At 58.9% G+C, this 112,462-nt stretch carries 102 protein-coding genes, 1 pseudogene and 1 riboswitch (2 of these 104 running past the window's edge); of the genes and pseudogenes, 48 read left to right on the forward strand and 55 right to left on the reverse strand.

Annotation, left to right across the window (positions count from 1 at the left end; genetic code table 11):
* Positions 1 to 396 carry the start of an LLM class flavin-dependent oxidoreductase gene (locus ACOYXH_RS08995; protein WP_007910852.1) on the reverse strand. 648 nt of this gene lie to the left of the window's left edge, so the window shows 396 of its 1,044 coding nt (coding positions 1-396); its start codon is at positions 394 to 396; its stop codon lies off the left edge, out of view.
* 152 nt (positions 397 to 548) lie between these two features.
* Entirely contained in the window at positions 549 to 1,034 is a 486-nt protein-coding gene (locus tag ACOYXH_RS09000) for a flavin reductase family protein (protein ID WP_449122890.1), read from the reverse strand.
* Between the two features lie 324 nt (positions 1,035 to 1,358).
* Here ACOYXH_RS09000 and ACOYXH_RS09005 point away from each other — a divergent pair, with 324 nt between their 5' ends.
* Positions 1,359 to 2,765: a purine-cytosine permease family protein gene (locus ACOYXH_RS09005; protein ID WP_460410540.1), complete on the forward strand. Its 1,407-nt coding sequence runs from the start codon at positions 1,359 to 1,361 to the stop codon at positions 2,763 to 2,765.
* Positions 2,766 to 3,014: 249 nt separating this feature from the next.
* The gene (locus ACOYXH_RS09010; protein WP_095050069.1) at positions 3,015 to 4,115 is read left to right on the forward strand and encodes a polyamine ABC transporter substrate-binding protein; all 1,101 of its coding nucleotides are present in this window, start codon (positions 3,015 to 3,017) and stop codon (positions 4,113 to 4,115) included.
* 115 nt (positions 4,116 to 4,230) lie between these two features.
* Here the strand turns inward: ACOYXH_RS09010 and ACOYXH_RS09015 are convergent, their stop codons facing one another.
* Positions 4,231 to 5,205, reverse strand: a complete 975-nt coding sequence (locus ACOYXH_RS09015) for a TerC family protein (RefSeq protein ID WP_258709679.1) — start codon at positions 5,203 to 5,205, stop codon at positions 4,231 to 4,233.
* 164 nt (positions 5,206 to 5,369) lie between these two features.
* Here ACOYXH_RS09015 and ACOYXH_RS09020 point away from each other — a divergent pair, with 164 nt between their 5' ends.
* Positions 5,370 to 6,314: a Dyp-type peroxidase gene (locus ACOYXH_RS09020; RefSeq protein ID WP_460410541.1), complete on the forward strand. Its 945-nt coding sequence runs from the start codon at positions 5,370 to 5,372 to the stop codon at positions 6,312 to 6,314.
* Here the strand turns inward: ACOYXH_RS09020 and ACOYXH_RS09025 are convergent, their stop codons facing one another.
* Positions 6,315 to 7,103, reverse strand: coding sequence for an AraC family transcriptional regulator (locus ACOYXH_RS09025; RefSeq protein WP_460410542.1), 789 nt, complete (start codon positions 7,101 to 7,103; stop codon positions 6,315 to 6,317).
* An 84-nt stretch (positions 7,104 to 7,187) separates the two neighbouring features.
* On the opposite strand from ACOYXH_RS09025, the gene ACOYXH_RS09030 reads away from it, so the two are divergent.
* Together ACOYXH_RS09030 and ACOYXH_RS09035 are read left to right on the forward strand one after the other, a co-directional pair.
* Positions 7,188 to 8,186, forward strand: a complete 999-nt coding sequence (locus tag ACOYXH_RS09030) for a bile acid:sodium symporter family protein (RefSeq protein WP_460410543.1) — start codon at positions 7,188 to 7,190, stop codon at positions 8,184 to 8,186.
* A 398-nt stretch (positions 8,187 to 8,584) separates the two neighbouring features.
* Entirely contained in the window at positions 8,585 to 12,559 is a 3,975-nt protein-coding gene (locus ACOYXH_RS09035; RefSeq protein ID WP_095125685.1) for an nSTAND3 domain-containing NTPase, read from the forward strand.
* On the opposite strand, the gene ACOYXH_RS09040 is transcribed toward ACOYXH_RS09035, so the two are convergent.
* A complete protein-coding gene (locus ACOYXH_RS09040) occupies positions 12,549 to 13,154 on the reverse strand; it encodes a response regulator transcription factor (RefSeq protein WP_095125684.1) in 606 nt (201 codons plus the stop codon). The genes ACOYXH_RS09035 and ACOYXH_RS09040 overlap by 11 nt on opposite strands.
* Positions 13,155 to 13,269: 115 nt before the next feature.
* On the opposite strand from ACOYXH_RS09040, the gene ACOYXH_RS09045 reads away from it, so the two are divergent.
* Entirely contained in the window at positions 13,270 to 14,898 is a 1,629-nt protein-coding gene (locus ACOYXH_RS09045) for an ATP-binding response regulator (RefSeq protein WP_007949861.1), read from the forward strand.
* 115 nt (positions 14,899 to 15,013) lie between these two features.
* On the opposite strand, the gene yecR is transcribed toward ACOYXH_RS09045, so the two are convergent.
* The 3 genes from yecR to ACOYXH_RS09060 form a co-directional block, all read right to left on the reverse strand.
* Positions 15,014 to 15,322: a YecR family lipoprotein gene (gene yecR / locus ACOYXH_RS09050; RefSeq protein ID WP_095125683.1), complete on the reverse strand. Its 309-nt coding sequence runs from the start codon at positions 15,320 to 15,322 to the stop codon at positions 15,014 to 15,016.
* A 32-nt stretch (positions 15,323 to 15,354) separates the two neighbouring features.
* Positions 15,355 to 15,669: a hypothetical protein gene (locus tag ACOYXH_RS09055; RefSeq protein WP_095125682.1), complete on the reverse strand. Its 315-nt coding sequence runs from the start codon at positions 15,667 to 15,669 to the stop codon at positions 15,355 to 15,357.
* Positions 15,670 to 15,903: 234 nt separating this feature from the next.
* Positions 15,904 to 16,323 carry a hypothetical protein gene (locus tag ACOYXH_RS09060; RefSeq protein WP_258709683.1) on the reverse strand — a complete coding sequence of 140 codons (420 nt, stop codon included), beginning with the start codon at positions 16,321 to 16,323 and terminating at the stop codon, positions 15,904 to 15,906.
* On the opposite strand from ACOYXH_RS09060, the gene ACOYXH_RS09065 reads away from it, so the two are divergent.
* Entirely contained in the window at positions 16,322 to 16,648 is a 327-nt protein-coding gene (locus ACOYXH_RS09065) for a hypothetical protein (protein WP_258709684.1), read from the forward strand. The two genes, ACOYXH_RS09060 and ACOYXH_RS09065, sit on opposite strands and share 2 nt — an antisense overlap.
* Before the next feature lie 570 nt (positions 16,649 to 17,218).
* Here the strand turns inward: ACOYXH_RS09065 and ACOYXH_RS09070 are convergent.
* Together ACOYXH_RS09070 and ACOYXH_RS09075 are read right to left on the reverse strand one after the other, a co-directional pair.
* The gene (locus tag ACOYXH_RS09070) at positions 17,219 to 18,391 is read right to left on the reverse strand and encodes a cystathionine gamma-synthase (RefSeq protein WP_016987095.1); all 1,173 of its coding nucleotides are present in this window, start codon (positions 18,389 to 18,391) and stop codon (positions 17,219 to 17,221) included.
* Positions 18,388 to 19,764: a pyridoxal-phosphate dependent enzyme gene (locus ACOYXH_RS09075; protein ID WP_093437711.1), complete on the reverse strand. Its 1,377-nt coding sequence runs from the start codon at positions 19,762 to 19,764 to the stop codon at positions 18,388 to 18,390. Before ACOYXH_RS09075 ends, ACOYXH_RS09070 begins: the two co-directional genes overlap by 4 nt.
* A 424-nt stretch (positions 19,765 to 20,188) precedes the next feature.
* Between ACOYXH_RS09075 and metE the strand changes: the two genes are divergently transcribed.
* Positions 20,189 to 22,477, forward strand: coding sequence for a 5-methyltetrahydropteroyltriglutamate--homocysteine S-methyltransferase (metE, locus tag ACOYXH_RS09080; protein ID WP_460064201.1), 2,289 nt, complete (start codon positions 20,189 to 20,191; stop codon positions 22,475 to 22,477).
* A 207-nt stretch (positions 22,478 to 22,684) separates the two neighbouring features.
* Positions 22,685 to 23,191, forward strand: a complete 507-nt coding sequence (locus tag ACOYXH_RS09085; protein ID WP_177409278.1) for a GNAT family N-acetyltransferase — start codon at positions 22,685 to 22,687, stop codon at positions 23,189 to 23,191.
* Here ACOYXH_RS09085 and ACOYXH_RS09090 read toward each other — a convergent pair.
* The 4 genes from ACOYXH_RS09090 to ACOYXH_RS09105 form a co-directional block, all read right to left on the reverse strand.
* A complete protein-coding gene (locus ACOYXH_RS09090) occupies positions 23,175 to 23,939 on the reverse strand; it encodes an ABC transporter ATP-binding protein (RefSeq protein WP_460410544.1) in 765 nt (254 codons plus the stop codon). The two genes, ACOYXH_RS09085 and ACOYXH_RS09090, sit on opposite strands and share 17 nt — an antisense overlap.
* The gene (locus tag ACOYXH_RS09095) at positions 23,936 to 24,940 is read right to left on the reverse strand and encodes a FecCD family ABC transporter permease (RefSeq protein ID WP_175559651.1); all 1,005 of its coding nucleotides are present in this window, start codon (positions 24,938 to 24,940) and stop codon (positions 23,936 to 23,938) included. The genes ACOYXH_RS09090 and ACOYXH_RS09095 overlap by 4 nt, the downstream gene beginning before the upstream one ends.
* Positions 24,941 to 24,948: 8 nt before the next feature.
* Positions 24,949 to 25,962, reverse strand: coding sequence for an ABC transporter substrate-binding protein (locus ACOYXH_RS09100; protein ID WP_258709686.1), 1,014 nt, complete (start codon positions 25,960 to 25,962; stop codon positions 24,949 to 24,951).
* Between the two features lie 144 nt (positions 25,963 to 26,106).
* Positions 26,107 to 26,300: riboswitch (cobalamin riboswitch) on the reverse strand.
* 42 nt (positions 26,301 to 26,342) lie between these two features.
* Positions 26,343 to 27,278, reverse strand: a complete 936-nt coding sequence (locus tag ACOYXH_RS09105) for a Ppx/GppA family phosphatase (RefSeq protein WP_095050081.1) — start codon at positions 27,276 to 27,278, stop codon at positions 26,343 to 26,345.
* 8 nt (positions 27,279 to 27,286) lie between these two features.
* On the opposite strand from ACOYXH_RS09105, the gene ACOYXH_RS09110 reads away from it, so the two are divergent.
* Positions 27,287 to 27,556 (forward strand): hypothetical protein, encoded by a 270-nt coding sequence (locus tag ACOYXH_RS09110; RefSeq protein WP_141231877.1) that lies wholly within the window; start codon positions 27,287 to 27,289, stop codon positions 27,554 to 27,556.
* Between the two features lie 69 nt (positions 27,557 to 27,625).
* Here the strand turns inward: ACOYXH_RS09110 and phnX are convergent, their stop codons facing one another.
* The 7 genes from phnX to phnD all read right to left on the reverse strand — a co-directional run bounded on the left by phnX (position 27,626) and on the right by phnD (position 34,510).
* On the reverse strand, positions 27,626 to 28,453 hold the full coding sequence (phnX, locus tag ACOYXH_RS09115) for a phosphonoacetaldehyde hydrolase (RefSeq protein WP_095050083.1): 828 nt from the start codon (positions 28,451 to 28,453) through the stop codon (positions 27,626 to 27,628).
* A 74-nt stretch (positions 28,454 to 28,527) separates the two neighbouring features.
* Positions 28,528 to 29,397: a LysR substrate-binding domain-containing protein gene (locus tag ACOYXH_RS09120; protein ID WP_095050084.1), complete on the reverse strand. Its 870-nt coding sequence runs from the start codon at positions 29,395 to 29,397 to the stop codon at positions 28,528 to 28,530.
* A gap of 10 nt (positions 29,398 to 29,407) precedes the next feature.
* The gene (locus ACOYXH_RS09125; RefSeq protein WP_212622309.1) at positions 29,408 to 30,703 is read right to left on the reverse strand and encodes an MFS transporter; all 1,296 of its coding nucleotides are present in this window, start codon (positions 30,701 to 30,703) and stop codon (positions 29,408 to 29,410) included.
* 129 nt (positions 30,704 to 30,832) lie between these two features.
* Positions 30,833 to 31,924, reverse strand: a complete 1,092-nt coding sequence (gene psrA / locus ACOYXH_RS09130; RefSeq protein ID WP_460064205.1) for an iron-containing alcohol dehydrogenase PsrA — start codon at positions 31,922 to 31,924, stop codon at positions 30,833 to 30,835.
* A 110-nt stretch (positions 31,925 to 32,034) separates the two neighbouring features.
* Positions 32,035 to 32,853 (reverse strand): phosphonate ABC transporter, permease protein PhnE, encoded by an 819-nt coding sequence (phnE, locus tag ACOYXH_RS09135; protein ID WP_064392987.1) that lies wholly within the window; start codon positions 32,851 to 32,853, stop codon positions 32,035 to 32,037.
* Between the two features lie 2 nt (positions 32,854 to 32,855).
* Positions 32,856 to 33,647, reverse strand: a complete 792-nt coding sequence (gene phnC / locus ACOYXH_RS09140; protein WP_460064207.1) for a phosphonate ABC transporter ATP-binding protein — start codon at positions 33,645 to 33,647, stop codon at positions 32,856 to 32,858.
* On the reverse strand, positions 33,644 to 34,510 hold the full coding sequence (phnD, locus tag ACOYXH_RS09145; protein ID WP_095050089.1) for a phosphonate ABC transporter substrate-binding protein: 867 nt from the start codon (positions 34,508 to 34,510) through the stop codon (positions 33,644 to 33,646). The genes phnC and phnD overlap by 4 nt, the downstream gene beginning before the upstream one ends.
* A 109-nt stretch (positions 34,511 to 34,619) precedes the next feature.
* On the opposite strand from phnD, the gene ACOYXH_RS09150 reads away from it, so the two are divergent.
* From ACOYXH_RS09150 to map, 3 genes are all read left to right on the forward strand, one after another.
* Positions 34,620 to 35,477: a LysR substrate-binding domain-containing protein gene (locus tag ACOYXH_RS09150; RefSeq protein ID WP_095050090.1), complete on the forward strand. Its 858-nt coding sequence runs from the start codon at positions 34,620 to 34,622 to the stop codon at positions 35,475 to 35,477.
* A 64-nt stretch (positions 35,478 to 35,541) separates the two neighbouring features.
* On the forward strand, positions 35,542 to 35,769 hold the full coding sequence (locus tag ACOYXH_RS09155; protein ID WP_007918027.1) for a ParD-like family protein: 228 nt from the start codon (positions 35,542 to 35,544) through the stop codon (positions 35,767 to 35,769).
* Complete coding sequence (gene map / locus ACOYXH_RS09160; RefSeq protein WP_460410545.1) at positions 35,766 to 36,557, forward strand: type I methionyl aminopeptidase; 792 nt, start codon at positions 35,766 to 35,768, stop codon at positions 36,555 to 36,557. Before ACOYXH_RS09155 ends, map begins: the two co-directional genes overlap by 4 nt.
* A gap of 315 nt (positions 36,558 to 36,872) precedes the next feature.
* Here map and ACOYXH_RS09165 read toward each other — a convergent pair whose 3' ends face one another.
* From ACOYXH_RS09165 to ribBA, 5 genes are all read right to left on the reverse strand, one after another.
* Positions 36,873 to 38,027 carry an ABC transporter ATP-binding protein gene (locus tag ACOYXH_RS09165; RefSeq protein WP_099758787.1) on the reverse strand — a complete coding sequence of 385 codons (1,155 nt, stop codon included), beginning with the start codon at positions 38,025 to 38,027 and terminating at the stop codon, positions 36,873 to 36,875.
* A 17-nt stretch (positions 38,028 to 38,044) separates the two neighbouring features.
* Entirely contained in the window at positions 38,045 to 38,854 is an 810-nt protein-coding gene (locus ACOYXH_RS09170; protein WP_007918021.1) for an ABC transporter permease, read from the reverse strand.
* Between the two features lie 6 nt (positions 38,855 to 38,860).
* Complete coding sequence (locus tag ACOYXH_RS09175) at positions 38,861 to 39,808, reverse strand: ABC transporter permease (RefSeq protein WP_414926168.1); 948 nt, start codon at positions 39,806 to 39,808, stop codon at positions 38,861 to 38,863.
* Positions 39,805 to 40,830 (reverse strand): ABC transporter substrate-binding protein, encoded by a 1,026-nt coding sequence (locus ACOYXH_RS09180; RefSeq protein WP_095050093.1) that lies wholly within the window; start codon positions 40,828 to 40,830, stop codon positions 39,805 to 39,807. The genes ACOYXH_RS09175 and ACOYXH_RS09180 overlap by 4 nt, the downstream gene beginning before the upstream one ends.
* A gap of 446 nt (positions 40,831 to 41,276) precedes the next feature.
* The gene (gene ribBA / locus ACOYXH_RS09185; protein ID WP_095050094.1) at positions 41,277 to 42,386 is read right to left on the reverse strand and encodes a bifunctional 3,4-dihydroxy-2-butanone-4-phosphate synthase/GTP cyclohydrolase II; all 1,110 of its coding nucleotides are present in this window, start codon (positions 42,384 to 42,386) and stop codon (positions 41,277 to 41,279) included.
* 68 nt (positions 42,387 to 42,454) lie between these two features.
* Here ribBA and ACOYXH_RS09190 point away from each other — a divergent pair, with 68 nt between their 5' ends.
* Positions 42,455 to 42,751: a DUF1330 domain-containing protein gene (locus tag ACOYXH_RS09190; protein WP_095050095.1), complete on the forward strand. Its 297-nt coding sequence runs from the start codon at positions 42,455 to 42,457 to the stop codon at positions 42,749 to 42,751.
* A gap of 161 nt (positions 42,752 to 42,912) precedes the next feature.
* Here the strand turns inward: ACOYXH_RS09190 and ACOYXH_RS09195 are convergent, their stop codons facing one another.
* From ACOYXH_RS09195 to ACOYXH_RS09225, 7 genes are all read right to left on the reverse strand, one after another.
* Positions 42,913 to 43,476, reverse strand: a complete 564-nt coding sequence (locus tag ACOYXH_RS09195; protein ID WP_095050096.1) for an NUDIX hydrolase — start codon at positions 43,474 to 43,476, stop codon at positions 42,913 to 42,915.
* A gap of 1 nt (position 43,477) precedes the next feature.
* Positions 43,478 to 44,230 (reverse strand): GntR family transcriptional regulator, encoded by a 753-nt coding sequence (locus ACOYXH_RS09200; protein ID WP_116256671.1) that lies wholly within the window; start codon positions 44,228 to 44,230, stop codon positions 43,478 to 43,480.
* A gap of 58 nt (positions 44,231 to 44,288) precedes the next feature.
* Positions 44,289 to 44,678 (reverse strand): carboxymuconolactone decarboxylase family protein, encoded by a 390-nt coding sequence (locus ACOYXH_RS09205; RefSeq protein ID WP_095125671.1) that lies wholly within the window; start codon positions 44,676 to 44,678, stop codon positions 44,289 to 44,291.
* Between the two features lie 131 nt (positions 44,679 to 44,809).
* Positions 44,810 to 45,295, reverse strand: coding sequence for a flavin reductase family protein (locus ACOYXH_RS09210; protein WP_095125670.1), 486 nt, complete (start codon positions 45,293 to 45,295; stop codon positions 44,810 to 44,812).
* 12 nt (positions 45,296 to 45,307) lie between these two features.
* Positions 45,308 to 46,789, reverse strand: a complete 1,482-nt coding sequence (locus ACOYXH_RS09215; RefSeq protein ID WP_460410546.1) for an aldehyde dehydrogenase — start codon at positions 46,787 to 46,789, stop codon at positions 45,308 to 45,310.
* Positions 46,786 to 47,619 (reverse strand): alpha/beta fold hydrolase, encoded by an 834-nt coding sequence (locus ACOYXH_RS09220; RefSeq protein WP_095050100.1) that lies wholly within the window; start codon positions 47,617 to 47,619, stop codon positions 46,786 to 46,788. The genes ACOYXH_RS09215 and ACOYXH_RS09220 overlap by 4 nt, the downstream gene beginning before the upstream one ends.
* A gap of 31 nt (positions 47,620 to 47,650) precedes the next feature.
* On the reverse strand, positions 47,651 to 48,241 hold the full coding sequence (locus ACOYXH_RS09225) for an amino acid synthesis family protein (RefSeq protein ID WP_007917992.1): 591 nt from the start codon (positions 48,239 to 48,241) through the stop codon (positions 47,651 to 47,653).
* 439 nt (positions 48,242 to 48,680) lie between these two features.
* On the opposite strand from ACOYXH_RS09225, the gene ACOYXH_RS09230 reads away from it, so the two are divergent.
* Together ACOYXH_RS09230 and ACOYXH_RS09235 are read left to right on the forward strand one after the other, a co-directional pair.
* Positions 48,681 to 49,724 carry a WD40/YVTN/BNR-like repeat-containing protein gene (locus tag ACOYXH_RS09230; protein ID WP_460410547.1) on the forward strand — a complete coding sequence of 348 codons (1,044 nt, stop codon included), beginning with the start codon at positions 48,681 to 48,683 and terminating at the stop codon, positions 49,722 to 49,724.
* Positions 49,721 to 52,105 carry an efflux RND transporter permease subunit gene (locus ACOYXH_RS09235; RefSeq protein WP_095050102.1) on the forward strand — a complete coding sequence of 795 codons (2,385 nt, stop codon included), beginning with the start codon at positions 49,721 to 49,723 and terminating at the stop codon, positions 52,103 to 52,105. The genes ACOYXH_RS09230 and ACOYXH_RS09235 overlap by 4 nt, the downstream gene beginning before the upstream one ends.
* 364 nt (positions 52,106 to 52,469) lie before the next feature.
* Here the strand turns inward: ACOYXH_RS09235 and ACOYXH_RS09240 are convergent, their stop codons facing one another.
* Positions 52,470 to 53,189, reverse strand: a complete 720-nt coding sequence (locus ACOYXH_RS09240; protein WP_064392969.1) for a FadR/GntR family transcriptional regulator — start codon at positions 53,187 to 53,189, stop codon at positions 52,470 to 52,472.
* A 199-nt stretch (positions 53,190 to 53,388) separates the two neighbouring features.
* Positions 53,389 to 55,125: an IlvD/Edd family dehydratase gene (locus ACOYXH_RS09245; protein WP_108226767.1), complete on the reverse strand. Its 1,737-nt coding sequence runs from the start codon at positions 55,123 to 55,125 to the stop codon at positions 53,389 to 53,391.
* A 194-nt stretch (positions 55,126 to 55,319) separates the two neighbouring features.
* On the opposite strand from ACOYXH_RS09245, the gene ACOYXH_RS09250 reads away from it, so the two are divergent.
* The 8 genes from ACOYXH_RS09250 (at position 55,320) to ACOYXH_RS09285 (ending at position 62,205) form a co-directional block, all read left to right on the forward strand.
* Positions 55,320 to 56,642: an MFS transporter gene (locus ACOYXH_RS09250; RefSeq protein ID WP_077573249.1), complete on the forward strand. Its 1,323-nt coding sequence runs from the start codon at positions 55,320 to 55,322 to the stop codon at positions 56,640 to 56,642.
* 174 nt (positions 56,643 to 56,816) lie between these two features.
* Entirely contained in the window at positions 56,817 to 57,809 is a 993-nt protein-coding gene (gene araD1 / locus ACOYXH_RS09255) for an AraD1 family protein (protein ID WP_186624254.1), read from the forward strand.
* 9 nt (positions 57,810 to 57,818) lie between these two features.
* On the forward strand, positions 57,819 to 59,399 hold the full coding sequence (locus tag ACOYXH_RS09260; RefSeq protein WP_258709696.1) for an aldehyde dehydrogenase (NADP(+)): 1,581 nt from the start codon (positions 57,819 to 57,821) through the stop codon (positions 59,397 to 59,399).
* Positions 59,400 to 59,555: 156 nt separating this feature from the next.
* A complete protein-coding gene (locus ACOYXH_RS09265) occupies positions 59,556 to 59,867 on the forward strand; it encodes a DUF5629 family protein (RefSeq protein WP_134173684.1) in 312 nt (103 codons plus the stop codon).
* Complete coding sequence (locus ACOYXH_RS09270; RefSeq protein WP_460410548.1) at positions 59,854 to 61,029, forward strand: lactonase family protein; 1,176 nt, start codon at positions 59,854 to 59,856, stop codon at positions 61,027 to 61,029. Before ACOYXH_RS09265 ends, ACOYXH_RS09270 begins: the two co-directional genes overlap by 14 nt.
* 156 nt (positions 61,030 to 61,185) lie before the next feature.
* Positions 61,186 to 61,365, forward strand: coding sequence for a hypothetical protein (locus ACOYXH_RS09275; protein ID WP_007917967.1), 180 nt, complete (start codon positions 61,186 to 61,188; stop codon positions 61,363 to 61,365).
* A 373-nt stretch (positions 61,366 to 61,738) separates the two neighbouring features.
* Entirely contained in the window at positions 61,739 to 61,951 is a 213-nt protein-coding gene (locus tag ACOYXH_RS09280; RefSeq protein ID WP_093437841.1) for a hypothetical protein, read from the forward strand.
* Positions 61,948 to 62,205: a hypothetical protein gene (locus ACOYXH_RS09285; protein ID WP_102902177.1), complete on the forward strand. Its 258-nt coding sequence runs from the start codon at positions 61,948 to 61,950 to the stop codon at positions 62,203 to 62,205. The genes ACOYXH_RS09280 and ACOYXH_RS09285 overlap by 4 nt, the downstream gene beginning before the upstream one ends.
* A 135-nt stretch (positions 62,206 to 62,340) precedes the next feature.
* On the opposite strand, the gene ACOYXH_RS09290 is transcribed toward ACOYXH_RS09285, so the two are convergent.
* Genes ACOYXH_RS09290 through ACOYXH_RS09300 form a run of 3 tightly spaced genes read right to left on the reverse strand, consistent with a single transcriptional unit; the run spans position 62,341 to position 67,804 of the window.
* Positions 62,341 to 62,925 (reverse strand): glutathione S-transferase, encoded by a 585-nt coding sequence (locus tag ACOYXH_RS09290; RefSeq protein ID WP_460410550.1) that lies wholly within the window; start codon positions 62,923 to 62,925, stop codon positions 62,341 to 62,343.
* On the reverse strand, positions 62,922 to 66,563 hold the full coding sequence (locus ACOYXH_RS09295) for an AAA family ATPase (RefSeq protein ID WP_460410551.1): 3,642 nt from the start codon (positions 66,561 to 66,563) through the stop codon (positions 62,922 to 62,924). The genes ACOYXH_RS09290 and ACOYXH_RS09295 overlap by 4 nt, the downstream gene beginning before the upstream one ends.
* A complete protein-coding gene (locus ACOYXH_RS09300) occupies positions 66,560 to 67,804 on the reverse strand; it encodes an exonuclease SbcCD subunit D C-terminal domain-containing protein (protein WP_093437857.1) in 1,245 nt (414 codons plus the stop codon). Before ACOYXH_RS09300 ends, ACOYXH_RS09295 begins: the two co-directional genes overlap by 4 nt.
* A 406-nt stretch (positions 67,805 to 68,210) precedes the next feature.
* Here ACOYXH_RS09300 and ACOYXH_RS09305 point away from each other — a divergent pair.
* The 3 genes and pseudogenes from ACOYXH_RS09305 to ACOYXH_RS09315 form a co-directional block, all read left to right on the forward strand.
* Positions 68,211 to 69,797, forward strand: a pseudogene (locus ACOYXH_RS09305) (two-partner secretion domain-containing protein); the annotation flags it as partial.
* 219 nt (positions 69,798 to 70,016) lie between these two features.
* Complete coding sequence (locus tag ACOYXH_RS09310; RefSeq protein ID WP_460064227.1) at positions 70,017 to 70,469, forward strand: hypothetical protein; 453 nt, start codon at positions 70,017 to 70,019, stop codon at positions 70,467 to 70,469.
* Between the two features lie 174 nt (positions 70,470 to 70,643).
* Entirely contained in the window at positions 70,644 to 70,946 is a 303-nt protein-coding gene (locus ACOYXH_RS09315) for a hypothetical protein (protein WP_007916505.1), read from the forward strand.
* A 112-nt stretch (positions 70,947 to 71,058) separates the two neighbouring features.
* On the opposite strand, the gene ACOYXH_RS09320 is transcribed toward ACOYXH_RS09315, so the two are convergent.
* The 7 genes from ACOYXH_RS09320 to ACOYXH_RS09350 all read right to left on the reverse strand — a co-directional run bounded on the left by ACOYXH_RS09320 (position 71,059) and on the right by ACOYXH_RS09350 (position 78,593).
* Positions 71,059 to 72,696 (reverse strand): BatD family protein, encoded by a 1,638-nt coding sequence (locus ACOYXH_RS09320; RefSeq protein WP_460064229.1) that lies wholly within the window; start codon positions 72,694 to 72,696, stop codon positions 71,059 to 71,061.
* A complete protein-coding gene (locus ACOYXH_RS09325) occupies positions 72,693 to 74,432 on the reverse strand; it encodes a tetratricopeptide repeat protein (protein WP_460064231.1) in 1,740 nt (579 codons plus the stop codon). The genes ACOYXH_RS09320 and ACOYXH_RS09325 overlap by 4 nt, the downstream gene beginning before the upstream one ends.
* Entirely contained in the window at positions 74,429 to 75,508 is a 1,080-nt protein-coding gene (locus ACOYXH_RS09330) for a vWA domain-containing protein (RefSeq protein ID WP_095050115.1), read from the reverse strand. Before ACOYXH_RS09330 ends, ACOYXH_RS09325 begins: the two co-directional genes overlap by 4 nt.
* Positions 75,501 to 76,013, reverse strand: a complete 513-nt coding sequence (locus ACOYXH_RS09335; RefSeq protein WP_460064233.1) for a DUF4381 domain-containing protein — start codon at positions 76,011 to 76,013, stop codon at positions 75,501 to 75,503. Before ACOYXH_RS09335 ends, ACOYXH_RS09330 begins: the two co-directional genes overlap by 8 nt.
* A complete protein-coding gene (locus ACOYXH_RS09340) occupies positions 76,010 to 76,954 on the reverse strand; it encodes a DUF58 domain-containing protein (protein ID WP_150652195.1) in 945 nt (314 codons plus the stop codon). Before ACOYXH_RS09340 ends, ACOYXH_RS09335 begins: the two co-directional genes overlap by 4 nt.
* Positions 76,955 to 76,959: 5 nt before the next feature.
* Entirely contained in the window at positions 76,960 to 77,919 is a 960-nt protein-coding gene (locus ACOYXH_RS09345) for an AAA family ATPase (RefSeq protein WP_007913915.1), read from the reverse strand.
* A gap of 320 nt (positions 77,920 to 78,239) precedes the next feature.
* Positions 78,240 to 78,593: a hypothetical protein gene (locus tag ACOYXH_RS09350; RefSeq protein WP_371043960.1), complete on the reverse strand. Its 354-nt coding sequence runs from the start codon at positions 78,591 to 78,593 to the stop codon at positions 78,240 to 78,242.
* Positions 78,594 to 79,097: 504 nt separating this feature from the next.
* Between ACOYXH_RS09350 and ACOYXH_RS09355 the strand changes: the two genes are divergently transcribed.
* Complete coding sequence (locus tag ACOYXH_RS09355; RefSeq protein WP_460410553.1) at positions 79,098 to 83,993, forward strand: NAD-glutamate dehydrogenase; 4,896 nt, start codon at positions 79,098 to 79,100, stop codon at positions 83,991 to 83,993.
* Positions 83,994 to 84,157: 164 nt separating this feature from the next.
* On the opposite strand, the gene ACOYXH_RS09360 is transcribed toward ACOYXH_RS09355, so the two are convergent.
* The 4 genes from ACOYXH_RS09360 to pdxR all read right to left on the reverse strand — a co-directional run bounded on the left by ACOYXH_RS09360 (position 84,158) and on the right by pdxR (position 87,569).
* Complete coding sequence (locus tag ACOYXH_RS09360) at positions 84,158 to 84,871, reverse strand: ATPase (RefSeq protein WP_460410554.1); 714 nt, start codon at positions 84,869 to 84,871, stop codon at positions 84,158 to 84,160.
* A gap of 216 nt (positions 84,872 to 85,087) precedes the next feature.
* Positions 85,088 to 85,492: a cupin domain-containing protein gene (locus ACOYXH_RS09365; RefSeq protein ID WP_095050121.1), complete on the reverse strand. Its 405-nt coding sequence runs from the start codon at positions 85,490 to 85,492 to the stop codon at positions 85,088 to 85,090.
* A gap of 226 nt (positions 85,493 to 85,718) precedes the next feature.
* Entirely contained in the window at positions 85,719 to 86,012 is a 294-nt protein-coding gene (locus ACOYXH_RS09370) for a putative quinol monooxygenase (protein ID WP_008087993.1), read from the reverse strand.
* A 123-nt stretch (positions 86,013 to 86,135) separates the two neighbouring features.
* On the reverse strand, positions 86,136 to 87,569 hold the full coding sequence (gene pdxR, locus ACOYXH_RS09375; RefSeq protein ID WP_186624275.1) for a MocR-like pyridoxine biosynthesis transcription factor PdxR: 1,434 nt from the start codon (positions 87,567 to 87,569) through the stop codon (positions 86,136 to 86,138).
* 310 nt (positions 87,570 to 87,879) lie between these two features.
* Here pdxR and ACOYXH_RS09380 point away from each other — a divergent pair, with 310 nt between their 5' ends.
* Entirely contained in the window at positions 87,880 to 88,320 is a 441-nt protein-coding gene (locus ACOYXH_RS09380; protein ID WP_095050123.1) for a carboxymuconolactone decarboxylase family protein, read from the forward strand.
* 235 nt (positions 88,321 to 88,555) lie between these two features.
* Here the strand turns inward: ACOYXH_RS09380 and ACOYXH_RS09385 are convergent, their stop codons facing one another.
* Entirely contained in the window at positions 88,556 to 88,870 is a 315-nt protein-coding gene (locus ACOYXH_RS09385; RefSeq protein ID WP_077573225.1) for a hypothetical protein, read from the reverse strand.
* Positions 88,871 to 89,077: 207 nt separating this feature from the next.
* Between ACOYXH_RS09385 and ACOYXH_RS09390 the strand changes: the two genes are divergently transcribed.
* The 3 genes from ACOYXH_RS09390 to ACOYXH_RS09400 are packed head-to-tail and all read left to right on the forward strand — an operon-like array spanning position 89,078 to position 91,261.
* Complete coding sequence (locus ACOYXH_RS09390; protein ID WP_258709923.1) at positions 89,078 to 89,743, forward strand: secretin and TonB N-terminal domain-containing protein; 666 nt, start codon at positions 89,078 to 89,080, stop codon at positions 89,741 to 89,743.
* The gene (locus ACOYXH_RS09395; RefSeq protein ID WP_093437948.1) at positions 89,740 to 90,291 is read left to right on the forward strand and encodes an RNA polymerase sigma factor; all 552 of its coding nucleotides are present in this window, start codon (positions 89,740 to 89,742) and stop codon (positions 90,289 to 90,291) included. The genes ACOYXH_RS09390 and ACOYXH_RS09395 overlap by 4 nt, the downstream gene beginning before the upstream one ends.
* A 31-nt stretch (positions 90,292 to 90,322) precedes the next feature.
* Entirely contained in the window at positions 90,323 to 91,261 is a 939-nt protein-coding gene (locus ACOYXH_RS09400; RefSeq protein WP_460410557.1) for a FecR family protein, read from the forward strand.
* A 693-nt stretch (positions 91,262 to 91,954) separates the two neighbouring features.
* Here ACOYXH_RS09400 and ACOYXH_RS09405 read toward each other — a convergent pair.
* Both ACOYXH_RS09405 and gspH read right to left on the reverse strand, forming a co-directional pair.
* Entirely contained in the window at positions 91,955 to 92,563 is a 609-nt protein-coding gene (locus ACOYXH_RS09405) for a prepilin-type N-terminal cleavage/methylation domain-containing protein (protein ID WP_460410559.1), read from the reverse strand.
* Positions 92,560 to 93,006 carry a type II secretion system minor pseudopilin GspH gene (gene gspH, locus ACOYXH_RS09410; RefSeq protein WP_007913940.1) on the reverse strand — a complete coding sequence of 149 codons (447 nt, stop codon included), beginning with the start codon at positions 93,004 to 93,006 and terminating at the stop codon, positions 92,560 to 92,562. Before gspH ends, ACOYXH_RS09405 begins: the two co-directional genes overlap by 4 nt.
* 120 nt (positions 93,007 to 93,126) lie before the next feature.
* On the opposite strand from gspH, the gene ACOYXH_RS09415 reads away from it, so the two are divergent.
* The 6 genes from ACOYXH_RS09415 to ACOYXH_RS09440 all read left to right on the forward strand — a co-directional run bounded on the left by ACOYXH_RS09415 (position 93,127) and on the right by ACOYXH_RS09440 (position 98,729).
* Entirely contained in the window at positions 93,127 to 93,558 is a 432-nt protein-coding gene (locus ACOYXH_RS09415; RefSeq protein ID WP_460410561.1) for a type II secretion system protein N, read from the forward strand.
* Between the two features lie 92 nt (positions 93,559 to 93,650).
* Complete coding sequence (locus ACOYXH_RS09420; protein WP_460410563.1) at positions 93,651 to 94,277, forward strand: hypothetical protein; 627 nt, start codon at positions 93,651 to 93,653, stop codon at positions 94,275 to 94,277.
* Between the two features lie 148 nt (positions 94,278 to 94,425).
* On the forward strand, positions 94,426 to 95,007 hold the full coding sequence (locus ACOYXH_RS09425) for a hypothetical protein (protein WP_460410565.1): 582 nt from the start codon (positions 94,426 to 94,428) through the stop codon (positions 95,005 to 95,007).
* A gap of 91 nt (positions 95,008 to 95,098) precedes the next feature.
* The gene (locus ACOYXH_RS09430) at positions 95,099 to 96,589 is read left to right on the forward strand and encodes a hypothetical protein (protein ID WP_460410567.1); all 1,491 of its coding nucleotides are present in this window, start codon (positions 95,099 to 95,101) and stop codon (positions 96,587 to 96,589) included.
* A gap of 178 nt (positions 96,590 to 96,767) precedes the next feature.
* The gene (locus ACOYXH_RS09435) at positions 96,768 to 97,388 is read left to right on the forward strand and encodes a hypothetical protein (RefSeq protein ID WP_460410568.1); all 621 of its coding nucleotides are present in this window, start codon (positions 96,768 to 96,770) and stop codon (positions 97,386 to 97,388) included.
* 147 nt (positions 97,389 to 97,535) lie between these two features.
* Positions 97,536 to 98,729: an IS4 family transposase gene (locus ACOYXH_RS09440; protein WP_460410867.1), complete on the forward strand. Its 1,194-nt coding sequence runs from the start codon at positions 97,536 to 97,538 to the stop codon at positions 98,727 to 98,729.
* Positions 98,730 to 98,797: 68 nt separating this feature from the next.
* Here ACOYXH_RS09440 and ACOYXH_RS09445 read toward each other — a convergent pair whose 3' ends face one another.
* Positions 98,798 to 99,745 (reverse strand): DUF2971 domain-containing protein, encoded by a 948-nt coding sequence (locus ACOYXH_RS09445; RefSeq protein WP_460410570.1) that lies wholly within the window; start codon positions 99,743 to 99,745, stop codon positions 98,798 to 98,800.
* Between the two features lie 636 nt (positions 99,746 to 100,381).
* On the opposite strand from ACOYXH_RS09445, the gene ACOYXH_RS09450 reads away from it, so the two are divergent.
* The 3 genes from ACOYXH_RS09450 to ACOYXH_RS09460 all read left to right on the forward strand — a co-directional run bounded on the left by ACOYXH_RS09450 (position 100,382) and on the right by ACOYXH_RS09460 (position 103,490).
* Entirely contained in the window at positions 100,382 to 100,741 is a 360-nt protein-coding gene (locus ACOYXH_RS09450; RefSeq protein ID WP_460410571.1) for a DUF6124 family protein, read from the forward strand.
* Between the two features lie 594 nt (positions 100,742 to 101,335).
* Positions 101,336 to 102,667: a hypothetical protein gene (locus ACOYXH_RS09455; protein ID WP_460410572.1), complete on the forward strand. Its 1,332-nt coding sequence runs from the start codon at positions 101,336 to 101,338 to the stop codon at positions 102,665 to 102,667.
* 463 nt (positions 102,668 to 103,130) lie between these two features.
* Entirely contained in the window at positions 103,131 to 103,490 is a 360-nt protein-coding gene (locus tag ACOYXH_RS09460; RefSeq protein WP_460410574.1) for a DUF6124 family protein, read from the forward strand.
* Between the two features lie 176 nt (positions 103,491 to 103,666).
* On the opposite strand, the gene ACOYXH_RS09465 is transcribed toward ACOYXH_RS09460, so the two are convergent.
* Complete coding sequence (locus ACOYXH_RS09465; protein ID WP_460410576.1) at positions 103,667 to 104,608, reverse strand: aromatic alcohol reductase; 942 nt, start codon at positions 104,606 to 104,608, stop codon at positions 103,667 to 103,669.
* Between the two features lie 96 nt (positions 104,609 to 104,704).
* Between ACOYXH_RS09465 and ACOYXH_RS09470 the strand changes: the two genes are divergently transcribed.
* The gene (locus ACOYXH_RS09470) at positions 104,705 to 105,163 is read left to right on the forward strand and encodes a winged helix-turn-helix transcriptional regulator (protein ID WP_460410578.1); all 459 of its coding nucleotides are present in this window, start codon (positions 104,705 to 104,707) and stop codon (positions 105,161 to 105,163) included.
* 310 nt (positions 105,164 to 105,473) lie between these two features.
* Here the strand turns inward: ACOYXH_RS09470 and gspI are convergent, their stop codons facing one another.
* Entirely contained in the window at positions 105,474 to 105,860 is a 387-nt protein-coding gene (gspI, locus tag ACOYXH_RS09475; protein WP_460410580.1) for a type II secretion system minor pseudopilin GspI, read from the reverse strand.
* Between the two features lie 147 nt (positions 105,861 to 106,007).
* Between gspI and gspG the strand changes: the two genes are divergently transcribed.
* The 6 genes from gspG to gspE form a co-directional block, all read left to right on the forward strand.
* Positions 106,008 to 106,466, forward strand: coding sequence for a type II secretion system major pseudopilin GspG (gene gspG / locus ACOYXH_RS09480; RefSeq protein WP_095049834.1), 459 nt, complete (start codon positions 106,008 to 106,010; stop codon positions 106,464 to 106,466).
* 8 nt (positions 106,467 to 106,474) lie between these two features.
* Complete coding sequence (gene gspK / locus ACOYXH_RS09485; protein WP_460410583.1) at positions 106,475 to 107,434, forward strand: type II secretion system minor pseudopilin GspK; 960 nt, start codon at positions 106,475 to 106,477, stop codon at positions 107,432 to 107,434.
* Entirely contained in the window at positions 107,431 to 108,609 is a 1,179-nt protein-coding gene (gspL, locus tag ACOYXH_RS09490; protein ID WP_460410585.1) for a type II secretion system protein GspL, read from the forward strand. The genes gspK and gspL overlap by 4 nt, the downstream gene beginning before the upstream one ends.
* Positions 108,602 to 109,150, forward strand: coding sequence for a type II secretion system protein GspM (gene gspM / locus ACOYXH_RS09495; RefSeq protein ID WP_320414335.1), 549 nt, complete (start codon positions 108,602 to 108,604; stop codon positions 109,148 to 109,150). Before gspL ends, gspM begins: the two co-directional genes overlap by 8 nt.
* Entirely contained in the window at positions 109,147 to 111,519 is a 2,373-nt protein-coding gene (gene gspD, locus ACOYXH_RS09500) for a type II secretion system secretin GspD (protein ID WP_095125638.1), read from the forward strand. The genes gspM and gspD overlap by 4 nt, the downstream gene beginning before the upstream one ends.
* Positions 111,520 to 111,670: 151 nt before the next feature.
* A protein-coding gene (gspE, locus tag ACOYXH_RS09505; protein ID WP_095125637.1) for a type II secretion system ATPase GspE crosses the window boundary here: on the forward strand, positions 111,671 to 112,462 show its 5' portion. Its footprint extends 615 nt past the window's final position; 792 of the gene's 1,407 nt are visible here — the first part of the coding sequence; the start codon lies at positions 111,671 to 111,673; its stop codon lies beyond the right edge, outside the window.

Genomic DNA, 112,462 nt, shown 5'->3' on the forward strand with positions numbered 1-112,462 from the left:
GCGCAATGCCTGGCCACCGCTGGAGGCGGGCATGCCGCCGGCCATGCGATCGAATTCAACCTGATAGGCGCCACGGGCCAGGCCGACTTCCATGCGCCCGTTGCTGATGACGTCGAGCAACGCGCATTCACCGGCAACGCGCAACGGGTGCCAGAACGGCGCGATGATGGTGCCGGCGCCGAGGTGGATGGTGGTGGTTTTGGCGGCGAGGTAGGCGAGCAAAGGCATCGGGCTGGGCGAGATGGTGTATTCCATCGCGTGGTGTTCGCCGATCCACACGGTGCTGAAACCGCCGGCCTCGGCCATCAGGGTCAGTTCGGTGAGGTCTTCGAACAGTTGGCGGTGGCTGACGCTTTCGTCCCAGCGTTCCATGTGGATGAACAGGGAAAATTTCATGACGCTTCCTCGGGTCTTTTATTGTTGAGGCTACAAAACTTGTAGGAGTGAGCCTGCTCGCGATGGCGGTGTGTCAGAAAAGACATCGACATCGGATAAATCGCTATCGCGAGCAGGCTCACTCCTACAGTTGAATTGTGCGGGGCTGACGATCAGGCCAGGACGGGCAGGGCGCCCATCTTGCCGTGGCAATACACCAGCGGCCCGGCGATTTGCTCGGGGACGATCAGGTTCTTCACCGCGCCGACCATGATGGCGTGGTCGCCGCCTTCGTATTCGCGCCACAGCTCACATTCGATGATAGCCGTCGCATTGGCGAGGATCGGGTTACCCAATTCGCTCAAGGTCCATTTGATGCCTTGCGCCTTGTCTTTGCCTTTGCGGGCGAAGGCGTAGGCTTCGCTTTGCTGGCCGCCGGACAGAACGTGGATGGCAAAGCGTTTGTTTTTGATCAGCACCGGGTAGGAATCAGAACTGTAGTTGGGGCAGAACAGCACCAGCGCCGGATCCATCGACAGCGAGCTGAATGCACTGGCCGTCAGGCCGACGATCTGACCGTCATCGTCCAGCGTGGTGATAACGGTTACGCCGGACGGGAACGAGCCCATGACTTGTTTGTAGATGGCGGCATCGATCATTGGTCGGTCCTCGGGTGATGTGTTGCTGTTTTTATGTGTTTGTTGGTCTGATGGTATACCAGTATTCGATCTTTGCAAGGCCTTTTAAGCTGAACCGATAAACGTGCCGCGTTCGTCGGAAACTCAGCATTTACGGGGCTTTCGGCTGGTCTGAAAGCCACGGTTTCAGCGAGGATGGCGTATCAGCTGGCGTCGTAAACTACGGATCAGTCTTGTGAATTGTTTGGAATACCATAATATGGTCTGCATCTGAGGGGCGGCCAGAGAGTCCCCCCGGTTTGGCTTCATACAACGATAAGAACAGACAAACTCGAGTTCATGCATATGTCCCAGATGTCCCGGCAAGATCCGTTGATCGAGAACCATACGGTCGACTACGTCCCACTCGCGGAACGCCACGGGAAGGCCCGCGACCTATTCACCCTTTGGTTCAGCACCAACATTGCGCCCCTGCCCATCGTCACCGGCGCCATGGTGGTTCAGGTGTTCCATCTCGATTTGCTCTGGGGGCTGCTGGCGATTGCGCTGGGGCACATGATCGGTGGTGTGGTGATTGCCCTGGCGTCGGCCCAAGGCCCGCGCATGGGCATTCCGCAGATGGTTCAGAGTCGCGGCCAGTTCGGCCGTTACGGCGCGCTGCTGATCGTGTTCTTTGCCGCGCTGATCTACATCGGTTTCTTTATTTCCAACATCGTCCTGGCGGGTAAATCCATCGTCGGCATCGCGCCATCGGTGCCGGCGCCGTTGAGCATTCTGATCGGTGCACTGGCGGCCACGGCGATTGGCGTGATCGGCTACAACTTCATCCACACGCTGAACCGCATTGGCACCTGGGTGATGGGCGGCGCGTTGCTCGCCGGTTTCATCTATATCTTTGCCCATGATTTGCCGGCGGACTTCCTCACTCGCGGCAGTTTCAACCTGTCCGGCTGGCTGGCGACGGTGTCGTTGGGGATTATCTGGCAGATCAGTTTCTCGCCGTACGTGTCCGATTACTCGCGCTACCTGCCTGCGGATATCGGCATTGCCAAGCCGTTCTGGGCGACTTATCTGGGCGCGACGCTGGGCACGATTCTGTCGTTCAGCTTCGGTGCGGTTGCCGTACTGGCTACTCCGGAAGGCACCGAAGCGATGGTCGCGGTCAAGCAATCGACCGGTTGGCTCGGGCCGATTCTGATGGTGTTGTTTCTGCTGAATATCATCAGCCATAACGCGCTGAATCTGTATGGCGCGGTGCTGTCGATCATTACCTCGATTCAGACGTTTGCCAGCCAATGGACGCCCAGCATCAAGGTGCGCGTGGTGTTGTCGAGCGTGGTGCTGGCCGGTTGCTGCGTGGTTGCGTTGGGCGCGTCGGCGGACTTCATTTCCGAGTTCATCGGTTTGATTCTGGCGCTGCTGCTGGTGCTGGTACCGTGGGCGTCGATCAACCTGATCGACTTCTACCTGATCAAGCGCGGCTGCTACGACATCACCTCGATCTTCCGCGCTGATGGCGGGGTTTACGGGCGATTTAATCTGCACGCGATCATTGCCTACTTCATTGGCATCCTCGTGCAACTGCCATTCGCCAACACCTCGCTGTATGTCGGACCGTACGCCAATCTGGTTGAGGGTGCGGACTTGTCCTGGCTGGTGGGCCTGGTTGTCACCGTGCCGTTGTATTACTGCTTGGCAACACGCAGCCAGACTCAGCAGAGCAGGGCGGCGAGATTGGGTTACACCGACTGAGCTGATCCGCTTCACCACAATGCCCGGCCAAGTGCCGGGCATTGTTGTTTCCGCATCCCGGCGGTCAATCAAATTGGCCACATCGATCCCCTTTTGGCCCATCCCCCACTGTGCTCCAGCTACGCTGTCAGCAAGAATCAAAACCACAACAAGACGCTCGACCCTTTTTACCCTTGGCTACCTTTACAGCCGCTGCCGTGTACAGAACATAAAAACCATCGAACTCACGCTGCCTTTTGGGGAACAACCATGGTCACGATGAAACGCATTCTGGGTGCCACTGTGTGTGGGCTGACGCTGCTGGCCGGCGCTGTCCAGGCTGAGCAACGCGAACTGCGCGTGTACAACTGGGCGGATTACATCCTGCCGTCCGTGCCCAAGGATTTCGCCGCAAAAAGCGGCATCAAAGTGACCTGGGACACCTTCGACACCAATGAATCCCTGGAAGCCAAACTGCTCACCGGCAACTCCGGTTACGATCTGGTGGTGCCGTCGAACCAGTTCCTTGAAACGCAGATCAAGGCTGGCGTGTTTCAGAAACTGGATAAATCGAAGCTGCCGAACTGGAGCCACCAGGATCCAGAACTGTTGAAACTGCTGGGCAAGAACGATCCGGGCAACCAGTACGGCGTGCCTTACATGGTCGGCACTGTGCTGATCGGCTTCAACCCGGCCAAAGTCAAAGCGGCACTGGGCGACAACGCGCCGGTGGACAGCTGGGATCTGGTGTTCAAACCGGAGAACATGGAAAAGCTCAAATCCTGCGGCGTGGCGATGCTTGATTCGCCGACGGAAATCCTCCCGTTGGCCCTGCATTACCTGGGCCTCGACCCGAACAGCCAGAACCCCGCCGACTATGAAAAAGCCAAGGAGCTGATGCTCAAGGTTCGCCCGTACGTGACCTACTTCAACTCGGCCAAGTACATGACCGACATCGCCAACGGCGACATCTGCGTGGCCATCGGTTATTCCGGCAGCTTCTACCAGTTCGGCAACCGCGCCAAAGAGGCGGGCAACGGCGTAGTGGTCGACTGGCGCTTGCCGAAGGAAGGTGCGCCGATCTGGTTCGACACCTTCGCCATTCCGAAGAGCGCGAAGAACGTCGCCGAAGCGCATGAATTCCTCAACAACCTGCTCGACCCGAAAGTGATCGCACCGATCAGCGACTTCCTCGGCTACCCGAATGCGAACAAGGATTCGATGCCGCTGATCAACAAGGAAATCACCGACAACCCGAACCTGACGCCGACCCCCGAAGCGCTGAAAAACCTCTACGTCGTGCAGCCGTTGCCGCAGAAACTTGAGCGCGTGCGCACCCGCGTGTGGACCAGCATCAAGTCCGATAAGTAACACCGATCCCCTGTAGGAGTGAGCCTGCTCGCGATAGCGGTCTGTCGGACAACGCGGTGTTGACTGGCAGACCGCTATCGCGAGCAGGCTCACTCCTACAGGGTCTTGTGGTGTGTCATTCAGTGCGGCGTTCGGCATCTCTGGTCATGACCAAGCTGAGCAGGACTGAGCCAAGAATCACCCCACCCACCACCGCCAGCGACCATTCCACCGGCATGTGCAGCCACGGCATCAAGACCATCTTGCCGCCGATAAACACCAGCACAATCGCCAGCCCATACTTGAGCAGATGAAAGCGGTCCGCCATATCTGCCAGCAGAAAATACAGCGCGCGCAGGCCCATGATCGCGAAGATATTTGAAGTGAAGACAATGAACGGGTCAGTGGTCACGGCGAATATCGCCGGGATGCTGTCGACCGCAAACATCAAGTCACTGGCCTCGATCAGCACCAGCACCAGAAACATCGGCGTGGCCCAGCGCACGCCGTTCTGCAACACGAAAAAGCGTTCGCCATGAAAGCTGCTGGTGATGCGCATATGCCCGCGCACCCAGCGCAGCAGCGGATTCTTGTCCAGATCCGGCTGGTGGTCGGCAAACACCAGCATCTTGATCCCGGTAAAGATCAGGAACACCCCGAACGCATATAGCAGCCATTCAAACTGCGACACCAGCCACACCCCGGCAAAAATCATCACCGCGCGCATTACGATCGCCCCGAGCACGCCGTACAGCAGCACTCGGCGCTGCAACTCGGGTGGCACGGCGAAGTAGCTGAAGATCATCACAAAGACGAACATGTTGTCGATCGACAACGATTGCTCGATCAGATAACCGGTGAGGAATTCGAGGGTTTTTTCCCGGGCAATCTCGGCGCCGAACGCGCCGTGCAGATACCACCAGAGCAGGGCGGCGAAACTCAGTGCCAGCAGGCACCAGGCGATGACCCAGGACAAGGCTTCGCGCACTGAGACCCGATGCGCCTTGCGCCCACCGAAGACAAACAGGTCCAATGCCAGCATGGCAAGTACGAAGACGATGAAGGCGCCCCACATCCATGGTTCGCCGATATTGATGTTGGTGGCTGGCATGTCACGCTCCCTGTCTATTCTTGGATTGGGGTCAGACGAGGCCATGCTAGCGACCAGTTTGCGGCAAAGAAAAATCGTTTATTTCTGCGCAACAGTTCGTTAAAAACGAACTATCCGCCCTCGTTAACAGCTCGGGCACTTTTTACGGAGCAATGTTTTCAGCGATGAATACCGACATTCTCGAACCTCAAGCAGTGTGCAGTCCGATCACCAGCAGCGCGATTTTCATCGTTGCGACGCTCAACGACGGGGCTGAAGCCGCGCAAACCGTCAAAGACTGGTGCGGCGATGTTGCCGGGCTGGTGCGTTCGGTTGGAAAGCGCGTACCGACAGGCAATCTGACGTGCATCTGCGGTTTTTCCTCGAGCGTTTGGGATCGCCTGTTTGGCAATCCGCGCCCGGCGTCGCTGCACGGTTTTCGCGAATTTGGCGGGGAAGGGCGGCACGCTCCCGCCACCCCGGGCGATCTGCTGCTGCACATTCGCGCCGATCAAATGGACCTGTGTTTTGAACTGGCCACGCAAATCATGGCGGTTCTCGGCGATGCGGTGACCGTGGTCGACGAAGTGCAGGGTTTTCGTTATTTCGACATGCGCAGCATCATCGGTTTTGTCGACGGCACGGAAAACCCGGTCGGGCGCAAAGCGCTCAACTTCACCATCGTCGGTGACGAAGACCCCGAGTTCAGCGGCGGCAGCTACGTGCTGGTGCAGAAATACCTGCACAACATGACCGCGTGGAACGGCCTGAGTGTTGAAGCACAGGAGCGCGTTATCGGTCGCACCAAGCTCTCCGATATCGAACTGGATGACGCAGTCAAACCGAGCAACTCGCACAGCGCGCTGACCACCATTACCAACGCGGCCGGGGAGGAAGTGAAAATTCTCCGTGACAACATGCCGTTCGGCCGGCCGGGAGCCGGGGAGTTCGGCACCTTCTTCATCGGTTACGCGCGCTCGCCCGAGCCGATCGAGCAGATGCTGGAAAACATGTTCGTCGGCAAGCCACCGGGTAACTACGACAAGTTGCTGGATTTCAGCACCGCCGTCACTGGCAGCCTGTATTTCGTGCCGTCAGCGGACTTGCTGGAAGCACTGGCGGATCGCTGATCAGCGAAAAAACTCACCCGGCGTTTCGCCAAACTGTTGGCGAAACGCGGAGATAAACGCCGAGGTCGAGTCGTAACCACAGGCCAGCGCAACGTCGGTGACGCGTTCGCCTTTTTCCAGCGGTGTCAGCGCACCGAGCAGGCGCAAACGCTGGCGCCAGGCGCGGAAGGTCAGGCCGGTGTCACGTTGAAACAGGCGGGTGAGGGTCTTTTCGGTGACGCCGAACTTCTCGCTCCAGTGGCTCAGCGTGGTCTGCTGTTCCGGGTGTTGCTCCAGGCTCTGGTAGATCTGCTTCAAGCGGGCGTCTTGCGGCAACGGCAGCATCAGATCGATCTGCGGCGCCTCGGCCAATTGATCAAGGATGACCTGGGCCAGACGTCCGTGCGGGCCGCTTTGCTCGTATTCCACCGGAACCTCACTGAACGCGCGAATCAGTTCCCGGAGCAGGTCGCTGACGCCCAGCACATGGCAGCGCTCAAGCGCCCATCCGGCGACGCTGCAATCGATGTAGAGACTGCGCATTTCCGTGCGCGGCGAACTGAACACCCGATGCGGCACGCCCGCCGGGATCCACACGGCGCGCTCCGGCGGAGCGACAAAGCGGCCGGCGCTGGTCTGGATTTCCAGCACGCCCTGAATCGCGTAGGACAACTGTACCCACGGGTGGCTGTGGCGTCGGGTCAGGGCGCGATTGGGCAGCGATTCGGTGCGTCCGTAGAGTGGACGCGGCAGGCTGGGCAGCCCGGGAATGCTGCGACGGACGCTTTTGTCATGTCCTTTAGGCGGCATCTTGTGGCCCTTCGGCGTTAGTCGGTAATTGGCAGTCACGTTAGAGTCGTCGGCACGCACTGGCAACCCCCGGATGGACCGACCATGACTCGCCCACGTTTTTTGCCCGACAACTTCACCCTGACGCTGATTGGCGTCGTGCTGCTGGCCAGTTTCCTGCCGGCCAGCGGCCAAGTCGCCGCCGGCTTTGGCTGGTTGACCAACATCGCCATCGCCCTGCTGTTTTTCCTGCATGGCGCCAAACTGTCCCGTGAATCGATCATTGCCGGGGCCGGCCACTGGCGCCTGCATTTGCTGGTGTTCGGCCTGACCTTTGTGCTGTTCCCGATTCTCGGGCTGGCGCTGAAACCGCTGTTGTCTCCACTGATCGGCGACAAGCTGTACATGGGCATGCTTTACCTGTGCGCACTGCCGGCAACGGTGCAATCGGCGATCGCCTTCACTTCGCTGGCGCGCGGTAATATTCCGGCGGCGATCTGCAGCGCGGCAGCTTCTAGCCTGTTCGGGATTTTCCTCACGCCATTGCTGGTGACGCTGCTGCTCGACGTCCACGGTGATGGCGGATCGACGCTGGATGCGATTCTGAAAATCAGCGTGCAGTTGTTGCTGCCATTCATTGCCGGGCAGATCGCCCGTCGCTGGATCGGCGCGTGGGTGGGGCGCAACAAGAACTGGCTGAAGTTCGTTGATCAGGGTTCGATTCTGTTGGTGGTCTACGGCGCATTCAGTGAAGCGGTCAACGAAGGCATCTGGCATCAGATCCCGCTAGTCGAACTGCTCGGGCTGGTGGTGGTTTGCTGCATCCTGCTGGCGCTGGTCTTGCTGGCGTCGACGCTGCTCGGCAAGGCGTTCGGTTTTAGCCAGGAAGATCGCATCACCATTTTGTTCTGCGGCTCGAAAAAGAGCCTGGCCACCGGTGTGCCGATGGCGCAGGTGTTGTTTGCCGGTAGCACGATTGGTGTGTTGATTCTGCCGTTGATGCTGTTCCATCAGATTCAATTGATGGTCTGCGCGGTGCTCGCTCAGCGTTATGCGAAACGGCCGGAATCGGTGCCGGAGCTGATGGCGCAAGTCGATCCATGATGCTGACCGCCTGGTTCCTCCAACCTCCGACGCCCGGCGACCCATCAGTTCAACCCGTTCGTCCTATTGCGGGAAGTTGCTGCATCTGACTTTGATCAAGGTGTTAGGGCAAGCACAGTGTTGTGTGCAGGGCGAGCAGCTATGGCCCAGATCTGAATTGATCTCATGAGTTCAGGAGTATTTTGTTGGAGCAGCGTTCAAGATGACTTAATGAATGGGGCTGTTGCGCCTATCGGATTGGCACGTTGGTTGTTGCACAGATATGATGAATCAAAGCTTGAATCGCTTCGACGCTTGAATCGGCTGACCGGCCAGTTACCCCTATGACTCCAGGCGGTTTTTTCCCTTCCTGATCCCGACAGGAAGAAGTCATCGTCGCCTGTCTGGATCGATCTTCTATGACATCTCAAGGACATCAAGGCGCAACCGGAACTGTTGCGGAAGATGAACATGCCTCCAGAGCGACTCCCCTCGCCGGATTCGAGTACCAGATAGATGTCTCAGTCTGGCTTGCTCTCGATTTGATTCTGGTATCCCGACAGACCAGAGAGGTGGTGCTCGAGCCGGCAAGTCAGGAAGATCTTGAAGCAGAACTTTCAGGTCAAGAGCCGGGACGGCTCGTGAGTCTGGTGCCGATGGCCGACTATACATTGGTTGTCCAGGCTAAGAGGCGTGAAGGTAATGCCTGGACACCGAAGACGCTCAAAAGCCTGCTTGAATACGGCAGTACAATCAGGCCCAGTGCATCCACTCGGCTGGCCGATCCCCGCTGCCGTTACTTGCTGGTTACCAGTGCGGGCCTGAACGGTGATGCGCAAAAGCTCGGTCGGCGCAGACCGGGAATGTGGCCCGGCCCGGACACATTACCGCAGTTGATCGCTAAGGGCCTCAATCACGACATCACCGGGCGATTTGCTGTCATTGCCAATCAGGACGACGAGCGTCTTCGCGTTGATATTGATCGACTTCTTCGAGAAAGCTGTCGCGTACCCAATGCTCGACTTGAGGCGTGCCTCATCCAGTTGCGAGAAGCCGCTCGTGCCCGAATAGTGCGAGCAGGGGGGGGGCGTTTGGAGCGTCAGGAACTCGAAGACATCATTCGCCGGCATGACGGCTATCTCGCGAGCTCGCCAGAGCTCGAGCATTATGTTTACCCAACTAACTGGTCAGATCTGCGAGCGCAGATGGCACAGAAATCGGCGGCGATTCTGGTCGGCCAATCCGGTACAGGGAAAACCCTTGCGACTCAAATGCTCTATGACGAATTGCGCAAAGTACATCCCGGGCTGACGCGAGTATTGATCAGGCAGGGCCCTTCACAACTGCGCGACGATACGACTCCAGCGCCCGTACTCTACGACATCGAGGATCCGTGGGGGCGGTTCGACTTTGATCAAAATAGTCGCGCGTGGAACGATCAACTCGGCCGTTTTTTCGCCAGTGCCAGAACCGACAGAATGATAATTGCAACGTCGAGACGGGACGTTGCATTAGCATCAGGCTCTTTGGATACGATAAAAAACTGGGAGATCAAACTGGAGGCTGAGCACTACGGTTCGGATCAACGGCACAGGCTCTACACGACTCGAGTAGACAGTTTGCCGCAAGCACAGCAAAAGCTCACTCGTCTGTCTGAAACCCAAGTGCTGGGCGAACTTGCTACGCCGCTAGAAATTCAGAAATTCTTCGATGCCATACGAGCGTTGGATCCTGAGGATTTTCACAGCGATTTTTTTATCGTGAATGAGGCCATTCGTCGTGCACACCAAAACTCGATAGAGCAAACGGTCATTGAGCAGATTGAGGCACGCGGAGATATAGACGCTGCCGCGATACTTTGGGCCCTCCTTGGAACCGGCGACCAAGTGACTCGCTCGATCCTTCTTGTGGTCGAGGATGGTCTATGTGACATGGATGAAAAAAATTCCGCGAATGTCTCTTCGCTGGTTGATTGCTTTGTCGCCGCTCGTAACTTCCGCCAAAACGAAGCAGGTGACCTTACCTATTACCATCCGAGAGTCGAAGCCGGAATCACCCGAGCGCTTGAGAAAAATCGTCGGCAAGTACGGCAGGCGTTGCGTCGACTGATTGATTTTCTGGTTTTGTGCAAGCGTCCAACAATCGAATGGGGCGTTGCAACAGCGGCTCTCATACTTGAACGGGTCGGCACTTCCTTTGCAATTGAACCTGGTGAAGCCGTGCAAGCCAGGATTGATGCATGGCTGGAAGCAAGGCTTATGGAAGGCGGGAAGGAGTTCGAACAGTATCTAAAATGCGCTGCCAATGTGGGGTCCAGCGCGAGCAACGCTGCAGAGGTTGCTCGCTTTTTATTGACTCGAGCCCCAACCGCGTATGCCGGAAGGGATGAGTGGGAAGCGTTGATGCGACCGGCTGAGTGGTATCGCGCGCGCGCGGTTTCAATGTCTACAAAGCCTCTGTTGGAAACGTTCATACGAACACTGTTGCCGATTGATTTTGCTAGTTATCCGGCAAACTTCGCCCAAGAACTTTCAAAATTTGTACACGGTCTGGAGTCTGCTTTTATGGATGCTGCACGCGCAGTAGTTCAGGCCGGCGACTTGTTTTCGCATGACGCTATTGCTTATGGCGCGCTTCAGGACTTCGACGGGTTCGAAGAAATAGTTGATTTGGCAGTGAGCTTTCTGACGCCAACGGAGGACGACCTTCGCAAACGTGCGATAGATTACCTTGATGTGGTCAACTGCGTTTATGACGAGGAGCATGAGTTCTTTCTTCACGACAATGACCAAGGGCAGGCGGCCCGTCAGTTTCTCGAAGCATATGTCAATGTCGCTCGTGCCAAACGAAACTGGGAATGTTTGGCGCGTCACCGGCATATAAAATGGCTTAGGCATCATTGGCTGTGGAGTTTCTCTAGAGATGTTCGCTTGCATTCACTGGACGATGACGAACTTGCTGCAGCCTTCGCTGTTGGATACGGGACAGAGGAGGAGGAATACCTCTGGTTGGCGTTATTGTCAGACTGGAAAGAGCAATACAGTGTTGCCCTTCACACGCGGCTGCGTGAAGGGGCGTCGACGTTTGCCGTCGACTCTTCAGCATTGGCTTGCGTTTTAAGGAATGATCAACAGGGCTGGCGGGAGCTTTTGGCTTATCTGAGACAAGAGCGGAATGTTGAGCGATTTGTAAATATCGGGCGAGGGCTCGCGCATCTTCATTGCGATGAAACCCAAAAAGGCCAGAACGCGCTGGCTGAGGCGGCTCGGATGCAATTACCTGCGCCGTTCAACGAAATCTGCGCTGCGGAAATCGAGCTGAAGAAAGAAAAACGGGTCGTTCTTTCGCAAACAGCGCTGCAAACGTTGCAAGGTATTGAGAATGCAGACGCTTTGATACGCTCCCTCCGGTTGCAACTGGATGCACACTGTCCGCTATTCATCGAGCCGGATGTGTGCTGGGCATTAGAGACAAGCTATGACTTCGACACGGTTGTGAACGCGGTATCGGCAGCTATCCGGCATGGGATGGCATCATATGTGAACGCTGCTTTGAAAAACCAGTTCGCGCATGCCGTAGCGATGGCGCTCGGTGCCATTGCCTCATCGCTGGAGGGGCCTTTGCCGGCGTACCTGCTGGATCTTGCAAACCATCGAGGGAGCCCGGTTCGATTGACTTTGGCAGAAGCGCTCTGTGCAAATGTTCATCCTTCCTATCAGCAAACGCTGATCAAGCTTGCCAAGGATCAATGGTGTCAGAGTGACCTGTACCCCAATTCGGAGTATCCAATAGCGCGGGTTGCAATTGCTGGACTCATCGAACTTGGCGGGGTCGAGTATCGTGACGGTCTCGAGCTGTGGAGCAAGGCCATACTTTCCTCAGACGATGAAGTGCTCGCCGGTATTTTCCGCGTGCTGGCGAACTCTGGTGCAAATCTACAACGAATGCTTTTTGATTGGGCAATGACACCGGATACAGGCCGTTCGCAATCTGCTGCTATTGTTGCTCTCCTGGATTCACGCGAATCTATCGATCAGCGACTGATCGAAGAGTTTAGCGCCGACCAGATCGCTACGTGCCATGCACTGGGGGCGGGTCTTCTAGCAGTGCTTCTGGGGGAGCGAGGTTCTGTTGTATCAGTACAGCGGCTAGCAAAGGATTTGGCAATTAACCGCGTGCGTAGTTCTCTTTTATTTCTCGTAGCGGGCGTGCTGAATAAACGCGATCCTGTTGTTGCGAGGGAAATAGTGCAGTGGGTTACCTCCGATCCGGAAGTATTGGATTGGGCCCTGTCATGCACGACTACTACCATTGATGAAGCCCGGATTGCGGAGTTCGGGGAACCAGAGATCATTTCTCAGATCCGGCGGTATAAAACTCGGCTCAGTAATTAAATCCGCCCGAATACTTCACCGCGGCTGCCCGCGAGGGCACGTTCAATGTGCGCAACAACGACGACACATGAATCCGCACCGTGAACGGCGAAATATCCAGTTCACGGGCGATTTCCTTGTTGGTCTTGCCTTGGGCGATCAAGCGCAGCACGTCTTGCTGACGAGGCGTAAGGGCGGCGCCGGTTTCCAGCGGCAGCAAGCCGGACGGCGCAAACTTCACCAGCACCTCACCTTCACGAATCGCCAGAATCGCCTGACCGATTTCATCGGGGGCAATGTTTTTGCCGATAAAACCGTCAATGCCAGCGGTCATGACTTCGCTGATCAGCGACTCATCATCGACCATCGACACCACAATCAGCGTGGTACGCGGCAAGCGTCGACGCAGTTCGGCGAGCTGGCTCACACACGTGAGCCCGGGGAAGCGCAAGTCGAGAATCAATGTGTCCGGCTCGCCCAAAGGCAGCAGCGCCAATACGGCGTCGAGATCGCCCGCTTCTTCGATAACGGCTTCGGGCAGCAACCGCTGCACCGTGCGCAGCATCGCCTCGCGAAACAGCGGGTGATCGTCGGCTATGATAATTCGGCAGGTCATGGCTTGACCCTCCCTGGGTCAGGCGTTACTCAAGGCTTGCACCTTAGCACCGGGCGCGAAGGTTGCCTGTAGGCTGATTCGGAAACTGACGATTGCCGCACAAGGACGTTTAACCATGAAGTTCGAGAAAAACACCGAACTCGATCAGGCCAACCTGCGCATCATCATTGCCAGTATTGCCGTGGTTTACATGCTGATACTGGGTTTTTTGCCAGGCCAGCGCTTCGATACATACCTGCCGATCATTACCTACATCATTGTGTTTTTGTTGGCCTCGATCGCCCTGCGTCAGGCGATTGCGCGCTGGCCAGGGCATTACCCGGCGCGACGGATTTTCGCCATGATCCATGATTACACCGGTACCTGCTTTGGTCTGGTGGTGGGCGGCGAGATGGCGTTGCCGCTGTACGCGGTGATCATCTGGGTCAACCTCGGCAATGGCATGCGCTATGGCTCGCGCTATCTGGCGATTGCCACGGCGCTGGCGCTGCTGGCATTGCTGTGTGTTTATCGCCTGACGCCGGTGTGGCAGGCGCAACCGTTCATGGTGTTGATGCTGATGCTCACCAGCACGGTGATTCCGTTCTATGCGCACTTGTTGCTGGAACGCACGCGTAAGGCCTCCGAAGAGGCGGTGGCGGCGAATCTGGAAAAGTCGCGGTTTCTCGCTCAGGCCAGTCATGATTTGCGTCAGCCGATTCATTCCATCGGTCTGTTTACTGCCTGTCTGCGTGAGTCGAGACTGGGCGAGGAGGAACGGCGCTTGGTCGACAATATCGACCGTTCGTTGCTCAACGTTTCGCAACTGTTCCGCTCGATTCTCGATCTGTACACCCTTGATAACGGCCGGGTTCTGCCCAAACTGCAAACCCTCAATTTAGGGGAATGGCTCGCGGATCTGATTCGCCAGAACGCTGAAGCCGCGCGTTGGGCCGGGGTCGAATTGCATGTGCGCCCCTGTGAATATTGGGTGCGCACGGATCCGGCGTTGCTCGCGACCATGGTCCAGAACGTACTGTCCAACTGCTTCAAATACGGTGCGCATCGGCCGGTATTGATCGGTGTGCGTCGGCACGGGGCAGGGCTGTCAATCGTTGTTTATGACCGTGGCAACGGTATCGCCGAGGAGCATCAGGCCAAGGTGTTCGAGGAGTTTTATCGGGTACGGCAAGTGCGCGACAAAGACGTCGAAGGCGTGGGCTTGGGGCTGTCGATCGTCAAGCGTCTGGGTGAGTTGATTGGTGTCGGCGTTACTCTGCGTTCGCGGCTTGGGCGCGGAACAGCGGTGACTTTGTACGGGTTGCCGATCGCCGCGCCAGCGCCGTTAACGGTCAATCGGAATGAGGCGCGCCAAGTCGGTTTGCTGACCGGGCTGAAGGTGTGCCTGGTGGAAGATGACCGCAATGTGCTGCTGGCGACTTCAGCGTTGCTGGAGCGCTGGGGCTGTGTGGTTCAGGCCGAGTTGACGGCTCAGGATCTGGTCACCGACTGCGACATCATCGTCGCCGACTATGACCTCGGCACCCATGCCACCGGCATCGAATGTATTGATGATGTGCGCAGGCAGCGCGGTTGGGCGGTACCGGCGATGATCATCACCGGGCATGACGTCGAGAAAATCCAGGCAGCCCTGCACGACCGCGACATCGCCATCCTGTCCAAACCGGTACGCCCGGCCGAACTGCGCGCGACCTTGCGAGCCCTGCGCGATCGCCAGCCCGAACCCACCGAAAATGCCTTGTAGGTGTCCATGGGGCTGTAGGAGCTGCGGCACGCTGCGATCTTTGATGTTGATGAGAAGGGCAAGATCAAAAGATCGCAGCCTCGTTGCACTCGACAGCTCCTACAGGGTCAAGCGTCTAGCGTTTGCACAGGTAATCCTGGGTGATGGTGGTTTGCAGGCAGTTGTATTGGCCCATGGTGCGGCAGATGTTTTTCTCCGAGCCGGTCACTTCGGCGTTCTTGTAGCCCCAGGTCTTGCAGCGTTGTGCGGCGACGGTCAGGCCTTGTTCGGCGCTGGTCTGGCCGCTTTCGAATTGGCCCAGTTCATAGGAGACCTGGACGATGCCATCGTTTTTGCTGCCGCCAGTGGCTTCCCATTGTTTTGGCGTGGCGCAGGCAGTGAGGAAAAGGGCGCTGAGGGTGAGTGTCGCGATCAAGATTTTCATGAGCAAACGGAGTCCTTTACCGGGCGGAGAAGTTATTGCAGTGGGATTGGCGAGGCGCCTTTCGGCAGGCACGACAGCGGCGGCGACATCATGCCCATGCTGGCCACGGCGATGATTACGCCGCTGGGCAATTCACAGTTGTATTCCCCGGCCGGGGTGTACGCGGTGTAGTAGGTGAGGGTGCTGTCGTTGCGGATGTTGTCGATTTTCGACACCGGTTTACCGATCACCGTCTGAGCGCGTTCTTTCATGCTCGCTTCAGTCGGTTTCACGGTCTGGCAGCCGGCCACGCTGAGCAGCACGGCACCGAATACGGCGATTTTGGTAAGGTTTGCATGGAGTTTCATGGTGTTTCTTCCTTGGTGTTGTTCTGATTTCCAGGCACAACGATCCCGCACGCTGCGAACTGGCAACGTTGAGGAACATCGGGGGTTGCGGGGGAATATAACGCCAGCGGACAGGCCGGTCGATTAGCACAAATGTGCTAGTGCGGCGCTCAACAGGCAGCTCGCTAAAACCGCCTGTTGCGCCGAAGGAGGATTACTGTGGACTGTTGAACTGGTCGGAATAACTGCCGGTCATCAGTGCGGAGGCGACGCGATCAGAACCAACGCCGACACGAGAATAGGCAAACCGGTTGATGCCGGTGCGATCGGCGCCATCTGCCGCCAATGCGCCTGCACCGACATGATCGGCACCATCAGAAGCGACTGCGCCCGCGCCAACATGATCGGCACCATCAGAAGCGACCGCACCCGCGCCAACATGATCGGCGCCATCAGAAGCGACCGCGCCTGCACCGACATGATCGGCGCCATCAGAGGCGACCGCACCCGCGCCAACATGATCGGCGCCATCAGAAGCGACCGCGCCTGCACCGACATGATCGGCACCATCAGAAGCGACTGCGCCCGCACCGACATGATCGGCACCATCAGAAGCGACTGCGCCCGCACCGACATGATCAGCACCATCAGAAGCGACTGCGCCAGCGCCGACATGGTCAGCACCGTCGGAAGCTACAGCACCCGCGCCGACATGATCAGCACCATCAGAAGCGACCGCGCCCGCGCCGACATGATCAGCACCATCAGAAGCCACGGCGCCTGCACCGACATGATCAGCACCGTCGGAGGCTACCGCGCCTGCACCGACATGATCGGCACCATCGGAAGCCACCGCACCTGCACCGACATGATCGGCACCATCGGAAGCCACCGCTCCGGCCCCGACATGATCCGATCCATCGGAAGCCAACGCCTGCGGTTGTGCAGCCCAGACATTGGGCACCACCACGGTCGCCACGACCGCCAGAAGCACGCCTGACAACAGCTTGTGTTTCATAGTTTTCTCCATGACCCGGCAGCCACAAAGCGATAAGGCATCGTCCGCCGCTTGTTCGCTGGCGTTATGACTCATTGGCCTGGGTCAGTCTGGTGGGCGAAAGGCACGGGCACACCGTCAGGCGTGCGGGTGTCGACAGAATCATGATCGAACTGATTGAGTATAGATCGCGATAGCGAGGCGGTACGGCGGGGGGATCGGCGGCCTTTAGGCGCTTATCTTCCTGCCCGTTTTGAGCAAAGCTCAAATCAGTCTAAAAACTCTGATTCAAGTCCACGAGGCTTTGCTAGGCTCAAAGATGTAGGCGAAGACGCAGACTGATGCGCAATCGGATAGCAAGGGGGCGTGGGGCGCGCTCCGAAAGGTACACGGTTAGAAAGATCTCCGCGCTGAGATCCAGCCCTTATGCCGTGTGAAGCAGCCGAGGCACTAACTTTCAATTTGACCCGGTACTGTGGGAAGCCCGATAAACCTTGTAAGCCAGAGACCAGCACTGGCCGCCTGCTCGAACACCAAAGCCCGCTTCGTGCGGGCTTTGTCGTTCCTGCAAGGTCAGATCGATTGCAGCGCCTGCGCCAGATCGGCACGCAGGTCTTCGACGTCTTCGACGCCCACCGACAGACGCACCAGGCCATCGCCAATCCCCAGTTTCGCCCGGGTATCAGCCGGAATGGTCGCGTGAGTCATGATCGCCGGATGCTCGATCAGGCTCTCCACACCGCCCAGACTTTCCGCCAACGCAAAGATCTTCACGTTCTCCAAAAACCGCCGCGCACCTGCCAGATCGCTGTTCAGATCAACAGAAATCATCCCGCCAAAACCACGCATCTGTCGCTTGGCTAACTCATGCTGTGGATGCGACGGCAGCCCTGGATAGTAGACACGTTTGACCTGCGGCTGCTGCTCCAGCCACTGCGCCAGATCCAGTGCATTGCTGCAATGACGTTCCATGCGCAGCGCCAAAGTCTTCACCCCGCGCAGGGTGAGAAATGCATCGAACGGCCCGGCAATCGCACCGACCGCGTTCTGCAAGAAGCCCAGCTTCTCGGCCAGTTCTTGGTTCTGGCCGACCACGGCGATGCCGCCGATTACATCGGAGTGACCGTTCAGGTACTTGGTGGTCGAGTGCAGCACGATGTCGAAACCCAGCTCCAGCGGCCGCTGGATATACGGGCTGGCAAAGGTGTTGTCGGCCACGCTGATGATCCCGCGAGCGCGGCAGATACGGGCGATAGCGGCGAGGTCCGACAGGCTCAGCAGCGGGTTGGTCGGTGACTCGACAATCACCAGGCGGGTGTCGTCCTGCAGCGCCGCTTCGAACGCCGCCAGGTCAGTCAGATCGACGTAGCTGAAACGGTGTCCGGCACTGCGCTGACGGACCTTGTCGAACAGGCGGAACGTGCCGCCGTACAAGTCATTGCCGGAGATCACGTGCGAACCGGCATCGATCAGTTCGAGCACCGTGGAAATCGTTGCCAGCCCGGAGGCGAACGCGAACGCCTGGGTGCCGCCTTCCAGGTCCGCCACGCAACGCTCCAGGGCAAAACGCGTCGGGTTGTGCGAGCGCCCGTAATCGAAACCCTTGTGCACGCCGGGGCTGTCTTGCAGATAGGTGGAGTTGGCGTAGATCGGCGGCATCAGCGCGCCGGTGGTCGGGTCCGGTTCCTGCCCGGCGTGGATCACCCGGGTCGCGAAGCCTTGGGATTTATCGTCGTGCTGACTCATGCGAGGGATCTCCGTAATTGGTTGAGCATGTCGGTGCGGGTAATCAGGCCATGGAAGCCCGATGCATCGGCAATGATCGCGACGAGGCCACGGCTGAGCACCGCTTCCAGCTCAGCAAGGCTGGCGCCAGGGGCGAGGGTTTGCAGTTTGTCGGTCATCACGCTGGACACTGATTGGCTGAAGCGGGCGGCGTCTTCGTGCACCGCCAGCAGGATGTCCGATTCGTCGATCACGCCGACCAGTTGCTTGCCTTCCACCAGCACTGGCAATTGTGAGACATCCGCCAGGCGCATGCGCTGGAACGCGGTCAGCAGAGTGTCGTCGGGGCCGACACTGATCACGCGGCCGTCCTCGAAACGCCGGGCGATCAGGTCGCGCAAATCGCCGTAGCCCTTGCGCTGCAACAGGCCCTGATCGGTCATCCACTGGTCGTTGTAAACCTTCGACAGGTAGCGCGTGCCGGTGTCGCAAACGAAGCTGACCACACGTTTCGGCTCGGTCTGTTCGCGGCAGTAACGCAGCGCCGCAGCGAGCAGAGTGCCGGTCGACGAGCCGCCGAGAATGCCTTCGGCCTTGAGCAACTGGCGGGCGTGAGCGAAGCTTTCTTCATCGCTGATCGAATAGGCGTGGCGCACGCTGGAGAGGTCGGTGATCGACGGAATGAAGTCCTCGCCGATGCCTTCCACCGCCCATGAACCGGGCTTGGGCAGAGAGCCGTCGCGGCTGTATTGCGCCATCACCGAACCGACCGGGTCGGCTAGGACCATTTCCAGATCCGGCTGCACGCGTTTGAAGAAGCGGCTCAGGCCCGTCAGCGTACCGGCCGAACCGACACCGACGACGATCGCGTCCAGGTCATGTTCGGTCTGCGCCCAGATCTCCGGCGCGGTGCTGCATTCGTGGGCCAGCGGGTTGGCCGGGTTGTTGAACTGGTCGGCGAAAAATGCGCCGGGAATATCTTTCGCCAAACGTGCGGCGACATCCTGGTAATACTCGGGATGACCCTTGCCGACGTCGGAGCGGGTGATGTGCACTTCGGCGCCCATGGCCTTCAAGTGCAGGACTTTCTCGGTGGACATTTTGTCCGGCACCACCAGCACCACGCGATAACCTTTGGCGCGGCCAACCAGTGCCAGGCCCAGGCCGGTGTTGCCGGCGGTGGCTTCGACGATGGTGCCGCCGGGTTGCAGACGACCATCACGCTCGGCAGCGTCGATCATGGCCAGACCGATACGGTCCTTGATCGAACCACCGGGGTTCTGCGATTCGAGCTTGAGAAACAGTGTGCACGGGCCAGTATCGAAACGAGTGACTTGAACCAGCGGAGTGTTGCCTATCAGCCCAAGTACGGCAGGGCGTGATTCCTTTGACATTTCTTCACCTCTTAATGGTGTTGATCGCGTTCCAATCGCGGGGAAAAGACTCGCGTGCAACATAGGCTCAGACATCCTCTGTCGCAACCTTTAGTCGGCCGCAAATGCTGCCATTTCGATCTAACGATAGATCGAAATCAGAGACCTGCCGGGGCGGGTTCGAGTGCGTTTACACAGAGGCGTCATTGAGTTTTCAAAGGGCGTCTTCATGGCGACGAACAGCTTGAATTGGCGAGAAAATCCCCGGCGCAAAAAACCGTTCAGCCTTCACGCGCGCTCTCGGCTCCGGAGTGTTTACAAGCGACAAGCAGCAATATTTTTATCATGAGGGAAACTCGTGTTGATCACGATTAAAATGAGTTTGTCTCACTAGCGACCGATGCCGACAATGGCCGCCATCAACAGGACATTGGAGTTGTTTGTTATGGCACTGGCCCATTCCCTTGGATTTCCGCGCATCGGTCGCGACCGCGAACTGAAGAAAGCGCAAGAGGCGTTCTGGAAAGGAGAACTGAACGAGGCCGGCCTGCGAGATGTTGGCCGTGAGCTGCGCAAGGCCCACTGGGACTTGCAGAAAAACGCCGGTATCGAATTGCTGCCGGTCGGCGATTTCGCCTGGTACGACCAGGTCCTGACGCACTCGCTGATGTTTGGCGTGATCCCTGAGCGTTTCCGTCCACACGACGGCAAAGCCACTCTGCAAACCCTGTTTGGCATGGCCCGTGGCGTCAGCGACAGTTGCTGTGGCGGTGCGCACGCCCAGGAAATGACCAAGTGGTTCGACACCAACTACCACTATCTGGTCCCGGAATTCAGTGCGGATCAACAGTTCCAGTTGGGCTGGGAGCAGTTGTTCGAAGAAGTCGAAGAAGCCCGTGCGCTGGGCCACAACGTCAAACCAGTGATTATCGGCCCACTGACGTATCTGTGGCTGGGCAAGGCCAAGGGCGCGGAATTCGACAAGCTGGAATTGCTCGATCGTTTGCTGCCGCTGTACGGCCAGATCTTCGCGCGCCTCGCCGCTCAAGGCGTGGAATGGGTGCAGATCGACGAGCCGATTCTGGTGCTTGATCTGCCGCAGGAATGGAAGAACGCGTTCGAGCGTGCCTACAACCAGATTCAGCGTGATCCACTGAAGAAACTGCTCGCTACTTACTTTGGTGGTCTGGAAGAAAATCTTGGTCTGGCGGCGAACCTGCCGGTCGATGGTCTGCACATTGATCTGGTGCGCGCACCGGAGCAGTACCCGACCATTCTCGATCGTCTGCCGGCCTACAAAGTGTTGTCCCTGGGCGTGGTCAACGGGCGGAATGTCTGGCGCTGCGATCTGGAAAATGCCTTGGCGACGTTGCGCCATGCTCATGAGCGTCTGGGTGAGCGTTTGTGGGTCGCGCCGTCCTGTTCGCTGCTGCACAGCCCGGTGGATCTGGGCCGTGAAGACAAACTCGATGCCGAGCTGAAAAGCTGGCTGGCCTTTGCCGTTCAGAAGTGTGAAGAAGTGGCTGTTCTGACGCATGCCGTCAATCAGCCGGAAGCGCCGAAAGTGCTGCGAGCATTGACTGAAAGCCGGTCGGTGCAGGCCGCTCGCGCTGCTTCGCCGCGCATTCACAAACCTGCGGTTCAGGCGCGGGTTGCGGCGATCACGGCCAAGGACAGCCAGCGTCAGTCGCTGTTTGCCCAGCGCATCGCCAAACAGCGCGCGGGTCTTGATCTACCACTGTTCCCGACCACGACGATCGGTTCGTTCCCGCAAACCGCGTCGATCCGCCTCGCTCGCCAGTCGTTCAAACAGGGCAAGCTGACCGAAGCTGAATACACTGAAGCCATGTACAGCGAGATCCGCCACGCAGTGGAAATCCAGGAGCGTCTGGGCCTCGATGTACTGGTACACGGTGAGGCCGAGCGTAACGACATGGTCGAGTACTTCGCCGAGCAACTGGATGGCTACGTGTTCACCCGTTTCGGCTGGGTGCAGAGCTACGGTTCGCGTTGCGTGAAACCGGCGGTGATCTTCGGCGACCTCAGCCGCCCGAAAGCCATGACGGTCGAGTGGATCCGCTACGCCCAAGGTCTGACCGACAAGGTCATGAAAGGCATGCTGACCGGCCCGGTGACCATGCTGATGTGGTCGTTCCCGCGTGAAGACGTCAGCCGTGAAGTGCAGGCCCGGCAACTGGCGCTGGCGATCCGCGATGAAGTGGTCGATCTGGAAGCCGCCGGCATCAAGATCGTGCAGATCGACGAAGCGGCGTTCCGTGAAGGTCTGCCGTTGCGTCAGGCGCAGTGGCAGCCTTATCTGGACTGGGCGACGGAAGTGTTCCGTTTGTGCGCCTCGGGCGTGCGCGACGAAACGCAGATCCACACGCACATGTGCTACAGCGAATTCAACGATGTGATCGAGTCCATCGCGGCGATGGATGCCGACGTGATCACTATCGAAACCTCGCGCTCGGACATGGAATTGCTGGATGCCTTCGAAGCCTTCGCTTATCCGAACGAAATCGGCCCGGGTGTCTACGACATCCACTCGCCACGCATCCCGGATGCTTCGGAAATGGCTAATTTGCTGCGCAAGGCTGCCATGCGGATTCCGGCCGAGCGGCTGTGGGTCAACCCGGATTGCGGTTTGAAAACCCGTGGCTGGCCAGAGACTGAGGCGGCGCTGGTGCACATGGTTACCGCCGCCCGGCAGCTGCGTAAAGAGCTGGCGTAACGCTCGGGTTGCATGAAATAAAACACCTGTGGGAGCGAGCCTGCTCGCGAAAGCGTCCTGTCAGTCAACATCATTGTTGAATGATCTGCCGCCTTTGCGAGCAGGCTCGCTCCCACAAGGTTTTGGGCAAGTCATGAGATTCTGAATGGCCTCGCGGGGCCTGTTGTTGCTACTGTGGCCAGCCGCAGTTCAGGTGTTTGCCGCTACATGAGTGATCAACCCGTTATCCAAACCGTGTCTGACGCAGACATTCCCGAGGTGCTGGATTTTGTTCTAAAGGCCCGTGCCGAGCTTTTCCCCAAGCTCAGCGCAACGGGCATGCCCGACGATCTGGCGCGTTTTGCCGAGGTTTATCTGCGTGGGGCAGGGCGCTTTCTGATTGCTCGCCACGAAGGGCAGATCGTGGCCTCGATCGGCTATCTTCCTTACGACCGGCGATTCCCGAACCTGGATTATCCCGACCGCAATGTGGTGGAAATCGTGCGCCTGTTCGTCGTGCCTTCACAGCGGCGATCCGGGCTGGCCGGCGCACTGTATCGATCACTCAAGGATCTGGCACTCGCTGACGGCGTCGAGTTGATCTACCTGCACACCCATCCGTTTTTACCGGGGGCCATCGCGTTCTGGCAACGGCAGGGCTTCAAGATTATCGACGTCGACGCTGACCCGGTCTGGCAAACAACCCACATGCACAACGTCATGAGTGAAATCTGAGAATCTGCGCCCCATCGAACGGGTCCGTCAGGTAATGCGCCCTGACCCCGAACGTCTCCTGTAAGCGCTGCGGTGTCAGCACCTCCAGCGGCTTGCCCAACGCCACCAGCCGCCCGCGTTCCAGCACCGCCAGACGATCACATTTCAACGCCTGATTAAGATCATGCAGCGCAATCAACGTGGTCACCGGCAACGCCTGCACCACGTTGAGAATGGTCAGCTGATGTTGGATGTCAAGGTGGTTGGCCGGTTCGTCCAACATTAGAATCTGCGGGCGCTGCGCCAATGCCCGGGCGATGTGCACCCGCTGCCGTTCACCGCCGGACAGGTTGCGCCAGAGACGGGTGCGCAGGTGCATCGCGTCGACGTCGGTCAGCGCCTGCTGAACAATGGCGTCGTCGGCCGCCGACCACGGTTGCAGCGCCGACAGCCAGGGCGTGCGCCCCAGCGCGACAGCGTCGAACACGCGAATGCCGTCATCTGTGTCGGCCTGTTGTTCAACCACCGCGAGTTTTTGCGCAATGCTGCGTCGGGCCATTTTGCCCAGGCGTTGACCATCGAGCAGCACCTCGCCAGCGCTCGGTTCACGCAGCCCGGCCAGTAACTTCAACAGAGTGGATTTGCCGGCGCCATTCGGCCCGACAATGCCCAGGGTTTCGCCACGCTGAACCTCAAGGCTGACACCGTTGAGCAACTCGGCGCCGCGCACCCTGAAGCTCAGGCCGGAACAACTCAAAACACTGTTCATCGTGCCGACCTGCGGCCGACCAGAATCAAGGCGAACACCGGCGCGCCGACCAGCGCGGTAATCACTCCGACCGGAATCACCTGGCCCTTGATCAGGGTGCGCGACAGCACATCGGCGGCTATCAGAAACACCGCGCCACCCAACGCACTGGCCGGCAGCAACCGCGCATGACCGGTGCCCAGCAACAGACGCGCGGCATGAGGAATGACCAGACCGACAAAACCGATCGAACCGACAATCGACACCATCACTGCCGTCACCAGCGCCGCACAACCGATCAGCAGAATCTGCACACGCCGCACCGGAATGCCGAGCGACGCCGCCGAATCCGCACCAAAGGTAAATGCATCCAGCGCCCGCCGATGCCACAGGCACACAACCAACCCCAACACGGCCACTGGCACCGCCAGCCACACCGACGGCCAGCGCACGCCGCCGAGATTGCCCAGCAGCCAGAACATGATACCGCGTGCCTGCTCGGAGCTTGCCGAGCGGGTGATCAGAAACGCCGTCAGCGCATTGAACAGCTGCGAACCGGCGATCCCCGCGAGAATGATCTGCCCGGTACCGCTGGCGGAGCCGCTGACCCGCGCCAGCACAATCACCAGCACGAACGCCGTGACCGCGCCGGCGAAGGCACCGACCGAGAGTGAGATGATCCCGGCACCTACGCCAAGCAGCGCGACCATCACGGCCCCGGTCGAGGCGCCGGCAGAAATGCCCAGCAGATACGGATCGGCCAACGGATTGCGCAGCAGCGACTGCAAAATCACTCCGCAGGTCGCTAAGCCGGCACCGCATGCCGCCGCGACCAATGCCCGGGTCAGGCGGTAGTTCCAGACGATGCCTTCATCGATCGGGTCGAGGACATGCCCGGCGCCCCACAATTTGTTCGCCAGCACTTGCAACACCACGTCCGGTGCAATCGAGGTTTCACCGATGGCCACGCCGGCGACCACTGCAATCAACAGGGTCGCCAGGGCCAGGAGCGTGCGGATCAGGCTGGCACTCATTGCGACAGGTCATAGCCGTTGATGGCCGTGGCCAATTGCTCAATGCCCTCGAACATGCGCAGGCTCGCCTGCATGGCCATGGCATCAAGAATGATGATGCGGTTGTGCTTCACCGCGTCCATGTTGCGCGTCACCGGATCACTGCGCAGGAAGGCGAGTTTCTTTTCATAGTCGTCGGCGGGGAAACGTCGACGATCCATGCGCGCGATGACCAGGAAGGTCGGATTGGCCTTGGCGATGGTTTCCCAACCGACGGTTGGCCACTCCTCATCGGACGCCACCACGTTGCGCACGCCGAGGGTGCTGAGCATGAAATCGGGAACGCCTTTGTGCCCGGCCACGAACGGCTCGATGTCCATTTGTGCGCTGGAGAACCACACCAGCGCGCTGGCGTCTTTGAGCTGTTTGCCTTGGGCGGTGGCAATCGATTTGGCGAGACTGGCTTTGAGTTGATCATTGAGCTGCTGGCCACGCTCCTGAACATCGAAGATCTGCGCCAGTTGGCTCACGCTTTTGTAAATCGTCTCGATGCGAAACGGCGCCAGTCGCGTGCCATCGGCGCCGACGAGGTTGTCCTTGGCTTCGCAATCGGAAGGCAGCAGATAGGTCGGAATCTTCAGTTCATGAAACTGCTCGCGAGTACCCACCGCGCCTTGCGGGCCGACCATCCATTCCAGTTCCACGGCGACCAGTTCCGGACGCTTGCCGATCACCGATTCGAAACTCGGTTCGTTGTCAGCCAGACGCTCGATCTTGTCATCCTGCGCTTTGTATTTGGCCAGCACATTGTTGAACCACAACGAGGTGCCGACGACTTTGTCGCCCAGGCCCATGGCGTAGAGCATCTCCGTGCCGGCCTGGCCGATGGTCACGGTGCGCGTCGGTGCGTGCTGGAAGGTCAGGGTGCTGCCGCAATTCTCGACCGTCAGTGGATAGACAGTCGGTGCCGCCTGCGCCAGGGCGCCAAGGCTCAGGCCGGTAATGAGGGTGGCAACGCGGGGCAGCAGCATGGGGCAGTCTCCAGGGGAACCGTACGGGGAGCGGGAGAGTACGGTCTGGAAACACACCATCGAACGCGGTCAGGAAAACAGCGCAAGGCCGGGCAGCCAACGAAGACGCGCACGGCACGATGTCCTTCCCGGACACCCCGCCGGTTAGTAATCACTGTGCCGGCAGGTCTCCTGACTGATGCGTCATCGCCTGGCTCCGGCCTTCCCGGGATTCACCCAGTGGCAGTCGTGGAGCAGGCTCGGCACCTACAGTTGCGGGGGCAGTTCCGATCAGTGCTGTGCAAGCACCTCGGATTCCCTATTAGTCCCGTTCGGGAACCGACGGCGGCATGGTAGTCGATCGAGCCGCTGAAGGGGAGACGAATCTGCCGTGGCGAGGATTAGTGTTGGCTCATCAAACCGTGCAATACGCCCAAACGCAGGCCCGGTTCGGAGGGCAGCATTTGTGCGATACCGAATACTTTGAATGCCGCCAGCATTAACACCAGACCGCCGGGCAGAATGCTCTGGCGGTGTGGTTGCAGACCGGCAAGCTTGAGTTGTTGCACGTTGTTTACCTTCAACAACAGCAGCGACAGGCGCAGCAGTCCGCCGTAGGTGATGCCGTCCTGACCGAAGTCGTTGAGGCGATTGGTCTTGAGCACTTTGGCGAGCATGCGCGCGGTGCCGGACGAACCGATGGTCTGCTGCCAGCCTTGCGCGCGATAGCGCTTGGCGACATGTTCAAACTGCAGAATGGCGAAGCGTTCAGCCTCCTGTAGCGCGCCGGCGGACACATCGCCGCCGCGAAAGAAACGCGTGCTCAAGGTGCCGCTGCCGATGGCGATGCTTTCGGTTAACAAGGGTTGTGAGCCCTGGCCGAGGATCAGCTCGGTGGAGCCGCCGCCGATGTCGACTACCAGGCGCAGGTCGTCGGCGCTGGGCAAGGCGTGAGTTACGCCGGCGTAGACCAGCCGCGCCTCTTCATGGCCGCAAATGACGTCGATGGGAAAGCCCAGATGCCGCTCGGCACTGGCCAGAAAAAGTTGCGCGTTGTCCGCTTCACGCACCGCGCTGGTGGCCACCGCACGAACACGGCCGGCCTCGAAACCACGCAGCTTCTTGCCGAACCGCGCCAACGCCTGCCAGCCGCGATCCAGTGCCAGTGCATCCAGCGCACCACCGTCAAAGCCTTCGGCAAGGCGCACCGGCTCGCGCAGGGTTTTCACTTCCTGAATCTGCAAGCCTTTGCGGCTGCGCACCGACTGGCCGATCATCAGGCGAAAGGCGTTCGAACCCAGGTCGATGGCGGCAAACAGCGAGGCGTCGTCTTTCATGGGAATCCTTGCAGAGCATCCGTCGCGAGGCTCAAGACGGTTTGCGAGGATTCTGCCGTGATCTTGATGACATCCTGATGACGGGGGCGGGGCGGTTGAATGAATTTTCGGCTGTCATGACACTGTCATTATCCGGCGTCTATGCTGCGGTCAATACATCGCGTGTTCTTAAAGTTTTTGCTGCCATTCGTGGCAGCTTTTTTTTGCCCGCGATCTGGCTGTTGATCGTTCCCACGCTCTGCGTGGGAATGCCTCTAGGGACGCTCTGCGTCCAGTGACGCGGAGCGTCACGGGCTGCATTCCCACGCAGAGCGTGGGAACGATCAGCGCGGGGTGCGGACGATCAATTAGCAGGACTGCGGAGTTTCGCCCCGGGCCAGGCGCGCATTGATGTCGTCGATCACTTCGGGCAGCTCGGCGATGGTGTCGATCAGGTAGTGCGGGCGCGAAGGGGCGAACATTTTGCCGATTCGCGCACGCTCTTCCGCCAGTCGATCCGACGGCAACGCCTTGTATTGCTCATAGGTCAGGCCCAGTGCGTTGCCGGAACAGGTCAATGCCACCGTCCACATGCCGGCTGCGCGCCCTTCGAGAATCCCCGGCCAGGTGTCGTCGACCTTGACGCAGGCGGCCACGTCATCGATGCCCAGGGCAATCACGTTGGCCAAGGCCTGCGCCGGATACGGCCGGCCATTGGGCACTTCATCGGTGGCGACGACATGGTCGGCGACGTAGCCATTTTCCCGCGCCAGTTCGACGACCTTGGCCATCACCACCGCCGGGTAGCCCGAGCACGAACCGATTTTCAAACCCTTGTCGCGCAATGCCGCAATGGCTTCGAGTGCGCCCGGAATCAGCGCCGAATGCAGGGCGATTTTCTCGATTTGCAACGGCATGAAACGTTCGTAGATTGCCGTTACATCGTCATCACTCGGCAAGCGATCAAACGCTGCACGATAGCGTTCAGCAATCTGTGGCAAGTTGCACAGCGTGCGGATGTGATCCCACTTGCCCATGCCCATCGGCCCGCGCGCTTCTTCAAGCGATACCGCGACGCCGAACTCGGCAAAGGCTTCGACGAAGATTTGCGTTGGCGCAAACGAGCCGAAATCGACAACGGTGCCGGCCCAGTCGAGGATCGCGGCTTGCAGGTGAGTCGGTTGTTGGTACTGCATGGTCAATCTCCGTTTTCAGGTAAGCGTGGGCCGTCCCTCGGCAATGAGGTAGGCGGTTCAAGGGTCAGTGCTGATCAGGTCAGCGGTGGATTCGCATCAAACAGTTCGGCAATCACCGGTCGGTTGCGGCGGATGCCGAGGCAGCACAGGTGGTATTCGATGAAAAACGGGTGATCGACAAAGGTGATCGGCTTGGTGCCCGGGGTTTCGGCGTACTCGACCGCCGAGACAAACCCGATGCCGATGCCCTTGACGATCGCGTGGACGATGGCTTCGCGGCTGTTGAGTTGCATGACGCAATTGAGATCGATATTGAGGCGCTTGCAGCTTTCTTCCACCAGTTGCCGGGTGCGCGCACTGGATTCGCGCATCACCCATTTTTCGCCGCTGATTTCACTGATGTGAACCTGCGCCTGACTGGCCCACGGATGGTCATCGCGGACCACGGCGATGATCGGATAACGGTGATACAGCCGCGTGTGGAAGCGCTCATCGAATTCCGACAAGGCCAGAATCGCCACGTCGATATCGAAGTTGAATAACCGCGCCAGGGTGTCCTTTTCCGAGGAAAACGAAGTTTCCAGTTCGATATCCGGGTGGCGCTGCATCAGCTCATACGTCAGGTTCATCGCAATCGGCGGTGACACCGCGCCGAGGCGCAACATGCCGGTCTTGCGCTGCTTGAAGCTCTGCAACAGTTGCACGGCTTCATCCTCCTGACCGAACAGGCCCTGAGTGATCGCATAGAGCTTGTGCCCGGCGGCGCTCATTTCGATGTAGCGGCCACGGCGATGGAACAGCTCGACCGAGAAGGTCTTCTCCAGAGCGTTGACCTGTTCGCTGACGGTCGGCTGACCGACGCTGAGAAACTCGGCAGCAAGGGTAAAGCTGCCGGTCTTGGCCACCGCATGAAATGAACGCAACCACTTGTGATACTGGTACATGCAAGCCCCGTCAGCGTCGAATGAACAAGGCCACTGCCGCACTGCACAGGCAGGCGCTGGTGACCACTATAAAGATCAGAGACGTATTTGCCGTGGTGTCAAGCAGACGCCCGATCAGTGGCTCGGCCAATCCGGCGAACAGGTACGAGGAAAAGTTCATGATCCCGGTCGCCGTACCGGCGCGTTTGGCCCCGACCAGATCCGGGCACAGCGCCCAGAAACTCGAGGCTGGGCCGTAGACGAAGAAGCCGCAAAGGAACAGGGCGATCAGGCCGATGACGCTGTGCGGCGGCAGGCTCCACATCCACAGGCTGGTCGCGGCGCCGAGGAACATATAGAGCATGATCGCCAGATACCGCTTGGAGCCGAACAGTTTGTCCGACACCCAGCCGTTGCTCAGTGCACCGACCGCCATGCCGACGGGGAGGGCGACAGTGATCCATTTCGGATCGATCATGCCGTCACCACTTTTCCAGTCAGCGCCGAGAAAGTGCACCGGCACCCAGACGATCAAGCCGTAGCGTGCAGCGTTCTGAAAGCCCAGTGACAGCGCGGCGATCAGCAGGCGAGGGTTCTTCAACACGGCTTTGTAGCGTTGCGCCGAGGACTCGACTTCGCCCTGTGCGGCTTCCTGATGCTTGTCGTCAGCGTTGGCCACACCGGTATCGCCCACCGGCTCGAAGCCCAGATCCTGCGGGCGTTCGCGGGCAACCAGATAGAAAATGATCCCGCCGGCGAGCATCAGCAGCACCGGCAAACGGAAGATCCAGCGCCATTCCAGTTGCAGCACTTCGAGTACAACGATGGAAGTGACGTACGACAGAATCGATGCGCAACCGGCGGCGAAAGTGTAGAAGCCATAGACCTTGCCGCGCTCGCCCGCCGCCCACCAATTGGCAATCAACCGACCGCCCGGCGCCCAGCCCAAGGCCTGAAAGTAGCCGTTGACGCCCCACGGCAGAATCAGGCTGGTGAAACCGCTGGCAAAACTGGTCACCCAGTTGGCACCGCAGGACAACACCGCACCCAGTGTCATGATCCGCCGACCACCGAATTTATCGGCGAGGTTGCCGTTGATGGCTTGGCCAATGGCGTAGGCCCAGAGCATCGCCGCAGAAGCCCAGCCGAGGGTTTCCTTGCTCAGGCCGAACTCGGCCTGAATCCCCGGGATGGCAAAACCGAAGGTCTGCCGCCCGGTGTAGAAAAACAGGTAACAGAACATCGCCGCCAGCAGCATGCGCCACTGGGCGACCCGGAACGAGGCAGAACGTACGGCGAGACCAGGCATGGTTTGGGCACGATTCATGATCTTTTCCTTATTGTTGTCGGTTCCCGTCGGTTGTCGTCGGCGGGTGCACTCTTTTTCGGTGCGGCAGGAAATCACCGCGGCTGTATGCCGCTGGCGGTGCTTGGGTTACTCGGGTGTTATCAGGCGTCAGGCGGCTTGCGAACCAATGAAGTTCTTGCCGCGCGCGCCCTGCATCGCGAGCTGGATGATGGCGTCTGCGTCCTTGGCCGAGACGCCGTAATCGGCAAACTCGGTCTTCACCCCGAGGCTGTGCAGGAACTCGCGCAGCTGCTGCTGGGCTTGGCCCAGGTCCGCGCCGAACACCCGTTGCAAGGTACGGTCGCGAGTGGCGTCGTGACCCCAGGCCAAACCCAATACCAACGGCAAGGTGAAGGAGCAGGCGATGCCGTGGGGCAGGCCGTGGCGCAAGGTCATCTCATAGGAAATCGAATGCGCCAGCGCGGTTTTGGTGTTGGAAAACGCCAGTCCGGCCTTGAGCGCAGCGAGTGCCATGCGGCTGCGCAAGTCGTGACTGGAGAGGTCTTTGTGCAGGCGCGGCAGGCATTCGAGAATGTCTTCAATCGCGGAAATCGCGAAGGTGTCGGATACCGGGTTGGCGTTGACATTCCAGATCGCTTCCAGCGCATGCGACAGCGCATCGAGACCGGTGGAAACGGTGACACTGGCCGGTACGGTGAGCATCAGTTGCGGGTCGATGATCGCCACGCGAGGCCAGGTGCAATCCAGATGCAGCGAATATTTTTTCTGGCTGGCGCTGTCCCAGATCGTCGCCCACGGCGTGACTTCGCTGCCGGTGCCGGCGGTGGTTGGCGCGGCGATCAGTTGTTTGCAACGGGCCGGGGTGAACGGTTTGCCGCTGGACAGCAGGCTCAGCAGTTCATCGAACCGGCCGGATTCGGTGCCGACGATCAACGCTTTGGCGGTGTCGATGGCGCTGCCGCCGCCCACGGCGAGGACCACGTCACAGTCGCCGGCGTGCTGCCAGAAATGCTCGTAAGTGTTGCGCAGGTGGGCGACGTCGGGGTTGGGCTGAACGTCTTCGACAATGTAGATCAAACGCTCGCCGAGCAAGGCTTGCAGGCGATCGACCAGCCCCAGCCCACGCGCTTCGGGAAAGGTAACGAGGGCGACGCGCTGCTGCTCGGTGATGGCGGCAAGGTCTTGCAGGCTGCCCCAGCCGAAGCGGGTATCGACGGGGTTCTGAAAACGGGCAGTCATGGTGGATCCTTATTGTTGTTGTCGTGTGGCCACATACTCGATGGCGGCCGACAACGGTACAAATCGATAAATCGCAGGTTTGAATCGGTTCAGCCGATAGCAGCTTTACGCTAGTGCGCCGAACCGCTCTGGATCGCCGCGCGCAGGCGGCTGGAGATGGCGTCGGCGACAATCACCATGAAGGTGATGACGATGATGCAGGTCGCGGTTTCCTGGTATTTGAACAACTTCAGGCTGCTCACCAGTTCGAATCCCAGGCCGCCGGCACCGACCATGCCCAGCACGGTGGCCGAGCGCAGATTGACTTCGAAGCGGTACAGAATCACCGCAATCCACGCCGTGATGACCTGCGGTAAAACGCCAAACACGATCACCTGCAACGGCCGCGCCCCGGTCGCTTGCAGCGCTTCAATCGGGCCTTGGTCGATTTCTTCGATGCTTTCGGCGAAGAACTTGCCGAGCATGCCCAGGCCATGCAGCGCCAGCGCCAATACACCGGGGAACGGCCCGAGCCCGACCGCCGAGACAAAGATCAGCGCGAGGATCAGTTCGTTGATGCTGCGGGTGAAATTCAGTGCCTGACGGGTGGTGTGAAACAGCCAGCGGTTGCGGCTCAAATTGCGTGCCGCGAGAAACGACAGTGGAATCGCCAGCAACACGCCGAGCAGGGTGCCCCAAATGGCGATCTGCAAGGTTTCCACCGCTGGTGCGAGCAGACGCGGAAGAATGCTCAGATCCGGTGGGAAGGTGCGCGAAAGGAAATCACCGATCTGCGGCAATCCCGCTGCCAGTTCACCAAGGCTGAGCTGCGCACCTTGCGCGCTCCAGTTCAGCGTCCACAGCACAATCAGGACGACGGCACCGGTGGTCAGCCATCTGCGCGGGCCACGCGGACGATCGCCGACCCACTGATAGTTTTGCGATTGCATGTTCAGGCCCTCGAGGCAGCGCGGTAGGACAAGGTGGGCGTGGGCACGTCAGCAGAGGATTGCGCAGATTGCCCCGGGTAGATTCGCGCCAGATCGGCGTCGGTCATGCTCGACGCTTGGCCATCGAACACCAGGTTGCCGTGCGCGAGGCCAACCACGCGGTCGCCGAACTCGCGGGCGTATTCGACCTGATGCAGATTGCACAGCACGGTGATGCCCAGTTCACGGGTGGCATCGCGCAAGTACTGCAACACCAAGCGAGCGGTTTTCGGGTCGAGACTGGCAATCGGTTCATCGGCCAGAATCACCTGCGGTCGTTGCGCCAAGGCGCGGGCGATGCCGACGCGCTGTTTTTGTCCGCCAGACAACGAATCGGTGCGCTCGCCAGCCTTGTGCGCCAGTTCGACGCGCTCCAGACATTGCATGGCCAGCGCCACATCGTCACGGCGGAACAGTTGCAGAATCGAGGCGAGGGTACCGACGGAACCGAGGCGACCGGTCAGCACGTTCTTCAGCACACTCAGGCGCGGCACGACGTTGTGGTGCTGAAAAATCATCGCCACTTCACGGCGCAGAACGCTGGTGTCAGGGCAGGCGAGGGCGTCGATGCCGGCCACGTTCAGCGTGCCGCTGTCGGCCTGCGCCAAGCGATTGATACAACGCAGCAAGGTCGATTTACCAGCGCCGGACTGACCGAGCACCACGACGAACTCGCCGGCCGCGACCTCCAGGTTGATGCCACGCAACACCGGGTTGCTGCCGTAGTGTTTGGTCAATTGACGGATGCTGATCATTTCATGCTCCGCAAATCGAGATCGAGCACCTTGGCGGTTTCGCGCACCACGTCATACGACGCGTCGGTGGTGGGCTGGAAGCCGTTGAGCAGGCCCTGATCGCCCCACGGCACGTCCTTGATCGAGGCCAGTGCATCGGCGACTTTCTTTTTCAGTTCCGGATCGAGCGCCTTGCGCCAGACCATCGGCGACTCAGGAATCGGCTTGGAACTCCAAACTATTTCGAAGTCATCCTGCTTCACCACACCTTTGGCCACGGCGCTGGCGAAGATGCGGTCAGCCACGGCCGCCGCGTCGACTTTCTTGTTCTCCACCGCAAGGATGCTGGCGTCGTGGGAACCGGAGAAAATCACCCGTTTGAACAGGCTGTCCGGAGCAAAACCGGCCTGCTCAAGGCCTGCTTTCGGGAACAGATGGCCGGACGCGGAACTTGGGTCGACGAACGCGAACGTATGGCCCTTGAGGTCGGCCAGCGAATGAATACCGCTGTCCTTGCGCGCCAGAATCACGCTTTTGTACGCGCTCTGCCCGGTCTTCTTGGTCACCGCCACCGAGAACGCCTCGACATCCGCCACCGAGGTCGCCAGCACGTAGGAGAACGGCCCGAGGTAGGCGACATCGAGCTTGCCCGAACGCAGCGCTTCGATAATGCCGTTGTAGTCGGTGGCCACGAACGGCACCACCGGCATGCCGATTTTGGCTTGCAGATCGTCGAGCACCTGTTTGCTCGATTCGATCATCGCCTGGGAATCTTCAGAGGGGATCAAGCCAATGGTCAATTTGTCCTTGGCCCAGACTTGGCTGGCGCCGAGGGCAATGACGGTGAGGCTGGCGACACGCAGAAACTGTTTGATTGTTTTCATGGCATTCCACGGTGTGGTTGGGAGTTGCCACAGGCTAGGTCTGTCACGTGACAGTCATTCAATCAATTCAATATGGGAAACAGCAGCTAACTATTGATGGAGTCTATGGATGTCCAGCGCGAAATTGCGGGCCTTTCTCGCCGTTGCCCGTCACGGCAGTTTCAGTGCCGGTGCGCGGGCGACAGGGCTCAGCCAACCAACACTGACCACGCAAGTACAAGCCTTGGAACGCCAGCACAATGTTGAGCTGTTCCATCGGCGCGGGCGGCGGATCGAGCTTTCCGATGTCGGGCGGCAGTTGCTGCCGATCGCGCAACGGATTGCCTTGCTGGAACTGGAAGCGCACAACCTGCTGCGCGACTCCGGACGGCTCGACAGCGGCCAGCTCAAGGTTGGTGCGGTGGGGCCGTTTCATGTGATCGAGATGGTCGACAGCTACCTGCAACAACACCCGAACATCGACGTGTCGATCCGCGTGGGTAACTCGGCACAGGTGCTGTCGGATCTGGAAAACTATGTGACCGACATCGCCGTGCTGGCGGGGCGTCAGGATGATCCGGCGTTGTGTTCGGTGCGTTATGCGCGGCACGCGATCATTTTGTTCGCGCACCATGAACATCCGCTGGCCAATCGTGGCAGCGTGCGGCTGGAGGAACTGGAAGGGCAGCGGCTGCTGCAACGCGAGCCAGGCTCGACCACACGACTGGTGCTGGAACAGGCGCTGAATGCGGCGCAGGTCAAACCGCGTATCGCCATGGAAATCGGCAGTCGCGAGGCGCTACGTGAGGCGGTGGTGCGTGGGCTGGGGTTGGGGGTGGTGTCAGAAGCGGAGTTCATTGCCGACCCGAACATCCGCACGATCAGAATCGAGGGCGAAGAACTGTTTACCGAGACTTATTTGTACTGCTTGGCGGAGCGGCGTTCCAGTCGGCTCATCTCATCGTTTTTCGACGCGGCGCTGGGTTGATTTGCAATTTCGCGTGAGGCTTGGCTAATATACGATCCATATACACATCGTATCGGATTCATATATGGGCATCGTAAAGATTTCAGAGGACATGCACGAGAACCTGCGTATCTCCAGCAACGCCCTCAGCCGCTCGATCAATGCGCAGGCCGAGCACTGGATGCGCATCGGCATGCTCGCCGAACTGCACCCCAACCTCGACCACAGCGCCATTTGCCGCTTGCTGATCCGCGCCGAACAGAACGGCGGGCTGGATCTGCAACAACTGACTCAGGAAGCCGTCAGCGCATGAGAAACCAGATCAAGATCAACACCCCGGCCGACATCGCGCAATCACGCGCTGCCGGCAAACTCGCCGCTGAAGTGCTGGCCATGCTGGTGCCGCATGTGAAGGCGGGCGTCACCACTGATCAGCTCGATCAACTGTGCAACGACTACATCGTCAACGTACAGAAAGCCGTGCCGGCCAACGTCGGTTATCACGGCTTTCCGAAGACCGTATGCGCGTCGGTTAATGACGTGGTCTGCCACGGCATTCCGTCGGGCACGCCGTTGAAGGATGGTGACATCGTCAACCTCGACATCGCGGTGATCAAGGACGGTTGGTTCGGCGACACCAGTCGCATGTACGTGGTCGGTGAGGCGACGCCTGAAGCGCAGCACCTGATCAAGACCACTTACGAGGCGATGTGCGCGGGTATTCGTGTGGTGAAACCGGGCGCGACGCTGGGCGACATCGGCCACGCGATCCAGAGCTTGGCGGAGAAAGAAGGCTTCAGCGTGGTGCGCGAGTACTGCGGGCACGGGATCGGCAAGGTCTATCACGATGAGCCGCAGATCCTGCATTACGGCTTTCCCAATCAAGGCATGAAGCTCAAGGCCGGGATGATTTTTACCGTGGAGCCGATGCTCAATGCCGGCAAGCGTCATGTGAAAAATATGCCGGATGGCTGGACCGTGCTAACCAAGGACGGCTCGTTGTCGGCGCAGTGGGAACATATGGTTGCGGTGACGGAGACGGGCTTCGAAATTCTCACCGGCTGGCCGGACGAAATCGAAGGCTACCGCGCTATTGTCTGATACCGCGTCGACTGTTTCCCTCACCCTAGCCCTCTCCCAGAGGGAGAGGGGACTGACCGAGGTGTTCTTTCGAGGTACGCCGACGTGTGATACCGAGTCGAACTCGGATTTGAACAGCATGGCGACTGGTTCCCTCACCCTAGCCCTCTCCCGGAGGGAGAGGGGACTGACCGGGTTATTCTTTCGAGGTACGCCGACGTGGGATACCGAGTCGAACTCGGGTTTTGAACAACACGAAGATCGGCTCCCTTTCCCCCTCGCCCCCCTGGGGGAGAGGGCTGGGGTGAGGGGGTAAATCTCACAGACAACACGCTATCAGTGAGAACCCGCAGCTTTGTTCAGGTCGCTGTCGGTCCATTCGGTGTAGACGCAGGCGTCAGCGGTGGCCCAGCGTACTTGAACCGGGTCGCCAGCCTTGAGCGGCATGCCGGCGGCTGACAGTGCTTTCACCGTCATCGAAGTCCCGCCCGAGGTGACCACGCTGCAGGTCTGGCTCTCACCGAGAAACAGCACTTCCACAACCTTCGCTGAAACCTCATTCCAACCCGAAGGCAACGGCTCGCTAATCGCCTGCGCCACGCTCAACGCCAGTGCCTTTTCCGGCCGCACCATCAGCAAAACATCCTGATCGGTGTGCAACCCGGCGGTCAGTCGAATCGACAATGACTGTCCTTCAAACGAAGCCGCCGCATTGCCCTGCGCCTTAAGCTTGAGGAAGTTCGAATTGCCCAGGAACGACGCCACAAACGCATTAGGCGGGTTCTGATAAAGGTCATAACCGCTGCCCAATCCAACAATCTTGCCATGACTGAAAATCGCAATGCGCTGCGACAAACGCATGGCTTCTTCCTGGTCGTGGGTCACGTAAACAATGGTAATGCCCAGGCGACGATGCAGTTGGCGCAGTTCATCCTGCAGATCTTCACGCAGCTTTTTATCCAGCGCACCGAGCGGTTCATCCATCAGCAGGATGCGTGGTTCGTAAACTAGCGCCCGGGCAATGGCGACACGTTGCTGCTGGCCGCCAGACAGTTGCGAAGGGCGGCGATGCGCGAACTGTTCCAACTGCACCAGTTTCAGCATTGCATCGACACGCTTGTCGCGCTCGGCGGCGGCCAGTTTGCGGATCGCCAAAGGAAACGCGATGTTGTCGCGCACCGACAGATGCGGGAACAGCGAATAACGCTGGAACACCATACCGATGTCACGCTTGTGCGGCGGCACATTCACCAGCGACTGACCGTTGACGAGGATCTCGCCACTGCTCGGCGTTTCAAACCCGGCGAGCATCGACAGCGTGGTGCTTTTGCCCGAGCCGCTGGAGCCGAGGAAGGTGAGGAATTCACCGTCCTTGATGTCCAGCGAGATGTTGTCGACGGCAGCAAAGTCGCCGTAATGCTTGTTCAGGTTGCGCAGACTGACCAGGGGTTTGTCATTCTGCTGGGAAGCGTCTTTGATCACGGCACTCATGTCGTACTCCTGGGCGCTCAGGCGCTGATTTCGTTGCGCCGGCGCAGCGCGGCGGCGATGACCATGACCAAAACAGACAAGCCGATCAGCAGCGTCGAAGCGACGGCGATCACTGGCGTCAGGTCCTGGCGCAGGGTGGTCCACATTTTTACGGGAAGGGTTTGCAGGGTCGGGCTGGCCATCATCACGCTGAGCACCACTTCGTCCCACGACACGAGGAAGGCGAAGAGGGCGCCGGCGACCATGCCCGGACGAATCGCCGGGAATGTCACTTTGAACACCGCTTGCAGGCGTGAAGCACCGCAAATCACCGCCGCGTCTTCAATCGACTGATCGAACAGTTTCAGCGAGTTGATGATCGAGATGATGGTAAACGGCAGCGCGACGATCACATGGCTGACGACGAACGCGAACATCGTCCCGGTGTAACCGAGCTTGAGGAACAGTGCGTACACCGCCACGGCGATGATCACCAGTGGCACGATCATCGGCAGGGTGAACAGACCGTAGAGCATTTCCCGACCGGGAAAACGCCCGCGCACCAGCGCAAACGCAGTCGGCAAACCGAGGGCTACGGCGCAGATCGTGGTCAGCACGGCGACCTTGAGGCTGGCCGCTGCGGCGTTCATCCAGTCGGGGTTGGAGAAGAACTGGCCGTACCATTTCAGCGTCCAGCCCGGTGGCGGAAACACCAGCCATTGCGAGGAACCGAACGACAGCAGCACGATGAAGACGATCGGCAACAGCAGGAACAGACCGATCAGCCCGGTGGTGGCGTAGAGGCCGAAGCGCATGCGCCGGCTCATCGCATTGGGGGTCAGGAGCATGTCGGCTTACCTCGCGTTACTGGCGCCAACCGGGGATTCCGGCTGAAGCTTCAGGTAGAAGTAGAACAGCACCAAAGTGATCGCGATCAGCAACGCAGCGCCGGCACTGGCCAGGCCCCAGTTGAGGAACGATTGCACCTGCTGAATGATGAACTCCGGCAGCATCATGTTCTGCGCCCCGCCGAGCAGTGCCGGGGTGACGTAGTAACCGAGCGACATGACGAACACCATCAAGCCACCGGAGGCCAGACCCGGCCGACACAGCGGCAGGAACACCCGGAAGAAGTTGGTCCACGGACTGGCTCCGCAAATCGAGCCGGCCTGCAGAATCATCGGGTCGATGGCCTGCATGGTTGCCTGCAACGGCAGCACGATGAACGGGATCATGATGTAGCTCATGCCGATCACTACGCCGGTGAGGTTGTGCACCATTTCCAGCGGCTGATCAATGATGCCCATCGCCATCAGAGCCTTGTTGATCACGCCCGACGCTTGTAGCAGCACCAGCCACGAATAGGTGCGGGCGAGCAGGCTGGTCCACATCGACAGCAGCACGATGTTGAGGATCCAGCGCCCCCAGCCGCGTGGCACCAAGGTGATCGCCCAGGCCAGTGGAAAGCCCAGCAGCAAGCTGAACAGCGTCACCAGCCCGGCCACCGAGAAGGTGTTGAGCAGCACTCGGGCGTAAGCCGAGTTGGCGAACAGTTGTTCATAGTTGCCAAGGCCTGGCGTCGGTTCAAGCACGCCGCGCAACAGCAGACCAATCAACGGCGCGAGGAAAAACAGGCCGATGAACAGCAGCGCTGGGGCGAGGTTGCCGGCGCCGCGCCAGCGTTGTCTGAGGGACGGGGCTTGCTGCATCGCAACCGCCTGGGTTCCGTGGGCCGAACCGGCAGCGCCGGTGGCGCCCCCGGTGGCAGTGGAGGGACGGGACGCGGTGGCCGCCATTTTCATTTGACCAGCCATTCGTTCCACCGTGTCGCGATGGCCTGGCCGTTTTTGGCCCAGTACGCGAAATCTAGAGTGATCTGATCCTTAGCGTAGGCAGTCGGCAGGTTGGGGGCCAGCGTCGAATCCAGACGCTCCACACTGTCGAGGTTGACCGGGGCGTAGGCGGTCAGGTTGGAGAAGTCGGCCTGGCCCTTGGCGCTGCTGGCGGCGGCCAGGAACTTCATCGCCGCGTCCTTGTTTTTCGAGCCTTTTGGAATCACCAGAATGTCGGCCATGACCAGGTTCTGTTTCCAGCTCACACCGACCGGTGCGCCGTCTTCTTGCAGGGCGTGAATGCGACCGTTCCAGAACTGGCCCATGCTCGCTTCACCGGAGGCCAGCAGTTGCTGCGACTGCGCGCCGCCGCCCCACCAGACGATGTCTTTCTTGATGGTGTCGAGTTTCTTGAAGGCGCGATCGAGGTCGAGCGGGTAAAGCTTGTCGGCAGGCACGCCGTCGGCCAGCAGCGCCAGTTCGAGTACGCCAGGGCTTGGCCATTTGTACAGGGCGCGTTTGCCCGGGTAGGTCTTGGTGTCGAACAGGGCGCTCCAGTCCTGTGGCTTGTTGGCGCCGAGTTTGCCCTCGTTGTAGCCGAGGACGAAGGAGAAGAAGAACGAGCCGACGCCGTGATCGCTGACGAAACGCGGGTCGATCTTGTCGCGCTGGATGACTTTGAAATCGAGGGGTTCGAGCAGGCCTTCAGCGGCGGCACGCAGGGCGAAGTCGGCTTCGACATCGACCACGTCCCACTGCACGTTGCCGCTCTCGACCATGGCTTTGAGTTTGCCGTAGTCGGTCGGGCCGTCCTGCACGACGGTGATGCCGCTGGCCTTGCTGAACGGATCGGCCCAGGCCTGTTTCTGCGCATCCTGGGTGCTTCCGCCCCAGCTGACGAAGTTCACGCTCTCGGCAGCCATTGCAGCCTGACCGGTGACGCTGAGCAGTCCCGCGAAAAAGATCGCGGTTGCAGCTTTGTTCAACACCATTTTTACGCCCTCATTGTTGTGTTTTTGAGCGGGCTTGCGTTGTTGCCCGCCTGTCGGGAGCAGTAGATGGACCTTCGTTGGAATGTCCGGTCTATGGAATATCATATTATGGTATTCCAAACTTTGTGCAAGCACTTTGCCTTACCAGTTATCTGGAGGCTGATGGTTTTTCACTTGAGAGATGTGTAGAAATTTTAGATCCAGCCCCTCATCGGAACGCCGCCCGCCCAGCCCTCTCCCAATGGGAGAGGGGGAAAGGGAGCAGATCTTCATGTCGTTCAAAACCGCGCTCGACTCGGCATTGGAAAGGGAGCCGATCTTTGTGCTGTTCAAAATCTGAGTTCGACACGGTATTTCAGGTCGGCGTATAGCGACTAAACACCTCGGTCAGCTCCCTCTCCCTACGGGCGGTCCGACGTTTCGGGAGGGCTGGGGTGAGGGCAGCTTCATTCAGTGAACGGAATACTCTCGACCACTTCCAGGTCATACCCGGTCAACCCGGCGTATTTCAGAGGAGGGCCCAGGTGACGCAGCTTGCCAACCCCAAGATTCTGCAAAATCTGCGCCCCAGTCCCGACCTCCGAATAAATCCGCGATTGCGAACGGCTGAACTGCCGTGGCGGCTGAGTCAATTGCGGCACCCGCTCCAGCAGCGCCTGCGACGACTCATGATTGGCCAACACCACCACAACCCCGTGCCCCTCAGCCGCCACCCGTTGCAACGCCGCCCACAGCGTCCAGTTCGTTGGCCCGCTGTACTCGGCACCGACCAGATCACGCAGTGGATCGATCACATGCACGCGCACCAGCGTCGGTTCTTCACGGCGCAGATCGCCCATGACCATCGCCATGTGCACGCCGCCCTCGATGCGATCCTCAAAGGTGATCAAGCGAAACGTGCCATGCACCGTCGGCAGCTCCCGTTCGCCGATGCGTTCAATGGTGTGTTCGGTGCTCAGGCGATAGTGGATCAGGTCGGCGATGGTGCCGATCTTGATCCCGTGCTTGCGCGCAAACACTTCCAGATCCGGGCGACGGGCCATGGTGCCGTCGTCGTTCATCACCTCGACGATCACCGAGGCCGGCGTAAAACCGGCCAGACGTGCCAGGTCGCAACCGGCCTCGGTGTGGCCGGCGCGGGTCAGCACGCCACCTTCCTTGGCGCGCAACGGAAAGATATGGCCCGGCTGCACCAGGTCTTCAGCGCGGGCATTCGGCGCGACGGCGGCGGCCACGGTGCAAGCGCGATCTGCTGCGGAGATGCCGGTGGTCACGCCCACCGCTGCTTCAATCGATACGGTAAACGCGGTGCTGAACACGCTGCCATTGGCCGGGACCATTTGCTCCAGGCCCAAACGCTGGCAATGTTCGTCAGTCAGGGTCAGGCAGATCAGCCCGCGCGCTTCACGGGCCATGAAGCTGATCGCCTCGGGCGTGCAACGGTCGGCGGCCAGCAGCAGGTCGCCCTCGTTCTCGCGATCTTCGTCATCGACCAGCAGGACCATTTTGCCGAGACGATAATCTTCGATGATTTCTTCGATGCTGTTGAAGGCCATGCTGGACTCTCAGGGTTCGTTGGAAATATATTGGTATACCATAATACAAAATCAACAATGAGGTCACTATGAAGGCGTACTGGATTGCTCATGTGGATATAGCCGATGCCGATCATTACAGCCAATACACCCAGCGCGCGCCGGTGGCGTTTGCTGAGTTTGGTGCGAAATTTCTGGCGAGGGGCGGGCGCAGCGAAGCGATGGAAGGACGCGAGACGCCGCAGCGCAGCGTGGTGATCGAATTCGAAAGCTACGAAAAAGCCGTGGCGTGCTACCACTCGGCGGCGTATCAGGAAGCGAAAAGTTATCGCGAGGAATGGGCGAAGGCGGAAATCATCATCGTCGAAGGCATCGCCCCACTCTGAAGCCTAGGGTATTGATCGTTCCCACGCTCCGCGTGGGAACGCAGCCCCCTTTCAAAGCCGAACGCGGAGCGTCCGAAGAGGCATTCCCACGCGGAGCGTGGGAACGATCAGAACGACCGCATTCGCGAGCAGGCTCGCTCCCACAGGGGTATAGGTGGTGATCAGCGGATGAAGTGAATCTTGCCGCTATCGTCATTGCCCATGTAGATCCCATACACCCCAGCCTGGCGTTCTTCGATATAGCGCTCGAGAATCTGCCGGATCGCCGGGTAATAGATCTGCTCCCACGGAATGTCTTCAGGCGCGAAGAACTTGTAATCGAGGGTTTCCGGCCCGTACTGCCCGGTGATCTCCAGTGCGATCGCACGGAAGATGATGTACACCTCGCTGATCTTCGGCACGCTGAAAATCGAGTACGGCGAGACGATTTCCGCGCGCACACCGCTTTCTTCCCAGACCTCGCGGATGGCCGCTTGCTCGGTGGTCTCGCCGCTTTCCATGAACCCGGCGGGCAGCGTCCAGGTGCCCGGGCGCGGTGGGATCGCGCGTTGGCACAACAGGTATTTGCCGTCCTGCTCAATGATGCAGCCAGCAATGATCTTCGGATTGACGTAGTGAATGTAGCCGCAGCCGCGGCACATCAGGCGCTCGTGCGTATCGCCCGGCGGCACCTGCTGACCGAGGTCAGGGCCACCGCATTTCGGGCAATAGCTCGGGCTGAACATATCAGTGACCTATACGGGGTTCTTTCAGCGCGATGGGCAGGGTGATGTTCGGCGTGGCGCCGGTCTCTTCCTGTTTGCGCTTAAGGTAATCTAGCGCCACCGCAGCAGCGGCGCGAACGTGATCGACGCAGGCCTGATGCGCCGCCAGCGGATCGCCGCTCTTGATCGCCTCGACCATTTTTTCCATTTCGTGGTTACTCGCGCCGCGACGGTTTTCCTGGGACACCGAGGTCGCGCGCAGGTAGCTGATGCGCGCCTGCAACTGGCGCAGTTGAGTCGCCGCCACATGGTTGCCCGAACCTTCGAGCAGCACGTCGTAGAAACCCTGCACCGAGTCGATCACTTGCTGCAACTCGCCGTCCTTCAACGCCTTGCGGTTGTCGTCGAGGGCTTTTTCCAGGGCTTTGATGTCCTTGGCTTTGGCGCGCAGGGTGAACAACTGCACGATCAGTCCTTCAAGTACGCAGCGCAACTCGTAGATATCGACCGCATCGGCGAGGGTGATGATCGCCACGCGCGGGCCTTTGGCATCGGCGAACTCGACCAGACCTTCGGATTCCAGGTGACGCAAGGCTTCACGCACCGACGTACGGCTTACACCGAGGCGATCGCACAGATCGCGCTCGACCAGACGATCGCCGGGCATGAGCTGGAAATTCATGATCGCGCTACGCAGTTTATCCAGCACGATTTCGCGCAGGGTAACGGGGTTGCGATTGACCTTGAAGCTGTCGTCGAGTGGCTGGCGTTTCATGGGGTCCGCTCATTCGGTTGGCTGTCCATGCCAGACGGGCATCTAAACAGCCGAGGGGTTAACTGGAGGCCTCGGCGTCGGCTTCGGCAAAGGCTTCACGGGCCAGCCGGAAACTGTCCACGGCTGCCGGAACGCCGCAATAAATGCCGACCTGAAGCAGAATTTCGCGTATTTGCTCACGACTCAGGCCGTTACGCAAGGCGCCGCGCACATGCAGCTTGAGTTCATGCGGACGGTTGAGCGCCGAGATCATCGCCAGGTTGATCATGCTGCGCTCCTTGAGCGACAAACCCTCACGCCCCCAGACATGGCCCCAGCAGTATTCGGTGACCATTTCCTGCAGCGGACGGGTGAAGTCGTCGGCGTTGTCGATTGAACGCTGAACGTAGGCTTCGCCGAGCACCTGAGTGCGGATCTTCAGACCTTTTTCGTACTTTTCGTTATTCATATTCTTTGCCTCACCTCAGTCCCTGTGGGAGCTGGCTTGCCAGCGATAGCGGACTATCAGCCAACATCAATGTTGAATGTTAAGCCCTCATCGCTGGCAAGCCAGCTCCCACAGGGTTTTGCATTGTCGCTTCAGGCCAGGGTCGGCAGGGGGCCGAGCTTGCCTTTGTGGTAGATCATCGGCGTCACCGGTTGCGCCGGCAGGATCAGGTTCTTCACCGCGCCAACGATAATCGCGTGATCACCGCCGTCATATTCACGCCACAACTCGCACTCGATGATCGCGGTGGCTTTAGCGAGAATCGGGTTACCCAATTCGCTCAAATGCCACGCGATGTCCTTGGCCTTGTCCTTGCCTTTACTGGCGAACGCATAGGCCTCAGCCGTCTGGTCGGCGGACAGCAAATGGATCGCAAATTTCTTGCTGTCACGCAGCACCGGGTAGGTGTCGGAAGCATAGTTGGGGCAGAACAGCACCAGTGCCGGGTCAATCGACAGCGCACTGAAGGCGCTGGCGGTGATGCCGACGATGCCGCCATCCGGGTCGAGGGTGGTGACCACCGTGACGCCGGACGGGAACGAGCTCATGACGTCTTTGTAAATGCCGGGTTCGATCATTTCGCAGGACTCCTAGCGCATCACAAACGGATCAGGCATTGGCGCCTGGGAAAGGTTGATCCACACCGTTTTCAGTTCGGTGTAGGCCAGCACCGAATCGATGCCGCTTTCGCGTCCATAGCCACTGTTCTTGAAGCCGCCGATCGGCGCCATCGCTGACACCGCGCGGTAGGTGTTGACCCAGATAATTCCAGAGCGCACATCGCGCGCCAAGCGATGGGCGCGACCGAGATCGCGGGTCCAGATGCCGGCGGCGAGGCCGAACTGCGAGTCGTTGGCGATCGCCAGTGCTTCGGCTTCATCTTTAAAGCGGATCACCGACGCCACCGGGCCGAAGACTTCTTCCTGCATGATCTTCATCGAATTGCGGTCGCATTCGAACAGCGTCGGCTCGTAGTACCAGCCTTCGCCGAGATCGGTCGGACGCTTGCCGCCAGTGCGCAAACGCGCGCCTTCAGCGATGGCGTCGGCGACCAGACCTTCGACCACCGCCAGTTGCTGCGCGGTGGCCATCGGGCCCATTTCACTGTGGCCTTCCTGCGGGTTGCCGATGCGAATGCGCTGGGCGCGTTCGACCAGTCGGCTGACGAATTCGTCGTAGATCTCGTCCTGCACCAACAGCCGCGAACCCGACACGCAGCTCTGCCCGGAGGCCGCGTAGATCCCGGCGATCGCGCCGTTGATCGCGCTGTCCAGATCGGCGTCGGCGAAGATGATGTTCGGCGACTTGCCGCCCAGTTCCAGCGACAGCTTGGCGAAGTTCTCGGCGCTGCTGCGCACCACATGCCGCGCTGTCGCCGCGCCGCCGGTGAAGGCAATCTTGCGGATCAGCGGATGGCGGGTGAGGGCGGCGCCAGTGCTCGGGCCGTAACCGGTGACGACGTTGACCACGCCCGGCGGAATGCCGGCTTCGAGGGCCAGTCGCGCCAGTTCAAGAATGGTTGCGGACGCGTGCTCGGAAGGCTTGATCACAATCGTGTTGCCAGCGGCGAGGGCCGGGGCGAGTTTGATTGCGGTCAGGTACAGCGGGCTGTTCCACGGAATGATCGCGGCGACCACGCCCATTGCTTCGTGCACGGTGTAGGCGAACAGGTCGGGCTTATCCAGCGGCAGCGTGCCGCCTTCGAGCTTGTCGGCCAGGCCGGCGGTGTAGTGGAAAAACTCCGGCAGATAGCTGACCTGGCCACGGGTTTCGCGGATCAGTTTGCCGTTGTCGCGGCTTTCCAGTTGCGCCAGTTGTTCTTTATTTTCGGCGATCAAGTCGCCGAGACGGCGCAGCAATTTGCCGCGTGCGGTGGCAGTCAGGCCGTGCCATGCCGGGCTGTCGAAAGCGGTCTGTGCCGATTGCACGGCGCGTTCGACGTCCGCCTCATCAGCGTCGGGCAACTCCGCCCAGGCTTGCGCCGTGGCCGGGTTGAGGCTTTCGAAGGTCTTGCCGGAGAGGGCGTCGACCCATTCTCCGCCGATGCACATCTGGAAGCGTGCGAGTGTCATGCAACGATCCCCTTTATATGGTTTTGTCGGGAGTGTGCGAATTCGAGAAATTCCAGCAGCGTCTGGTTGACCAAGCGCGGCGACTCTACCGGCATCATATGCCGTTGCTCAGGCAGCACGGCAACCTTCGCACCGGGGATGCGTCGGGCCAGTTGCTCGGCCATTTCCGGGGTCGAACCCGGATCGAGTTCGCCAGTGGCAATCAGCGTCGGCGCCTGAATGCTGCCCAGGTCGTCGGCGCGGTACATGTCTTGGGTAGCGAACAATTCATAAGTGGTCAGGTAACCCTGCGGATCATTACCGGCCAGGGTCTGGCGGATCGCAGCGATCTGCGCCGGGTTGGCCGCTTGATACTCGCGGCTGAACCAGCGCGACAACGCCGCTTCGGCATTGGCGTCCGGGCCATGTTCGGCGGCTTGCGCGGTACGGGCGATGACGCCGGCACGCTGTTCTTCGCTGCGGTTGAACACGCTGTTCAAGACCACCAGGCTTTGCAGGCGCTCCGGGTAATGCAGGGCAAAGGCCCGCGCGACCAGACCGCCCATGGAGAAACCGATCACCGCTGCCTGCGGCAGATTGAGGTGATCGAGCAGCTCCAGCAACTGATCGGCGTAACCGAGCAGGGCGGTGCCATTGGCGGGTCGCGGACTGGCGCCATGGCCGAGCATGTCGTAGGCGATCACCCGGTATTGGCTGGACAGACCGACGATCTGCCCGCCCCACATTTCTTTGTTCAGGCCCACGCCGTGGATCAAAACCACGGGCTGGCCTTGGCCGGTCGCCAGGTAACTGGTGCCAGCCGGGGTGAGTTCAGCGGTGAGCCGAATCATGGAGCGCTCCTGCAATGCCTTTTTATTGTGATTACTGGGCTTTTTCGGCGGCCAGTTCTTCCAGATCGATGTAGCGGTTACCGATGCGCGGGTGCAGGCGACCACCGTCGGCGCAACCCAGCACGACGACGATTTCGTCGGCGCGTGGCGCGTCTTCGATCTGCATTTCCAGGGTGATGTAGTGCGAACGCTGACCTTCGTCGTCCTTGTGCATCATCGGGATCTGGATCGAAGTGCCCGGGCCGCCGCGCTTGTTGGTAAAGCTCAGGTAGCTCTTGGCGTTGACCGCTTCGCGGTAGTGATTGCCAAAGCGCAGGGTGTGGATCACGGCGGAGGCGTGTTCGATCTCGCCATCAGCGCCGACCACAGCGGCTTTGCCGTAGGCCTCGATTTTTTCCGCACCGCCGATGATGCCGACCAGACGTTCAACCATCAGCGCGCCGAGGTCGGAGCAGTTGGCACGGATCTGCGGTTTGAGGTCTTCAACGAAACCGTTGCCCACCCATGGGTTTTTCATCACCACGGCGAGGCCAACCATGGTCACGGGTTTGTCAGTGGCTTTGCCGCCTTCGATAAAAGTTTCTTCGACATAGCTGACGATCTTGCGAATTTCGAAACTCATGAGCTGCTCCGTTGGGGGATTAAGAGTGTCTGTGCGTCTGATGGTATACCATAATACCGATCGTGCAAGTCCCTCCGGTAACTTTTGCCGCATCACCCCGGCGAATGGTCATGTATTCAAATCCCAAAGCCCCCACAACTCCCTGTAGGAGTGAGCCTGCTCGCGATAGCGGTGTGTCATCTGAGCAATTGCTAACTGATACACCGCTATCGCGAGCAGGCTCACTCCTACAGGGGGGAATCCGTCGGCAATGCGGTTAACAAAAGATAACGTGGCGCCGATTGTCAGACGTTTCGAAAGCCCGATAGGATGAGCCAGCTTCCGAAGTGGCTCTGGATTGCGGGTTTCAGGACTATGCTTCTGACCAGCCATCAGCGGAGCACACTTGCGGCGCCCTTGAAGGCCAGATGGCCTAACAATAATAAAGAGGGGAAGGTCTATGAGTCGTTGCCGCCCGCCGGCGTTACGCAACACCGCGTTGCTGGCCACAGCACTCTCCATGCTGGGCTTGGCCACGTTATCGGCACCGGTGATTGCCGCCGAGGCCCCGGCTGACGTGGTCTATGCCACCGAATCTACTAAAGCCGCGAAAAGCCTGATTCTCGATGTCGTCCACGCTGGTGCGCGCCTGGTCGCGGTCGGCGATCGCGGGCACATTCTTTATTCCGATGACCAGGGCAAAACCTGGAAGCAAGCCAAGGTGCCGAGCCGGCAACTGCTGACGGCTGTGTATTTTGTCGACGACAAACACGGCTGGGCGGTCGGCCATGACGCGCAAATCCTCGCCAGCGCAGACGGCGGTCTGACCTGGGCCAAGCAATTCGAAGACCTCAAACGTGAATCGCCGCTGCTCGACGTCTGGTTCAAGGACGTCAACAGCGGCCTCGCCGTGGGCGCGTACGGCGCGTTGATGGAAACCACCGACGGCGGTAAAAACTGGCAAGACGTCAGCGACCGCCTCGACAACGAAGACCAGTTCCACCTCAACGCCATCGCGGCGGTGAAGGATGCCGGGCTGTTCATCGTCGGCGAGTCGGGCAGCATGTTCCGCTCCGCCGATGACGGCCAGACCTGGGAAAAACTCGAAGGCCCGTACGAAGGTTCGCTGTTCGGCGTGATCGGCACGGCGCAACCGCAGACCCTGCTGGCGTACGGCTTGCGCGGCAACCTCTACCGCTCCACCGATTTCGGTAGCACCTGGGAGCAGGTCGAGCTGAAAGCTGCGCGCGGATCGCTGGAATTCGGCCTGTCCGGCGCGACCCTGCTTGAAGATGGCTCGATCGTGATCGTTGGCAACGGCGGTTCGGTGATCAGCAGCAGCGACAACGGCGAGACCTTCAGCGTGTTCAACCGTCCGGATCGTATTTCCCTGTCGTCGGTCACCGCTGCCGGCGACGGCAACCTGATTCTGAGCGGGCAGGGTGGCGTTCACACCACGCTGCCAAACGGTGCCGAGATCAATAATAAGAAGGCGGGGCTATGACTTCCTTGATCACTCCTCAGCAGGACAAGGCGACGTTTCTTGAGCGCCTGATCTTCAACAACCGTCCGGCAGTGATCCTTATCTGCCTGGTGGTGAGTATTTTCCTGTTCTGGCAGGCCACGCTGATCCGGCCGTCGACCAGTTTCGAAAAAATGATCCCGCTCAAGCATCCGTTCATCGAGAAGATGATGGAGCACCGCAACGATCTGGCGAACCTGGGCAACACTGTGCGCATTTCGGTGGAAGCCAAGGACGGCGACATCTTCTCCAAGGAGTACATGGAGACTCTGCGCCAGATCAACGACGAGGTGTTCTACATCTCCGGCGTCGACCGTTCTGGCCTGAAGTCGCTGTGGAGCCCGAGCGTACGCTGGACCGAAGTGACCGAAGAGGGTTTCGCCGGCGGTGAAGTGATCCCGCAGAGCTACAACGGCTCGCAAGACAGTCTCGATCTGCTGCGCAACAACGTGCTCAAGTCCGGTCAGGTCGGGCGTCTGGTGGCCAACGACTTCAAGTCGAGCATTGTCGACATCCCGCTGCTGGAGTCCTACCCGGACCCGGAAGACCAGGGCAAGTTGCTCGCGCTGGACTACCGCAAGTTCTCCCATGAACTCGAAGACAAGATCCGCAACAAGTTCGAAGCGCAGAATCCCAACGTCAAGATCCACATCGTCGGATTCGCCAAGAAGGTCGGCGACCTGATCGACGGTCTGGTGATGGTGGTGTTGTTCTTCGGTATCGCTTTCGTCATCACCCTGATTCTTCTGTTGTGGTTCACCAACTGCGTGCGCAGCACCATTGCGGTGTTGAGTACGACGCTGGTGGCGGTGGTCTGGCAGCTCGGCTTGATGCACTTCTTCGGTTTCGGACTTGATCCGTATTCGATGCTGGTGCCGTTCCTGATCTTCGCCATCGGTATTTCCCACGGCGTGCAGAAGATCAACGGTATCGCCCTGCAATCCAGCGAGGCCGACAACGCATTGACCGCTGCGCGGCGCACCTTCCGCCAACTGTTCCTGCCGGGGATGATCGCGATTCTTGCGGATGCGGTGGGCTTCATCACCCTGCTGATCATCGACATCGGCGTAATCCGTGAACTGGCCATCGGCGCGTCGATCGGCGTGGCGGTGATCGTGTTCACCAACCTGATCCTGCTGCCGGTCGCCATTTCCTATGTCGGTATCAGCAAGCGCGCGATTGCCAAGAGCAAGAAAGACGCGAACCGCGAACACCCGTTCTGGCGCCTGCTGTCGAACTTCGCCAACCCGAAAGTCGCACGTATTTCGGTGGTGCTGGCGCTGATCGCCTTCGGCGGCGGCCTCTGGTACAGCCAGAACCTGAAAATCGGCGACCTCGACCAGGGCGCGCCGGAACTGCGTCCGGACTCGCGCTACAACAAGGACAACAACTTCATCATCAACAACTACTCGACCAGTTCCGACGTGCTGGTGGTGATGGTCAAGACCAAGGCTGAAGGTTGCTCGCGTTATGAGGCCATGGCGCCGATCGATGAGCTGATGTGGAAGATGCAGAACACCGAGGGCGTGCAGTCGGCGATTTCGCTGGTGACCGTGTCCAAGCAGATGATCAAGGGCATGAACGAGGGCAACCTGAAATGGGAAACCCTGTCGCGCAACCCGGACGTGCTGAACAACTCGATTGCCCGCGCCGACGGTCTGTACAACAACAGTTGCTCGCTGGCGCCAGTGCTGGTGTTCCTCAACGATCACAAGGCTGAAACCCTCGATCGTGCGGTGCACGCGGTGCAGGAATTCGCCAAGGACAACAACAAGGACGGTCTGGAATTCATCCTCGCCGCCGGTAACGCCGGGATCGAAGCGGCCACCAACGAAGTCATCAAGCAGGCTGAGCTGACCATCCTGATTCTGGTGTACATCTGCGTGGCAGTGATGTGCATGATCACCTTCCGTTCGTGGGCGGCGACGCTGTGCATCGTCCTGCCGCTGGTGCTGACCTCGGTACTCGGCAACGCGCTGATGGCGTTCATGGGCATCGGCGTGAAAGTCGCGACCTTGCCGGTGGTGGCGCTGGGTGTGGGGATCGGTGTCGACTACGGCATCTACATCTACAGCCGTCTGGAGAGTTTCCTGCGTGCGGGGCTGCCGTTGCAGGAAGCCTATTACCAGACGCTGAAATCCACCGGTAAAGCCGTGCTGTTCACCGGTCTGTGCCTGGCGATCGGTGTGTGCACCTGGATCTTCTCGGCGATCAAGTTCCAGGCCGACATGGGCCTGATGCTGACCTTCATGCTGCTGTGGAACATGTTCGGGGCGCTGTGGCTGCTGCCGGCACTGGCGAAGTTCCTGATCAAGCCGGAGAAGCTGGCGGGGCAGAAGGGCAATTCGCTGTTTGCGCATTGATCTGAAAGGCTGAAACGACAAAGCCGCAACCTTAGGGTTGCGGCTTTTTTGTGTTTTAAGATCAAGAGCCCCCTCACCCTAACCCTCTCCCGGAGGGAGAGGGGACTGACCGAGGTGTGCGGCTTGATACATCGACCTGAAACACCGAGTTGATTATGGATTTAACGCAAATCATTCGACCTGAGATACCGAGTTGATTATGGATTTAAAGCAAATCATTCGACTTGAGATGCCAGTCGGTTATGGATTCACTACAAATCGTTCAAGTCGGCGTAAATCTCGAATATCCCCCGGTCGGTCCCCTCTACCTCTGGGCGGTCCGACGTTTCGGGAGGGCTAGGGTGAGGGCAAGCAGTCTCAAGCCTTAAGTGAGTTCAGCGCCAAGCACGACACTCAAAGCACTACGCGCATCATCCAGCTGCACCAACGTCGCATGCCGAGCCCCCAGCGCATCACGATTCTCGATCGCCGTCAAAATCGCCTTATGCCGTGGCAACGCCAATTCATGCAGATTCGGCCGCTGATTCGAATGCTTCAACGCCTCGGCAATCGCCACCGACAACATATTGCACAGATTCGCCAACAAGTCGTTGTGTGTCGCATCGGCAATCCGGCTATGGAAATCCAGATCCGGCTGCAACAACGCTTCCGGCGTCGGCGCCGCTTCCATGCGCTGATACGCCTCGCCAATCGCGGCAATATCAGCCTCGGTCGCATGTTGAGCAGCGAGGGCGGCAGCCGCCGGTTCGATGATGCTGCGCACACTGGTTAGCACATTGAAGAATTCATTCTGCGGGCTGCTTTGCATCAGCCAGTGCAGCACGTCCGGGTCGAGCATGTGCCATTCGCGCCGGGCCTTGACCACCGTGCCAACCCGAGGCTTGGAATACACCAGCCCCTTGGCCACCAGCACCCGCGTGGCTTCGCGTAACACCGGCCGGCTGACCGCGTACTCCTCGCAGAGCAGGGCTTCGGCGGGCAGTTTGTCGTCGGGCAAGAAGCGTCCGGAGACGATCTGCATGCCCAGTTCCTGGACGATGCGCGAATGCATGCTTTTGCGGTCGGAAGGTTTGCGGTAATCCATGGGGAGTGGCGCGATCCTGAGCGATGGAGATGCCGCGCATCATAGCAGGCACCAGACAATCTTGAGGCGGGTAATGATCGTTCCCACGCTCTGCGTGGGAATGCTGCCCGGGACGCTCTGCGTCCCATTTCAGAGCTGGAACGCGGAGCGTCCCTTGAGGCATTCCCACGCGGAGCATGGGAACGATCGGTGGAGAAGGTCAGTGAGAGTGGCGCGGGACTTCAGCGCCGCGGCAGCCTACCAGGAAGTCGAAGTCACAGCCCTGATCCGCCTGCAGCACATGGTCGATGTACAACTGACGATACCCGCCCACCAACAACTGCTGCGGCGGCTGCAGATCCGCCATGCGTGCCGCCAGTTCGGCATCCGGAATATCCAGGTGCAGCCGCCCGGTGGCGCAATCCAGCTCGATCCAGTCGCCTTCCTGCACCGTCGCCAAAGGCCCGCCGGCCGCCGCTTCCGGCGCCACGTGCAAAACCACCGTGCCGTACGCCGTGCCGCTCATCCGCGCATCAGAAATGCGCACCATGTCGGTCACACCCTGTGCCAACAACTTGGCCGGCAAGCCCATGTTGCCGACTTCGGCCATGCCCGGATAACCCTTCGGCCCGCAGTTCTTCATCACCAGAATCGAATCTTTATCGACATCCAGTTCCGGATCGTTGATCCGCGCCTTGTACATGTCGAAGTTCTCGAACACTACCGCGCGGCCGCGATGCTGCATCAATTCCGGGGTCGCGGCGGACGGCTTGAGCACGGCACCCAGTGGCGCCAGATTGCCGCGCAATACGCAAATGCCGCCGTCAGCACGGATCGGATTGTCTAGGGTGCGGATCACTTCGTCCTCGCCATAGATCGGCGCGTCCTTGGTGTTCTCGCCAATCGACTTGCCATTGACCGTCAGTGCATTCGGGTTAGGGATCAGATTGGCTTCACCGAGACGCCGCAGCACTGCCGGCAAACCACCGGCGTAATAGAACTCTTCCATCAGGAAACGCCCCGACGGCTGCAGATCAACGATGGTCGGCATGCCACGACCGATACGGGTCCAGTCGTCCAGATCCAGTTCAACGCCGATGCGTCCAGCGATAGCTTTCAAGTGAATCACCGCGTTGGTCGAACCACCGATGGCGGCGTTGACCCGGATGGCGTTTTCGAAGGCTTCCTTGGTGAGGATCTTCGACAGTTTCAAATCTTCGCGAACCATCTCCACTGCACGCATACCGGACATGTGCGCCAACACATAACGTCGCGCATCCACCGCCGGGATCGCCGCGTTGTGCGGCAGGGAAGTGCCCAGTGCTTCAGCCATGCAGGCCATGGTCGACGCCGTGCCCATGGTGTTGCAAGTGCCTGCCGAACGCGACATGCCACCCTCGGCCGCAAGGAAATCGTCAATCGTGATGGTGCCGGCCTTGACCTGCTCGCTGAGCTGCCAGACCACGGTGCCCGAGCCGATGTCCTTGCCCTTGTGCTTGCCGTTGAGCATCGGCCCGCCAGTCACAACAATCGCCGGCACATCGCAACTCGCCGCGCCCATCAGCAGCGCTGGAGTGGTTTTGTCGCAACCGGTCAGCAGCACCACGCCGTCGATCGGGTTGCCGCGAATGGCCTCTTCAACGTCCATGCTCGCCAGGTTGCGAGTGAGCATGGCGGTCGGGCGCAGGTTCGATTCGCCGTTGGAGAACACCGGGAATTCCACTGGAAAACCACCGGCCTCGATCACCCCGCGTTTGACGTGCTCCGCGATCTGGCGGAAGTGCGCGTTGCACGGGGTCAGTTCCGACCAGGTGTTGCAGATGCCGATGATCGGCTTGCCATGGAACTGGTGGTCGGCGATGCCCTGATTCTTCATCCAGCTGCGGTACATGAAGCCGTTCTTGTCGGCCGTGCCAAACCATTGGGCGGAGCGCAGGGTGGGTTTCTTATCAGACATGATCGATTCTCTTATTGTATGACTATAGTGTTCCAGCTACGGCCTAATCTAAGCGCAAAATCCTAGGTTTGGAAGTGTTGTTGGTGAATTAGTATTACTATATAGTCGTTTTCGACGGAGGGATGGCCCTGACGGTTTTTCCGTGAGAGGCGTCCCCCGAGGTTCTATAAAAACAACAATCGGAGACCGATCTCATGAGCCAGGAACTGCGGCTAATCCGGCGCATTACGCTGAAACTGATTCCCTTCCTGATCCTGCTGTACCTGATCGCCTATGTGGATCGCTCCGCCGTCGGCTTCGCCAAGCTGCACATGGGCGCTGACATCGGCATCGGCGACGCCGCCTACGGCCTCGGTGCCGGGCTGTTCTTCATTGGCTACTTCCTTCTCGAAATCCCCAGCAACCTGATGCTCGAACGCTTCGGCGCACGGCGCTGGTTTGCGCGGATCATGATCACCTGGGGCGCGATCACCATCGGCATGGCCTTCGTTCAGGGCCCGCACAGTTTCTACGTGATGCGCTTTCTGCTCGGCGCGGCCGAGGCGGGGTTCTTCCCCGGCGTTCTCTACTACATCACCCAATGGTTCCCGGTGCGCCATCGCGGCAAGATCCTTGGCCTGTTCATCCTCTCCCAGCCGATCGCGATGATGATCACCGGCCCGGTGTCCGGCGGTTTGCTCGGCATGGACGGCGTCCTTGGCCTGCACGGCTGGCAGTGGCTGTTCATCGTCATCGGCACCCCGGCGATCCTCCTGACCTGGCCAGTGCTGCGCTGGTTGCCTGACGGTCCGCAACAAGTGAAATGGATGGATCAAGCCGAGAAAGACTGGCTGACCGGTGAGCTGAAAAAGGATCTGCAGGAGTACGGCCAGACCCGCCACGGCAACCCGCTGCATGCGCTGAAAGACAAACGTGTGTTGCTGCTGGCGCTGTTTTATCTGCCGGTGACGTTGAGCATTTATGGCCTCGGTCTATGGTTACCGACGCTGATCAAACAGTTCGGCGGCAGTGATCTGGTCACCGGTTTTGTGTCGTCGGTGCCGTATATCTTCGGGATCATCGGCTTGCTCATCATCCCGCGCAGTTCCGATCGTTTGAATGATCGTTACGGGCATCTGGCTGTACTTTATGTGCTGGGCGCGATTGGCTTGTTCCTGAGTGCGTGGCTGTCGCTGCCCGTGGCGCAATTGGCGGCGTTGTGTCTGGTGGCGTTTGCGCTGTTTTCCTGCACAGCGGTGTTCTGGACCTTGCCTGGGCGCTTCTTTGCCGGTGCGAGTGCGGCGGCGGGGATCGCGTTGATCAACTCGGTAGGGAACCTGGGCGGATACATCGGGCCGTTCGTGATCGGGGCGTTGAAGGAGTACACCGGGAATCTCGCGTCCGGCCTGTATTTCCTGTCGGGCGTGATGGTGTTCGGCTTGATCCTGACTGGCGTTGTCTACCGCGTGCTGGAACGCAAACACGTCCTGCCGGTTGACCAATTTGCCGCCAGCGCCCGTGGCGCTACCCGAACCTGAACCCCATCGACCCATCACCACCGAACCTGTGGGAGCTGCGGTGCGACGACTCGACTTGCCAGCGATAGCAATCTGTCAGACACATTAATGCTGAATGTGCCGCCGTCATCGCTGGCAAGCCAGCTGCCACAGGGTTTTGCAGTGTTTCGAAGTTTTGTGTAAAGGAGAGGACATATGCATCTGGTTCAATTCGAATTAAGCAACCGCGAACGCCGCGTCGGCGTGGTCGACAACGATCTGGTGCGCGAAGTGCTAGACGCGCGCAGCGTGCGCGATCTGGCGCTCGCCGCCATCGAAGCCGGCAACACGCTGGAACAGCAAGTGCAGATCCTCGGCCTCGGCATCAGCCACGACTACGCCGAACTGCTCGCGCAACTGCGCATCCTGCCGCCCCTCGATCACCCGGACCCGGCGCACATGCTGGTCAGCGGTACTGGCCTGACTCACCTGGGTAGCGCCTCGGCCCGCGACAAGATGCACCAGCAGGCCGGCGACGAAGCGGCGATGACCGACACCATGCGCATCTTCAAATGGGGTGTGGAGGGCGGCAAACCGGCGGCGGGGCAGGCCGGTGTGCAACCAGAATGGTTCTACAAAGGCGACGGCAGTATTGTCGTTCGCCCGGGTCAGCCGTTCCCGGTGCCGCCGTTTGCTGAAGACGCTGGCGAAGAACCAGAGATGGCCGGCCTCTACCTCATTGGCAACGACGGCAAGCCTTATCGCCTGGGCTTTGCGGTGGGCAACGAGTTCTCCGATCACATCATGGAGCGCAAGAATTACCTGTACCTCGCGCACTCGAAATTGCGCAGTTGCAGTTACGGCCCGGAACTTCGCACCGGTGAACTGCCTCAACATCTGGCAGGCACCAGTCGCATCCTGCGTGACGGCGAAGTGCTCTGGCAGAACGAGTTTCTCAGCGGCGAGGCGAACATGTGCCACAGCCTCGCCAACCTCGAATACCACCATTTCAAGTACAGCCAGTTCCTGCGTCCGGGGGATGTGCACATTCACTTCTTCGGCACCGCGACCCTGTCGTTCGCCGATGGCATCCGCACCCAGCCGGGCGACGTCTTCGAAATCAGCCAGGCCGAATTCGGCGCCCCGCTGGTCAACGGCATCGTCCCGGTTCCGGCGGCATTTGAACCGGACAGCATCGGCACCCTTTAAGGAGATCCCATGACTCAGATTCTCGGTCACAACTACATTGGTGGTCAGCGCAGCGCCGCTGGCGACGTCAAACTGCACTCCGTCGATGCCACGACGGGCGAGCAGTTGCCGCACGATTTCATTCAGGCCACGGTTGAGGAAGTCGACGCAGCGGCCAAAGCTGCCGCTGTCGCGTACCCGGCTTATCGCAGCCTCAGCGCCGAACGCCGCGCGCAGTTTCTCGACGCAATTGCTGATGAACTGGATGCCCTCGGTGATGATTTCGTCGCCGTGGTCTGCCGCGAAACGGCGTTGCCCGCCGGACGCATTCAGGGCGAGCGCGGACGCACCAGCGGGCAGATGCGTCTGTTCGCCAAGGTTCTGCGTCGGGGTGATTTCTACGGTGCGCGGATTGATCTGCCGTTGCCGGATCGCCAGCCATTGCCACGTCCTGATCTGCGCCAATACCGCATCGGCCTCGGTCCTGTTGCGGTGTTCGGCGCAAGCAACTTTCCACTGGCGTTTTCCACGGCGGGCGGCGACACCGCTGCGGCGCTGGCCGCCGGTTGCCCGGTGGTGTTCAAGGCCCACAGCGGTCACATGGCCACGGCTGAGCTGGTCGCTGACGCGGTGATTCGTGCAGCGGAAAAAACCGCGATGCCTGCCGGTGTGTTCAACATGATCTACGGCGGTGGCGTCGGTGAATGGCTGGTCAAGCACCCAGCGATTCAGGCAGTCGGTTTCACCGGTTCGCTCAGAGGCGGACGTGCGCTGTGCGACATGGCCGCTGCACGCCCGCAACCGATCCCGGTGTTTGCCGAGATGTCGAGCATCAACCCGGTGATCGTCCTGCCGCAGGCCCTTGCCGAGCGTTCGGAAACGGTTGCCCGCGACTTGACTGCTTCAGTGGTGCAGGGCTGCGGTCAGTTCTGCACCAATCCGGGCCTGGTCATCGGCATCCGCTCGCCAGAGTTCAGCGCGTTCGTGCAGCAGGTTGCGGGTTTGATCGGTGATCAACCGGCGCAAACCATGCTCAACGCCGGCACCCTCGGCAGCTACGGTAATGGCTTGCAGAAACTGTTGGCGCATCCCGCCATTGAGCATCTGGCCGGCAATCCGCAGCAGGGTAATCAGGCTCAGCCGCAATTGTTCAAGGCCGATGCGAGCCTGTTGATCGATGGCGATGAAGTGCTGCAGGAAGAAGTGTTCGGCCCGACCACGGTGATTGTCGAAGTGGCGGACAAGGCGCAACTGAGTGCCGCATTGCACGGCCTGCATGGGCAACTGACCGCGACGATCATTGGCGAGCAGGCGGACTTTGAACGTTTCCCTGAGCTGACGCCGTTGCTGGAACAGAAGGTCGGGCGGATCCTGCTTAACGGTTATCCGACCGGTGTCGAGGTGTGTGATTCGATGGTGCATGGCGGGCCGTATCCGGCGACGTCTGATGCTCGTGGCACGTCGGTGGGCACGCTGGCCATCGACCGTTTCTTGCGTCCGGTGTGCTTCCAGAATTACCCGGACAGCTTGCTGCCCGAGCCGCTGAAGAACGCCAACCCGCTGCGCATCCAGCGCCTCGTCGACGGCAAGCCCTCACGCGACGCCCTCTGACACGCTGCCCCTGTAGGAGCTGCCGAAGGCTGCGATCTTTTGATCTTGATCTTAAAAAACAAAATCAAAAGATCGCAGCCTTCGGCAGCTCCTACTCGGGGAGTCGAGCGCCATGAGCTATCATTGGCCCTTTCCCCCCTAGAAAGACTGTTTGCCATGACTGCCCAAACCCTTCTCAACGCCCTCGAACACTGCGGTATGGTCGAAATCGACGGCCTGCATGCCTTCGAATTCGCCCTCGATGAAGACGATAACCTGCACATCGAATGCATCGATGGCCGAGCGGCCAAGCATTGGGAATTCACTCCGGCTCAGGTTGCAGCAGCAACATTTGATGACTCCCTGCAAAGCTGGCTGATCGTCGGTTATTTCAATGAAACCAAAGCGATCGGCGAACACCGCCTGGTCTGCCACGGTGACGTAATCAGCAGCAGCGACGATGAGGAAGAATCTGATGAAAATGCGTAAATTCTGGCCGCTGCTGATGGCCGGCAGCGTCGGCGCCATGGGCCTGTCCACGGCGTACGCCGAAAGCTTCCAGTTGCTGGTTGGCTCCTACACCGCTGGCACCAGCCAGGGCATCTATCGCATGAACTTCGACAGCGCCACCGGCCAGATCGACGCCAAACCGCTGCAAGTGGTCAAGAGCGAAAATCCGTCGTGGCTGACCCTGTCCAAAGACCAGCATCGCTTGTTCGTGGTTAATGAAAACGGCCCCGGCCAGAAAGATCCGGTCGGGCGTGTCAGCAGCTATTCGATCGACGCGAAGACTTACGCCCTGAGCCTGATCAATCAGGTGCAGAGCCTGGGCAACGAGCCGACTCATTCGAGCCTCAGTGGCGATGCCAGCCATCTGTTCGTCAGCAACTACTCGGTGGTGGAAGACCCGGGTGGAACGCTGGCGGTACTGCCGGTGGGTGCTGACGGCAAACTCAAACCGGTGGTGCAGATGAGCGCGCACCCGGCGAGCCGGGTCAACCCGGAGCGCCAGGCCTCCAACCACGTCCATTCGACGGTCTCTTCGCCGGACGGCCGCTACGTGTTCTCCAATGATCTGGGCGCGGACAAGGTTTTCATTTATCAATTCGATCCGAAAGCCAACCCGGAGCTGCCGCTGACCCCAGCGAAAGCTGCATCCGTGGCGTTGCCTGCCGGCAGCGGCCCGCGTCATTTGCTGTTCAGTGCTGACGGTAAACACGCTTGGCTGACCATGGAAATGAGCGCGCAGGTCGCGGTGTTCGACTACCACGACGGCGTGCTGACCCAGACGCAACTGGTCGATCTGGCCGCCGGCCAGCCGACTTCGGACAAGGCTGCGGCGGCGCTGCACGCTTCGGCGGATGGCAAGTTCCTCTACGTCAGCAACCGTGGCACCGCTAATCAGCTGGTGGTGTTCGCGATCGATCCGGCGAGTGGCCAGCTCAAAGAACTGCAAAAGCGCTCGGTGGAAGGTGATCACCCGCGCGAGTTCAGCCTCGATCCAAGTGGCAAATTCCTGCTGATTGCCAACCAGAAGAGCAACGAAATTGTCGTCGTCGAGCGCGATGGCAAGACCGGTCTGCTCGGCAAAACCGTGCAGAAACTGCCGATGGACGCGCCCAGCGACCTCAAGTTTATCGTGCGACAATAAGCCACAGGCCCCGGTTTAAGGGGCCTGTCTCTTTGTATTAATCGCGCTGATATCCGGTAATGCTACAAAGCATTTCAAGCGATCAACCCTTGAGCGTTAAGTTTGCTTCACAGCCCAACCGGGCAAGCAAGCCAACCGAACACGAGGGTTACCGCCATGAACTTCAATCTCTTCTCCGTGATTGCCGCTTCCGCCATCTCCGCCACCGTTGTGCTGCCAGCCAGTGCCAACGTTGAAATCAACAGCAAAAAATCCCACACCCAGAGCTACACCCAGAAATACCTGCAACAGAGCGCCAACTTCTACGCCGCCCTGGATCACAAAGCCCAACACTGAAATGCCCGCTTCGAACAACTCCCTGTAGGAGCTGCCGAAGGCTGCGATCTTTTGATCTTGTTTGATCGTTCCCACGCTCTGCGTGGGAATGCCTCTAGGGACGCTCTGCGTCCAGTGACGCGGAGCGTCACGGGCTGCATGCTCACGCAGAGCGTGGGAACGATCGGAAAAAGCAAAATCAAAAGATCGCAGCCTTCGGCAGCTCCTACACGTGTGCGCGTGTTTTTCGCGACCTGATAGGTTTTTTCAAACCTGCAAATAGACTGGCTAAATAATCAACGAAGCTGATGTTTACTATGGAAAACCCTGAGTGGTTGCCACGGCTTTTTTGATCGATTCTGTGGACATCGAAACATGCCCACGGGAGAACACCATGGCCAGCGCAATCCTTCATTCAGCCAAACGCGGCGCTTACCTGGCCATCGGTCTTTATCTGGCCGTGGTGTTGGTCGTGAGCATCGCCTCGCAGATGGAACACAGTTTCGAAGCGCCGATTCAAGTCGCCCACCCCGGCGTACAGTTCGAAGTTCGCTCGCAAAGCGTGATGGTCGACCGGGCTGAACTCGCAGGAGTTGGCGGAGCATGAAAGGCTACAGACTTTGGGTTGTCGCCGGTTTAGCGTTCTTCACCAACGGCGCTTCATTACTGGGAATCGGCCAAGGCTCGGTGGGTGCATTGGCCCGCGCCATAGAGGCCAATCACACCATCGCGCACAACATCGAACGGGCGAATACCCTGGGGCTGATGGCCGGCAATCCACCGGTAAAAGTCTCGGCTGATTTTCTCGGGCCGTTCGAGATAGATTGCATGGCACTCGGCATGTGCAACGCGCTGGCATAGACAACACGATTGATCGTTCCCACGCTCCGCGTGGGAATGCAGCCCCGGACGCTCCGCGTCCGATTGGAACGCAGAGCGTCCCTTGAGGCATTCCCACGCAGAGCGTGGGGAACGATCAAAGCAGGAAGGTAAGGGTTATTTCTTCATGATCGAAGTGAAGAGCTCGGATTCGAGGAAGCGCAGCAACCAGACCTGTAAGCGAACATAAGGCGTCTGCGCAAACCACTCACGATCAACATGGGCAAACTGCCGCACGAAGGGCAGCAGGGCGATATCCGCCAGGCTGGGATGATCGCCCAGCAAATATTCGCGACCTTCAAGCAGCTCCTCCAGCCTCTGCAAGTACAGCGCCCCCTCAGCCCGATAAATCTCCATCGGTTGCTCCGGGTAACGTTCGGCGTACTTGTAGCGATTCAAATGCACTTTGAACCCTTGATCATTCGCTTCGATCAATTCAGCAATCCGCGAGTCGCCATCAAGCAACCAATCCTGCGGATCATTCTGCGCCAACGCCCAGCGCATGATCTCCAGACTCTCGTCAATCACCTGCCCACCGGCATCCAGCACCGGCACCGTGCCCTTGGGCGAGATCGCCAGCATCGCGGCCGGCTTGGCCTTGAGACTGACCTCAACGATCTCCACCGGCACGTTCGAATAACGCAGCGCCATCCGCGCCCGCATCGCGTACGGGCAGCGGCGGAAGGAATACAGCGTGTTCATTTCACCTCCAGGGTGCTCAAACCATTGCCCTGACGCTGTACCTGAATCTGCACCGGGATCCGCTCGTGCATTTCCTGTACGTGGGAAATGACCGCAACCTTGCGACCCTGCGCCTGCAAGCCATCGAGCGCATCCATCGCCAGCTGCAGCGATTCCGGATCGAGGCTGCCAAAGCCTTCATCGATAAACAGCGATTCGATTTTCAGCGTGCTCGACGCCATCGATGCCAGGCCCAACGCCAGCGCCAGCGACACCAGGAACGTCTCGCCGCCAGACAACGAATGCACCGAACGCAGCTCATCGCCCATTTCCGTGTCCATCACCAGCAGGCCGAGCATGCTGCCGCCGCGTTTCAAGCGATAGCGTTTGACCAGTTGCCGCAGTTGCACGTTGGCGTGATGCACCAGCAGGTCGAGGTTGTAGGCCTGGGCGATCTTGCGGAAGGTGTCGCCGGTCGCAGAACCGATCAAGGCACTCAATCGCGCCCAGCGCTGATATTCGGCATAGGCCGAGGCGATCTGCTGCGCCAGCGCCTGATTGGCGTTTTGCCGGCGCTGGTCTTCGACCTGTTCGGCACGCATTTCGGCGCATTGCTGTTCGCTGACGGTGAACTGGTTCTGCAGGTCGGTGAGGGCGCTGGCGAGCTGTTCGGCATCAAGGTTGCCGTTGTGCTGCGCCTGATGATCGAGCAGACGCTGGTCACGCTCCTGCAACAACACCTTGGCTTGTTCGATGGCTTTTTCATTGTGTTGCAGACGCTGACGCAGCTCGGCGACTTGCGCGTCGTCAACTCGCAACAGGTCTTCGAGGCCACCGTCATCCAGCTCCGGATGGCGGGCGCGCCAGTCGGCAATCTTGCCGGCCAGATCCAGCGCTTCGTCTTCCAGTGCCTGCAAACGTTCCTGCTGCGCCTTAAGCTCGGCAGCGTTCTGCACGAGTTGCGTGCGCACGCTTTGCAGTTCCTGCGCGGTGCCGGTTTCGGCATTGCGCGCCTGCTCAACCGCTTGCTCAAGCTGCTGCTGCCAGTGCTCGGCGCTGCTGTGCTCGCCAAGCAATTGCGCGAGTTTCTGCTGGCAGGTGAGCTGCTGCTCGGTCAGCGACGTGAATTGCTGATCGGCGCTGAGCAACTGCTGTGCACGGGTCTGTTGGCGGTCCTGTTCTTTCTCCAGCGTCTGTTGCCGCTGTTGTTGCTCGGCCTGTTCTTCCTTGTGCTGTTCGACCTGCGCGAGACGTTCGGCGATCTGCCGGTCAAGCTGCAGGAACGTTGCCGCCGGCTCCTTTCGCAGGGCTTCAAGGGTGTCGGTCGGCAGCAGATTGCCGAACGCGGCCAGTTCTTCGTCGAGGCGCTGACGATCGCTGCTCAACTCGCGCTGCTGATTGCTCAGGTGCTGCGCCGCTTGCTGATGCGCGGTTTCGGCCTGACGCAATTGCTGGGTCAGCCGCGCGGCATCCTGTTGCAGGGTGAGCAGGGCGTTCTGGCGTTGTTCGTCCTGAGTGATGCTCTGGTTCAGTTGCTCGCTTTGCCGGGCGAGCCAGGCATCGCGCTTGTCGGCATCCTGATTGAACAACTGCGCGGACAGCGGATGCGCGTCGAGGCTCGGCGCCAACGCTTGCTGCTGGGCGGCCAGTTGTTCTTGCTGTTGCAGCAGTTCTTTCTGCTGAGCAATGACGCCAACGACTTCGGCGCGCAGTTCAGTGAGTTTTTCCTTGAGCTGATCGACGACTTTCTGGGCGTTGGCCTGCTCGCTTTCATCATGACGACCAAGGCTTTGCAGCAGCGCTTCGGGCTGATGATAGGGATGCTCGTTGCTGCCGCAGACCGGGCACGGCTGATCGTCCTGCAACTGCGCGCGCAATTCTTCGACACTGGCACTGCGCGCCAGACGCTGGCGTTCAAGCAGCTCGCGAGTGACGTTGAGGGTTTGCTCGGCGATGGTCAGCTCGGCTTTGGTTTTCACGCCGTCCTGAGTCAGGCGTTCGCGTTCCTGCTGGGCGCTGAGCTGGCGCTGTTGCAACTCGGCGCTGCGTTTGTCCAGATCCTGTTGCGTGGACCACAGGCGCGACAGGTCTTCGAAGGCGCGCAGTTGTTTACGGTTGTCCTGCAGCAGCGTGCCGAGGATGCCGATCTGCTCAGCGACGGCGTCGGGTTCGGCGCCGGCCTCTTTGAACAGTACTTCCAGTTGCTGCTTTTGCGTGGTCAGCTCTGCGGCGCTGCGCGTGGCGTTTTCTTCGAGGCTCGCCAGTTCCGCCTGACCCTTGTTCAGGCGATTGCCGATCAACATCAACTGTTGCAGGCGATCGCGGTAGGCATTCCACGCATCACTCAGCGGTGCCAGATGGGTACTTTGCTCCAGCTCAGCGGCGATGCGTTGCAGGCGTTCGGCGACTTGGGTCTGTTTATCCAGCAAGGCTTGAATGGCGTTCTGGCCTTCGGTGCAAGCCTGCTGCGCATTGAGCCTGGCTTCGGTACTTTGCGCGACATCCTTGGCCAGACGGGCGAGGGTGCTTTGCTCTTCGAAGGCCTGACGCAATAGCGGCGCGTTTTCACTTTGCCGTTGCTGCGCTTCGCTCAGGGCAACTTTCGCCGCTTCCAGAGTTTGCTCCAGTTGCGTCTGGCGCTCAGTCAGTTCGGCATTTTGCCGGGTGTGCGCGGCGATTTGCGCGGCCAGTGGCGTCAGCAGGGCATCGAGTTCGCTTTTGCGCGCGAACTGATGCCGCTGCGTGCCGAGCTGCTCCAGTCGCGTCAGTTTCACCCGCTCGCCGGCCAGACTTTCCGAATGCTGTTGCGCGCTGTGCAGTTGCTCGGCGGCCGCTTGCTGCGCGTCCTGCAACACACGTAAATCCTTGAGCCAGCCGTGCTGTTGCTCAAGCTGCTTGAGCTGTGCCTGCTGCAACTTCATTTGCTGTTGCGCGGCATTGAAGCGCTCATCCAACTCGGCCCGCGCTTCGGGCGCCAACGGGGTCACGCCGGTCGCCTGATCCTGCAACAGCTTATGCGCTTCGCGGGCTTCTTTAGTCTTGTCGAAGGCGCGGCGGCCGAGACGGGTGTACAGCGCGGTGTCAGTGAGTTTTTCCAACAGTTCGCTGCGGTCGTTGTCGTCGGCCTTGAGGAACGCACTGAACTCGCTCTGGGCCAGCAGCACGGCGCGGGTGAACTGTTCGAAGTTCAGGCCGAGCGCAGCTTCCAGCTGAGTTTTGTATTCACCTTTCTGGCTGGCGAGCAGTTGATCCTGATCGATGTCGCGCAGGCTCTGCCGGCTGGCCTGCAACTTGCCGCCGGCCTTCTCGCGCGCACGGTTAGCTTCCCAACGTGCCCGATAACGACGGCCATCGACACCGACGAAATCCACTTCGGCATAACCTTCGCCGGTGCCGCGACGCAGCAAGGTGCGCGGGTCGCCGGTGGCAATTTCGCCGTCTGCATCCGGGACTTTGGCGTCACGGCCAGTGTTGTTCAGACGCGGCACCGCGCCAAACAACGCCAGGCACAAGGCGTCGAGCAAAGTACTTTTACCCGCGCCGGTCGGGCCGGTAATCGCAAACAAACCGGCACTGGCCAGCGGTTCAGCAGTGAAATCGATTTCGAAAGGCCCGGCCAGCGAGGCCAGGTTCTTCAAGCGAATGGCGAGAATCTTCATGGCTGCTCGCCCTCCAGTTGTACGTCTTGCAGCAGTTCGGCGAAGTCCTTCAGCGTTTGCTCGTCGACCTCACTGCCATAGTTGTCGAGCCAAGCGCGGCTGAACAGTTCCTGCGGAGTGAGCTGGTCGAGTTCGATCAGCGCTGTGCCGTCTTCGACGCCGTCAGCACCACGATTACCGGCGTATTCAGCGGCGATACGCACCAGGCGCACGGCTTTGCCTTGCAGGGCGCTTTCGACTTGATGGCGCAGATCCGGCTGTGGCTCGTCGAGGGTTACGCGCACTTCCAGCCACGGTTGCCGCTGGGTTTCGGCGAGCAGATCGATGTTCGGCAGGTCCGCCAGTTGTAGAAGAATCTCGGCCAGCGGTGCCGGGCCGATGCGCTGCAGATTGACCGAACGCGGGATCAGTTTCGGCTCGACGCTGACCAGCGTTTCGCCGTCGAGGGTGACGTCGAGAATCTGGTGCTGATAGCTGATCTCCGAGAACGACAACGGGATCGGCGAGCCGCTGTAGCGAATCCGCTCTTCACCATTAACCTTCTGCGGCTTGTGCAAATGGCCGAGGGCGACATAACTGATGCTCGGCCCGAACAGGCTGGCGGGCAGGGCTTCAGCGTTACCGATGATCAGGCTGCGCTCGGAATCTTCCGACACCGAACCGCCAGCCATGTGCGCGTGGCTGATGGCGATCAGCGCCTGACCGGGTTGGCGCTTGGCGTTGGCCGCTTCGATCAGCCATTCGTGCACCTGACCGATGCCGCGCAGATAGTTGTCGCCCAGATGCGCGCCCGTCACCTCTGCCGGACGCAGGAACGGCAGCGCCAGGCACCACGCGGCGATTTCGCCTTGGGCATTTGGCAGTGGCAACAGCAAGCGGTCGGCGTCCAGTTGCCCGTCATCCAGCCACAGCACCCGACCCAGCGCGTGGGTGCGCAAACGGCGCATCAACGGCGCGGGCAATTCAATCCGCGAACCGGAGTCGTGGTTGCCGGCGATCATCACGATGGTCAGCAACGGCTGCTGTTCGTGGGCGCTGACGATGAAGTCGTAGAGGCGTTCCTGAGCTTTGACCGGCGGATTGACCGTGTCAAAGATGTCCCCGGCGATCAGCAGCACATCCGGCTGCGCCAGTTGCAGTTGGCGCAGCAGCCATTCGAGGAAGCACGCATGCTCGAAATCGCGCTCCTGGCCGTGCAGGTTTTGCCCAAGGTGCCAGTCGGAGGTGTGGAACAGACGCAAGGTGGACTCCGCAACATTTAAAGAGGTGATGGCCGCGGGGAAATGATGGGCGGCGAAAGAGGGGAGAGTTTACAGATTATTGCGGCGCGAGGGCTTGTTGTGCAGGCCAACGCCTATTCAGCAGGGCGCGGTTTGACACATACCGCTCATCGGGAGCGACAGCTCAAGTGATTCAGAAATTGACGCCAAAATAGTGGCCATCTAATATCGCGCCTCTATTTTGATATCAATGCGCTATTACTGGGTGCAATGGGCCGTTTCACGGCCTGCTCCGAGATCGACATCGTCATTACGTCATCTCTCTATACCCGTCATTTGCTCTGATCGCACCCGTGTGGGCGCCATCAGCAAGTAGTGCGCCTGCCGTCAATCCAACTATTACTGCCGTTGTAAAGAGATCTTCAACATGGACGTTCGCCAGTACGCCTTTCTCGCTCGTCAGCCTGCTGCTGCCATGAAATCCCGCGAGTCATTCCTCGGCATGCCCAAGCGCGGCCTGGCGTTCCTGTTGGCGAACGTGATGTTCTGGCAACCGATGTGGGCGCAGGCCGACGGCATTGTCGTGGCCAACCCCAACACCTCGCTGGATCGCGCCGGCAACGGCGTGCCGATCATCAATATCGCCACGCCCAATGCCAGCGGCCTGTCGCACAACCAGTTCCACGACTACAACGTCGGTGCGCAGGGGCTGATCCTCAACAACGGCTCGACGCAGAATAATCTGACGCAGCTGGGCGGGCACATCATCGACAACCCGAACCTGAAGAACAGCGGTTCGGCGCAGGCGATTCTCAACGAAGTCATCAGCGGCAATCCGAGCCAGTTGCGCGGCTACACCGAAGTGGCGGGGCAGTCGGCGCGGGTGATCGTTGCCAACCCTTATGGCATCACCTGTAATGGCTGCGGTTTCATCAACTCGCCACGGGTGACCTTGACCACCGGCAAACCAGTGCTCGACAACGGTCGTCTGGATCGCTTTCAGGTGGATCAGGGCACGGTGGCCATCGAGGGCGCGGGCCTTAATGCAACCAACGTCGACCGCTTCGAGATCATCACCCGCAGCGCAAAGATCAACGCCGAGATTCAGGCGCAGAACCTGACGATTGTCGCCGGTCGCAACGACGTCAACGCGCAAACCCTCAATGCTACGGCCCGAGCCGATGACGGCAGCGGCAAACCGCAACTGGCCATCGACTCTTCAGCGCTCGGCGGCATGTACGCCGGCGCGATCAAACTGGTCGGCACCGAGGCCGGGGTCGGGGTGAAACTCGACGGCAAACTGATTGCCAGCGGTGGCGATATCCAGCTCGACGCCAACGGCCAGTTGAGCCTCGCAGAAACCTCGGCCACCGGCGCGGTCAACGTCAAGGCCGCCAGCCTTGATGCACGCGGCCCGGTTTACGCCGGCAGCAGCGTTAACGTGCAAACCCAGGGCAACCTGACCAACCGCCAGACCCTCGCGGCTCGCGACAGCATCAGCCTCAGCGCCGGCGGCCAACTGACCAACGCCGGCGCCATCGATGCCGGCGTCAACGCCGACGGCAGCCGCAATGCCAGCGGTGATCTGAGCCTCACCGCGCAAAACCTCGACAACACCGGCAAAACGCTCACCGCCAGCCGCAACCTGACGGTCAACACCGCGCAAACCCTGAACAACCAGAGCGGTACGCTCAGCGGGCAAACCGCCGCGATCACTGCCGGCACGCTGGACAATCGCAACGCCGGCAAAGTGCAGAGCAACACCACCCTGAACCTCAACGCCGCTCAGGTGCTGAACAGTCAGGGTGTGATCAACAGCAACGCCAGCCTCACCGCCAACATCGGCCAGTTGATCAACAGCAACGGCGAACTCAGCAGCCAGACCGACGTGGTTCTCAACGTCACATCATTGGATAACGTTGCCGGCCTGATGAGCGCTGGCCGTCTGCTCGATATCAATGCGATCGGCGCGATCAACAACCGCACCGGCAAGATCGGCGCCAAACAGACCTTGCGGAGGATAATGGGACAGACCACGTTTAGAAAGTGCTCCAAAAACGTATTCTGTCCCCGTTTTACCCTCCGAAAACGTAGTCTGTCCCCGTTTTACGCTTCGTTGCCTGCGCTTCGTGGCAGCATCTCGAAGCGTTTCCTCCTTCATACCGGAGGATAATGGGACAGACCACGTTTAAATAAACGTGGTCTGTCTCGAGGGATCAAAGGTCTTTAATTTATGACAGTTGTGAATGAAGAAGGCCATCTCCTGACTGTTATTGCTGAAATTGGCGTATTGGAGTGGCAAAAGTATCAACAGCGTTTTCCAAAAGTAAGGGTGGGGAATGAAATGCAGCGGGAGGATCATTCTGCGCTGCCACCCTTCATCGCTTTCAGGTTTGAGTGTATTAGCAAGGTTGATATCGACAAGTTGAAGGTCGCCGTGGAAGGCTACAAGGGGGCTTTATCATGGTCGATTGTTGGCCGGTCACGCGAAGGGCTACCCGGGATTAACTGGATGATTGCACCGTCAAGGATGTGGGAGGTGGGTGAGTGTGCTCTGCAAGCAAACATGACGGCAGCGGTCTATTTGTCCATTCATGAACCTTTACTTGCTCCGCTGGCATACAAGGATTTAATTGGACTTGCGGAACATGTTCGTTCTGCGGTAAATGGGGAAGACTACGTTTAAATAAACGTGGGCTGTCCCCGGTTCTGCCCCGGTTCTGCCGGTTCTGCGGTTGAACTAGTTGCTTGGGATTGGGCGATTGAAGTTGACAGGATGTCGAGGCCAACTGTGTCGAGTTTTTCCGCACACATTTAGAAGAGGGGATGATTGGAACAATCAATTTCCGGAGGTGAGAGAGTGATTGCTGAAGATTTTGAACTTGTGACAGCTATTTTTCAGCTGGTTGAGGCCGGAATTGTTCACGGTTATGACGCCTTTCGATACCGCGTTGAATGGGGGGGTAACTATATGGAGGCAGACCTCGCCGTTGAAAAAAATGGCTCAGAAATCTGGGACGCTGAAACTGATTTCAATCATTCGAAAATCTATGCGCTTGTAGAAAAATTACACGAGCATGCAGTCGCTCGCGGTGAGCCCTGGAAGGCATTTGTTCTCTCCTATCGCGAAGGCGAACAAGTGAAAACGAAATTCGACTATTGATTCCGATTGTCTTCTGCCTGTTATCCCTAAAGCAAAATCGAAAGATCGCAGCCTTTGGCAGCGCCTACACATACCCTCTGTAGGAGTTGCCGAAGGCTGCGATTTTTTTCTTTTACTTCGGATAAAGCGGCGGCAACCCGCTATCACCCACCGGATCCTGCACCCGTTCCGCCGCCGGAATAGTCCGGATCGCCCGCCACAAATCCTCACCCTGCCAATGCTGCCCCGTCTCGCTGTACAGCGCACCATTCAACCCATCCAGCGCATCCGACAACGGCACAAACCGCGCCGCCATGTCCGCCAGCGTTTCCGGCTGCTGCCGCGCCCACGCATCCAGTGCCTGCCGCGTCGCCTGCGGGTCATTGGCCTGACTCGCACGCTTGATATCATCCATCAATGTGCGCGGGCTCGGGCCGGTTTGTGCGGCGCGATGCACCGCCGGTTGCCAACGCGCACGCCACCACAGGCCGAAGCCGAGCAGGGTGGTGCAGGCGAGGACGAGCGTGCTGAGTTTCCACCACCACAACACATCGTTATCGACGGCGCTCGGTTGCAGATTGCCGGCCGGGGTGTCGACCTGCAGGCTTGGGTTGTTGGCCACTTGCAGCGTGCGCGCGGGCAGGCTGCTGTGTTCCAGATGGTCTTCGAAGGTGTTCCACCAGACCACGTCCACCGTCGGCAATTCGATGGCGCCGCTGCGACTTGGCACCAGGGCTTCGCGTTCTTCGCGGGTGCCGACAATGCCCCGGTCAGTGCTCTGGTTGCTCAGCACCGGTTGGTCGGGGTAGCGGCGCAGGCCGTTGACGTCGGTGGCGGGCAGCGCCGGCAATTGCGAGGCGGCCAGGCCTTCGACTTTCAACGTCAGGCTGCGGGTCAGGGAATCACCGACCTGAGTGTGTTCCGGTTCCGGGTTCCAGCTTTCGCTGAGGCTCAGGCTGCGCGCGGGCAGCCATGGCGCGTCGACCGGATAGGTCAGGGGTTTGGGTTTGACGGTCAGGGGGATTTCAGAAGAACTGACGCGCATCAGTTTGCCCGGTTTCGGCCCCTGTGCATTGGCGTCCTGAGACGGCTGCGTGTCGACCAGTGTGGCGCTGAAGGTCTGCGGCGCGATGGTCAGCAAACCGCTGTGCTGCGGGTAGATCGCATAGCGCATTTCGATCACGCCATGGCGCACACCGTTGAGGTCTTTTTCGTAGGTACGCGTGTCGCCAAGCTGTTCGATGCGCGCATCGGCGATTTGCAGCGGCGTCAGGCTGCTGTCGTCGTACAGCGACACCGAATGGTAGATGCGCAACGTCAGGATCGCCTGCGCCTGCACATACACGCTGGACTGATCGAGGCTGGCCTCGATGAACACCGGATCAAGGCTGTTCTGGTTCTCGCGGGTGTCGCTTTCGACCACTTGCACGGTGATCGGCTGGCTCTGCGCGTCGCCCAGTTGCAGCGGTGGAATCACCACGCTGCCGTTCTCTTTAGGCAGCAGGGTGATGATCCAGCGCGTGGTCGCGGGGTTGTCGCCATTGAGGGTGTTGAGCTGGTTGACTTGCCGCGTACCGCGCACTTCGAACAACGCTTCCAGTGCGGTCAAATCGGGTTTGCCGAACTGGGTGACGTCGCTGGTTTCGAGGGTGAGTTCGACCGTCTCGCCGGAGTTCAGGCGACTGCGATCCACACTGGCGGTCAGCTCGGCCGCCTGGGCGGTGGCCGTGCAGAGCAGCAGGGGCAGCAAGAGAGCGGTGAAGCGGGTCATCGAGTGTTTTCCTGATCCTGATGTTGTTGCTGTTCGTACCAGAATTTGCGTCGCAGCAGTTCGCCCGGATCATCCGGGATCTTGCCCAGCCATTGTTCCAGTGCCTGGCGTTGCTCGCCTTCGAGGTTGTCTTCACTCGGGCGCAGCGTCGGCACGGTGTCCGTTTGTTCTTCCTCATCGCTGCCCGGCACTTCGTTCGGGCCTGGCTGCGGCGGCGTGGTCGGTGGCGGTTCGCTGGCCGATTCGCTCGGTTGCGCTTCGCTCTGGGTTTCACTTTTTACCGCCGGTGGCGGCGTGGTCGCGGGCGCTGGTTCGTCGCCCGGCAGACTTTGCTGCTCGCTTGGCTTGGTGTCCGGCTCGGCGGGCGGGGGGGCGTTTTTCTGCTTGAGCAGATTTTCCACCAGCGACTTGTTGGTCTGCGCCGGGCGTAAATCCGGTTGCTGTTCCAGTGCCTGCTCATAGGCGTCGATTGCCGCTTCCAGCTCACCGCTTTTCGCCAAGGCGTTGCCACGATTGTAGTGGGCGCGGGCATCGCTGCCTTCGGCGAAGCGCTGGGCGGCGCCACTGTAGTCGCCGGCCTCGTACAACGCCACCCCTTGCCATTGGTGATCGTCAAAATGCTGCGCGGCCTCGGCCGGGCGCTTCTGTTTGAGCAGGTGCAGGCCCTGTTGATCGGGGCGCAGCCACAAATCCTCAAAGTCAAAAGCGTAGCTCGGCTGTGGCAAGCAAAACAGCAACGGCAGGCAGAACAACCAGCCGCGACGCCCGGCACACGCCGCGAGCAGCAACAGCGGCAACAGCAGCCAGTAACCTTGATCGGCCCAGGTATCGAGGCGCACGGTCTGGCCGTCGTCGCGCAGGCTGCGTGGACCGTTGAGCAGGCCGAGCGCGCCAAGATCCGCTTCGTCGAGGCGGGCCGGGTGGTATTCGCCGCCGACGCTGTTGAGGAAAGCGCTCAGGCCCGGACTGTCGAGTTGCGGCACGCGAATCGCGCCCTGTTCGTCCTTGAGGAAACTGCCGTCCTCTTGAGCGATTGGCGCACCTTCGGCGGTGCCGACGCCGAGCATCAACAACTGCGCAGATTGTCCGCTGAGGGCGCGGCGAATGCCTTGGCGTTCTTCTTCGTTCAATGACGAGCCGATCAACAAAATCCGTCCCTGACCGAGCGCGCCCTGTTTCAGCAGGGCCAGCGCTTTGTTCACCGCCAGATCGGCACGATGGCCGCTTTCAGGCATCAACGACGGTTTCAGGGCATCGAGCAAATTACGACTGGTCGCCAGGTCATCCGACAGCGGTACCAGCGTGTGCGCGCTGCCGGCATAGACGACGATGGCGGTCTGCGCATCGCTGCGTGCCTGCAGCAGATCGAAGAGCTTGCGCCGCGCCTGTTCCAGCCGCGTCGGTGGCGAGTCAGTGGCGAGCATTTCCGGGGTCAGTTCCAGTACCACCACCAACGGATCGGCGGGTTTCTGGCTGGTCTGTTCGACGCGCTCCCAACTCGGCCCGAGCAGCGCCAGAACCGTCAGCAGCCATGCCACGCCGAGGGCGATCCACGGCAGTTTGCTGTCGCGACCATTGCCGCCGCTGAGCAGGGTGGCATGAAACGCCGGCGGCAAAATCATCTGCCAGCGCCCGGCGCGCTTCTGCCGATGCCAGAGTTGCCAGATCAGCCAGCCCAGCAGCGGTAGCAACAGCAACCACCACGGACGGAACCAGTGCGGCCAGAGCGCGATCATCGGCGCCTCCGCAGACGCAAGCGCTTAAGGCGCTCACGCCAGTCAGGCAGCGGACTTTGCAGATACAGCTCCTTGGTGAACAGGCGTTGCAGCGGGTTGTCCGGCCACAATTCACGCGCGACCAGCAACAGGCTCAACCACAGCGCCAGCGCCAGAGGCCAGTGATACAAGGCTTGTGCCGGGCGGGCCTGGGTCGGTTGTTGGGTCACGGGTTCGAGTTGGTCCAAGGTATCTTTGATTGCTTGCAGTTCTTTGCCGTCGTGGGCACGGAAATACTGGCCACCGGTGACTTCGGCGATGGCTTTGAGCGCCGGCTCGTCGAGATCCAGACTCGGATTGACGCCGAGCAGGCCGGTCGAACCGCTGTCCTCAGGGTTGGCGCCAATCCCGATTGGATAGATTTTTACGCCTTCGCTCGCAGCGAGTTTTGCCGCCGTCAGCGGATCGATCTCGCCGCCGTTGTTGGCGCCATCAGTGACCAGAATCAGCACACGGCTTTGCGCCGGACGCAGGCGCAGGCGTTTCAATGCCAGACCGATGGCATCACCGATGGCGGTGTTCTTGCCGGCAATGCCGATGCGCGCTTCGTCGAGCCAGACGCGCACGGTGTGGCGATCAAAGGTCAGCGGCGCTTGCAGATAGGCCTGACTGCCAAACAGGATCAGGCCGACACGGTCGCCATCGCGACTTTCGAGGAAATCACCGAGCAGATGTTGCACCAGCGTCAGCCGACTGACTTCTTCGTCCTGCCACTGCATATCCGGGAAATCCATCGAACCGGACACGTCCACCGCCACCAGCAGATCACGCCCACTGGCAGCAATCGGCAGCGGTTCGCCGAGCCATTGCGGGCGGGCGGCGGCGGTCAGCAGTAACAGCCACAAGAGCATGAACGGCGCCTGTTGACGCCACGCCGGCAGATTAGCCCGAGCGCGACGGCGGGCGAGACCTTCGAGGTCGGCGAGGAAACTGACTTTCAGCGCGGGCTCGCCGCTGTCGGCCACTGGCAGCACCAGACGCATCAGCCACGGCAGCGGCACCAGCACAAAGATCCACGGCCAGGCGAACTCAAACATGTTTGCGAATCCATGTATCGACCGCTTGGGTCAGGCCGGCGATGGCTTTGTCATCGAGTTTGCACTCCGGTTTATAGGCGCCTTCGACCAGCACCATCCAACGGGTGAGGCCCGCCGCCGGGCAACGGTTGTCGAGAAAGGCCAGCCATTTACGCCCATTGAGGGTGTGGCTCTGGCTGTAGGGATAGTGGTTGCGGCACAGGCGTTTGAGCAGGCCGTTGAGTTGCTGCAACCACGCCCCGGCCGGAGCACCGTCGTAGGGTTTGGGCATTTGCGCCAGTTCGGCGAGGGCGGCAATGCGCACCGGGTCGAGCGGCTGTTCGGCGCGGACAATCGGGCGTTTTTTCATCGGAATGAAACGGCGCAGACGCCAAACGGCGAAACCCAGCAGCGGCAACAACAGAAGCAGCAACAACAGAAGCAGCAGCCACCAGCCCGGCGCCGGCGGCCAGAAGGCAATCGGTGGCGGCGAGATCAGCGGTTGCAGTTGTTCGAGGCCGTTCATCGACCTTTCCCCGGACGCTGCGGATTGAGGAATTCGCGCATCTGCTCGACCATTTCGCTTTGCGTGCTCAGCGGCATCAGCAGCACCCGCAATTTTTGCGCGAGCAATTCCCAGCGCGCGATGCGTGCTTCGGCCTGGGCGCGATAGGTCTGGCGCAGGTCGAAATTCAGCGTATCGAGTTCGAGTTGCGCGCCGCGTTCGGCGAATCGGAGAAGACCGGCGGCGGGCAGGGCGTGATCGAGGGGATCGGAAATCGGCAGCATCAACAGATCGCAATGGCGCGAGAGCAGGCTCAATTGTTGTTCAGCGCTGTCGGACAACGCACGCTCGTCGCAGATGACAATCACCAGACTGCCCGGGCGTAACACTTCGCGGGCACGGCGCAGGGCCACGCCAAACGCATCACGATCCGGCTCTCGCTCGCTGTGCAGCGACTGATTGACCTTGACCAGACGGTTGAGCAGTTGCAGCAGGCTCTGTTTGCTGCGCCGTGGTTTGATTTCGTAGTGCTCGTTGTCGCCGAACACCAGCCCGCCAACCCGGTCGTTATGCCCCAGCGCGGCCCAACCAATCAAAGCCGCCACTTGCGCTGCCAGTACCGATTTGAACATCAGCCCAGAACCGAAAAACAGCCGTGTGCTTTGCTCGACCATGATGAAAATCGGCCGCTCGCGTTCTTCATGGAACAGCTTGGTGTGCGGTTCTTGCGTGCGCGCCGTTACGCGCCAGTCGATGGTGCGCACGTCGTCGCCGGCCTGATAAACCCGCACCTGATCGAAGTCCACGCCACGGCCACGGAATTTCGAGTGATGCAGGCCGATCAGCGGGCTGCGCTGGCTCGGCGTGGAAAACAGCTGCACTTCACGCACGCGGTGGCGCATCTCGATCAGCTCGGCGAGGCTGACGCGGATACCCGGTTCGGACGGCAGGGGGGCGTTCATGGGGGTCAAGCGACGGCTACGACGTCGAGAATCCGCTGCACCACCCGATCCTGATCGATGCCGGCGGCTTCGGCTTCAAACGACAAAATGATGCGGTGACGCAACACATCGAACAGCACCGCCTGGATGTCTTCCGGGCTGACGAAGTCGCGACCGGCCAGCCAGGCGTGAGCGCGGGCACAGCGGTCGAGAGCAATCGAGCCGCGCGGGCTGGCGCCGTAGGCGATCCACTCGGCCATTTCCGGGTCGAACTTGGCCGGGTTGCGCGTGGCCATGACCAGTTGCACGAGGTATTCCTCCACGGCGTCGGCCATGTACAGACCGAGGATTTCCTTGCGCGCGGCGAAGATTGCCTGCTGGCTCACGCGGCGTTCAGGCTTGGTTTCACCGTTCAACGCTTCGCCACGAGCCTGCTGCAGGATACGGCGTTCGACGGCAGCGTCCGGGAAACCGATTTTCACGTGCATCAGAAAACGGTCGAGCTGTGCTTCCGGCAGCGGATACGTGCCTTCCTGCTCGATCGGGTTTTGCGTGGCCATTACCAGAAACAGCGGCGACAACTCGTAAGTGCTGCGACCGACACTGACCTGACGCTCGGCCATGGCTTCTAGCAGCGCCGATTGCACTTTGGCCGGGGCACGGTTGATTTCGTCCGCCAGCACCAGATTGTGGAAGATCGGCCCTTGCTGGAACACGAAACTGCCGGTTTCCGGGCGATAGATCTCGGTGCCGGTGATGTCGGCCGGCAGCAGGTCAGGGGTGAACTGAATGCGATGGAACTGGGCTTCGATGCCCTCGGCGAGTTCTTTGATCGCTTTGGTCTTGGCCAGACCCGGCGCACCCTCGACCAGCATGTGGCCGTCGGCGAGCAGGGCGATGAGCAAACGCTCGATGAGTTTTTCCTGGCCGAGAATCTGCGTTGAAAGAAAGGTTCGCAGCGCCAGCAGCGCTTCACGATGTTCCATCGGTGACTGTTCCTGGAAAGGGGTGGCCACAGGCGTCCGGATAACGCCAGGGCTGGGGGCGTTACTTTAATCCATCGCGGGGGGTGGCGACTAACGGCATTTTGTAGAAAAAGGCAAAAGATCGCAGCCTGCGGCAGCTCCTACAGGTGATTGCATTCCAATGTAGGAGCTGCCGCAGGCTGCGATCTTTTGGCTGTCTGTGAAGGCCTCATCGCTGGCAAGCCAGCTCCCACAGGGACCGATGTGTTGCATAGATCGCATTCACACCGCTGATACTTGTGGGCGCTGGCTTGCCAGCGATGAGGCCAGTCTGGACGCCATCAAACTTCGTTAATGAAGGTACCCGTCCCATCAAGGATATTCGTCAAGGTCTCGACAACCTCATCCAGATCAACCATGTCCGGGTTAAAGCTGATCTCCAGCACATCGTCCCCATTCAACGCATCGGCATCCGCCGCCGCAATCTCGATCTTCAACAGATTCGAAGTCAGGGTGACTTTCACCCCGTCCAGCGTCGAAGGTTCGCCATCCAGAGTGATCTCCAGCTCATCCTCATCCGGGTAGCGGCTCATCAGGAACATGTCGCCCTTGTCGCTGTGGCAGCAGAGCATTGCCATGTTGTCTTCTTCGTCATCGCACGGGTTGACGATCAGTAGGGCGGTGGTCATTTGCATGGTCAATTCCTGCCTCGAGGGGCGTGTTGGTCGCTAATGGGCGCGATTCTGCCAGTCCTCGGGAATTTCTGCATGTGAGAGTGTCAGAGGATGTGTCGTGAACGCGACATGGATCAATGGTCATTTCTGGCACGCATGTACCGTAAAAACGGGCATTCAGACCGGCATTTTCCACCACGACTGCTAGTGTTTACCGGTGCCAGACCCTCGGTTTACGTGCCAATGACCGAATATGTCGCAGCACCGCAAGCAGACACATTGTCGCACCCTTTAAGCTGCGCAACGGATGAGCACCCGTAAAGGCATTGTCGGCACCGCTGGCAGTCGCTTTTGCAGATGCTCATTCTATGGAAGGTGAATGTGACCTGAGTGTCCCGTCCAGCTTCACCCACCTGTCCCCCTGTTTCCTCTGCCCGAGAATCAGGAACAGGGCGACACAAGCCCCGAAAGGGGTGTTGCACGCGACGCTTTCCATCAATAACAAGCTTAAGCGGAGTACCACAGATGGCGTTCTTCACCGCAGCCAGCAAAGCCGACTTCCAGCACCAACTGCAAGCGGCACTGGCGCAGCACATCAGTGAACAGGCACTGCCACAAGTGGCGCTGTTCGCTGAACAATTCTTCGGCATCATTTCTTTGGACGAGCTGACTCAACGTCGCCTCTCCGACCTCGCTGGCTGTACTCTTTCCGCGTGGCGCCTGCTTGAGCGCTTCGATCACGCGCAACCGCAAGTGCGCGTCTACAACCCTGATTACGAGCGTCATGGCTGGCAGTCGACCCACACCGCGGTCGAAGTCCTGCACCACGACCTGCCATTTCTGGTCGACTCGGTTCGTACTGAACTGAACCGCCGCGGCTACAGTATCCACACCCTGCAAACCACCGTGCTCAGCGTGCGTCGTGGCAGCAAGGGCGAGTTGCTGGAAATCCTGCCGAAAGGCACCCAGGGCGACGGCATTCTGCAAGAGTCGTTGATGTACCTGGAAATCGACCGCTGCGCCAACGCGGCCGAACTGAATGTGCTGAGCAAAGAGCTGGAACAGGTTCTCGGTGAAGTCCGCGTCGCGGTCGCCGATTTCGAGCCGATGAAAGCCAAGGTGCAGGAAATCCTCACCAAACTCGACAACAGCTCCTTCGCCGTCGATGCCGACGAAAAGAACGAAATCAAAAGCTTCCTGGAATGGCTGGTGGGCAACCACTTCACCTTCCTCGGCTATGAAGAATTCGTAGTCACCGATCAGGCCGATGGCGGCCATATCGAGTACGACCAGAACTCCTTCCTCGGCCTGACCAAACTGCTGCGCACCGGCCTGACCTACGAAGACCTGCGCATCGAAGACTACGCCGTTGCCTACCTGCGCGAACCGACCCTGCTGTCGTTCGCCAAGGCTGCGCACCCAAGCCGTGTACACCGTCCGGCCTACCCTGACTACGTGTCGATCCGTGAAATCGACGCCGACGGCAAAGTCATCAAAGAACACCGTTTCATGGGCCTGTACACCTCCTCGGTGTATGGCGAGAGCGTGCGGGTCATCCCGTTCATCCGCCGCAAGGTCGAAGAAATCGAAACGCGCTCCGGCTTCCAGTCCAAGGCTCACCTGGGCAAGGAACTGGCGCAGGTGCTTGAAGTGCTGCCGCGTGATGACCTGTTCCAGACCCCGGTCGACGAACTGTTCACCACCGTGATGTCGATCGTGCAGATCCAGGAACGCAACAAGATCCGCGTGTTCCTGCGCAAAGACCCGTACGGTCGTTTCTGCTACTGCCTGGCCTACGTGCCGCGCGACATCTACTCCACCGAAGTTCGCCAGAAGATCCAGCAAGTGCTGATGGAGCGCCTGAAGGCTTCCGATTGCGAGTTCTGGACGTTCTTCTCCGAGTCGGTACTGGCGCGCGTGCAGTTGATTCTGCGTGTCGACCCGAAAAACCGTCTCGACATCGACACCGTGCTGCTGGAAAAAGAAGTCGTACAAGCGTGCCGCAGCTGGCAGGACGACTACGCCGCACTGACCGTCGAAAGCTTCGGCGAAGCCCACGGCACCAACGTACTGGCGGACTTCCCGAAAGGCTTCCCGGCCGGCTACCGCGAGCGTTTCGCTGCGCATTCGGCCGTGGTCGACATGCAGCACCTGCTGAGCCTCAACGAAAAAAATCCGCTGGTGATGAGCTTCTATCAGCCGCTCGGTCAGGTCTCCGGCCAGCGCGAGCTGCATTGCAAGCTGTACCACGCCGACACGCCGCTGGCGCTGTCCGACGTCTTGCCGATCCTGGAAAACCTCGGCCTGCGCGTACTGGGCGAATTCCCGTACCGTCTGCGTCACACCAATGGCCGCGAGTTCTGGATCCACGACTTCGCGTTCACTGCCGCTGAAGGCCTCGACCTCGACATCCAGCAACTCAACGACACCCTGCAGGACGCGTTCGTCCACATCGTTCGCGGCGACGCCGAAAACGATGCGTTCAACCGTCTGGTACTGACCGCCGGCCTGCCATGGCGCGACGTCGCGCTGCTGCGTGCTTACGCGCGTTACCTGAAGCAGATTCGTCTGGGCTTCGACCTGGGTTACATCGCCAGCACCCTGAACAACCACACCGACATCGCTCGCGAACTGACCCGGTTGTTCAAGACCCGCTTCTATCTGGCGCGCAAACTCAGCGACGACGATCTGGAAGACAAGCAACTGCGTCTGGAACAAGCGATTCTGACCGCACTGGACGACGTCCAGGTGCTCAACGAAGACCGCATCCTGCGTCGTTACCTCGACCTGATCAAAGCCACCCTGCGGACCAACTTCTATCAGACTGACGCCAACGGCCAGAACAAGTCGTACTTCAGCTTCAAGTTCAACCCGCACGCGATCCCTGAACTGCCGAAGCCAGTGCCGAAGTTCGAAATCTTCGTCTACTCGCCACGCGTTGAAGGCGTGCACCTGCGCTTCGGTAACGTCGCTCGCGGTGGTCTGCGCTGGTCCGACCGTGAAGAAGACTTCCGTACCGAAGTCCTCGGCCTGGTAAAAGCCCAGCAAGTGAAGAACTCGGTCATCGTGCCAGTAGGTGCGAAGGGCGGCTTCCTGCCGCGTCGCCTGCCACTGGGCGGCAGCCGTGACGAGATCGCGGCGGAGGGCATCGCCTGCTACCGCATCTTCATCTCGGGTCTGTTGGACATCACCGACAACCTGAAAGACGGCGCGCTGGTACCGCCATTGAACGTGGTTCGCCACGACGATGACGACCCGTACCTGGTAGTAGCAGCGGACAAGGGCACTGCGACCTTCTCCGACATCGCCAACGGCATCGCCATCGACTACGGCTTCTGGCTGGGTGACGCGTTTGCGTCCGGTGGTTCGGCCGGTTACGACCACAAGAAAATGGGCATTACCGCCAAAGGCGCGTGGGTTGGCGTACAACGCCACTTCCGCGAGCGCGGCATCAATGTTCAGGAAGACAGCATCACTGTGGTCGGTGTCGGCGATATGGCCGGTGACGTGTTCGGTAACGGCCTGTTGATGTCCGACAAGCTGCAACTGGTTGCCGCGTTTAACCACATGCACATCTTCATCGACCCGAACCCGAATCCGGCGACCAGCTTCGTCGAGCGTCAGCGCATGTTCGACCTGCCGCGTTCGGCCTGGACCGACTACGACACCAGCATCATGTCCGAAGGTGGCGGTATCTTCTCGCGCAGCGCGAAGAGCATCGCGATCTCCCCGCAGATGCAGGAACGCTTCGACATCAAGGCTGACAAGCTGACCCCGACCGAACTGCTGAACGCCTTGCTCAAGGCACCGGTGGATCTGCTGTGGAACGGCGGTATCGGTACTTATGTGAAAGCGAGCACCGAGAGCCACGCCGATGTCGGCGACAAGGCCAACGATGCACTGCGCGTGAACGGCAACGAGCTGCGCTGCAAAGTCGTGGGCGAGGGCGGTAACCTCGGCATGACCCAACTGGGTCGAGTGGAGTTTGGTCTGAATGGCGGCGGTTCCAACACCGACTTCATCGACAACGCCGGTGGCGTGGACTGCTCCGACCACGAAGTGAACATCAAGATCCTGCTGAACGAAGTGGTTCAGGCCGGTGACATGACCGATAAGCAACGCAACCAGTTGCTGGCGAGCATGACCGACGAAGTCGGCAACCTGGTGCTGGGCAACAACTACAAGCAGACTCAGGCCCTGTCCCTGGCGGCGCGCCGTGCCTACGAACGCATCGCTGAGTACAAGCGTCTGATGGGTGATCTGGAAGGCCGTGGCAAGCTGGACCGTGCCATCGAGTTCCTGCCGACCGAAGAGCAGATCAACGAGCGCATTGCCGAAGGCCACGGTCTGACCCGTCCTGAGCTGTCGGTGCTGATCTCGTACAGCAAGATCGACCTCAAAGAGCAGCTGTTGGGCTCCTTGGTGCCGGACGACGACTACCTGACCCGCGACATGGAAACGGCGTTCCCGCCGACCCTGGTCAGCAAGTTCTCCGAAGCCATGCGTCGTCACCGTCTGAAGCGCGAGATCGTCAGCACCCAGATCGCCAACGACCTGGTCAACCACATGGGCATCACCTTCGTTCAACGACTCAAAGAGTCGACCGGCATGAGCCCGGCGAATGTGGCCGGTGCTTACGTGATCGTGCGTGACATCTTCCACCTCCCGCACTGGTTCCGTCAGATCGAAGCGCTGGACTACCAAGTCAGCGCTGACGTGCAGTTGGAGCTGATGGACGAACTGATGCGTCTGGGTCGCCGCGCTACGCGCTGGTTCCTGCGTGCCCGTCGCAACGAGCAGAACGCTGCCCGTGATACCGCGCACTTCGGTCCGCACCTGAAAGAGCTGGGTTTGAAGCTCGACGAACTGCTGAGCGGCGAAATCCGTGAAAACTGGCAGGCGCGTTATCAGGCTTACGTCGAAGCCGGTGTGCCGGAACTGCTGGCGCGTATGGTTGCGGGCACCTCGCACCTGTACACCTTGCTGCCGATCATCGAAGCGTCCGACGTGACTGGCCAGAACCCTGCTGAAGTGGCCAAGGCTTACTTCGCCGTGGGCAGTGCGCTGGACATCACCTGGTACCTGCAACAGATCAGCGCGCTGCCGGTTGAAAACAACTGGCAAGCCCTGGCCCGTGAAGCGTTCCGTGATGACGTCGACTGGCAGCAACGGGCGATCACCATCTCCGTCCTGCAACAGGGCGACGGCACTCAAGACGTGGAAGCACGTCTGGCGCTGTGGATGGAACAGCACGAAAGCATGATCTCGCGCTGGCGCGCCATGCTGGTGGAAATCCGCGCGGCAAGCGGCACGGACTACGCGATGTATGCAGTGGCGAACCGTGAACTGCTGGACCTGGCGTTGAGCGGGCAAGCGGTCGTGCCTGCGGCTGCTGCGAATGCCGAGCTTGAATTGGCATAAGTAAGCGCTGAATGAAAAAGCCCCGGTATCGTGAGATGCCGGGGCTTTTTTATGTCTGAGGGTTTTTTGGTGGCTGTTATGGCGTCATCGCGAGCAGGCTCACTCCTACAGGGGAGCGCATTCCAACTGTAGGAGTGAGCCTGCTCGCGATGGCGTTCTTTATATCAATACAACTTCTGACTTTGTTTACTATCCAGCATTGACACTTTATCCGCAGGCCTTGCGACCAAATTGTTGAGCGACTGGTCAAACTTCTGCAACGCCCGAACTTGCACATCCTGCTGCTGATTAATATCCGCCACTATCTCTTCCGACCGTTTGAAGTCCGCCCACACTGGCGTCAATTCCCGTGCATCCGAACCTTTCGCCGTACCGATATAGTTCAGCTGCGCATCATAAAAATCGGCACTGACGTCGGCCTTGATGTCGGAACTGCGCGAAGTGATCAACTGGCTGTGGGTATCGATGATCGCCACCACATCCGGTCTGGCCGCACGCAGACTCTGCATATCCGGATACACCGTCACCGAGCCGAACTGACGCTGCAGCGAGGCGTTGACCCATTCCACCGCCATGTCTGGTTTCGAGCTGGCGACATAGGCGTCGTGGATCGGCTGCACCAGCAGGCTCTGGCCGAAACCGGTGCCGGCGTTGGCTTGATAGTCACGCAGGTATTCACGGTTGGTCTGGGTACTTGGGCTGTAGACCACGCCGAGCGATACGCCGGGACCGCTTTTTACCTGAGTGGCGCTACTGCGGCCGGTGGGATGAGGCAGCAGAGTATCGAGAGAGGAAACTGCTTTTGGGGCCGTCGGCACTGAACAGGCAGAGAGGGTTAAAACCGATATCGCCAGTACACTGGTGAACGCAAATTTCATGGTGTTTCTCCCGTGAAACAACATCAGTCGGAAAGTTTAAAAGTCGTAAATCACGACCGTTAATTCAGACTAAACCCGTCAACCTGACAATTTGCTGAGCTAACAACAGTTGATTAGGTTCATTTGCTGTAACCCGGCGCGGTTAATTGCCCCGGGAAATAAAAAGGCCCAAATCAACGATTTGAGCCTTTTTATTTATGGCTGGTTAAACAGCCATCAGTTTTTCAGCGGGATCAGCACTTGTTCATCCGGGGCCAGCACCATGAACACCAGCAACTTGGCGGGTTTGCTTTGGCTGGCATTTTTCGACACCAGATGCTCGGAGCCGGCGGGTTCGTACCAGAACTGGCCCTTCTTGTAGGTGATCGGTTGTTCGCCCTTCACTTGGGAAATCACTTCACCTTCCAGCACGTAAGCCATCGCCGTGCCGTCGTGTTTGTGGGCGATTGAGGATTGGCCGGGTTTGTAGTCGACCTCGATCATCATGGCTTTTTTGCCGGGAGCGTTTTTCAGCATCTGGTCTTGCAGGACGGTGACTTTTTCCGAGGGATCGTGGGCGAAAACGGCCGAGGTGCAGAGGCTCAGGGCGAGGGCGGCTGCGAAGAAGGGCAGGGCTTTCATGGCGGGTTACCTGTGATGATCGGGGTGTTGCTGATCACAGTAGTCCGCAGGGCGGGGCATTCAAACGGCCAATATTCGGGAAGATCAGGTGACCAATCGGCGGTTATTCAGCGTGTTTGAGTACGCCATCGCTGGCAAGCCAGCTCCCACAGGTTTTGTGTCGTTCATTAAATTATCGAACGACGCTGAACCCTGTGGGAGCTGGCTTGCCAGCGATAGCGTCAGATCAGACGATAGGGAAGCTGTTGAAATCCACACTATTGGCCAGCCGACTATCGATCAAATCAATAAACCCCTGCGCCTCGGGCCGGTTGAAATGCGCCTGCATCGCCGCTTCCGACTGCCAGCGGGCACTGACCGTCCAGCGGTGGCTGTCCTCGGGGCAGCGGTCGACCAGGTAGGAATCGCAGCCCGGCGTTTCGCGCAGGGTTTCGACGATCTTCTGCAGTTGCTTGCCCAGTTCATCCGAGCGGCCGGCGGCAGCCTGCACCTGCACCGTATTGATCACTTCGTTGGACATTGCTCACACTCCTGAATCAGGCCGGACGAATCCTGCTCATTGAGGGATAACGCCTGTGCAGAATAGGCCTGCACTTGTGGATCACCAATAACCAATCGGCGGTTAAATCTTTAGGCCAATCGCTCAGGCGACCTGCTGGAGGATGTCGCGCAGGCGATCCAGAGCGATATCGATGTCCAGGGTTTCGATGGCGCCAAAGCCGAAGTACAGGCCGTTTTTCGGCGTTTGCTGGTAATAGAAACCGTTGATCGCATACAGGCCGACTTCGACCTTTTTCGCCAGTTCGATCACCAGCGGTAGGTCGATCGGAACCTTGCAGAACACCGTCATGTGGAACCCGGCACTCGGCGGCACCGCCTGCAGCCACGGCGAAAGATCGTCGGCCATGCGCGCCAGAATGCGCTCGCGGCGTTGCGCATAAATGGTGTGGCAGCGGCGGATATGCTTGAGCAGGCAACCCTCGGCGATGAACTTGGCCAGCGCCCATTGCGGCAAGGTCGAGGCGTGTAGATCGGTGAGTTGCTTGGCGCGGATCACCGCCTCGAGGATCGCTGGCGGCAGAATCGCATAACCCAGGCGCAGCTCCGGCAGCAGGGTTTTCGAGAAGGTGCCGACGTAGGCGACGATGCCGCGCTGGTCGAGATTGAACAGCGAATCGGTCGGCCGACCTTCGTAGCGAAACTCACTGTCATAGTCGTCCTCGATGATGATCGCGCCCAACTCATGCGCGCGAGCCAACAAGGCTTCGCGGCGTGCGTGGCTCATCGGCATGCCCAGCGGGAACTGGTGCGACGGCGTGACATAGATGAGGCGGGTGCCCTCGGGAATATGTTCAACCTGAATGCCCTCGGCATCCACCGGAATCCCGACCACCTCGGCGCCATGGGTGGCGAACAGCAGACGCGCTGGCGGATAACCGGGATCTTCCATTGCCACCAGACTGCCCGGGCGGATCAGCACACGGGTGATCAGGTCCAGCGCCTGTTGCGCGCCATTGCACACGACGATGTCTTCATCCTGGCAGTTGATGCCCCGGGAAAACGCGATGTGCCGGGCAATCGCATTGCGCAGCGCCGGCAAGCCTTCGGGCAGGCTGTAGAAACCCTTGGACTGCGCCATCTGCCGCATCGCGTGAGACACGCAGCGGCGCCAGTCATCTTGCGGGAACTGGCCCTTGCTGGTGGCGCCGCCGATAAAGTCGTAGCGCAGCGAACCTTCCAGCGTCGGATGGCGCAGAAACACCGGCAGATTGCGCCAGCTCTCGATCACCTCGGCGCCGGCCAGTTCGGTGTGGCTCTGTTTGCGCTGGATCTGCGCCGGGCGCGCGTTGACGTAGGTGCCTTTGCCGATCACCCCGGTGAGAAAGTTTTCGTAGGTCAGTTGCGCGTAGGTGTCGGAAATGGTCTTGCGCGAAATGCCCAGTTGCTCGGCGAGCAGACGGCTGGGTGGCAATTGCGTGCCGGCAGCCAGACGCCCGGATTCAATGGCCCCGCGCAGTTGCTGATACAACTGACCGGCAAGATCCTTGCGGCCGTTGATCACGACGTGAAGTTCCATACCGACGAGGCTCCTGGGGCTGTTTGGCGTGCCCGCCAGATTACCGCTGTTGTTTGATTCGCAATAGTTGCCTATCCGAAAAACCCGAAATTGGCCCCAATCCCTGTAGGAGTGAGCCTGCTCGCGATCGCGGTGGCACATCCGACAAAAATGTTGCCTGACACACCGCTATCGCGAGCAGGCTCACTCCTACAGGGATTTGTGCTCGGCTCATGGTGATTGGTGTAGCGGTTTTCCGTGGAATTGGGGCTGTAACGCATCGCTGTCGGCGTTTACGGTGCACTCATTATTCCGTCCACCGAGAACCGCCATGTCCCCGCGCCTGGATTACTACAACGCTTCGCCCAAAGCGATGAAAGCGATGATTGCCATGGAGGCGCTGACCGCCCATCTCAGTATCGAACAGCCGCTGCTGCAATTGATCAGGATCCGCGCTTCGCAGCTCAACGGCTGTGCGTTCTGCACCGACATGCATTCAGTGGATGCGCGACGGGCCGGGGAGAGTGATCGGCGCTTGTATGCGATTGCGGTGTGGCGCGACAGTAATTTCTTCAACCCGCGCGAGCGTGCGGCGCTGGCCTGGGCGGAGGCGGTGACGTTGTTGGCGGAGAGCCGTGTGCCCGATGAGGTGTATCAGCAGGCGCGCGAGCAATTCAGCGAAGGCGAACTGGTCGACCTGACCATGGCCGTGACCACCATCAACAGTTGGAATCGCCTTGCGGTGAGCTTCCGCCAAACCCCAAGCGATTGAACCCGCCCTGATCGTTCCCACGCTCCGCGTGGGAATGATCGGTAAGCGACTGAACACCACAGGATCGTTCCCACGCTCTGCGTGGGAATGCCGCAACGGACGCTCCGCGTTCGGCTCCGGATGGGACGCGGAGCGTCCCGGGCTGCATTCCCACGCGGAGCGTAGGAACGATCGGTAAGCGACTGAACACCACAGGATCGTTCCCACGCGGAGCGTGGGAATGATCGGTGGCGTGTCATTGCGGTGGGCGTTGTGGTTTCACTGATGTGCCAAAGGTATTGCCCATCCGCGTACTGGTCGCGGCCGGCGTCGCCAGTCCAACCTGATTCGGCGGCCGTTTGTTCACCGGCACATTCAGCGCCTCCTGGTTCTTTTCCGCCGCCGCCGCGCCTTCCGGGTTGTTGCCCATCTGCTGGCTCAAACAGTCGTAATTCGGCGCCTTGTAGCCGCCGACCGTCACCTCGACACAGCCCAAGGGTTCCTCGGCATAAGCGCTCGACAGCGCCATCAACAACAGCCCGCCAAGGCTCAATCGCCACAGTGTGTTCATGCTCGCCTCCTGGCCGGCCCGACGGGGCCGCGCTATGGCTTGAGTCTAGTGCAAGCCTTGCGCAATTCCCGTGATGGTTTTTTTGCACCGCCCGTCACACCAGATTCATAAACAGCCCTCAGGATGACGATTTCCAAGGATTCGTCAGCCGTGCAGCGAGGCAATTCCACGGACGGTTTTCAGCGTTCAACGAGGCTTGTGCGCCGGATGTGTCTGGGGTGGCTGCTTGGCTGCGCGGCGGGCTACGCCATGGCCGATGCGGTGCCGGCGGACCTGCGCATGACGCTGCACATTCCGGCACAGGATCTGGCGCACGCGCTGGATCAGTACAGCCACGCCACCGGCGTTGCGGTGCTGGTCGACAGTCAGTTGAGTCGCGGTCGCCGCTCGTTGGCGGTGGACGGTGAATACACCGCCGCCGATGCCCTGCGTCGATTGCTTGGCGGCAGTGGTTTGATGGCGCGTTATGCCCGCGACGATGCGTTTACGTTGCAAGTGGCGCAGGTCGAAGACGTGCCGGCGCCGCCGCAAAAGCAAACGCCGGAAAGCGTCGCCGTCAACCGCAGTTACGCGACGGCGGTGCAAGCGGCGATCGAGCGCAACCTGTGCCGCTCGCCGCTGACCCGTCCGGGCAGTTATCGCGCGGTGTTGCAGGTGTGGGTCGGCCGCGACGGCTTGGTGCAGCACAACCGGTTGGTCACTTCGACCGGAGATGTACGGCGCGACAACGCGCTGGTGGAGAGCTTTCGCAATCTCAAAATCGACCGGCCGACGCCCAGCGCCTTGCGTCAGCCGGTCACGTTGCTGTTGTTACCGGAGTCGTCAGGAAAACGCATGGAATGCACCAAATGGGAAGGAGTTTCCGGGGGATGAAAGACGCCGGACAAGGTTCGATGGTCCAACTGTTCCTGGCCTCCTACGAGGACTTTCGGGTGCGCCTGCGCAGGCGTCTCGGTTCGGAAGATCTGGCCAACGACGTGCTACACGAAACCTACCTGCGGGTCGACCGCATGGAGACGCCGCCGAACGTCCTGCGGCCCAATGCCTACCTCTATCGCATGGCCCTGAACATCGCCGCCGACCGCCGTCAGGCCGATGCGCGTCTGCTCACCGGCGAGGAAGTCGAGGAGCTGCTGCAAATCGGCGACGAAGCGCTGGACCCGGCGCGGGTGGTCGGTGGGCAAAAGGAAATCCAGTCGCTGCTCAGTGCGTTGTACGAGCTGCCCGCACGGCGCCGGAAGATCTTCATCGCGGCGCGTCTGGAAGAGGCACCGCATCTGGAAATCTCGCAGCGTTTCGGCATTTCCACGCGCATGGTCGAGAAGGAAATCAAAGCTGCGTTGGGCTTCTGCGCTGCGAAGCTGGAAAGAAAAGTGTTTCAGCGGTTCGGTCGCGGGGCCGGAAAACCGTCTTCTGAATAGTGCCCGATCAATTCGTTGAGAATCTGCGCGTTTGAACATCTTTCGACTGACACCTGCCGAGCCATCGGCGGCCGACAATCTGCACAGCGAAGCTCGCGACTGGCTGGTCCTGCTGACCTCCGGCCGCGCCACCGTGGCCGACGCCCGCGCCCTGCGCGAATGGTGCGCGCAGAGTGCTGAGCATGCCCGCGCGTTCGAGGATGCCAAGCGGTTGTGGCAGCAACTGCAACCGGTCGTGGAGCAAATGCAGGCGCCACGCCGTTTCGGTCGACGTACCTTTCTCGGTGGTGCGATTGCTGCTTCGGCGGCGTTTTTGCTGGTGCGCGGGACGATTCCTGGTGGTTTTGAAGGGCTGGGCGCGGACTACATTACTGAAGTCGGCCAGCAGCGGCGTTTTGAACCGGTGCAGGGTGTGAGTCTGGAGCTGAACACTCAGACGCGGATCAATCAGCGTGCGGTGTCTGAGGGGGTGCAGGGTTTTGAGTTGGTTAGTGGTGAAGTTGAAGTGCAGACCGCGCGGTTGCCGTTGGCGATGCAGGCTGGGGGAGGGTGGTTGCGTGCGAGTCAGGGGCGTTTCAACCTGCGTAATACTGATCAGCAAGTCTGTGTGACTTGTCTTGATGGCGCGGTTGAGGTGGATGTTGAAGGTCGTAGTCTGCGTCTTGAGCCGGGGCAGCAGGTGACCTACGACGCGCGGCAGGTTGGCAGTGTGCAGAGTGTCGACACGGCGGCGGTGATGAATTGGCGTCAGCAGGTTTTGGTGTTCAATGGCGCGACCCTCAGCCAAATGATCGACGAAATCAACCGCTACCGCCCCGGGATGTTGCTGCTGCTCAACCGCGAACTCGGCCAACGCCGCGTCCAGGCGCGCTTTAGCCTTGATCAGCTCGCCGGCGTTGCGCTGCTGATTCGCGATGCTTATGGCGTTAAATGCACTGAGTTGCCGGGTGGCGTTGTCGTTTTGAGTTAGTGGGTTTGACTGGGTACATATCCGTTGCTGCGGTAAAGGCCGCTTAGGGTTTCGCCCTTACGGCGACTCACTTTTTTTACAAACGCCTAAAAAAAGTAAGCAAAAAAACGCTTGCTCCTACGTACGGCCCGCTCGCTAAAGCTCGGGGTACCTTCGCTGCGGGATCCATCCGGGCGCATCGCCTACGGTTTGCTTCGCTGCACCTCCTCTCGATGCATTTGGCTTCGCCAAACGGTCGCTGCGCTCCCACGCCCGGATGAATCCCTCCACTCAGCCTTCCGACGTCGCCCGTGGATCAAGATCAAGATCAAAAGCTGCAGCCGAGCTAACGCTCATCCTGTTGAGTGGGGCGGCTTTGCCGCTTGGGTTGTACGCAAATTATAAACTGTGGGAGCGAGCCTGCTCACGAATGCGGCCTGCCAGCCAACCAATCTCTTGCTGATGCACCCGATCCAACTGTAGGAGTGAGCCTGCTCGCGATGACGACCTCACAGCCAACCAATCCCCACTGACCTCACCCAATTCCTGTGGGAGCTGGCTTGCCAGCGATGACGGCCTGCCAGCCAACCAATATCTACCGGTTGTACTCAATCCCTGTGGGAGTCTGGCTTGCCAGCGATGGCGGCCTGAAAGCCGACCAATTTCCAACTGATTTCAACCAATCCCAATGTAGGAGCTTTGCAGGGATACGCATCAATCCAACGGCCCAATCACCTGCCGATACTTCTCCACCCCCTGCACCGTCCCCCGACTCAAGCGAATCTCCAACCCCAACGGATCCTCCCGCCGATTCCCACTCAACTGCCGCCACCCCTTATCCACCTCCCAAACCCGCACCTGCACATCACTGACATCACTCAAAACAGCAACCCCATTCCCAGGCGCCGGCAACGGATACCGACTCCGCGACTCAGCCACCGCCCGATACAACGTGTCGCCCTTGACCCACCAGCGCACCCGCTGCAAAGCCCCCGGCTGATCCGCCGCCGTGCGAATGATGTCCAGCCGAAACCCCTTACTGTCGCTACTGCGCACAGTCAAAGCGGGCGGGGCGCTCGGCGGCTCATCATCCACCCCAACCTTCTTCGGCTCGGTCAACTCAATCCCCGCCCGCATCTCTACATCCCGCTGCAACTGATTCAGCGCCCGCAACAAACCGTCACTCTGCTCACTGCTCGCCTGCAAATGACTGTCCGCCCGCATCACACTGTCCAGCCCCCGCCAGGCAATCAAACTCACCACCGCCATCAACAAAATCGCGACCATCACCTCAATCAACGTAAACCCTTGCTGGCGCTTCATTGCAGGCTGATCCTTCCACTGCCATCACGCAGCACACTCAAGCGATTCAAGCCATCCGACAACGTCAATTGCAGCGGCGGATTGATCCACTCAGCGTTCAGCACAACCTTCTGTTTCGGCTCCACCCGCACCTCCATTTTCGGACTCTGCCAGGCACGCGGCCGCAACTGCGGATCCTGCGCGAAATGATCAAACCCCTTGCCACTGTCACTGCGCCGACTAAAGCGAAACCCCTTGGCATCACTCACCCACACAATCGGCCGCCCATCCGCGCGCGCCTCCGCCTGCGCCACTTGCAGCAACTGCGCCACGCGCTCGGCATCCTTGCGCAGCAACTGCAACGGATCGGGCTTGATACTAAGGCTGATCGCCGCACTGGCGATGCCGATGATCACCAGCACCACCATCAACTCGATCAGCGTAAAACCCTGTTGCCTGTTCATCGCGCGCGCGCTCCTTTGCGTCCTGCGCCATCGTGCACGGCCAACATGTAAGGCGTGTGAAATAAAACGGAGAGAATTGCCGCGTAGGCTGACAGCAGGGATAAAAAGGAGATTCAACCCATGACCTTCACCGCACGCATTTCCCCACCCCAAATGGTCCAGGCCCTCGCACTGCTCGCAGCGCTGGTCGGCGTAGCGACGTGGTCGTCGCTGCTGCTGACCACTGCCGAATCCCACACCCCGGCAGCGGCCCCGCAATTGCTGGCGGCGCGCAGTGATAGCCCGGCGTTGCAGTGGTTTTCCAATCAAACGGCGCCGATGGACATCAAGGTGAGCGGGGTGATGGCGGGGAGTCGGGGGGCGGTGGCGATACTGAGCTTGAACGATGGGCCGCCGAGGAGTTTTTTGCAGGGGGAGAAGGTGGGGCCTGGGGTGAAGTTGGTGGCGGTGGAGGGGGATGGGGTGGTGATTGAGCAGGGTGGGGAGAGGGTGCGGTTGGGGGTGGAGAGGTTGGCGGAGGGGGTGGTGTTGCCTAGGTTGGTGAGGCCGTAATCAGTGAGGTCTGCGCAAAAAAAATAGTAGCCATATGATGTCATTCCATTGAGAATCGCTTAACCGTCGTAACTCAATGGATGAAATACCTTATGGAAATAGGAACGATCGTAAAAATCATCATGGCTATTGGCGCGATGATCGGTGTAGCGAAAATCTTTTATGAACTGTCCTCCAGCAGTAAGTTGAAGTTGAGGGAGGAGTATAAATTTGCGAAAGAATTTCTCGCCGATCTAGATGAGGAAGTACCACCTCATCACCTTGCTGTTGAGCGAGGCTACTATGCCTTAGCGGGAACTTCTTTAATTCAGGTTTCCGATATAAAGTATCTTATATCTCTCTCAAATCCTAATAAGTCTTTGAGCGATTACGCGCTTTCAAGGCGGTACGTAGAATTAAATAAGAAGGTTCATAGAATTGAATTCCGTTCAAAATACCAGGGTCGGTTTTCTAGAGTCTGGAGGAAGTCATTTTATCTTCTTGTCTACATCTTGGCTTCCTTGTTAGCAATGTCCCCCCTTCTGCTTGCGGCCCCCTTTAATCTTGGTCCGAAATTCATGCTGCTGGCATTGGTCACCATTCCAGGGTGCGGCTTTTTCGCTTTCGACGGGTTACGCAGTTGCATGAAGATTATGAGAGGGGAGGCTTTAGTCAGAGATCAGGAGAAACATGTGCCCCTCATCATTGTGAAGAGCGATAAGAAGATAATTCATAGTTAAAGATATAAAGATGTAGCGGTAGAGGTAGAGGTAAAATATACGTTTTTGCCTCGTCCTGAGAAATGGCTAAGAATCATTTTTTATTAGGTTTTATATGAATCCAGAACACAAGTTTCACTTGTCCGTGACAATTGTTACCGTGATTTTCATGTTTTATGTCATTGATTTTGTTGTTCCGCGCCTCACTTTTTCTACTGAGCTAAATCAATATATCAAGCCGGTGGTGATGATTTTCTCCACGGTCGGGGTTTACAAGATCCTGGCGACGCTATTTCTTGGCCTAGCAAAACATTGGAACTGGGTAAATCGTTGGTTGCTTGGTGCGCACTACCTTGGGGGAACTTGGGTCGGAAGCTTCAAGTCTGCTAGCGGAGAGATAATTCGTACGGTAGAACATTTCGAGCAGTCTCTTTCGACACTAAAAATCCGAGGGCAAGCGTTCAATGAGCTTGGTGAATCATATGCATTCTGGAACTCAGTCTCAGAGAATATCGATGCGGTTTCCGGTCTCCTGACTTACACTTACAGCTGTGACAAAGATAGCGAAAAGAATTCGTTCCAGGGAATTGGCGTGTTTCATTTTCAACGTGCCGATTCTTCATGTGCTCCGACAAGTATTCGTGGATATTCCGCGGACTTGACCGACGGAAAAAGAACTCAAAATGAGGAGCGAAAATATTCAGAGAAGCTCATTGCTTTTAATGATGTTTTACTCGCCACAAAGGTCTAAGCGGGTCTTTGAGTAATAAATTCAAAGGACGGGTAGATTAATTTTATTTCTAAAAAATAAATCTGCACTCATTAATTATAAGCTTCTCGGCATGAATAAAATGATTGAAAATGTTAGAAAAAAATGGCGAGATGAGATTTTACTAGCTCGTAAGCGATCTCAAAAGCCTGAAAATCTTAGGATGTTTAAGGGGCTCCATCGAGACCAAGTTGCAAGAGCTTCATATTTCTCTCAGTTAAGTCATGTAATAAAAAAACTGGGACTGTCGAATCCCCATGAAAAAACCGCACTTACAATTGAACCTGCCCACCCTACACAGGCACAATTTCTTGGTAAAGCATTTGATAAGTTGAAAATTAACTCAGCGCTCAGTAGTGCGCATGAGCAATCAAAACTTTCACTTTTGTCTCTAAAGATGCTTGCATACTACGCGCCAGGCTCTCACTCCGTAAATCAAAAGAAAACTGAGTTGCAAGAGCCTCTATATCTTCTAGATCCTCTTTATGGTTTCATTTTCTGGAAAGAGGGAAACCGAATACGCAATCACTGCTTTGCAATTGAAGTGTGGGAAGCTCACCTCAGATCAATGCCAAAAAATTTGTCACGAGAACTTTGGAGCAATCGAGCGGATAACATGCTTTCTGCAGGAGCTTTGGCAGGAAGGTTCCTTTTTGACAGTATACTCCCAGTAGAAGTAGACCCGTTGAAGCGAAGTATAACGCCAGAAATTCACGTAGGTTCTGAAGCGGAGTTAACCGAGCTTGTAAGAGAATTGAATAAATCTGCAGAGAAAGTTTCAGAAGTAAAACTCTGGTTTCGAGGGCAGAACAAAGATTATCTTACCCCTAATAGATTGGAGCTTGCAAAAGTCGGAGTTGTCCCTTACTCAAATATTAGGGAGTCGGATTTTACACCTTCTATTTATCGAAAATATGATAGCTACTTAGAAAATATTGAACATTTTGAAAATTTCATTCTTGAATTGGCCGAGTGGGTCTACTGCGCAGAAATACTGGCAGTGTCGAATAGTGAAGCTAATTTCGACGCCTCCAATAGAGGCGTAGCTGCCGTTACAAGTGAAGGGATTACGTCTTATCAGCGAGGGCTTCTGCTACAGCAGTATGGTGCTCCATCCGCATATCTAGATATCACTAAAAATCCAGAAATTGCCACATGGTTTGCAATCCACAGTTGCGCCAATAATGAAGAAGGAAAAATGCGATATGAAAGCTATCATTGGAATGGCTCAGCCCCAGAAAGTTGGCCGACGTTATTCGTTTTTCCATTAATTAAAGGGTTGCATACATACCTAGATCTAGAGTCCATTTTGTCAAACAGTGGGGCCCTTAGGCCCCTAAGGCAACAATGTGGATTGCTTGGGGGGGCAGGTAATCTCGCGCGTAACTACTGTGCGAGATATCTTAGTTTAAAGATTCGCCTTAAGCCAGGTTTCAAGTTGTCAAATCCGGTGGCTGCTAGTGAGTTGTTTCCATCCGACTCTGAAGACTCGGCTCTTAGATTTCTTAAGGAACAGGGGCTTGATAGTTTGGGGCGAAACTTTGCTGTCTCAGAACTCGCTTAAGGAAAGGCTAAGGGGAGTAACTTGAAATGGATTTATCTCCTTAGCGCTTGCCTTTGAAGTCCGTCAAGTTTTAAGTGGTGGCGAGTATTGTTGGGTGGGCTGTTGGGCGATAAATAGTCATTGGTAAAGAGTCGGTATTATTGGATTCTAACTATAACAATTTTCATAGGAGGTGGTAATGCAATTTGCGGTTGCTCTCGTAGAATATCTGATATCTGGCATTGTTGCATCTGTCTGGGTGGTGGCAGTGGTTGGGAATTTTATTCAGTTTCCGCTGAATAAAATAAATGACTATAAAGAAATATTTGTTATTGTTTACTTTCCTGTTGCTTATATATTGGGTATATACGTTGATGCGACGTCGTCGTTCCTAATAAGACGAGTCAAGGAGTTAGACGTCTGTGTTCGCGGGAAAAGCAAAATATATTTACGGCTTAGAACGGGTTTGATGCTGGTTTATAAGTTTCTTGCTGGGGAACCGAAGAAAGACTCCTATGAGCGAAGTGCAGGAATTCTCTCGCATTCAATACCTGATGCAGTAAGAACAATGGACGCGTATGTCAGCAGGGACCGAATTGCTCGGGGGGCGGCGTTGAATGCATTTGCTGGTGCGCTCACAGCACTTGCATATGCACCTGTTGAAGTTAAGTCTTCAATATTTTTCGGCTGTCTAATATTGTTCATATACTCGTTGCTTATGTATAAAAGATTGCGCCGACTGTCATCTCAGTTTAAACGAGCAGCTATTGATAAAATCGACAGTCAGAAAGGTGGTGGGCTTGGAGAAAAAGGGGGTTGATTTATTTTCCGATTTATTTTCCAGAAAATAGGTCAGTCCCTGAAAAAAACCGATTGTTCTTACAATAAATCAAGAAGTTAGTAATTGAAGAGACCTGCATGGGTCGGCAGCTTGTATTGCACCACACAAAAACAAGATCCCGATCCCATGCAGGCCATCCGATTCTTGCATAGCGCGCTCGCCCAAGCACTTCCCACTGTCCATTCTCGTTGTCTGAAAACATTGATGTGTTGTGTCAGCGCATTACTCCAAGGACGTCGGCTCACTCTGACGGGGCTTGGTCGATTCATGTCAGGCAAGGCCTACCCCAAACACGCCATCAAACGAGTCGATCGGTTACTGGGTAATCGGCATCTGCAAAACGAGCGTTCGCTGTTTTACTGGGTGATGTTGCGAGCCTTGCTGGGGTCGCTCAAACATCCGTTGATCCTGGTCGATTGGTCACCGATCGATGCGGCTGGAGAGTTCTTTTTGTTGCGTGCAGCCATTCCTCTGGCAGGAGGTTCGTTCCCGATTTACGAGAGCGTTCATGAGCGCGAAGGTCGTCCGAAATATCAAAAGCGGCTGCTGCAAACGTTGGCCGAAATGCTCCCCAAAGACTGCGTTCCGATCCTTGTAGCTGATGCAGGTTTTCGTCGGCCATGGATCAAAGCCGTCGAGGCGCAAGGCTGGTATTACGTGGGTCGAGTGCGTAACCGGGACCTCTACCGCAACGACGCACAAATTTGGCTGCCGGTTAAAAACCTCTACGCCTTGGCGTCGTCCTCACCAAAATCACTGGGTCGGATCGAGATGACCCAAAGCGCTCCGCACTTCATCCATTTGTACTGCATCAGGTATTCTGCAAAGGGTCGCAAGCATCAGCGTGTCACCGGTTCAATCGCCAAAAACAAACTCAGCAGGCAATCGGCCAATCGTGAGCGAGAGCCTTGGTTATTGGCCAGCAACTTACCGGAGGATCAATGGAATCCATCGAGAATCGTGGCCATTTACAAGCAGCGTATGCAGATAGAGGAAGGCTTCAGGGATGTAAAAAGCGAGCACTTTGGCGTTAGCGTAACTCGCCATCGGAGCCACTGTACACGCCGAATCGAAGTGCTTTTACTGATCTCGGCTTTGGCCAATTACATCATTTGTTTAACGGGGTTGCAGGCCCGCGAAGCGGGTCATGAACATCGTTTTCAAAGCAATAGTCTCAAACGCCGGCGGGTTTTGTCGCTGTGGCGACTGGGCTTGGAATACTGGCGCAGTGGACGCGGCTCAAACTCTCGAAAAACCTTGGTGAGACTTGAGCGCGCCTTGCGAGCCGAGGTACATCAACAGGCGCAGGTGTTGGAGTAGTTTGTGGCGATCCCTCAGACTCTGTTCCTATGGTCCCTTTTTGGTCATGATAGGGAGAGTGCCTTTATTTATTTTTTACCGATATCTCGGAAGTTGGCAATATACTGCTCGAGTATGCCCGCGTGCGCCAACATTCGAAATGAATTTCTATAAGCTGCGTTTTTCTCATGGCTATCATCGATGCTGCACCATGAGCAGAGTTTTGAATCAATATTGGTTTTCGGCTCCATACATGAATTGCAGCGTTCATTGTGCGGAACTATTTTCTTTCCATCAAAAATGTAAGTTTGAAATTTTTCATCTGTGAAGAATGGGGTTGTTGAACTTCTTCCAATGTGTTTTTCATAATAATTACTATCTATGGATAGTGCGATATTTTTTATTTTGTTTTTTAACTCTTGAGACGCTTTTGCTCCAACCACAAGCGATGTTATGAGGTTTGACGGAAAATATAGCAGCATAAGGTTTTCATTTATTTTGTTTATACCTCCCTCTTCGATGATTAATCGTCTTTCCTGCTCGTAACTCCAACATGTTTGCTTGGTGTAATAAGCTGTACTGCCTATTGCTTGTTGTAACCATCCTATGTGCCTAGGTTTAGATAGAACATATGCACGATCTAGCATACTCTGCATGCCTTCTCGAGGCGTTTCTCGGTAGTCAATGTCGCCAAAACTTGGGTCTGAGCCTTCCGACTTTAGCCACTCATCAAGTGCTGCTTCATTTATTTCGGCAAGAAAGCCTTGGGAATTTGAAGCGTAGTGCGCCCACATCGGAGTTATCAATGGAGACTTGGAAAAGCAGGTAACTGGCTCCTGGATCACCATGGAAATCATTTCGTTATAATATGCTAGGATTTCAGGGCCTTGATTGTAGTCAATGGTTAAGAAAAATTCGAACGGGTCATTGTAGTCTTTTAAGTAAGAGAATTTTAGACTGCAGTTACCATCTGGTAGTAGAAGCTTGTCAGCTATTTCAGGTCCCATGTATTTATATAAATTCAGGTTGTCTTCCATGATTGATTTGACCTCAGTTTATCCGCCTTATGAGTTTTTTTGCTGTATCAGAATGCCATCTCTTCACGTTTGAAGGGAAGAGAAAATCCACTCAACGGATCTCCAGCTTTGTGATTACCCCCGAATGCCTGCCTTCGGCCTAAACAGGTTAGTCACGAGCGGTTGCTTTGGGACTGGAGAAGGGAACGGATCTATTAAAAAAATCGCAGACAACGGCATCGAACACGGAAGGTTGTATTTGTTTTCGCAGAGGTGTCGAAGACAGCGATTTTTTGCTTTTAAACTGTTGCGTTTAAAAAACACTTCCAGACACGCCTTTCTGGCTACATATCCTTGCGCCTTTGCCTACAGCTACGCCAGAATCCGCCGGCTTGTGGGCTTTATACCTGGTCTATATCGTCTATGGGTCGCTGGCAACCCAGCGACCGGGTTTAGCGACCTGACCAGGTATAAGTACAACGACGCTCCAGTTTGTCGCAGACGTTTGCGACGACGATATGGTGGCTGTGCGTGGGAGACCTTCGGGTCTGCCGGGTCTTATACCTCTCGGTTCGCTAACCCGCGTACAGCTGCCACCCTTACTTGTTTAGCGACAGGTGTTGGTGGTTCCACCAGGTATAAATTTGGAGCTTCATCATGATCAAACCAACACCCAACCCGCCCGAAACCGCCTCGGTTTCCCCCTACGAATCCATCGACTCCAAAAAACTCCACGAAGCCGCCGACCGCGCGCTCGACCATTACCTCTGTCCACCCGGTTCCACGCCGCCCCCACGTAAAAACCGTGGGATGTACGCCGTGACGGCAGACAACAAAACCGAAGAACTGCTGGTCGATGCCAGTGCAACACTCGCTTCGGCCAAAACCATCGCCCAGAACGTCTCCAGCCTGTTGCCGGCATCGCAGCGCCATGCGCTGGCGGGGATTGCGCAGTTGATCATGCTCGGGGAGTTGGCGGTGAATCGGGCGTTGGATGATTTGCAATTGCCGGAGTGATGCGGGTGCCGGGATCACCTGGTGATTGATCGGGTGTTCATTCTGGTGCTTTCGCGAGCAGGCTCGCTCCCACAGGGTTTTATGCTGATTGCAGATGTTGTGTCTGGCGCTGAAATCTATGGGAGCGGGTCGGTTACTCTGCTGCGGCGTGTTCATTTGGATTCACGGGGCCACTAAAGTCTCAAACCGTGCCGGCTGCGATCAAAGACCTGCAGTCAGCCTTGGCCAGTCACCTATTCTCCGCCAAACGGATCGTCTGCTTACAGGGCAACAACGATCACCTCTTACCGTGTCTCATCGTTTTCTTCCCCATCGCCCAGACGGCGTTTGAGCCGTAAATCGGTCATTCAGTTTGTTGCGCGATCAGAGTGATAAATGCGTATAAGCATTTTTCTGCATTATGAAATGCATTTATGCATTGATTAAATATGCATTAACGCATATCGTTGCTTCCGACCGGTTCAACAACCCGGTTCGAAACCCAACGTTTCAGCTGCCCCGGTCTCAACGATTCGGTGGTAGCAATTTAATCATTGAAAAATCTCTCGGCCCCGTCAGACGCGAAGGATTTTTCACATAAAGGAGTCATGCCTAATGACAGATAACACGACCAATAGCGCTGCCCAGGTTGATTGCATCGGTGTCGATACCCTCACCGATTTGCGCGCTGTGAGCTCGGCTACGACCAGGAAGGTTTCCACACTAGGCTTTGCTGCTCGCGGAGATGGCGGTCACGCAGATTACGTTTTAGACGCGGCAGATACGACGACTCCCGAGTCGAGTCCCATGGTCATCGTTGCGTACGATGGCGGTCGATGGAAGTTGATGCACGACGGTAACGTCACCGCTGAACAGTGTGGATTCAAGCGCGATGGCACGGTAAATACCCAGAACGTTTTGAACTCGGCCATCGCAGCAGTGACGAAGGCAGGGGCGAGAATCATGTGGGGACATGGCACTTATGTCTGCGAGCACATTGCAATCATTCCGAATATGTCATGGGTCGGAAAAGGGCAGTTCTTTACTGTTCTCAAGGCCAGAGACGGCCTGAACCAGGACTTCATAACCTCGAATTTCAACATCAACACGGACAACGTTTCGGTTGTGGGTATGCAGTTCCATGGCAACCGCGCCAATAACATCAACGGGCAGACCTTCGCACTCAAAGGGGCCAAGCAGACTCTGCGGCAGGTCACCATCACGCAATCTGCACTCCATGGTCTGATCACTGACTTCGACATCATTGATGGTGAACGTCCTCTTGGTTTTGAAAGCACCTATGAAGACATTCTGATCGACACCACGGGCGGCCATGGCTGGATGTATAACGGCCCGACCGATTCCTCTATGACCAACGTAACGTTGCTTGACTGCGGCGTATTGAAGGACAACACCTATTTCGGATTGATTGCGAGCAGGAATTTCAGAGCGGACAACCTGCACCCTTGGAACCGTTCTTCAACTAGTAACGTTCCCGCTGCGTCTGTCTATATCCAGGCAAGTGCACCCGGCTGTACGGCGGTCAACTCACACTTTGAGGGAGGCCACTGTCCGCTCAAGATTCTCAGCAACCAAAACTCCTTCAGCGATTGCGACTACTACGCAACCCGTGGCGTTTATTGCGTTGAGAACTATGGAGCGGCGAACAAAATCAGCGGTGTACTTGGTGCGACAGCGGCTGCGGTGAACCCCAATTACCGGGGAATTCTGCTGCAGGGCGTAGGCAATATGGTCGACCTCACGGACGGTGGGTGTGTGAACGGCTCGATCGACTTTAATGGCAGTCAGGGCGGCAACATGGTCAGGATTTCTGGCTATCGGAATTCGGGTGTTCCGTATGTCGGAACGCCTCATCCGGCAGATATCGTGAGTCTGGTTCTTCTTGGCCCGGGAGGAGGGGTACTGACAAAAGCCTATTCGGCGTAACTGTCAGTGCGGTACATCAGTGCCGCATTTCGCTGCCAACGAGCGGGTTTTGACTAGCAGGATAATGGGACTGATCTATTTAGGGCCCAGTGGTGGAATGATGTCTCGATAAACACCAACGTTTAAAAAGACATCTCCAGACACTCTCTCAGGCTACATATCCTTGCGCCTTTGCCTACAGCTACGCCAGAATCCGCCGGCTTGTGCGCCTTGGGGGCGGGTTCTATTGTGGTGCGGTCGCTGACGAATCAGCGATCGGATTTGACCGTCCGCCCAATATCAAGGCGCGCCAGCGTTCTGCACGTGTTCAGGCATTGTCTGAAATCATGTCGCGGTGGCTGTGCGTGGGACACCTTCGGGTGTGCCGGATTCCTTGATGTCCGGTCGGTCAACCCGCGTACAGCTGCCACCCTGTTTGTTTGACCGCGAACGGTGGCGGCTCCAGTCATCAAGGAGCTTCACCATGATCAAACCAACACCCAACCCGCCCGAAACCGCCTCGGTTTCGCCCTACGAATCCATCGATTCCAAAAAACTCCACGAAGCCGCCGACCGCGCGCTCGACCATTACCTCTGTCCGCCCGGTTCCACGCCGCCGCCACGTAAAAAACGTGGGATGTACGCCGTGAGGGCGGACAACAAAACCGAAGAACTGCTGGTCGATGCCAGTGCAACACTCGCTTCGGCCAAAACCATCGCCCAGAACGTCTCCTGCCTGTTGCCGGCATCGCAGCGCCATGCGCTGGCGGGGATTGCGCAGTTGATCATGCTCGGGGAGTTGGCGGTGAATCGGGCGTTGGATAATTTGCAGTTGCCGGAGTGATACGGGTGTCGGGATCACCTGGTGATTGATCGGGTGTCCATTCTGGCGCTTTCGCGAGCAGGCTCGCTCCCACTTTTGAGTGTGTTCCAAGGTGGGAGTGTGCTGGTTCTTCAGCCGCGATCAATGTCGAGAGACCTACGAGTTTCTGTACCTGCGATTGGGGGGCTTTCTTTGCGTCAATCGACAGTCAGGTTGTCCCGAGCCCACTGTTCAGCCGTAGTTACCTGAATCGAATGCTGTTCGTTGAACGTCCCCGCTTTCGGCCACGACACGCCTCTGCCTTGGGCAAATACGGCGCGGTATTTTTTGATGTGGTGAGTGGGGTCTTTTTCCAGTTCCTGCATCAGGTACGGAACCGTCCAGACGTTACGCTTGAACGGCCGCCCCAACACACGTTCAAGCAGGCTCGCCACCTGCCCATACGTCACCGTGTCGCCAGACAGGTAGACGATCTCATTGCGAAAGCGCGGTTCGAAGAAAACGATTTCCGCTGTCAGCTTGCCGATGTCCTCCGGTGTCGTGAGCGTCACGCTGGTTTCGAGGCTGCCCAAGGCGTTGACGGTGTCGTTCTCAAAATCGACGACTTCAAATACCGGCTCGAACAGAAAGCTTGTGAACATGCCGGTCGAGATGATCACCCATTCGGTTTTGTCCTGGGCGCGGAGCAACTCGCGCACGTCGAGTTGCGCATCGAACAAGTCCTGCGGGCTGCCCCGGCCAATCACTTCGAAATCGACGCCAAACTGCCAGGGGAAGTAGCGCTTCACGCCGGACCTGAGCGCTGCTGTCGCCAGTTTCATCGGTGTTTCGCGGCCCGCGACCATGCCGGCGCAGCCTATGACGGTGTCGAATGCTGCGAACACTTCGGCCAGTTGATCGATGGAATCGTTAACCAGGTCTGCAGCGACTAGCTGGATGCCCAGACTGCGCAGTTCATCGATTTCCCGCTTTTTCTCGGGGGCTTGCGTGTTGATGGTCGAGTCCCTGAGCATGACGCTGATGGTGCTGCCGGGCGAGAGTTTTGCTACCCGCGCAAGATTGCGCAGCACCGGCAGGCCGAGTTCGCCGGCGCCGAGTACGAGAATGGATTGTGGGGAAGGGTGGGTCGTTGCGGTCATGATGTTTCCTGAGATCCGTCGTCTGTATGATTTGTCGATGCTGGCACGATTGCGCAGCGCTCAGAAGAAGGCACACGCGTGATACCAGGGGGACACATGACCGATGAGGAAATCATTAGCCAGGCAGAAGCGATCTGCCAGACGCTAAGACGAGACGAAGATGGCGTGCGACGCGAAGTCCTGGCGCACGCCGGTAGCCGCTGGTCACTGGGTATCCTGCATACCCTGGGTGTGTACGGCACGATGCGTCATGCCGAGATCAAACGGCAAATGACGGGCGTGACTCAGCGCATGTTGACCAAAACGCTGCGTGCGCTGGAACGCGATGGTTTGCTGATACGGCGGGAGTTGGATCAGGTGCCGCCCCATGTTGAGTATGAGCTGACGGCGTTGGGTATGGAGCTGTTGGTTCGCATGTCGCCGATTTGGACTTGGGTTGTGGAGCACGTGGATGATTTTCGCGAGGCGCGCCGGGTGTTTGATGGTCAGAGTGGGAAAAAGCCTGCTTGGCAGGTTCCGGTGGTGGGGCTGGTTGATTTGGATGGGGCTGATTGAATGGTTGCTTTGGTTCAGGCCATTGCGCAGAACGTGGCGAGTCTGTTGCCGGGTTTGGGGGCTTGCGATTAGAAGCAGCCCTCACCCCAGCCCTCTCCCGGAGGGAGAGGGGGCCGACCGAGGTGTCTTGTGGGGTACGTCGACCTGGAAGATTTTGGTGATTATGGTTTTGGTGAAAGACTCCAGCGGTGATGCCTTCGGGGAAGGATCTTCGATTTCGTTTTGTGAGCTTTGGATTCAATGAAAGACGTTCAAGTCGGTGTAGCTCTCGAATTTCCCCGAATCGGTCCCCTCTACCTCTGGGAGAGGGCTAGGGTGAGGGGCTTTCCGTTCGGGACAACAACGTCTCCAGCCTGGCCAACGGCGGCGCATCCTGGTTGCGGTCAAATACCTGAATACCAATCTTGAGTAAGCGGCCATTTTCGGCTGCGCTGATCAGTTGCTCACACCGCAGCAACAACCGCCCCTGATCACATTCCTGCGCTTTCATGCCCATCGGCAACTTCCCTTCCAACCGCAACTCCGCCATCCGACTCTGCGCCGCAATCATCGCCACCGACCGATCCCGTAAAACCCCGCTACTCTGCGTCATCAACCCCGCCACCCGCACAGCCGCTGACATCGCCACGGCAATAATCGCCAGCGCCACCAGCACCTCAATCAACGTGAAACCCTCTTCCCGCGAACGCGCACACATAAACCGCCCAAAGCCAAAACCCAGCCCTCGACGCTAACCCGCGTCCTTGACGGCTTGACGACGAAAACACCCGAGGATTTTCAACATCACTGACATATCTTCTTGCAACACTGCGCGTCGAATCGAATCAAGCCAGGGAATGTCGAGATGGATATCGCACCTTTCAAATCGCGTCAGCAACCGATGCGCACGCCGCGTGGGCAGCATGGTTTTACCCTGATCGAGATCATGGTGGTCGTGGTGATTCTGGGGATTTTGGCGGCGATGGTGGTGCCCAAGGTGCTCGACCGGCCGGATCAGGCGCGGGCGACGGCGGCGAAGCAGGATATTGGTGGGTTGATGCAGGCGTTGAAGTTGTATCGCCTTGATCACGGTACTTACCCGAGCATGAACCAGGGGCTGAAGGTGTTGGTGGAGCGGCCGGCGGATGCGAAGAACAGCAATTGGCGCTCGTACCTGGAGCGCTTGCCGAACGATCCGTGGGGGCGTCCTTATCAGTACCTCAACCCTGGCGCCAATGGCGAGATCGATATCTTTTCCCTCGGTGCCGACGGTCAGCCTGACGGCGACGGCGTGAATGCCGATATCGGTTCCTGGCAGTTGTAAGGCCGGCCATGAACAGCCGCTCGCCTGAGGGGGCGAAGCAACAGGGCATGGCGATTATCAGCGCGTTGTTGATTGCGGCCGTGGTGGCGGTGATTGCGGCGGGCATGTTGACGCGCCAGAGCGTGTCGACCCGGGCGCTGGAGGCGGATCAGCAGCGTGTGCAGGGGCGTTGGCTGGTGCTGGGTGGGTTGGAGATCAGCCGTCAATTGCTCTGGGATGCACGTCAGCGCGATCCGTTGACGCGGCTCGATCAGCCGTGGGCGCAGCGGCTCTCCGCGCAAGGTTTTGAAGGGCGGCTGGAGGATGAGCAGGGCAAGTTCAACTTGCGCAATCTGGTGGCCAACGAGCGGGTTGATGAGGCGCAGGTGGCGGCGTTTCAGCGCTTGTGCGAGTTGATCGGGGTCAGCGCCGGTTTGAGTCAGCGCATCAGTCAGCGGGTGATTGCCTCTTATCCGCGACTGCTGAATCCGCAGATAGCCGAGGCGCCGAAAAGCGGTTTCGACAGTGGCCGCGCGACCTCGCCCAACGCTTCACACAAACCGCAAAAACCGACGTTGCCGATGCTGCGCAGCATCGATGATTTGCGCAGTGTCGACGGCGTGAATGAGGCGGTGATGGGCAAACTGGCGCCGTACCTGACGGTGATCCCGGCGACGACCTGGCTCAATGGCAACACTGCCACCGCGCCGGTTTTAGCTGCTTATGTGCCGGGGCTGTCGCTGGAGCGTGCCAATGCGCTGATCGCCGAGCGCGATGCCGGGCGCTGGTTTATCAACCGTGGTGATTTTGTTAACCGCTTGCGCATGCCGCAATTGGAACTGACCAGCGTCAAGGTCGGCATTACCAGTGACTGGTTTCGCCTGCGCGGTGAGGCGCGGCGCGATCAGCGGCGGGTCAGTCTTGAGGCGTTGTTGCATCGCAGTCAGGACCGCTTACCGCAGGTGATCTGGTCGCGGGTGGGCGTATGAGCCAGTTGAAAGTGGCGTTGCCGCCTTTGGCGGAACTGGATCTACACAGTCAATTGCACTGCGCCTGGCTGGATCGGCAGGGTCAGGTCACGCGGGAAGAACGCCACAGTCTGAGCCAGTTGAGCAAGCAGGCGAAACTGCCGCCGCTGGTGTGTTTTCTGCACCCGGCTGACAGCCTGTTGGCGAGTCTCGATTTACCGCCGTTGCCGGCCAGCAAGATTGTCGCGGCGGTGCAGTGTGCGGCGCAGGCCTTGATGCTCGGCGACAGCAGTGAGATGCACATTGCGCACAGCTCGCGGGACGAGGCCGGGCAGGTGCAGATTGCTTGGGCGCCTAGGCAACAGTTGTTGGGTTTTGGCCAGTTGCTCAAAAGCGCTGGGCTGAACCTGCGCGGTCTCTACCCGGCACCCTACAGTTTGCCGGCGCTGCCCGGCACCGTCGCTTGCGTGCAGGACGGGCATTTGTTGCTGCGCGATAGCGTGCAAGCGGCGCGGGTGCAGCCGTTGTTCGATGACGGTTTCGACGGTGTCGTGTGGGAACCGGGCGTCACTTTGCATTGGATCGGTGAGCAACCGCCGCCGGGTGCTGAACTGCCGATGGCGGGTGTGCAGCGCTGGACCGGGCCGCTTCCGGGTTGGGGGCTGCATGGCGCGGTCCAGCAACAACAAACCGAGCATCGCGGCTGGGGCAGGGCGATCGCCCTGTCAGCGTTGGCCGTGGCCATTTGGGTGATCGGTTTGAACCTTTACGCCGCTCGCGAGGCCGGGCAGGGCCAGCAGTTGAAAACCCAGATGAACCTGCGGGTAAAGCAGGCGTTTCCCGAGTTGCCGGTGATTCTCAACCCGTTGCAACAGGCTCGCCAGCAATTGGCGGCGCGGCAGAAGGGCGCGGCGGATGATCCGGCGCAGACCTTCAATCGTTTGGTGTTGCAGGCCGGCAGTGGCATGCCGTCGATGGCCGGCAGTGTCGAGCGGCTGACGTTTGTCGACGGCGTCTTGCAACTGAGTCTGCTGAGTGAAGCCCGTCGCGGCGGCAATGATCAGGAGTGGCAAAGTACCTTGGCCCAGGCCGGTATCAGCGTTACGGCGGATGACGAGGGCTGGACCTTGCGTCCGGCCACTGAAGCCAGCCCAAGCGACAGCGATGACAACGGCGGAGCAGAAGAAGATGAATAAGGCCTCGCTCGCGCTCTATCGCGCCAAGTGGCAACGCTTTAACGCTCAGGTGCAGGCCCGTTGGCAGCCGTTGGCGCTGCGCGAAAAACGCATGGTTGGCGGTATGGCTGTAGCGCTGGTGGGCCTGCTGCTGTGGGTTGCGCTGATCCAGCCACCGCTGAAGAAAATCGCTTATTGGGAAGCCGAGACGCCAAAGCTGCGCGCTCAGACTGAAGCGCTGGAAGTATTGCTGCGTGAAGTCAGCGTGCGTCCCGCCGGGCAAAGCGTGGCGCAGTCGCTGGAGCAGACTCTGCAGGCCAGCGGCCTCGCCGGGCACTATCAGTTGCAAGCCGGGGAGGCGGGCGCTTGGCAGTTGACCTTCGACGCGGCACCGGCCGACGCCGTGCTCGACTGGCTGTTGAGCAACCCGGCACAACATTCTCTGCAAGTGGTCGAGGCCCGTTTGCAACGCGCAGACAACCCCTCGACCGAAGTCACTGCCGGCACTTTGTCAGGCACCGTTCGCATGGATCAGGCGCTGGGCGCTAAGGAAGCTTCATGAAGGGGTCAGGATCCAAACCGGCACGTCTGGCGTTGCCGATGCTGCTGATGGCGTTGAGCGCGTGCAGCAACACCACCACACCGCAGAATCAGCCGCCGCTGCTGGTCGACAGTGAACTCGGCCGGCCGTTGGCCAACACTCAGCGCAGCGGCGACGCGGTGCTCGACCGCGAACGTGCGCAGGCTCAGGCGCGACCTGTGCCGAAGCAATTGCACAACATCACCCAGCGTGCGCGCAGCGGCGCGGCACCGTCGGGCATTGCCTTGCCGAGTAATCCTCTGGGTGATCAACCGGTAACGCTGAATTTTGTCGACGCGGATATTCAAGCGGTGGTGCGCGCGTTGTCGCGTTCCACCGGGCAGCAGTTTCTCGTCGATCCTCGGGTCAAGGGCACGTTGACGCTGGTCTCGGAAGGTCAGGTGCCGGCGCGGCAGGCGTACGACATGTTGTTGGCGGCGTTGCGCATGCAGGGTTTTAGCGTGGTCGATGTTGGCGGTGTGGCGCAGGTGGTGCCGGAGGCGGATGCGAAGTTGCTCGGCGGGCCGATTTACAGTGCCGACAAACCGGCCGGTAACGGCATGCTCACGCGCACGTTTCGTCTGCAATACGAGAACGCAGTCAACCTTATTCCGGTGCTGCGGCCGATCGTTTCGCCGAACAATCCGATCAATGCCTATCCGGGCAATAACACCATCGTCATCACCGATTACGCTGAGAACCTGACCCGCGTTGCGCAGTTGATTGCGAGCATTGATTCACCGAGCGCGATCGACACCGATGTGGTGCAGATCCAGAACGGCATCGCTGCCGACATTGCGCCGATGGTGGCGGATCTGCTCGATGCGCCGGGCAATGATCCGACGCAGAAAATCGCGGTGATTGGTGATCCGCGTTCCAACACCATCATCATTCGCGCTGGCAGCCCGGAGCGTACGGAGCTGGCGCGTAATCTGATCTACAAACTCGATAACGCGCAGAGCAATCCGAGCAATCTGCATGTGGTTTATTTGCGTAATGCGCAGGCGGCGAAACTGGCGCAGGCCTTGCGCGGGTTGCTGACCGGAGAGAGCGATAGCGGCACCAGCGACAGTGCGCGTTCGGTGCTCAGTGCCATGGGCGCAAGTACCGGCGGCAGCGCTGGGCAGAATGGCCAGAGCGGCACGCAAACCAGCGGCAGCACCTCGACCACCAACAGCAGCGGCAGCACGGGTGGCAGTTACGCGCAGGGCAGCAGTGGCAGCGCAACCGGCAGCGGCGGTACGCAGAACAGCGAACAGAACGTCGCCTTCAGTGCCGGCGGCGTGACCATTCAGGCTGACGCCACCACCAACACTTTGCTGATTTCCGCGCCGGAGCCGTTGTATCGCAACCTGCGCGAGGTGATTGATCTGCTCGACCAGCGCCGCGCGCAAGTGGTGATCGAAAGCCTGATCGTCGAAGTCGGCGAGGACGATGCCAGTGAGTTCGGCGTGCAGTGGCAGACCGGCAACCTCGGTGGCAATGGCGTGATCGGTGGCGCGAATCTGGGTGGCTCGGGGATCAACGTCAGCGGCAAAACCAGCATCGACGTACTGCCGCAGGGTTTGAACCTGGGTTACGTCAACGGCACTGTCGACATCCCCGGCATCGGCAAGATTCTCGACCTGAAGGTGCTGGCCCGGGCCTTGAAAAGTAAGGGTGGCACCAACGTGCTGTCGACGCCGAACCTGCTGACCCTCGACAACGAAGCGGCAAGCATTTTTGTGGGGCAGACCATCCCGTTTGTCAGCGGCAGTTACGTCACTGGCGGTGGCGGCACCAGCAATAACCCGTTCCAGACCGTGACCCGTGAAGAAGTGGGTTTGAAGCTCAATGTGCGCCCGCAGATTTCCGAGGGCGGCACGGTCAAGCTTGATATCTATCAGGAAGTCAGCAGCATTGATGAGCGGGCTTCGGCCAGTGCCAATTCGGCGGGGATTGTCACCAACAAACGCGCGATCGACACCAGCATTCTGCTTGATGACGGGCAGATCATGGTGCTCGGCGGTTTGCTGCAGGACGGCTACAGCCAGAGCAATGACTCGGTGCCGTGGCTGGGCGACATTCCGGGGATCGGCGCCCTGTTTCGCAACGAACGCCGAGCGATCACCAAGACCAACCTGATGGTGTTTCTGCGCCCGTACATCATCCGCGACAGCGAAGCGGGGCGCAGCATCACCCTCAATCGCTATGACTTCATGCGCCGCGCACAAGGTGGTTTGCAGCCGGAGCGCAGCTGGGCGATGCCAGACATGCAAGCGCCGCAGTTGCCGACGGCGGCGCAGGGTGTGCCGGCGGTGTTACCTGGGGCGGGTCCGCGCGCCACTATCAAAGCGGTGCCCATCCAATGACTCCGCCATCGCCCCTTGATCTGGAAAACGGACCTGTAGGAGCTGCCGAAGGCTGCGATCTTTTGATCTTGCTCTTCGACGGATCCAAACGACCAAAGATCAAAAGATCGCAGCCTTCGGCAGCTCCTACAGGGATTGGGGAGGGCATGAGATGAGTGTGTTGCCTTACGCTTGGGCAAAGGCGCAGCGGATTTTGTTGTGCGATGGCGTGCTGACCGTTTGCCCGTCGACGCCGGGCTGGTCGATCAGCGAGGCGCGGCGTCAGTTTGGCGCGACCACGATTCAGCGGGTGCGCGATGATGAGCTGGATGGCTTGCTTGCCAGCGCTTATGCCGACACGGGCAGCGCGGCGGCAGTGGTCGGTGCGGCGGAAAACGAAGTCGACCTCGACCGCCTGATGCAAGACATGCCGGAAATCACCGACCTGCTCGACACTCAGGACGGCGCGCCGGTGATTCGCATGATCAATGCCTTACTCACGCAAGCGGCGCGCGACGAGGCCAGCGACATCCACATCGAACCGTTCGAAACCCATTCGGTGGTGCGCTATCGCGTCGACGGCACGTTGCGTGACGTGGTCTCACCACGCAAAGCGTTGCACGGTGCGCTGGTGTCGCGGATCAAGATCATGGCCCAGCTTGATATCGCCGAAAAACGCCTGCCGCAGGACGGTCGCATTGCCCTACGCGTGGCCGGTCGACCGATCGATATTCGTGTTTCAACGGTGCCGACCGGGCATGGCGAAAGGGTGGTGATGCGTCTGCTCGACAAACAGGCCGGGCGTCTGCATCTGGAAACCTTGGGCATGGACGCGCAGGTATTGGCCAAACTCGATCACCTGATCCGTCAGCCCCACGGCATCGTTTTGGTCACCGGGCCAACCGGCAGCGGCAAAACCACCAGCCTCTACGCGGCACTGGCACGGCTCGATGCGAGTACCAGC

This window comes from Pseudomonas sp. Mb7 (genome assembly GCF_054790525.1).

What these genes read in the sequence shown, in the direction of transcription:
- ACOYXH_RS09070 (WP_016987095.1), bottom strand. Translation starts at nt 18,391, where the DNA reads ATGAGTCAGCACGACGATAAATCCCAAGGCTTCGCGACCCGGGTGATC.
- ACOYXH_RS09285 (WP_102902177.1), top strand. Translation starts at nt 61,948, where the DNA reads ATGAAAGGCTACAGACTTTGGGTTGTCGCCGGTTTAGCGTTCTTCACC.
- ACOYXH_RS09270 (WP_460410548.1), top strand. Translation starts at nt 59,854, where the DNA reads ATGAAAATGCGTAAATTCTGGCCGCTGCTGATGGCCGGCAGCGTCGGC.
- ACOYXH_RS09155 (WP_007918027.1), top strand. Translation starts at nt 35,542, where the DNA reads ATGGGCATCGTAAAGATTTCAGAGGACATGCACGAGAACCTGCGTATC.
- gspH (WP_007913940.1), bottom strand. Translation starts at nt 93,006, where the DNA reads ATGAACAGGCAACAGGGTTTTACGCTGATCGAGTTGATGGTGGTGCTG.
- ACOYXH_RS09470 (WP_460410578.1), top strand. Translation starts at nt 104,705, where the DNA reads ATGACCGATGAGGAAATCATTAGCCAGGCAGAAGCGATCTGCCAGACG.
- ACOYXH_RS09260 (WP_258709696.1), top strand. Translation starts at nt 57,819, where the DNA reads ATGACTCAGATTCTCGGTCACAACTACATTGGTGGTCAGCGCAGCGCC.
- ACOYXH_RS09190 (WP_095050095.1), top strand. Translation starts at nt 42,455, where the DNA reads ATGAAGGCGTACTGGATTGCTCATGTGGATATAGCCGATGCCGATCAT.
- ACOYXH_RS09295 (WP_460410551.1), bottom strand. Translation starts at nt 66,563, where the DNA reads ATGAAGATTCTCGCCATTCGCTTGAAGAACCTGGCCTCGCTGGCCGGG.
- ACOYXH_RS09360 (WP_460410554.1), bottom strand. Translation starts at nt 84,871, where the DNA reads ATGAAATTTGCGTTCACCAGTGTACTGGCGATATCGGTTTTAACCCTC.
- ACOYXH_RS09425 (WP_460410565.1), top strand. Translation starts at nt 94,426, where the DNA reads ATGTTTTATGTCATTGATTTTGTTGTTCCGCGCCTCACTTTTTCTACT.
- ACOYXH_RS09105 (WP_095050081.1), bottom strand. Translation starts at nt 27,278, where the DNA reads ATGAAAGACGACGCCTCGCTGTTTGCCGCCATCGACCTGGGTTCGAAC.
- pdxR (WP_186624275.1), bottom strand. Translation starts at nt 87,569, where the DNA reads ATGGAACTTCACGTCGTGATCAACGGCCGCAAGGATCTTGCCGGTCAG.
- phnX (WP_095050083.1), bottom strand. Translation starts at nt 28,453, where the DNA reads ATGCAGTACCAACAACCGACTCACCTGCAAGCCGCGATCCTCGACTGG.
- ACOYXH_RS09040 (WP_095125684.1), bottom strand. Translation starts at nt 13,154, where the DNA reads ATGACCTGCCGAATTATCATAGCCGACGATCACCCGCTGTTTCGCGAG.
- ACOYXH_RS09015 (WP_258709679.1), bottom strand. Translation starts at nt 5,205, where the DNA reads ATGCCAGCCACCAACATCAATATCGGCGAACCATGGATGTGGGGCGCC.
- ACOYXH_RS09395 (WP_093437948.1), top strand. Translation starts at nt 89,740, where the DNA reads ATGAAAGACGCCGGACAAGGTTCGATGGTCCAACTGTTCCTGGCCTCC.
- ACOYXH_RS09370 (WP_008087993.1), bottom strand. Translation starts at nt 86,012, where the DNA reads ATGTCCAACGAAGTGATCAATACGGTGCAGGTGCAGGCTGCCGCCGGC.
- ACOYXH_RS09065 (WP_258709684.1), top strand. Translation starts at nt 16,322, where the DNA reads ATGGTCAGCACCGTCGGAAGCTACAGCACCCGCGCCGACATGATCAGC.
- ACOYXH_RS09240 (WP_064392969.1), bottom strand. Translation starts at nt 53,189, where the DNA reads ATGGATTACCGCAAACCTTCCGACCGCAAAAGCATGCATTCGCGCATC.
- psrA (WP_460064205.1), bottom strand. Translation starts at nt 31,924, where the DNA reads ATGACTGCCCGTTTTCAGAACCCCGTCGATACCCGCTTCGGCTGGGGC.
- ACOYXH_RS09235 (WP_095050102.1), top strand. Translation starts at nt 49,721, where the DNA reads ATGACTTCCTTGATCACTCCTCAGCAGGACAAGGCGACGTTTCTTGAG.
- ACOYXH_RS09010 (WP_095050069.1), top strand. Translation starts at nt 3,015, where the DNA reads ATGGTCACGATGAAACGCATTCTGGGTGCCACTGTGTGTGGGCTGACG.
- ACOYXH_RS09455 (WP_460410572.1), top strand. Translation starts at nt 101,336, where the DNA reads ATGACAGATAACACGACCAATAGCGCTGCCCAGGTTGATTGCATCGGT.
- ACOYXH_RS09165 (WP_099758787.1), bottom strand. Translation starts at nt 38,027, where the DNA reads ATGAGTGCCGTGATCAAAGACGCTTCCCAGCAGAATGACAAACCCCTG.
- map (WP_460410545.1), top strand. Translation starts at nt 35,766, where the DNA reads ATGAGAAACCAGATCAAGATCAACACCCCGGCCGACATCGCGCAATCA.
- araD1 (WP_186624254.1), top strand. Translation starts at nt 56,817, where the DNA reads ATGCATCTGGTTCAATTCGAATTAAGCAACCGCGAACGCCGCGTCGGC.
- ACOYXH_RS09125 (WP_212622309.1), bottom strand. Translation starts at nt 30,703, where the DNA reads ATGAATCGTGCCCAAACCATGCCTGGTCTCGCCGTACGTTCTGCCTCG.
- ACOYXH_RS09280 (WP_093437841.1), top strand. Translation starts at nt 61,739, where the DNA reads ATGGCCAGCGCAATCCTTCATTCAGCCAAACGCGGCGCTTACCTGGCC.
- ACOYXH_RS09385 (WP_077573225.1), bottom strand. Translation starts at nt 88,870, where the DNA reads ATGAACACACTGTGGCGATTGAGCCTTGGCGGGCTGTTGTTGATGGCG.
- ACOYXH_RS09200 (WP_116256671.1), bottom strand. Translation starts at nt 44,230, where the DNA reads ATGAAACGCCAGCCACTCGACGACAGCTTCAAGGTCAATCGCAACCCC.
- ACOYXH_RS09225 (WP_007917992.1), bottom strand. Translation starts at nt 48,241, where the DNA reads ATGAGTTTCGAAATTCGCAAGATCGTCAGCTATGTCGAAGAAACTTTT.
- ACOYXH_RS09415 (WP_460410561.1), top strand. Translation starts at nt 93,127, where the DNA reads ATGACCTTCACCGCACGCATTTCCCCACCCCAAATGGTCCAGGCCCTC.
- phnD (WP_095050089.1), bottom strand. Translation starts at nt 34,510, where the DNA reads ATGAAAACAATCAAACAGTTTCTGCGTGTCGCCAGCCTCACCGTCATT.
- ACOYXH_RS09290 (WP_460410550.1), bottom strand. Translation starts at nt 62,925, where the DNA reads ATGAACACGCTGTATTCCTTCCGCCGCTGCCCGTACGCGATGCGGGCG.
- metE (WP_460064201.1), top strand. Translation starts at nt 20,189, where the DNA reads ATGGCACTGGCCCATTCCCTTGGATTTCCGCGCATCGGTCGCGACCGC.
- ACOYXH_RS09430 (WP_460410567.1), top strand. Translation starts at nt 95,099, where the DNA reads ATGAATAAAATGATTGAAAATGTTAGAAAAAAATGGCGAGATGAGATT.
- ACOYXH_RS09230 (WP_460410547.1), top strand. Translation starts at nt 48,681, where the DNA reads ATGAGTCGTTGCCGCCCGCCGGCGTTACGCAACACCGCGTTGCTGGCC.
- ACOYXH_RS09420 (WP_460410563.1), top strand. Translation starts at nt 93,651, where the DNA reads ATGGAAATAGGAACGATCGTAAAAATCATCATGGCTATTGGCGCGATG.
- ACOYXH_RS09150 (WP_095050090.1), top strand. Translation starts at nt 34,620, where the DNA reads ATGTCCAGCGCGAAATTGCGGGCCTTTCTCGCCGTTGCCCGTCACGGC.
- ACOYXH_RS09275 (WP_007917967.1), top strand. Translation starts at nt 61,186, where the DNA reads ATGAACTTCAATCTCTTCTCCGTGATTGCCGCTTCCGCCATCTCCGCC.
- ACOYXH_RS09330 (WP_095050115.1), bottom strand. Translation starts at nt 75,508, where the DNA reads ATGTTTGAGTTCGCCTGGCCGTGGATCTTTGTGCTGGTGCCGCTGCCG.
- ribBA (WP_095050094.1), bottom strand. Translation starts at nt 42,386, where the DNA reads ATGGCCTTCAACAGCATCGAAGAAATCATCGAAGATTATCGTCTCGGC.
- ACOYXH_RS09090 (WP_460410544.1), bottom strand. Translation starts at nt 23,939, where the DNA reads ATGAACAGTGTTTTGAGTTGTTCCGGCCTGAGCTTCAGGGTGCGCGGC.
- gspK (WP_460410583.1), top strand. Translation starts at nt 106,475, where the DNA reads ATGAACAGCCGCTCGCCTGAGGGGGCGAAGCAACAGGGCATGGCGATT.
- ACOYXH_RS09170 (WP_007918021.1), bottom strand. Translation starts at nt 38,854, where the DNA reads ATGCTCCTGACCCCCAATGCGATGAGCCGGCGCATGCGCTTCGGCCTC.
- ACOYXH_RS09320 (WP_460064229.1), bottom strand. Translation starts at nt 72,696, where the DNA reads ATGACCCGCTTCACCGCTCTCTTGCTGCCCCTGCTGCTCTGCACGGCC.
- ACOYXH_RS09020 (WP_460410541.1), top strand. Translation starts at nt 5,370, where the DNA reads ATGAATACCGACATTCTCGAACCTCAAGCAGTGTGCAGTCCGATCACC.
- ACOYXH_RS09440 (WP_460410867.1), top strand. Translation starts at nt 97,536, where the DNA reads ATGCAGGCCATCCGATTCTTGCATAGCGCGCTCGCCCAAGCACTTCCC.
- ACOYXH_RS09220 (WP_095050100.1), bottom strand. Translation starts at nt 47,619, where the DNA reads ATGATTCGGCTCACCGCTGAACTCACCCCGGCTGGCACCAGTTACCTG.
- ACOYXH_RS09355 (WP_460410553.1), top strand. Translation starts at nt 79,098, where the DNA reads ATGGCGTTCTTCACCGCAGCCAGCAAAGCCGACTTCCAGCACCAACTG.
- ACOYXH_RS09085 (WP_177409278.1), top strand. Translation starts at nt 22,685, where the DNA reads ATGAGTGATCAACCCGTTATCCAAACCGTGTCTGACGCAGACATTCCC.
- ACOYXH_RS09390 (WP_258709923.1), top strand. Translation starts at nt 89,078, where the DNA reads ATGTGTCTGGGGTGGCTGCTTGGCTGCGCGGCGGGCTACGCCATGGCC.
- ACOYXH_RS09245 (WP_108226767.1), bottom strand. Translation starts at nt 55,125, where the DNA reads ATGTCTGATAAGAAACCCACCCTGCGCTCCGCCCAATGGTTTGGCACG.
- ACOYXH_RS09205 (WP_095125671.1), bottom strand. Translation starts at nt 44,678, where the DNA reads ATGAATAACGAAAAGTACGAAAAAGGTCTGAAGATCCGCACTCAGGTG.
- ACOYXH_RS09405 (WP_460410559.1), bottom strand. Translation starts at nt 92,563, where the DNA reads ATGAAGCGCCAGCAAGGGTTTACGTTGATTGAGGTGATGGTCGCGATT.
- ACOYXH_RS09250 (WP_077573249.1), top strand. Translation starts at nt 55,320, where the DNA reads ATGAGCCAGGAACTGCGGCTAATCCGGCGCATTACGCTGAAACTGATT.
- ACOYXH_RS09210 (WP_095125670.1), bottom strand. Translation starts at nt 45,295, where the DNA reads ATGATCGAACCCGGCATTTACAAAGACGTCATGAGCTCGTTCCCGTCC.
- gspM (WP_320414335.1), top strand. Translation starts at nt 108,602, where the DNA reads ATGAATAAGGCCTCGCTCGCGCTCTATCGCGCCAAGTGGCAACGCTTT.
- gspD (WP_095125638.1), top strand. Translation starts at nt 109,147, where the DNA reads ATGAAGGGGTCAGGATCCAAACCGGCACGTCTGGCGTTGCCGATGCTG.
- ACOYXH_RS09100 (WP_258709686.1), bottom strand. Translation starts at nt 25,962, where the DNA reads ATGCTGCTGCCCCGCGTTGCCACCCTCATTACCGGCCTGAGCCTTGGC.
- ACOYXH_RS09465 (WP_460410576.1), bottom strand. Translation starts at nt 104,608, where the DNA reads ATGACCGCAACGACCCACCCTTCCCCACAATCCATTCTCGTACTCGGC.
- ACOYXH_RS09005 (WP_460410540.1), top strand. Translation starts at nt 1,359, where the DNA reads ATGTCCCAGATGTCCCGGCAAGATCCGTTGATCGAGAACCATACGGTC.
- ACOYXH_RS09075 (WP_093437711.1), bottom strand. Translation starts at nt 19,764, where the DNA reads ATGTCAAAGGAATCACGCCCTGCCGTACTTGGGCTGATAGGCAACACT.
- ACOYXH_RS09025 (WP_460410542.1), bottom strand. Translation starts at nt 7,103, where the DNA reads ATGCCGCCTAAAGGACATGACAAAAGCGTCCGTCGCAGCATTCCCGGG.
- yecR (WP_095125683.1), bottom strand. Translation starts at nt 15,322, where the DNA reads ATGAAAATCTTGATCGCGACACTCACCCTCAGCGCCCTTTTCCTCACT.
- ACOYXH_RS09055 (WP_095125682.1), bottom strand. Translation starts at nt 15,669, where the DNA reads ATGAAACTCCATGCAAACCTTACCAAAATCGCCGTATTCGGTGCCGTG.
- gspL (WP_460410585.1), top strand. Translation starts at nt 107,431, where the DNA reads ATGAGCCAGTTGAAAGTGGCGTTGCCGCCTTTGGCGGAACTGGATCTA.
- ACOYXH_RS09310 (WP_460064227.1), top strand. Translation starts at nt 70,017, where the DNA reads ATGACAGTTGTGAATGAAGAAGGCCATCTCCTGACTGTTATTGCTGAA.
- phnE (WP_064392987.1), bottom strand. Translation starts at nt 32,853, where the DNA reads ATGCAATCGCAAAACTATCAGTGGGTCGGCGATCGTCCGCGTGGCCCG.
- ACOYXH_RS09460 (WP_460410574.1), top strand. Translation starts at nt 103,131, where the DNA reads ATGATCAAACCAACACCCAACCCGCCCGAAACCGCCTCGGTTTCGCCC.
- ACOYXH_RS09335 (WP_460064233.1), bottom strand. Translation starts at nt 76,013, where the DNA reads ATGAACGGCCTCGAACAACTGCAACCGCTGATCTCGCCGCCACCGATT.
- ACOYXH_RS09175 (WP_414926168.1), bottom strand. Translation starts at nt 39,808, where the DNA reads ATGAAAATGGCGGCCACCGCGTCCCGTCCCTCCACTGCCACCGGGGGC.
- gspG (WP_095049834.1), top strand. Translation starts at nt 106,008, where the DNA reads ATGGATATCGCACCTTTCAAATCGCGTCAGCAACCGATGCGCACGCCG.
- ACOYXH_RS09380 (WP_095050123.1), top strand. Translation starts at nt 87,880, where the DNA reads ATGTCCCCGCGCCTGGATTACTACAACGCTTCGCCCAAAGCGATGAAA.
- ACOYXH_RS09445 (WP_460410570.1), bottom strand. Translation starts at nt 99,745, where the DNA reads ATGGAAGACAACCTGAATTTATATAAATACATGGGACCTGAAATAGCT.
- ACOYXH_RS09030 (WP_460410543.1), top strand. Translation starts at nt 7,188, where the DNA reads ATGACTCGCCCACGTTTTTTGCCCGACAACTTCACCCTGACGCTGATT.
- ACOYXH_RS09035 (WP_095125685.1), top strand. Translation starts at nt 8,585, where the DNA reads ATGACATCTCAAGGACATCAAGGCGCAACCGGAACTGTTGCGGAAGAT.
- ACOYXH_RS09435 (WP_460410568.1), top strand. Translation starts at nt 96,768, where the DNA reads ATGCAATTTGCGGTTGCTCTCGTAGAATATCTGATATCTGGCATTGTT.
- ACOYXH_RS09340 (WP_150652195.1), bottom strand. Translation starts at nt 76,954, where the DNA reads ATGAACGCCCCCCTGCCGTCCGAACCGGGTATCCGCGTCAGCCTCGCC.
- gspI (WP_460410580.1), bottom strand. Translation starts at nt 105,860, where the DNA reads ATGTGTGCGCGTTCGCGGGAAGAGGGTTTCACGTTGATTGAGGTGCTG.
- ACOYXH_RS09450 (WP_460410571.1), top strand. Translation starts at nt 100,382, where the DNA reads ATGATCAAACCAACACCCAACCCGCCCGAAACCGCCTCGGTTTCCCCC.
- ACOYXH_RS09195 (WP_095050096.1), bottom strand. Translation starts at nt 43,476, where the DNA reads ATGTTCAGCCCGAGCTATTGCCCGAAATGCGGTGGCCCTGACCTCGGT.
- ACOYXH_RS09120 (WP_095050084.1), bottom strand. Translation starts at nt 29,397, where the DNA reads ATGTACCAGTATCACAAGTGGTTGCGTTCATTTCATGCGGTGGCCAAG.
- ACOYXH_RS09350 (WP_371043960.1), bottom strand. Translation starts at nt 78,593, where the DNA reads ATGCAAATGACCACCGCCCTACTGATCGTCAACCCGTGCGATGACGAA.
- ACOYXH_RS09060 (WP_258709683.1), bottom strand. Translation starts at nt 16,323, where the DNA reads ATGTCGGCGCTGGCGCAGTCGCTTCTGATGGTGCTGATCATGTCGGTG.
- ACOYXH_RS09215 (WP_460410546.1), bottom strand. Translation starts at nt 46,789, where the DNA reads ATGACACTCGCACGCTTCCAGATGTGCATCGGCGGAGAATGGGTCGAC.
- ACOYXH_RS09365 (WP_095050121.1), bottom strand. Translation starts at nt 85,492, where the DNA reads ATGAAAGCCCTGCCCTTCTTCGCAGCCGCCCTCGCCCTGAGCCTCTGC.
- ACOYXH_RS09045 (WP_007949861.1), top strand. Translation starts at nt 13,270, where the DNA reads ATGAAGTTCGAGAAAAACACCGAACTCGATCAGGCCAACCTGCGCATC.
- ACOYXH_RS09265 (WP_134173684.1), top strand. Translation starts at nt 59,556, where the DNA reads ATGACTGCCCAAACCCTTCTCAACGCCCTCGAACACTGCGGTATGGTC.
- ACOYXH_RS09345 (WP_007913915.1), bottom strand. Translation starts at nt 77,919, where the DNA reads ATGGAACATCGTGAAGCGCTGCTGGCGCTGCGAACCTTTCTTTCAACG.
- ACOYXH_RS09180 (WP_095050093.1), bottom strand. Translation starts at nt 40,830, where the DNA reads ATGGTGTTGAACAAAGCTGCAACCGCGATCTTTTTCGCGGGACTGCTC.
- ACOYXH_RS09000 (WP_449122890.1), bottom strand. Translation starts at nt 1,034, where the DNA reads ATGATCGATGCCGCCATCTACAAACAAGTCATGGGCTCGTTCCCGTCC.
- phnC (WP_460064207.1), bottom strand. Translation starts at nt 33,647, where the DNA reads ATGATCAGCATCCGTCAATTGACCAAACACTACGGCAGCAACCCGGTG.
- ACOYXH_RS09325 (WP_460064231.1), bottom strand. Translation starts at nt 74,432, where the DNA reads ATGATCGCGCTCTGGCCGCACTGGTTCCGTCCGTGGTGGTTGCTGTTG.